Annotated in this window: 99 protein-coding genes, 2 pseudogenes and 1 riboswitch (2 of these 102 cut by a window edge); of the genes and pseudogenes, 19 read left to right on the top strand and 82 right to left on the bottom strand. The window is 45.2% G+C overall.

Features of this window, described 5'->3' with window-relative positions; genetic code table 11:
• A protein-coding gene (locus PPA03S_RS01395) for an ABC transporter permease (protein ID WP_062319059.1) crosses the window boundary here: on the top strand, positions 1-521 show its 3' portion. Its footprint begins 187 nt before the window's first position; 521 of the gene's 708 nt are visible here — the last part of the coding sequence; its start codon lies off the left edge, out of view; it ends in the stop codon at positions 519-521.
• Positions 522-732: 211 nt separating this feature from the next.
• Here PPA03S_RS01395 and PPA03S_RS01390 read toward each other — a convergent pair whose 3' ends face one another.
• The 3 genes from PPA03S_RS01390 to PPA03S_RS01380 all read right to left on the bottom strand — a co-directional run bounded on the left by PPA03S_RS01390 (position 733) and on the right by PPA03S_RS01380 (position 3390).
• Complete coding sequence (locus tag PPA03S_RS01390; protein WP_062319057.1) at positions 733-1338, bottom strand: esterase/lipase family protein; 606 nt, start codon at positions 1336-1338, stop codon at positions 733-735.
• Positions 1339-1477: 139 nt separating this feature from the next.
• The gene (locus tag PPA03S_RS01385; RefSeq protein ID WP_062319055.1) at positions 1478-2272 is read right to left on the bottom strand and encodes an SDR family NAD(P)-dependent oxidoreductase; all 795 of its coding nucleotides are present in this window, start codon (positions 2270-2272) and stop codon (positions 1478-1480) included.
• 113 nt (positions 2273-2385) lie between these two features.
• Positions 2386-3390, bottom strand: a complete 1005-nt coding sequence (locus PPA03S_RS01380) for an AraC family transcriptional regulator (RefSeq protein ID WP_062319053.1) — start codon at positions 3388-3390, stop codon at positions 2386-2388.
• Positions 3391-3667: 277 nt separating this feature from the next.
• On the opposite strand from PPA03S_RS01380, the gene PPA03S_RS01375 reads away from it, so the two are divergent.
• Positions 3668-4450 carry a MurR/RpiR family transcriptional regulator gene (locus tag PPA03S_RS01375; protein ID WP_167665961.1) on the top strand — a complete coding sequence of 261 codons (783 nt, stop codon included), beginning with the start codon at positions 3668-3670 and terminating at the stop codon, positions 4448-4450.
• 46 nt (positions 4451-4496) lie between these two features.
• On the opposite strand, the gene PPA03S_RS01370 is transcribed toward PPA03S_RS01375, so the two are convergent.
• The 15 genes from PPA03S_RS01370 to PPA03S_RS01300 all read right to left on the bottom strand — a co-directional run bounded on the left by PPA03S_RS01370 (position 4497) and on the right by PPA03S_RS01300 (position 22241).
• Entirely contained in the window at positions 4497-5213 is a 717-nt protein-coding gene (locus PPA03S_RS01370) for an N-acetylmannosamine-6-phosphate 2-epimerase (RefSeq protein ID WP_174532102.1), read from the bottom strand.
• Between the two features lie 5 nt (positions 5214-5218).
• Positions 5219-6793 carry a glucose-specific PTS transporter subunit IIBC gene (ptsG, locus tag PPA03S_RS01365; protein ID WP_082703950.1) on the bottom strand — a complete coding sequence of 525 codons (1575 nt, stop codon included), beginning with the start codon at positions 6791-6793 and terminating at the stop codon, positions 5219-5221.
• A gap of 347 nt (positions 6794-7140) precedes the next feature.
• Positions 7141-7491 (bottom strand): MmcQ/YjbR family DNA-binding protein, encoded by a 351-nt coding sequence (locus PPA03S_RS01360; RefSeq protein ID WP_062319048.1) that lies wholly within the window; start codon positions 7489-7491, stop codon positions 7141-7143.
• Positions 7492-7772: 281 nt separating this feature from the next.
• Positions 7773-9056, bottom strand: coding sequence for a glycoside hydrolase family 125 protein (locus PPA03S_RS01355; protein ID WP_062319046.1), 1284 nt, complete (start codon positions 9054-9056; stop codon positions 7773-7775).
• A 148-nt stretch (positions 9057-9204) separates the two neighbouring features.
• Complete coding sequence (locus tag PPA03S_RS01350; RefSeq protein ID WP_062319045.1) at positions 9205-10344, bottom strand: glycoside hydrolase family 76 protein; 1140 nt, start codon at positions 10342-10344, stop codon at positions 9205-9207.
• Between the two features lie 163 nt (positions 10345-10507).
• Positions 10508-11395 (bottom strand): carbohydrate ABC transporter permease, encoded by an 888-nt coding sequence (locus PPA03S_RS01345; protein ID WP_062319043.1) that lies wholly within the window; start codon positions 11393-11395, stop codon positions 10508-10510.
• Between the two features lie 10 nt (positions 11396-11405).
• Positions 11406-12275 carry an ABC transporter permease gene (locus PPA03S_RS01340; RefSeq protein WP_062319875.1) on the bottom strand — a complete coding sequence of 290 codons (870 nt, stop codon included), beginning with the start codon at positions 12273-12275 and terminating at the stop codon, positions 11406-11408.
• Positions 12276-12465: 190 nt separating this feature from the next.
• Positions 12466-14103 (bottom strand): extracellular solute-binding protein, encoded by a 1638-nt coding sequence (locus PPA03S_RS01335; RefSeq protein ID WP_062319042.1) that lies wholly within the window; start codon positions 14101-14103, stop codon positions 12466-12468.
• A gap of 219 nt (positions 14104-14322) precedes the next feature.
• Entirely contained in the window at positions 14323-15975 is a 1653-nt protein-coding gene (locus PPA03S_RS01330; protein WP_062319039.1) for a sensor histidine kinase, read from the bottom strand.
• On the bottom strand, positions 15944-16699 hold the full coding sequence (locus PPA03S_RS01325; protein WP_062319037.1) for a response regulator transcription factor: 756 nt from the start codon (positions 16697-16699) through the stop codon (positions 15944-15946). The genes PPA03S_RS01330 and PPA03S_RS01325 overlap by 32 nt, the downstream gene beginning before the upstream one ends.
• A 199-nt stretch (positions 16700-16898) precedes the next feature.
• Positions 16899-17780 (bottom strand): carbohydrate ABC transporter permease, encoded by an 882-nt coding sequence (locus PPA03S_RS01320; RefSeq protein ID WP_062319035.1) that lies wholly within the window; start codon positions 17778-17780, stop codon positions 16899-16901.
• A 15-nt stretch (positions 17781-17795) separates the two neighbouring features.
• Positions 17796-18686 carry a carbohydrate ABC transporter permease gene (locus PPA03S_RS01315; protein WP_062319034.1) on the bottom strand — a complete coding sequence of 297 codons (891 nt, stop codon included), beginning with the start codon at positions 18684-18686 and terminating at the stop codon, positions 17796-17798.
• 52 nt (positions 18687-18738) lie between these two features.
• Positions 18739-20013, bottom strand: a complete 1275-nt coding sequence (locus tag PPA03S_RS01310) for an ABC transporter substrate-binding protein (protein ID WP_062319032.1) — start codon at positions 20011-20013, stop codon at positions 18739-18741.
• 85 nt (positions 20014-20098) lie between these two features.
• On the bottom strand, positions 20099-20944 hold the full coding sequence (locus PPA03S_RS01305) for an AraC family transcriptional regulator (RefSeq protein ID WP_167665960.1): 846 nt from the start codon (positions 20942-20944) through the stop codon (positions 20099-20101).
• A 376-nt stretch (positions 20945-21320) separates the two neighbouring features.
• Positions 21321-22241: an MBL fold metallo-hydrolase gene (locus PPA03S_RS01300; RefSeq protein ID WP_245683483.1), complete on the bottom strand. Its 921-nt coding sequence runs from the start codon at positions 22239-22241 to the stop codon at positions 21321-21323.
• Between the two features lie 236 nt (positions 22242-22477).
• Here PPA03S_RS01300 and metE point away from each other — a divergent pair, with 236 nt between their 5' ends.
• A complete protein-coding gene (gene metE / locus PPA03S_RS01295) occupies positions 22478-24769 on the top strand; it encodes a 5-methyltetrahydropteroyltriglutamate--homocysteine S-methyltransferase (protein WP_062319026.1) in 2292 nt (763 codons plus the stop codon).
• A gap of 115 nt (positions 24770-24884) precedes the next feature.
• Here the strand turns inward: metE and PPA03S_RS01290 are convergent, their stop codons facing one another.
• Positions 24885-25247: a MerR family transcriptional regulator gene (locus PPA03S_RS01290; RefSeq protein ID WP_062319023.1), complete on the bottom strand. Its 363-nt coding sequence runs from the start codon at positions 25245-25247 to the stop codon at positions 24885-24887.
• Between the two features lie 111 nt (positions 25248-25358).
• Here PPA03S_RS01290 and PPA03S_RS01285 point away from each other — a divergent pair, with 111 nt between their 5' ends.
• Both PPA03S_RS01285 and PPA03S_RS01280 read left to right on the top strand, forming a co-directional pair.
• Entirely contained in the window at positions 25359-26120 is a 762-nt protein-coding gene (locus PPA03S_RS01285; RefSeq protein ID WP_062319021.1) for an SDR family NAD(P)-dependent oxidoreductase, read from the top strand.
• A gap of 259 nt (positions 26121-26379) precedes the next feature.
• Positions 26380-27654, top strand: a complete 1275-nt coding sequence (locus tag PPA03S_RS01280; RefSeq protein WP_062319019.1) for a stalk domain-containing protein — start codon at positions 26380-26382, stop codon at positions 27652-27654.
• Between the two features lie 154 nt (positions 27655-27808).
• Here PPA03S_RS01280 and PPA03S_RS01275 read toward each other — a convergent pair whose 3' ends face one another.
• Both PPA03S_RS01275 and PPA03S_RS01270 read right to left on the bottom strand, forming a co-directional pair.
• Positions 27809-28297 (bottom strand): GNAT family N-acetyltransferase, encoded by a 489-nt coding sequence (locus PPA03S_RS01275; protein ID WP_062319017.1) that lies wholly within the window; start codon positions 28295-28297, stop codon positions 27809-27811.
• A 301-nt stretch (positions 28298-28598) separates the two neighbouring features.
• Positions 28599-29534: a copper amine oxidase N-terminal domain-containing protein gene (locus PPA03S_RS01270; RefSeq protein ID WP_062319016.1), complete on the bottom strand. Its 936-nt coding sequence runs from the start codon at positions 29532-29534 to the stop codon at positions 28599-28601.
• 147 nt (positions 29535-29681) lie between these two features.
• Between PPA03S_RS01270 and PPA03S_RS01265 the strand changes: the two genes are divergently transcribed.
• Positions 29682-31043 (top strand): PD40 domain-containing protein, encoded by a 1362-nt coding sequence (locus PPA03S_RS01265; protein WP_062319014.1) that lies wholly within the window; start codon positions 29682-29684, stop codon positions 31041-31043.
• 334 nt (positions 31044-31377) lie between these two features.
• Here the strand turns inward: PPA03S_RS01265 and PPA03S_RS01260 are convergent, their stop codons facing one another.
• The 14 genes and pseudogenes from PPA03S_RS01260 to PPA03S_RS32130 all read right to left on the bottom strand — a co-directional run.
• The gene (locus PPA03S_RS01260; RefSeq protein ID WP_062319012.1) at positions 31378-31686 is read right to left on the bottom strand and encodes a hypothetical protein; all 309 of its coding nucleotides are present in this window, start codon (positions 31684-31686) and stop codon (positions 31378-31380) included.
• Positions 31687-31741: 55 nt separating this feature from the next.
• The gene (locus tag PPA03S_RS01255; protein ID WP_062319010.1) at positions 31742-32926 is read right to left on the bottom strand and encodes an aminotransferase-like domain-containing protein; all 1185 of its coding nucleotides are present in this window, start codon (positions 32924-32926) and stop codon (positions 31742-31744) included.
• 173 nt (positions 32927-33099) lie between these two features.
• Positions 33100-34251 (bottom strand): NAD(P)/FAD-dependent oxidoreductase, encoded by a 1152-nt coding sequence (locus PPA03S_RS01250; protein WP_062319008.1) that lies wholly within the window; start codon positions 34249-34251, stop codon positions 33100-33102.
• 33 nt (positions 34252-34284) lie between these two features.
• Positions 34285-35025 carry a methyltransferase domain-containing protein gene (locus tag PPA03S_RS01245; protein ID WP_062319006.1) on the bottom strand — a complete coding sequence of 247 codons (741 nt, stop codon included), beginning with the start codon at positions 35023-35025 and terminating at the stop codon, positions 34285-34287.
• Positions 35026-35435: 410 nt separating this feature from the next.
• The gene (locus tag PPA03S_RS01240; protein ID WP_062319004.1) at positions 35436-36446 is read right to left on the bottom strand and encodes an aldose 1-epimerase; all 1011 of its coding nucleotides are present in this window, start codon (positions 36444-36446) and stop codon (positions 35436-35438) included.
• A gap of 22 nt (positions 36447-36468) precedes the next feature.
• Positions 36469-38229 (bottom strand): glycoside hydrolase family 2 protein, encoded by a 1761-nt coding sequence (locus PPA03S_RS01235; RefSeq protein ID WP_062319002.1) that lies wholly within the window; start codon positions 38227-38229, stop codon positions 36469-36471.
• Between the two features lie 42 nt (positions 38230-38271).
• On the bottom strand, positions 38272-40044 hold the full coding sequence (locus PPA03S_RS01230) for a glycoside hydrolase family 2 protein (protein WP_062319001.1): 1773 nt from the start codon (positions 40042-40044) through the stop codon (positions 38272-38274).
• Positions 40045-40126: 82 nt separating this feature from the next.
• The gene (locus tag PPA03S_RS01225) at positions 40127-40933 is read right to left on the bottom strand and encodes a carbohydrate ABC transporter permease (RefSeq protein ID WP_062318999.1); all 807 of its coding nucleotides are present in this window, start codon (positions 40931-40933) and stop codon (positions 40127-40129) included.
• Complete coding sequence (locus tag PPA03S_RS01220) at positions 40933-41823, bottom strand: carbohydrate ABC transporter permease (RefSeq protein ID WP_062318998.1); 891 nt, start codon at positions 41821-41823, stop codon at positions 40933-40935. Before PPA03S_RS01220 ends, PPA03S_RS01225 begins: the two co-directional genes overlap by 1 nt.
• 87 nt (positions 41824-41910) lie before the next feature.
• Positions 41911-43203, bottom strand: coding sequence for an ABC transporter substrate-binding protein (locus PPA03S_RS01215; RefSeq protein WP_062318995.1), 1293 nt, complete (start codon positions 43201-43203; stop codon positions 41911-41913).
• A 198-nt stretch (positions 43204-43401) separates the two neighbouring features.
• Positions 43402-44331, bottom strand: a complete 930-nt coding sequence (locus PPA03S_RS01210; protein WP_062318993.1) for an ArsR/SmtB family transcription factor — start codon at positions 44329-44331, stop codon at positions 43402-43404.
• 105 nt (positions 44332-44436) lie between these two features.
• Positions 44437-44655 carry a hypothetical protein gene (locus PPA03S_RS33625; RefSeq protein ID WP_157283895.1) on the bottom strand — a complete coding sequence of 73 codons (219 nt, stop codon included), beginning with the start codon at positions 44653-44655 and terminating at the stop codon, positions 44437-44439.
• Positions 44656-44853: 198 nt separating this feature from the next.
• Entirely contained in the window at positions 44854-46119 is a 1266-nt protein-coding gene (locus tag PPA03S_RS01200; RefSeq protein ID WP_245683482.1) for a cytochrome P450 family protein, read from the bottom strand.
• A gap of 24 nt (positions 46120-46143) precedes the next feature.
• Positions 46144-46341 (bottom strand): annotated as a pseudogene (locus PPA03S_RS32130) (isochorismatase family protein); the annotation flags it as partial.
• A 129-nt stretch (positions 46342-46470) separates the two neighbouring features.
• On the opposite strand from PPA03S_RS32130, the gene PPA03S_RS01195 reads away from it, so the two are divergent.
• Entirely contained in the window at positions 46471-47067 is a 597-nt protein-coding gene (locus PPA03S_RS01195; RefSeq protein ID WP_062318988.1) for a TetR/AcrR family transcriptional regulator, read from the top strand.
• Positions 47068-47157: 90 nt separating this feature from the next.
• Here the strand turns inward: PPA03S_RS01195 and PPA03S_RS01190 are convergent, their stop codons facing one another.
• Positions 47158-47628 carry a GNAT family N-acetyltransferase gene (locus PPA03S_RS01190; protein ID WP_062318985.1) on the bottom strand — a complete coding sequence of 157 codons (471 nt, stop codon included), beginning with the start codon at positions 47626-47628 and terminating at the stop codon, positions 47158-47160.
• Between the two features lie 86 nt (positions 47629-47714).
• Positions 47715-48890 (bottom strand): MFS transporter, encoded by a 1176-nt coding sequence (locus tag PPA03S_RS01185; protein WP_062318984.1) that lies wholly within the window; start codon positions 48888-48890, stop codon positions 47715-47717.
• 206 nt (positions 48891-49096) lie between these two features.
• Here PPA03S_RS01185 and PPA03S_RS01180 point away from each other — a divergent pair, with 206 nt between their 5' ends.
• A complete protein-coding gene (locus tag PPA03S_RS01180) occupies positions 49097-49645 on the top strand; it encodes a TetR/AcrR family transcriptional regulator (RefSeq protein WP_062318982.1) in 549 nt (182 codons plus the stop codon).
• 70 nt (positions 49646-49715) lie between these two features.
• Here the strand turns inward: PPA03S_RS01180 and PPA03S_RS01175 are convergent, their stop codons facing one another.
• Both PPA03S_RS01175 and PPA03S_RS01170 read right to left on the bottom strand, forming a co-directional pair.
• On the bottom strand, positions 49716-50045 hold the full coding sequence (locus PPA03S_RS01175) for an antibiotic biosynthesis monooxygenase (protein WP_062318980.1): 330 nt from the start codon (positions 50043-50045) through the stop codon (positions 49716-49718).
• A 169-nt stretch (positions 50046-50214) separates the two neighbouring features.
• The gene (locus tag PPA03S_RS01170) at positions 50215-51579 is read right to left on the bottom strand and encodes a DEAD/DEAH box helicase (protein ID WP_062318978.1); all 1365 of its coding nucleotides are present in this window, start codon (positions 51577-51579) and stop codon (positions 50215-50217) included.
• A 223-nt stretch (positions 51580-51802) separates the two neighbouring features.
• On the opposite strand from PPA03S_RS01170, the gene PPA03S_RS33175 reads away from it, so the two are divergent.
• Positions 51803-52465: a YczE/YyaS/YitT family protein gene (locus tag PPA03S_RS33175; RefSeq protein WP_245683481.1), complete on the top strand. Its 663-nt coding sequence runs from the start codon at positions 51803-51805 to the stop codon at positions 52463-52465.
• Here the strand turns inward: PPA03S_RS33175 and PPA03S_RS01160 are convergent.
• The 5 genes and pseudogenes from PPA03S_RS01160 to PPA03S_RS01140 form a co-directional block, all read right to left on the bottom strand.
• Entirely contained in the window at positions 52448-52762 is a 315-nt protein-coding gene (locus PPA03S_RS01160; RefSeq protein WP_062318975.1) for a DMT family transporter, read from the bottom strand. The two genes, PPA03S_RS33175 and PPA03S_RS01160, sit on opposite strands and share 18 nt — an antisense overlap.
• Positions 52759-53100, bottom strand: coding sequence for a DMT family transporter (locus tag PPA03S_RS01155; RefSeq protein WP_062318972.1), 342 nt, complete (start codon positions 53098-53100; stop codon positions 52759-52761). The genes PPA03S_RS01160 and PPA03S_RS01155 overlap by 4 nt, the downstream gene beginning before the upstream one ends.
• A 97-nt stretch (positions 53101-53197) precedes the next feature.
• Positions 53198-53298, bottom strand: a riboswitch (guanidine-I (ykkC/yxkD leader).
• Positions 53299-53375: 77 nt separating this feature from the next.
• Positions 53376-54353 carry an aldo/keto reductase gene (locus PPA03S_RS01150; RefSeq protein ID WP_062318971.1) on the bottom strand — a complete coding sequence of 326 codons (978 nt, stop codon included), beginning with the start codon at positions 54351-54353 and terminating at the stop codon, positions 53376-53378.
• A 178-nt stretch (positions 54354-54531) separates the two neighbouring features.
• Positions 54532-55518 (bottom strand): annotated as a pseudogene (locus PPA03S_RS01145) (aldo/keto reductase).
• An 85-nt stretch (positions 55519-55603) separates the two neighbouring features.
• Positions 55604-56191, bottom strand: a complete 588-nt coding sequence (locus tag PPA03S_RS01140) for an NAD(P)H-binding protein (protein WP_062318969.1) — start codon at positions 56189-56191, stop codon at positions 55604-55606.
• A 244-nt stretch (positions 56192-56435) separates the two neighbouring features.
• Between PPA03S_RS01140 and PPA03S_RS01135 the strand changes: the two genes are divergently transcribed.
• Both PPA03S_RS01135 and PPA03S_RS01130 read left to right on the top strand, forming a co-directional pair.
• Positions 56436-57353, top strand: a complete 918-nt coding sequence (locus PPA03S_RS01135) for an AraC family transcriptional regulator (protein ID WP_062318967.1) — start codon at positions 56436-56438, stop codon at positions 57351-57353.
• A 182-nt stretch (positions 57354-57535) separates the two neighbouring features.
• Positions 57536-57985 carry an OsmC family protein gene (locus tag PPA03S_RS01130; protein WP_062318966.1) on the top strand — a complete coding sequence of 150 codons (450 nt, stop codon included), beginning with the start codon at positions 57536-57538 and terminating at the stop codon, positions 57983-57985.
• 525 nt (positions 57986-58510) lie between these two features.
• Here PPA03S_RS01130 and PPA03S_RS01125 read toward each other — a convergent pair.
• Positions 58511-60013, bottom strand: a complete 1503-nt coding sequence (locus PPA03S_RS01125; RefSeq protein ID WP_062318963.1) for a glycoside hydrolase family 30 protein — start codon at positions 60011-60013, stop codon at positions 58511-58513.
• 354 nt (positions 60014-60367) lie between these two features.
• Here PPA03S_RS01125 and shc point away from each other — a divergent pair, with 354 nt between their 5' ends.
• Positions 60368-62263 carry a squalene--hopene cyclase gene (gene shc, locus PPA03S_RS01120; protein ID WP_062318961.1) on the top strand — a complete coding sequence of 632 codons (1896 nt, stop codon included), beginning with the start codon at positions 60368-60370 and terminating at the stop codon, positions 62261-62263.
• 123 nt (positions 62264-62386) lie between these two features.
• Here the strand turns inward: shc and PPA03S_RS01115 are convergent, their stop codons facing one another.
• Positions 62387-65728 (bottom strand): discoidin domain-containing protein, encoded by a 3342-nt coding sequence (locus PPA03S_RS01115; RefSeq protein WP_439955826.1) that lies wholly within the window; start codon positions 65726-65728, stop codon positions 62387-62389.
• 714 nt (positions 65729-66442) lie between these two features.
• Complete coding sequence (locus PPA03S_RS01110; RefSeq protein ID WP_062318957.1) at positions 66443-67498, bottom strand: YeiH family protein; 1056 nt, start codon at positions 67496-67498, stop codon at positions 66443-66445.
• Between the two features lie 182 nt (positions 67499-67680).
• On the opposite strand from PPA03S_RS01110, the gene PPA03S_RS01105 reads away from it, so the two are divergent.
• Positions 67681-68574, top strand: coding sequence for a LysR family transcriptional regulator (locus tag PPA03S_RS01105; protein ID WP_062318955.1), 894 nt, complete (start codon positions 67681-67683; stop codon positions 68572-68574).
• Between the two features lie 45 nt (positions 68575-68619).
• Here the strand turns inward: PPA03S_RS01105 and PPA03S_RS01100 are convergent, their stop codons facing one another.
• From PPA03S_RS01100 to PPA03S_RS33620, 7 genes are all read right to left on the bottom strand, one after another.
• On the bottom strand, positions 68620-69513 hold the full coding sequence (locus PPA03S_RS01100; RefSeq protein ID WP_082703948.1) for a carbohydrate ABC transporter permease: 894 nt from the start codon (positions 69511-69513) through the stop codon (positions 68620-68622).
• 13 nt (positions 69514-69526) lie between these two features.
• Positions 69527-70441: an ABC transporter permease gene (locus PPA03S_RS01095; RefSeq protein ID WP_062319870.1), complete on the bottom strand. Its 915-nt coding sequence runs from the start codon at positions 70439-70441 to the stop codon at positions 69527-69529.
• A 63-nt stretch (positions 70442-70504) separates the two neighbouring features.
• Positions 70505-72241 (bottom strand): type 2 periplasmic-binding domain-containing protein, encoded by a 1737-nt coding sequence (locus PPA03S_RS01090; RefSeq protein ID WP_062318952.1) that lies wholly within the window; start codon positions 72239-72241, stop codon positions 70505-70507.
• A gap of 338 nt (positions 72242-72579) precedes the next feature.
• Positions 72580-74238 (bottom strand): extracellular solute-binding protein, encoded by a 1659-nt coding sequence (locus tag PPA03S_RS01085; protein ID WP_062318951.1) that lies wholly within the window; start codon positions 74236-74238, stop codon positions 72580-72582.
• Between the two features lie 49 nt (positions 74239-74287).
• Positions 74288-75694: a response regulator transcription factor gene (locus PPA03S_RS01080; RefSeq protein WP_062318949.1), complete on the bottom strand. Its 1407-nt coding sequence runs from the start codon at positions 75692-75694 to the stop codon at positions 74288-74290.
• Positions 75691-77400 (bottom strand): sensor histidine kinase, encoded by a 1710-nt coding sequence (locus PPA03S_RS01075; protein WP_062318947.1) that lies wholly within the window; start codon positions 77398-77400, stop codon positions 75691-75693. Before PPA03S_RS01075 ends, PPA03S_RS01080 begins: the two co-directional genes overlap by 4 nt.
• A gap of 159 nt (positions 77401-77559) precedes the next feature.
• On the bottom strand, positions 77560-77691 hold the full coding sequence (locus PPA03S_RS33620; protein ID WP_217998906.1) for a YjcZ family sporulation protein: 132 nt from the start codon (positions 77689-77691) through the stop codon (positions 77560-77562).
• Positions 77692-78017: 326 nt separating this feature from the next.
• Between PPA03S_RS33620 and PPA03S_RS01070 the strand changes: the two genes are divergently transcribed.
• Positions 78018-79199, top strand: a complete 1182-nt coding sequence (locus PPA03S_RS01070; RefSeq protein ID WP_062318945.1) for a multidrug effflux MFS transporter — start codon at positions 78018-78020, stop codon at positions 79197-79199.
• Positions 79200-79453: 254 nt separating this feature from the next.
• Here PPA03S_RS01070 and PPA03S_RS01065 read toward each other — a convergent pair whose 3' ends face one another.
• The gene (locus PPA03S_RS01065; protein ID WP_062318943.1) at positions 79454-80332 is read right to left on the bottom strand and encodes an AraC family transcriptional regulator; all 879 of its coding nucleotides are present in this window, start codon (positions 80330-80332) and stop codon (positions 79454-79456) included.
• A 135-nt stretch (positions 80333-80467) separates the two neighbouring features.
• Here PPA03S_RS01065 and PPA03S_RS01060 point away from each other — a divergent pair, with 135 nt between their 5' ends.
• Positions 80468-82444: an alpha-amylase family protein gene (locus PPA03S_RS01060; RefSeq protein WP_062318941.1), complete on the top strand. Its 1977-nt coding sequence runs from the start codon at positions 80468-80470 to the stop codon at positions 82442-82444.
• A gap of 114 nt (positions 82445-82558) precedes the next feature.
• Here PPA03S_RS01060 and PPA03S_RS01055 read toward each other — a convergent pair whose 3' ends face one another.
• The 18 genes from PPA03S_RS01055 to PPA03S_RS00970 form a co-directional block, all read right to left on the bottom strand.
• The gene (locus PPA03S_RS01055) at positions 82559-83617 is read right to left on the bottom strand and encodes a threonine aldolase family protein (RefSeq protein WP_062318939.1); all 1059 of its coding nucleotides are present in this window, start codon (positions 83615-83617) and stop codon (positions 82559-82561) included.
• A complete protein-coding gene (locus tag PPA03S_RS01050) occupies positions 83614-84048 on the bottom strand; it encodes a MarR family winged helix-turn-helix transcriptional regulator (RefSeq protein ID WP_231952523.1) in 435 nt (144 codons plus the stop codon). Before PPA03S_RS01050 ends, PPA03S_RS01055 begins: the two co-directional genes overlap by 4 nt.
• A gap of 188 nt (positions 84049-84236) precedes the next feature.
• Positions 84237-85955, bottom strand: a complete 1719-nt coding sequence (locus tag PPA03S_RS01045) for an ABC transporter ATP-binding protein (RefSeq protein WP_062318937.1) — start codon at positions 85953-85955, stop codon at positions 84237-84239.
• A gap of 2 nt (positions 85956-85957) precedes the next feature.
• Entirely contained in the window at positions 85958-86326 is a 369-nt protein-coding gene (locus PPA03S_RS01040; protein ID WP_068963935.1) for a hypothetical protein, read from the bottom strand.
• A gap of 363 nt (positions 86327-86689) precedes the next feature.
• Positions 86690-88813, bottom strand: a complete 2124-nt coding sequence (locus PPA03S_RS01035) for a serine hydrolase domain-containing protein (protein WP_062318932.1) — start codon at positions 88811-88813, stop codon at positions 86690-86692.
• A 25-nt stretch (positions 88814-88838) separates the two neighbouring features.
• Entirely contained in the window at positions 88839-90293 is a 1455-nt protein-coding gene (locus PPA03S_RS01030; protein WP_062318930.1) for an alpha/beta hydrolase family protein, read from the bottom strand.
• 130 nt (positions 90294-90423) lie between these two features.
• Positions 90424-91404: an alpha/beta hydrolase gene (locus PPA03S_RS01025; RefSeq protein WP_062318929.1), complete on the bottom strand. Its 981-nt coding sequence runs from the start codon at positions 91402-91404 to the stop codon at positions 90424-90426.
• A gap of 161 nt (positions 91405-91565) precedes the next feature.
• Positions 91566-92555: an alpha/beta hydrolase gene (locus PPA03S_RS01020; RefSeq protein ID WP_062318927.1), complete on the bottom strand. Its 990-nt coding sequence runs from the start codon at positions 92553-92555 to the stop codon at positions 91566-91568.
• Positions 92556-92775: 220 nt separating this feature from the next.
• Entirely contained in the window at positions 92776-94143 is a 1368-nt protein-coding gene (locus tag PPA03S_RS01015) for a sensor histidine kinase (protein ID WP_062318925.1), read from the bottom strand.
• The gene (locus PPA03S_RS01010; RefSeq protein ID WP_062318923.1) at positions 94140-94814 is read right to left on the bottom strand and encodes a response regulator transcription factor; all 675 of its coding nucleotides are present in this window, start codon (positions 94812-94814) and stop codon (positions 94140-94142) included. Before PPA03S_RS01010 ends, PPA03S_RS01015 begins: the two co-directional genes overlap by 4 nt.
• A gap of 116 nt (positions 94815-94930) precedes the next feature.
• On the bottom strand, positions 94931-95635 hold the full coding sequence (locus tag PPA03S_RS01005; RefSeq protein ID WP_068963904.1) for a hypothetical protein: 705 nt from the start codon (positions 95633-95635) through the stop codon (positions 94931-94933).
• A gap of 76 nt (positions 95636-95711) precedes the next feature.
• A complete protein-coding gene (locus PPA03S_RS01000) occupies positions 95712-96797 on the bottom strand; it encodes a sensor histidine kinase (protein ID WP_062318921.1) in 1086 nt (361 codons plus the stop codon).
• Entirely contained in the window at positions 96794-97468 is a 675-nt protein-coding gene (locus tag PPA03S_RS00995) for a response regulator transcription factor (protein WP_062318919.1), read from the bottom strand. The genes PPA03S_RS01000 and PPA03S_RS00995 overlap by 4 nt, the downstream gene beginning before the upstream one ends.
• Positions 97469-97537: 69 nt before the next feature.
• Positions 97538-98353, bottom strand: a complete 816-nt coding sequence (locus PPA03S_RS00990; RefSeq protein WP_062318917.1) for an ABC transporter permease — start codon at positions 98351-98353, stop codon at positions 97538-97540.
• Positions 98350-99387 carry an ATP-binding cassette domain-containing protein gene (locus tag PPA03S_RS00985; RefSeq protein WP_062318915.1) on the bottom strand — a complete coding sequence of 346 codons (1038 nt, stop codon included), beginning with the start codon at positions 99385-99387 and terminating at the stop codon, positions 98350-98352. The genes PPA03S_RS00990 and PPA03S_RS00985 overlap by 4 nt, the downstream gene beginning before the upstream one ends.
• 149 nt (positions 99388-99536) lie before the next feature.
• Positions 99537-100937: a family 43 glycosylhydrolase gene (locus tag PPA03S_RS00980; RefSeq protein WP_062318914.1), complete on the bottom strand. Its 1401-nt coding sequence runs from the start codon at positions 100935-100937 to the stop codon at positions 99537-99539.
• A 57-nt stretch (positions 100938-100994) separates the two neighbouring features.
• Positions 100995-102755: a glycoside hydrolase family 2 protein gene (locus PPA03S_RS00975; protein WP_245683479.1), complete on the bottom strand. Its 1761-nt coding sequence runs from the start codon at positions 102753-102755 to the stop codon at positions 100995-100997.
• Between the two features lie 622 nt (positions 102756-103377).
• Positions 103378-104337 (bottom strand): ArsR/SmtB family transcription factor, encoded by a 960-nt coding sequence (locus tag PPA03S_RS00970; RefSeq protein WP_062318912.1) that lies wholly within the window; start codon positions 104335-104337, stop codon positions 103378-103380.
• Between the two features lie 147 nt (positions 104338-104484).
• On the opposite strand from PPA03S_RS00970, the gene PPA03S_RS32125 reads away from it, so the two are divergent.
• Positions 104485-104808 carry a hypothetical protein gene (locus PPA03S_RS32125; protein WP_157283889.1) on the top strand — a complete coding sequence of 108 codons (324 nt, stop codon included), beginning with the start codon at positions 104485-104487 and terminating at the stop codon, positions 104806-104808.
• A 164-nt stretch (positions 104809-104972) separates the two neighbouring features.
• A complete protein-coding gene (locus tag PPA03S_RS00960; protein WP_062318910.1) occupies positions 104973-105632 on the top strand; it encodes a hypothetical protein in 660 nt (219 codons plus the stop codon).
• 68 nt (positions 105633-105700) lie between these two features.
• On the opposite strand, the gene PPA03S_RS00955 is transcribed toward PPA03S_RS00960, so the two are convergent.
• Positions 105701-106306, bottom strand: coding sequence for a TetR/AcrR family transcriptional regulator (locus PPA03S_RS00955; RefSeq protein ID WP_062318908.1), 606 nt, complete (start codon positions 106304-106306; stop codon positions 105701-105703).
• Positions 106307-106587: 281 nt separating this feature from the next.
• On the opposite strand from PPA03S_RS00955, the gene PPA03S_RS00950 reads away from it, so the two are divergent.
• Entirely contained in the window at positions 106588-108027 is a 1440-nt protein-coding gene (locus tag PPA03S_RS00950) for a DHA2 family efflux MFS transporter permease subunit (protein WP_062319862.1), read from the top strand.
• Positions 108028-108208: 181 nt separating this feature from the next.
• On the opposite strand, the gene PPA03S_RS00945 is transcribed toward PPA03S_RS00950, so the two are convergent.
• The 3 genes from PPA03S_RS00945 to PPA03S_RS00935 are packed head-to-tail and all read right to left on the bottom strand — an operon-like array spanning position 108209 to position 110228.
• Positions 108209-108745, bottom strand: coding sequence for a GNAT family N-acetyltransferase (locus tag PPA03S_RS00945; RefSeq protein ID WP_062318906.1), 537 nt, complete (start codon positions 108743-108745; stop codon positions 108209-108211).
• 59 nt (positions 108746-108804) lie between these two features.
• Positions 108805-109089, bottom strand: a complete 285-nt coding sequence (locus tag PPA03S_RS00940) for a hypothetical protein (RefSeq protein WP_062318904.1) — start codon at positions 109087-109089, stop codon at positions 108805-108807.
• Between the two features lie 17 nt (positions 109090-109106).
• Positions 109107-110228 (bottom strand): NAD(P)/FAD-dependent oxidoreductase, encoded by a 1122-nt coding sequence (locus tag PPA03S_RS00935; protein WP_062318903.1) that lies wholly within the window; start codon positions 110226-110228, stop codon positions 109107-109109.
• Positions 110229-110469: 241 nt separating this feature from the next.
• On the opposite strand from PPA03S_RS00935, the gene PPA03S_RS00930 reads away from it, so the two are divergent.
• Complete coding sequence (locus tag PPA03S_RS00930; RefSeq protein ID WP_062318900.1) at positions 110470-111285, top strand: helix-turn-helix transcriptional regulator; 816 nt, start codon at positions 110470-110472, stop codon at positions 111283-111285.
• Here PPA03S_RS00930 and PPA03S_RS00925 read toward each other — a convergent pair.
• From PPA03S_RS00925 to PPA03S_RS00905, 5 genes are all read right to left on the bottom strand, one after another.
• Positions 111282-111923, bottom strand: a complete 642-nt coding sequence (locus tag PPA03S_RS00925) for an HAD family hydrolase (protein ID WP_062318899.1) — start codon at positions 111921-111923, stop codon at positions 111282-111284. The genes PPA03S_RS00930 and PPA03S_RS00925 overlap by 4 nt on opposite strands.
• A 39-nt stretch (positions 111924-111962) precedes the next feature.
• A complete protein-coding gene (locus PPA03S_RS00920) occupies positions 111963-112556 on the bottom strand; it encodes a DUF1349 domain-containing protein (RefSeq protein WP_062318897.1) in 594 nt (197 codons plus the stop codon).
• 64 nt (positions 112557-112620) lie between these two features.
• Entirely contained in the window at positions 112621-113865 is a 1245-nt protein-coding gene (locus tag PPA03S_RS00915) for an MFS transporter (RefSeq protein WP_062318894.1), read from the bottom strand.
• A gap of 84 nt (positions 113866-113949) precedes the next feature.
• Positions 113950-114981, bottom strand: a complete 1032-nt coding sequence (locus PPA03S_RS00910; protein ID WP_062318893.1) for a zinc-dependent alcohol dehydrogenase — start codon at positions 114979-114981, stop codon at positions 113950-113952.
• Positions 114982-115040: 59 nt separating this feature from the next.
• A protein-coding gene (locus PPA03S_RS00905; RefSeq protein ID WP_062318891.1) for an aminotransferase class III-fold pyridoxal phosphate-dependent enzyme crosses the window boundary here: on the bottom strand, positions 115041-115343 show its 3' end. It continues 978 nt past the right edge of the window; 303 of the gene's 1281 nt are visible here — the last part of the coding sequence; its start codon lies off the right edge, out of view — the gene reads right to left on this strand; its stop codon occupies positions 115041-115043.

The following is a 115343-nucleotide window of genomic DNA, read 5'->3' as shown; positions in this document are numbered from 1 at the left end:
TGGTGACAAGCTGGACATTTGGCCGTGAGTATTCTGATCGGACGCTCAAGGATTTGCTCGTTTTGCCTATATCGCGTGGTAAAATAGCGATTGCCAAATATGTCGCAATTATATTCTGGTGTTTTGTAATGATGTTGATCAGCTTTGCTTATGCCTTAATACTCGGTTTTGCTATTGGACTTCCTGGCTTTTCGTTTGCGATTGTACAACATTATTTGTTCCTAATACTTATCATTGGTGCTCTCCACCTATTATTAAGTGCACCTCTTGCCCTACTGGCCTGTATATCACGTGGTTATCTGGTGCCGATCGGCTTTGCATTTACAACTTTAATGTTGGCATTGGTGTTCGGGCCTACCGCCATTGGAGCTTATCTGCCTTGGTCTGTGCCTGCTTTGCATTTGCAGGAAAGCGGAGTCGCTTTATTTCCCTTGTTGGGTACTAGTTATTTACTGGTTTTCTTAATAGGACTCATAGGTCTCATTGGGACGGTTAAATGGTTACAAAACAGGGAGCAGTGATGATTTTACAAGGAAGACTTCTGCATAGAAATCCATTGGGAAGAAGATGATAATGCACGTACAAAGTGACTTCTAACTCTTTGGCAATCAGATGGATTCTCTTCATATTTTCTACTCTTGTTGCTTCTTAAGAAGTTCAGTAACAAAAAGACGGCAACCAATCAATTGGTTACCGTCTTTCTGTTGTTTGGCATTTATCCAATCTCCATCCCTATTCGTTTAACGCCGTTTTGATCAGGGCATTTACCCGGGAGTTAAAGAGCAGGCCGATATGAGATACCAGGGAAATCGGGATATTGTTTGCCCCATCGAGTCTGGAAAGTACCGGGGATACAATAGTGTCACTAGTAGAATAGATGGAGGTAACTTCAATTCCTTTGGGTGCTGAGGTTGTTGTTAAGCGATTGGCCCCTCCAAGGGTAACAAGTTTGTCCACTTTGGAAGCTCCACCACGGTTCAATATGTAATACAAACTATTCGCCCCTCCCATACTATGAGCAACAATATGCACTTTGGAGTGGCCCGTTTCAAGAAGCACATTATCTACGAACCGAGCGATTGCTGCTGAATTCAATGTCTGGTTTCCTTGTTTACTAGGCAGATCAATGGCAAACAACTCATCATTCGACCAGCCCTGACTCCGCAAGTAACTCTTAATAGCTGCAAAATTGCTATCCGAGCCCGTTAATCCATGTACGAATACAACAGGTGTACGTGCCGTGGCTGCAGATGCTTTGGAACTTGTACCCATTCCTGAAATGGAAAAGACTAGAATCATGCTCATGACCAAGATTAAAATCGATTTACTTTTTTTCACTTATTTCACTCTCCCTGTTAAATATATTGATTATAACCATCATATAAGTAAAAATATGGAATTAAAATAGATCTTTAGTCTTATTTTAATAGAAAAAAACCGCGATAATCGCGGTTAAGGTGAAGTAATATACAGTAAGTTAGAAAATGGTCGGTACCATTCCCCCATCCATACGGATTGGAGAACCTTTAAATGCAGATGCATACGGACTGCATATAAAGGTAGTCAGTCTGCCTATTTCAGCAGGTCTTATAAAACGCTGTATCTGCGATTGAGGCAGGTTGGAGGACATAAAATCCTTTTCCTTTTCCAGAAAGGTCATGGCTGAATCTGCATAGATGCCTTCAATGATTTGCTGGACATTTTCAGATAGTGTGGGTCCTGGCATAATTGTATTGATCGTTACTTCGGTTCCTTTAGTTAACAGGGATAAACTTTTGGATAAAGATAGCAGCATGGATTTGGTCATGCAATACTGAGGCATCTGTCCGGATGGCATAACAGCCTCTTCACTCGCAATGAAGATAATGCGACCATAATCATTTTTCAACATTTCAGGTAAATAAAACTTGCATAATCCGTTCGCGGCAAGAACATTCGTACGAAAGTATTTTTCCCATACTTCGTCATCAATGTCCTCATATTGCATGATTTCGTATATCCCCATATTGTTTACCAGAATATCTATATTAGGGTATTGCTCAAATAACGCTTGTCTCTGTCCCGTATCTACAAGATCCGCAGTAGCATTCTGAGGCGACGTGTCCGGGAATTCCGATTTGATCTCCTGCACAGTTCGTTCAACCTCTTCATAACTACGCCCGTTAATAAGCACATGAACCCCTTCTTTGGCGAGTTCGACAGCAATGGCTTTGCCTATGCCTTTTGTTGATCCGGTAACCAACGCTGTTTTATGTTTCAGTCCCATATCCATTCTTCATTTCTCCTTCTAGGTTGCAATCAAATCCCTATCGTACAATTCCATGTTGTACCTCGGATAATGATTATAATAACGAATCAGGAGTGTTTCGTAACTAGCGTACCGCGTCAACATTCTTGCCGAACACGCCAATTCGAGGGAGTATCATCTTCCCAGATCCGGAATGCACGGTAAAATGAGTTCTGATCTTCATATCCAGTCAGGAAAGCCACTTCTTTAATATCAAGCTTGGGATCTGCCAAATACGCCAATGCCTGCTCATGTCTTGCTTGTGTCAGCAGATGTTTGAAGCTTGTACTCTCTTCCGTAAGTCGACGCTGTAAGGTACGATCGCTCATATTCAGCTCTTTTGCAACAGTCTGTACGTCCGGGCGTCCTCCAGTGAGGCTGCGTTTCAAGATCCATTTGACCCTTTCGCCTATCGATCGGGTACGCTGCTGTTCGTCTAACGATTGATCGAGAACAGGAGTCAGGATCTCCAACAGCTCTTCGTTATAGGAGAGAAAAGGACGGTCCAGATCTCCTCGATGTAATATCAACCGGTTCGTATTTGCAGCAACTCGGACAGGGCAGCCAAAATATTGTTCCAAGGCTTGGACATCACCCATGTCTTGCGAGAATTCAACTAATTGCGCCGTCAAAGGATGACCTGTCCCCCTTCGCCCGATCTCCATAAGACAAGCCAGCGTAATGCCTACCAGCAATGGCGGACCAGGCTGCACGCTTTGCAGCCATTCCAGTTCAATGGTGCAACGTTCGTCCTGCTCGGTCATACGTATGCTTTCTGGAGGGCACTGTTGTTTATAACGAGCCATTCGATGCAAAGCATCCCGGTAGTCTCGAGCATGATAAGTCGCCAGGACGGTTGGCGGATACTTCGATGTTTCAAAGATGGTCGCCAGCTTGATGATTCCTTCGGCAGTGTCACCAATGAGATCGGCATAAGCCTGCCAGATCGCGAAGTACTCCGCCGTATTAACGACCGAATCCACAATAACGGTGAGCGGCAGTTGTGCTTTGCGTGCTACCACGTGAGCAGCAATTCCCAATTGATCTAAGCCTGCCCAGAATCCTGCCGGAATTTTAATACGGTCGGTGACATGAGATTTCATACCTGTGACCCTCCTTTATCGAGCTATATTTGAGAAATGAAAAACACTCCATTTTACGTCAATTCATGCTTGTTGTTCAGCTTCCAGCTTCCTTTTCTTGCTTCCATGATCCATCCACTGTACAGGCACTCTCTCTCTTTTGCAATATCTTCAATATTTTCTGGCCATTTTTAAAGGTTTGATGATTTGGCTTTTAGGAAGTAGACTAATGAGGATAGACTATTAAAGTAACACGTTCAGGGAAAGGGGATTCACAATGTCATCCAGTGTCATTGACATGCTGCAGCTTGAATACCAGCGTTTTTCAGCAAAAGAAAAGGAAATAGCCGATTATGTGATGCGCAATAAATCATCTATCAATAACATCAATATTAGGGATTTGGCGGCGTACACCAACGCTTCCATGTCAACCATCACTAGATTTTGTAAAAAAGTAGGTTGTTCTACCTTTGTTGATTTTAAAATCAGGCTTAGCCGTGAGGTGGATCAACCCCGCAATCAAACGGATTTCTTCATAAGAACACAACAGATCCACAATGATATTATCAACGCAACCGCAGAAATGCTGGATACCGCCAAAATCGAACAGGTTGTCCAGTTCATAAAAAAAGCTCGCAGAATCTATGTCTACGGTTTGGGAAGTTCAGGTTTATCCGCTCTAGAGTTCAAATACAGGCTCATGCGGATGGATATCGTCATTGATGCGGTGACCGATTCACACATGATGATTATGAGCGCTTCTCTTTTGGGAGAAGATGATCTGGTCATTGGTTTATCCAATTCAGGACGGACATTAGAGGTCAGTGATGCATTAAATGCGGCGAAAAAAAGAGGAAGCAAAGTCGTTGGAATTACTAATTTTGATCATACACCCCTTTCTGAAATCTCGGATTTGTGCATTTTCACACCGGATATCGGGCGAACCGGAGATGTAAACTTCATCAATAGTCAGTTGGCCATTATTTACATTCTGGATGTGATTTCTCTTCTATTACTTGAGGATGAACATTTACTTCATGCGCGGCAGCAAACGTTAAAAGCTCTTTATTCTGCTGAATAACCAAACAGCCAACTTGATTCGTTGGCTGTTTGGTCTGCATTTCCCTTTATTTCACAGCAGGAGAAGACGGCTTCAATTTTGCAATTTCAGAGACAAACCGTTCCGTAATTTGTTGCGGGCGGGTAATGGCTCCACCAACAACAACACAATAGACTCCAGCTTCCAGACATTTTGCTGCCATCTCCGGGGTCATGATATTTCCTTCCGCAACGACAGGTGTTTGTACACTAGCGAGAATTTCTTTCAAGGCTGCAAATTGATTATCGTAAAGCTTGAGCCCTGCTGTCTCCTCTGTGTATCCAACCAATGTAGAGGAGATCAGATCAAAACCAAGCCGTTCAGCATGGATGGCTTCCTCTTTGGTTGAAATATCCCCCATTAATAGAAGCTGAGGATGTTTGGTGCGAATTTCATGTACAAATTCATCCAGTGATTTACCGTCTGGCCGTGCACGTAAAGTGGCATCAACCGCAACAATCTCTGCATGGACCTCGGCAAGCTCATCCACTTCCACGATCGTTGGTGTAATAAATACGGGATTGGTTCCGTAGTTTCTTTTTACAATACCTATGACTGGAAGATCAACCTGCTCCTTGATCTCTTTTACATCTGCCGCAGTATTCGCACGAATACCGATGGCTCCCCCCTCTTTTGCTGCGACTGCCATGCGTCCCATGATCAGCGAACTATGAAGCGGTTCGTGCTCCAAAGCCTGACATGATACAACGAGACCGCCTTGTAAACCTAATTGATCTAAATTCATTGCCATTACTCCGTTTCCATAATTTCTTCGATTTCATTTTTGATCACGGTAACCTGAGGTCCATAAATAACCTGTACTCCGTTACCAACAAGAACTACTCCTTTGGCTCCAGTAGCTGTAAGTGCATCCTTCTGTACCTTTTCTATATCCTTCACGGATACGCGAAGACGCGTTGCACAGCAATCCAATTCCTTGATATTGTCTGCACCGCCAAGACCATTCAGGATGGCGATGGAACGTTCTTCACCTTTCGTTGGTGCGGGTGTATTAGTGTGCTGACTTGGCGTTTTGGCGTCTGGCTCCGATGTTACCTCTTCCTCACGTCCTGCAGTTTTTAAATTCAGCTTAACGATCAAGATTCGGAAGGTGAAGTAGTACAGGAAGAACCAGACCACACCGATGATGGGAACGATAATCCAGTTGGTTTTGGCATTACCCTGAAGAATCCCGAATAAGATAAAGTCGATTAATCCACCGGAGAAGGTCTGACCGATTGTAATCTCAAAAATATGCGAAAGCATAAATGCCAAACCATCAAAGACGGCGTGAATGACATACAGGATTGGAGCAACAAACAGGAATGAGAATTCCAAAGGCTCCGTAATTCCTGTCAAGAACGAAGTGAGGGCCGCAGACAACATCAATCCGCCAACCACTTTCTTACGTTCAGGCTTGGCCGTATGATAAATAGCGAGGGCCGCACCGAGCAGACCAAACATCATGGTGATAAAACGTCCGGACATAAAGCGGGATGTACCCGAGAAGAATTTCTCGGTTGCAGGGTCTCCCAATTGAGCAAAGAAAATATTCTGTGTTCCTTCGTAAACCTTACCCGCAACCTCCATTGTTCCTCCAAGGCCCGTCTGCCAGAAAGGCAGATAAAAGATGTGGTGCAAGCCCAAAGGACCAAGCATCCTTAAAACAAATCCGTAAAACAGTGTTCCGATATACCCTGTTCTATCAACCAAACTGCCAAGCTGTGCTATACCGAGCTGGATGGTCGGCCAGATCAGGAACAAAGCAATACCGACAAAGATGGCCGCAAAAGATGAAACGATAGGAATAAAACGTGAACCTCCGAAGAATCCAAGGAATTGAGGAAGCTCTATTTTGTTGTACCGATTATGAAGCCATGCGGTAACCAGTCCTACAATGATCCCTCCGAGTACGCCGGTTTGCAGTGTTTGGATTCCGAGTACCATACCTTGCCCGGCACCAGCCAAATTCTCCACGGCAAGTGTCCCCGAATTGACCAGCATGGCATTAATGGATGCATTCATGACCAGATAAGCAAGACCTGCAGCCAAACCAGCTGTACCTTTATCCGCTCTGGCGAGTCCGACAGCCACACCAATGGCAAAGATCAATGCCAGATTATCAAACACAATACTTCCTGCACTGCTCATCACGGTAAACACTTGCTGCAGCCACGTGATCTGCAAAAAAGGATACGAGTTAACCGTATTGGCGTTGGATAAAGCTCCTCCAATCCCCAGTAATAGACCCGCCGCTGGTAAAACAGCAATAGGAAGCATAAACGATTTACCAAACTTCTGAGCCTTCTCAAAATATTGCTTCACAGTGATATCCACCTCTCTAAAACTATTTTCATTTACATAATAATTATGAAAATGGTTTTCGTCAACACAAATTTAAATCGCTTTCATAACGTGTGAGGTCTAATGATTTGATGAATAACCTGGTTCAAATCTAATTATATCCAGCGTAGCAAACCTCAGTCTTTCCTGTTCAAAATCAAAAAAGCCGCCTTAATGGCGACTTTCAACGTGCGATTGCATATTCGTTTTTGGCACATTCTATTTCGTAATAACCCCTTGTTTGAGCAATTCATTTACATTTAGAGATTTATCTCACACATCAAGGGAGAGCTCTATATTGGAGAGAACGGTCGGCAATATAAATAACCTCACTCCAATATGGACTTTTGAACGGTTTTGGGCAGTTTATTGATGACCCTTTCGTATGAATGATCAATCATGTCAAAAATGTCTGCCTCTGGCAACGAACCATCGATGACAATCGTATTCCAATGTTCCTTATTCATGTGGTAGCCTGGTCGAATGGCTTCGTGCTGCTCTCTCAAGTTTTCTGCAATCACCGGGTCACATTTCAGGTTAATGTAGGGATCGTTCTCTTTATCTTCAAAAATAAGGGCGAACATTTTGCCTGCAATCTTGAATACCACAGGATTCGATCCAAATGGATAATCTTTAATCGCGCCTTTCTTTTTCAAACAATATTCAATGATATTATTCATATCGGTGCCTCCTCCAATGATCACATCAATTTGATTACAACTTGTACATTATAGCTGATTGCTGCCAAGTCATCACTGTTTGTAAGTTGCACCGGAGAACAAAATCCATGTAAAACATACCTGTACAGAAAGCGTTAGTCAGCCCGTATGGAGCGAAAGCCAATTGGTACGGCAAGTCCCCGTTATTTGTTTCCATTGGATTACTGCAGACGCTTAAAAGCATCGTAACCCTTAAGATATCGGGTACGATGCTTTTTACGGATGAACCTCACCGCAGATTTTCACCTTTTAACAGTGACACCGGAACATAACAGCACCAGTTCACAAAACATCATATTAGCCCAGGAGAACCAGGGCCGGGTAAATTCCTCCGGACGATCCGCATGAAATCCTTCATGCATGAACCCGGTTCCTCCGTCCGTTGCAAGCAGTAATTCAAGAAGGCGTTGCTGTTCAGCAGTATCCTTTGCGGTCATGCCTTGCATCGCTAGCGCAATAGGCCAGATATATTGATCCGGCGTATGCGGACTGCCAATGCCAGATGCTGCTTCCCCCTGGTAGAAGTACGGATTGCGCTCACTCAAGATAAATTGCCTTGTATTTACATAGACCGGATCATCCGCATTTGAATATCCCAGGTAAGGGATGGATAGCAAGCTGGGTACGTTGGCGTCGTCCATCAGATGGGTCGAGCCAAGCCCATCCACTTCATATGCATAAATGGGACCGCATTGATCATCCTCTACAACACCATACTGGTGAATGCCTGCCTCAATCTGTGTAGCAAGTTTCCTTGCCGCTTCCGCAAGCTCCTCCTCCATCAGAACCTCCTGAGCAATCTCCGTCACGTACCTCAGCACAACTACTGCGAACATATTCGACGGTACCAGATAACCGTATGTACAGGCATCATCACTCGGTCTGAAACCGGACCAGGTCATGCCGGTATATCCAGTCTCTGACCCTCTGCCGTCTCGCACTAGGGTATCCGATGGCGGGCAGTTGCTCCGTTCAAAGGTGTACGCGGAGTCCGTCTCATGACGCTGTTCTCTCTTCCACAACTCTATAATCTGTAATACACCTGCACGGAAAGCTTCATCCAAATGGTTAATCCTGCCGGAGTTCTTCCACAGCAGATAACTGAGTTGGATCGGATAACATAGCGAGTCAATCTCGTATTTACGCTCCCAAATCCACGGGTTCATGTCGGTTATATCATCCTGATGTCCCTTACCGTCGGCAGATTCATTAAAAGCATTGGCGTAAGGATCTTGCAAAATATAATCAAATTGACGTCGTACCACACCTTGAATCATGTCACCGATCTGTGGATCATCCGATAGCACCAGGAAAGGTCTGACCTGTGCAGCAGAATCTCGCAGCCACATGGCAGGTATATCACCTGTAATAACAAAGGTTGAACCGTCCTCCTTGTTCTTTAAGGTGGTATTCCAGGTACTAGCCAAACATCGCTCAAACATGTCAGCTGTGCGTTCCGATTGCTTTTCCCGCACTTTATCCGTCAATCTTTTCATTGCTTCCGGGAGTTCTGTAATTGGATGCATTTTAAGTGCTCCTCTCATTCGCCATAATTATGAAACTACCCTTTCCTAGGATGCACAGCACCGCATGAGTCCTCTTCTCGGAAAGACTCATGCAGACGCTGACCTCTAATAATTATTATCCTGTTGACTTATGTTCCATTTCAAACGGCTACTTCTTCCCTGCTTCACCTGGCTTTTCTGCTTCGCTTGCTTCCAGTTTTGCAGCTCCCTCCAGCAGGAACACACCGCTAAGCTGTGCGGTCAGGTCGAGCGGGTTCTGGGCTGCTTTGCCCCAAGCTTGACCGAATAATCCTGTGTTCCGGCTGCCCTTCAGCAAGGCCTCGGCATTACGATAAACCGCCTTTTTCAAGCTTTTGTTATGCCCGATTTCATACAACTCAACCATATAGCGGATTAGTATGCCTTTGAACAACGCACCGTCCCCGTCGCCGTCCTCTTTGAATATGCCCGTCTTCTCATCTGTTAAGTTCTTCAACGAACCGGCTGCGGTTTTCTCGGCATCTCTTAAATACGTCTTATCCCCTGTAATCCGGTAGAGTTCGACACCCGCCCCGATAAACGTGCCTTGGTTGTAAGTAAAGATCCATGCTTCATTCACATCCAGTGTGCCATCCTCCTGCAGCACCAAACCATCCGCTACCAGGCCCGTTTTCGGATGAACCAGATATTGTTTCTCCCAATCATATATTTTTTTGGCCCATTCCAGATCCCGGGCATCGCCAAAACGTTCATACAGCCTTGCAGCCAAGATGGCGGCAGGCCCACTGGAGCACGCATTTCGGTTATACCGCTGATCCTTTTTCCACGCCATACCGCCAAGCTCATCTTCCCACCAGGCTGTCTTGATGTCATCCCACAACGCCAGTACGTATCCCTTCATCTCTTCACTGCCTGTTGCATCATACAGACGAAGCCCGGCAAGCGCGAGCCATTCCATATCATCGTAGAATTCATTGTGAAGTGAACCGTTGCGTGCAATAATACTGCGAACGAGTTCTTCCGCACGCTCCGTGTACGCCTTGTCTCCTGTTCGTTCATATCCGTCTACCAATGCATCGACTGCATGAGCCTTCCACCAGTAATTCAAAGCATGTTCACCATCTGGGGTGGATGGATAAGCATTATTCATCATTTTGGATGTATCGTTCCAGTAGTATTCATGCAGCTTCTCTTGCGACCACTGCGCCTGATCGGCGTAGCGATTCTTACCACCACTTGTTGCCCCCATAGTGGTTACCAGAATAATACTGAGTACCAGCGTGAGGCTCACCATTTTCCTTTTGCTCATTAGATCCCTTCCCTTCTCCAGTCGACATATACTAACGTTCACTCGTAAAGCAGGGTCAATCCTTCGCTCCAGCTCGGTTCGCGCCTGTCCCTGACGGGTGTTCCTTCACCCCCTTCCACGCTTCCCAGACCGAACGGCTAATGAGGCTAATATCCAGACTGAATTATTCCTTTACAGCACCCAGAACGATTCCGTGGATTAAATAACGTTGCAGAAAAGGATAAATCAGCAGAATCGGAATCATGGATACCAGAATTTTGGCAGAATTCAGTGTGGTATTGGAGATTTTATTAAACTGCTGCAGCTGTTCGACCGAAAGATTCTGCATCTGATCCCTTGTGAGGCTGAGCTGCTGCAGATAGGTCTGGAGCGGTATTTTTGAACTGTCGTTAATCAGAATGATGCCGTCAAAGAAATTGTTCCAGTGCCCGACAATGACAAACAGCATGATCGTTGCCAGGCTCGGCATGGAAATGGGGATGAAGATTTTAAGCAGAATTTTAAGCGGACTGGCACCGTCAATGAATGCGGCCTCTTCCAGTTCCTTTGGAATTCCCTTGAAGAAGTTCATGAGCAGAATCACATTAAAGACAGGAACGGCCCCCGGCAGAACCAAGGCCCATATGCTGTTGATCAACCCCAGCTTGCTGATTACCATATACCAGGGAACGATTCCGCCGCTAAACAGCATGGTAAACACGATAATCCACATATATGTGTTTCTCGATCTGAATTGTGTGACGCTTCGTGACAACGGATAGGCCATGAGAATCGTCAAAATCATGTTGATCGCTCCCCCAAGCACCACCCGCTCGACCGAGATCAGAAAAGCCTTCCAAAACTTCGTATCATTCAAAATCTGCCCATACGATGAGAAATTCAGCTCCACTGGAAAAAAGTAGACCCGACCTGCATTCACAGCCGTACTGCTGCTGACGGACACCATAATGGTATTGACGATCGGCGCCAGGGATATGAACGTAATCAGGATCAACGTAATCAGGATCAACAGGCGGGATAGCCTGGAACCAAGCGATTTGGATTGAATCATGCTAACCCTCCTAGAAAATTCTGTATCCCGCATACCTCGAAGCCAGCCTGTAGGAAATCACGATCAGCACAAAGCTGATGACCGATTTCATCAGTCCAATCGCAGTTGCAAATGAATATTGCATGTTGATCAGACCCATACGATACACAAATGTATCAATAATATCGCCTGTTTCATATACCAGCGGATTATACAGATTGAACACCTGGTCAAAGCCTGCATTCAGCACATTGCCAAGACTCAGTGTGCCTAACAGGATAATGGTTGGAAACATGCCTGGCAGCGTGATGTTCAGTGTCTGTTTCCAGCGACTTGCACCATCCATTGCGGCGGATTCATACAATGCGGGGTTAATCGCCGTTAATGCCGCCAGATAGACAATCGTCCCGTAACCAAATTCCTTCCATGTATCCGTTACAATGAGCAGCGGTCTGAACCAGTCATTGCTCGCCAGAAACATAATCCGCTCCAGGCCAAGAAACTCAAGGAAGTTGTTTACCATGCCATCGAAGGAAAAGATCATCGTCAGCATCGTGCCCAGAACTACCCAGGACATAAAGTGCGGCAAATAGACAATCGTTTGAATCGAGCTCTTGAATACCTTTAGACGAACCTCATTTAACAGCAGAGCGAATACGATAGGTACAATCAACCCTAAAGCAATCTTTCCGACTGCGATGACTAATGTATTAATGAAAATCTGCTTCGCGTCCGGCAGTTGAAACATATATGTGAAATTGGAAAGCCCTGCCCATTTGGAACCGAATATGCCTTTGGCGGGAATAAACTTTTGGAAGGCCATCACGACCCCGAACATCGGCACAATTGAGAAAATGAACAGCATGACCATGCCAGGCAGCAGCATAAAATGATAGGTCATTTCGTCAAAAGTTTTACGTTTCTTTTTCTTTATCCTCCGGTAACGCACTTCCCTTTCTTGATTAACGGTTGTTTCCATTGGCGCCATTGTCCTTTCCACCTCCATCATGTGCCTAATTGGACAGACTTTATCGGCGAAAGCCCGTGCGGAAGGCCACGATCAGGCTTCCGCACCCAAGCTCACGCAATCGTCATCTCTTGCTCATCTCGTTAACTTCTTCTGTAATCTCATCGCCGCCCGTACGCTTCCAAGTGTCGACAAAATTATCGAACTCATCTACAGGCGCTTCCCCCATAATGATCTTGAGCATGGTTTCCTCTTCGAGCTTCTGCAGATTTGCCCACTTCAGCTTCATGGTTTCGGTTGTTCCATAAAAGCCTGCGGGGATCACTTCCAGGTTCGGGTTGTTTGCCTCACGCTGTCCCTCGATCCGCGAGAGGTATTCTCCGTAGGTATTTGCATCAATCGCATTTCCTTTTTCTTTGAATTCCTGATAGGCCTTGAAAGAAACCACTCGATCTTCCTGAACAGCAGAAGCATCACCTGCCTCATCTGCCTTAATCAGATCATCGTAATAACGCTTAAGTACATCATCATAATCCACTTGCATCGGAATCTGGGTAGGATCATTGTTCCAGCGGCTAGCATCGGTCAGCAGCTCGTCGGGATGATCTTTCTTGTATTTAATGGCGTCTTCCGTTAAGGAGTACAGGAAATCTGTTGTTAAATTGACTGATTTCATAATCGCTTCAGGATGCGCAAAGTCCTTCTTCACAACGACTATACCTCCGCCCACAGGGTCCTGCCGGATTGTCTTAAACTTGCCATTCTTATCGACTGGTGCAGATACGGCAACCCAGACGGCTTCAGGATCTTGCTTGATGGAATCCTTGTAGTTGGTGTAGCCGATCCACCATGGATTAAATACCATTCCGGCCTGTCCGTTGATAACAAGGGCTTCCTTCTCTTCATTCGACCGCACAGCAAACTGTTTATCAATTAAGCCTTCTTTATACATGGCGCTCAGTTCTGTCAGCGCTTGCTTCACTTCAGGCTGAACAGATCCATATTCAACCTGACCATCCTTCTGTATCCAGTTCATTGGAAAGGCACCATGTGCAGCGAAGATGGGTGTAAAGTTCATTGCGTTGGAATCCATGACCATGCCTACCGTCTTGCCTGTTCCCGAAACGTCCTTCTCCACAAATGTTCTGGCGAGATTCCATACATCCTCGACGGATTCCGGCAGCTTCGCGCCGACTTTATCCACCCAGTCCTTCCGGACCCACAGCAGTTGGTGCTGGTTTCCGATATTGGTCATGGGAAGACCCATGATTTTGCCGTCAACCTTCACCTGGTTCAGCAGCAAATCTCCGTAGGAACCATAAATATTTTTAACGCCCTCGGATGCTGTCTTCTCGTAAACCTCCGTCATGTCGGCAATCAGATCGTTATCCACCAGCTGATTAAATATTTCGCGGCTGACAAGCATTACATCCGGCAGATCGCCAGTGGTCATTGAAAGTGACAGCTTCTGATCCATATCATCTGTTTCCCAAGCCACCTTGGCCTTGACGTTCACCCGGTCTTCTACATAGCGGGTAGCCAGATTGTCTTCAATGGTATCGCCGGCAGGAAGGTTGTTCACATGATTGGTATTCCGGCCAATCGTAAATTCTACGGGCGACTCGTATTTACCGTAAGGTTCATAGTCCTGTTGTGAAATTTGCGGTTGTGCGCTCTCGTTATTGCCGCTGGTACATCCACTGAATACAGCCATCATCATACTGCCAATCAGCAGTGTAGCCATCGTTCTGCGTTTGTTCATCCTGTCATCCCCTTTATGTGATTTTCTTTTGATAACCAAATTGTATGCGTTTTCAAAAATGGCGTATATGCCACATTTTTCGGATATGTACCACTTTTTTTATGACCTGCACATTTCACTTTATTTCTCTGTATTTAAAGATCCGAAACTGGAACCAAATAAGCGGTTGCAACAGCAACCGCTTATTTACCAAAACTATGATCTGAGTATATAAACAACTTATAAGGCAGGAAGGACGACAGAGACTTCGGTTCCGCTGCCTGGCTCACTGTGAATAACAAGCCCGTAATCTGGGCCGTAATACAGCTGAATTCGATCATTTACATTCCGGACACCACACCCGCCATTCTCCCCGGTCAGCAACCGTATCGTCTGCACAGACGTCATGCCAACACCGTTATCACGAACAGTTAATTTAATGTCCTCTCCCACCCGGCAAACTGCAATGTGAATATGATAATCTGTCCCATCTGCCTCCACAAAACCATGTTTGATGGCATTTTCCACAATCGGCTGCAAAATAAAATGAATAATCTCGGTATGTAATACCTCGTCATTGATATGGTAATCCACATCAAATCGGCCATCGTTCATGATGAGCTGCAAATCCAGATAGGCCTTAATATGCTGCACCTCAGCCTCAATAGTGGCCATATGCCTTCCCTGGTTTAGTGTTGTTCTATAGAAACGGGCGAGCGCAGATACCATATAACTCGTCTCAATATCAGCCTTCTTCTCAGCCCTCCACCGTATGAATGATAGGGTATTGTACAGGAAATGGGGGTTAATCTGACTGATCAACTTGTTATACTCACTTTCCTTCTTGGCAATTTCGGCGTGATACACTTGGGAGATCAGGCTGTTAATCCTGTTTAGCATCTTGCCAATGCCGTTCGTCAGCTCACCGAATTCATCCCTGGATGAACTTCGGATAATCACATCCAGATTGTTCCGCTCCACCTTGTCCACCTTATTCTTAATATGGATAATTCTCTGCGTAAAGTTATTGGATATGACATAAATGAGCAGGAAGGTAATCATCAGGCTGAGGATGATGACAAACAGCGTAATCTGAAAAATACTCATTGCATTGGCGTACGCATTGGTATTCAGCAGATTATAGTGAATCGTCCAGCCGTTGTTGGCGAGCGAGCGGTGAAGACTCAGATCGCCAGATTCTCCAACTTTCAAACCTGCAGCCATAGCAGCACGCTCTTGGTTTTCCTGGAATATCACATGCTGCTTCGCGTCCTCAATATGAACGGCCACATGTTCCGACAGATTGTCGAGGTCTGCAAAGATGCTATCATGCTGAATGGAGATCACCATAAAATTGCTGTCTTTCGGATTGCTGATCAGTTCCTGAACGAGATAAAGCTTCTCCCCGTCCACAATCCACCGCCTGCCTCGAAAGCCGTCATACCATGCCTTGCTTTTGAGATCCCCAATTGGCAAAATGTTGTTGCGTATTCCCAATAGTTCCCCGGACGTATAAAAGGTGATGCTCTCAATATCATCATCCATCAGCCGGATGTTCGAGATCAATGGCTCAAGAATGTCCCGGAAATCCAGATACATAAGATAATAATTTTCTTCGTAGTCTTTTGTGAATATTTGAGATAAATCCCGATTAAGCACCATGAACTCACTTAGCGTATTGTACCGATTAATTTTATAATCCATAATGTTGGACACCTGTTCCAGACTCGCTTCTGCTTCGCTCCGCAGCTCCTTCATTTGAATTCGGTAGGACTGAATGAAGGAGAGCAGCCCAAGCAGAAGAATCGGAATGAGTGCAATCACCAAATGCGACAGCAGCAGCTTGTTTCGGAACCTGATATCATTGAATTTGCTCTTGATCCATCCGATCATGAAGCACCCCGCACTCTCTGAACTGTATCGGACTGACGCCGAACCTGTTTCTGAAAAGCTTGGCAAAATAAGAATGATTGTCGATGCCAACGGCCTCTGCAATATCAATGATTTTCATATTCGAATGAGTCAATAGATGGCTTGCACGCCGCAAACGGTAATCGGTTAAATATTTCGAGAAGTTCTGCCCGGTCTCTTTTTTAAACAAAATGCTCAAATACCCTGGAGATAGATACACATCGTGGGCTGCCTCGGACAAGGAAATATCTCTCTGATGGTTATCCTTCACATAATCCTTCACCTGTCGAATGACCTTTGATTCCGCAGATTCCGGTTCGGGACCTCCACCATAAGGACGGAACAGCGTAATATCCTCCATCACCTGTAGAAACTCTTCCCTGACCAGTGGTTTGAGCAAATAATTAACCACGCCCAGCCGAATCGCACTGCGGGCATATTCAAATTCATCATAACCGCTGCAGATGACAATTTTTATATTCTGCTGCGTTTTCCGGGCTTGTTTGCTAAGCTCCAGTCCATCCATAAGAGGCATTTTGACATCCGTGATGAGAATATCAATCGCGTTCTGAACCAAGATTCGTTCAGCGTTCTTCCCGTTCTCAGCTTCCCATACTTGAAAGGGATAGCCGTAGTGAGAGATCAAATCCTTAATGCCTTCTCTTTGAACGTACTCATCGTCAACAACAAGAACATTAAACATCATGACATCCCCTTTTACAAGAAAAAGTGAGTGAACACACAGGCCATGCAATCAGGAGAAATATCTTTTTATCCATCGTTTGGCAGTTAATTCGTAGTATATCACAGATTTAGAAAGGGCTTTCAAAATGAATTTCCCCCGTGTTTTTCACCCGTCAAAACAAAAAGAGCCGCCATCTGGCGACTTTTTCCGAATAATATGCTTATCCTTTAACTGCTCCCAAGGCAACACTGCCTATAATTTGCTTGGAGAATATCGCAAAAACAATGATAATAGGCAAGATCGAGATGGCAACGCCCAGGTATAAGAGTCCATAATCCATGCCGTAGTACCCCTGCACCAGAGCCACGAGCACCGGAAGCGGGTATTTATCCAGGGAGAAAAACAGGACGAGCGGTGTGATAAAATTATTCCATGAGCCGATAAAGGTGAAGATGCCAAGCGCCGAAATGGCCGGTCCGAGAATAGGCAGTACAATCTGATTGAATGTGCGGAACTCCCCCGCACTATCCACACGGGCAGATTCGATAATCTCATCAGGAATGCTGCTCTCCATGAATTGTTTGATAAAGAATACATTAAATGCATTCGCCGCTGCGGGCAAAATAATTGCTGCATAGCTGTCCAGCATTCCCAATGTACTGAACAGACGATACATCCCGATCAAAGCCAGCTGTCCGGGCACCATCATCGTTGCTAACAGAAACAGGAATAAGCCGGTGCGACCCTTGAATTTAAACTTGGCGAAGCCGTATGCGGTAAGGGAACCGATGTATAAGGATAACAATGTCGACGTTCCTGCAATGAAAAAGCTGTTTGCAAACCCGCGCCAGATATTGATTTTGGAAGCCATGTTCATATAGTTATCTACCAAAAAGGGCCCGGGCAAAAACGTGAATGTCGATGCAATCGTAGCATTGTTGTGCGTGGAATAGATCAGCATGAGATAAAATGGAATGATACAAATTACGGCGAGGCTAATCAGAAACAGATAAATAACGACCTTTCCCAGTGTCAGACGCCTCATACTGGCATATTGCTGTAAAGCAGCGTTTTGTCGTTCGATTGGTTTTACGGTCTGCATTTCTTTTCCCCCTCCCTACGCACGGCTTTTGCGCTTCGTCATCATAAAGGATACAACCGAGAGCAGAATAATGATGATGAATAGACAGAATGCAATGGCCGCCCCGTAACCAAAGCGCGTACTCTGGAAGGCTACATTATACAAGTACATAATACTGGTCATGGCTGCACGGTCCGGGCCGCCCGTTCCATTCGTTAACGTAAACGGCTGATCAAAAATCTGAATGCCTCCAATGATGGATGTGATCATCTGAAACAAAATGATTGGACGTAACATGGGAACGATAATGTGAATGAAAATATGCTTTTTCTTGGCGCCATCCATTTGAGCTGCTTCCTGCAGAGCCGGATCAATTCCCTGAAGACCTGCAAGGTAGATGACCATGGAATAGCCGAAGTATTGAAAAAATAAAATGGAAGAGACAATCAGCCGCATGAACCAGGGATCATTTTTCCAGTTAATCGGGTTATCAATGAGTCCTGCCTGAACCAAAAAATGATTCAATCCGCCGGATTGCCAATCGAAGATCAGACTCACAAGCAGACCCAGCGAAGCAGCGGTAACGATGTTGGGAAAGAAATAAACCGCTCTGAAAATATCTCTTCCCTTAAGCAACTTATCATTGAGAATAAAGGCGAGCACCAGTGAAACCGTAAGTTGTGGAACTACAGAAACTCCCCAAATAAATAGCGTGTTAAAAAGGGTTTTGTAGAACAGGGGATCTTGCAGAACAGCAACATAATTGCCGATACCAACAAAGTCAGGCGTGGTGATCCCGTCAAAGTTGGTAAAGCTGATATACAGCGAATACAGGATTGGATATAATCCAAAAATGGCGAAAAGAATAAAAAACGGAGCTATGAAATAGTAGCCGTAATGGTCTTTGCGGATCGATTTGGCAAACATATTCTGTACCTCCAGTCATCGGATGATAAAAAGACATTCGCTTACTTCCAAGCTAATTCACTTCCAGCTCCGGAAATCTCAATTTGACATCCCGTTTGATTCGTTCTATCGCTTCTTCCTTGGTCTGGATGTCTTTGTTGAGATACAACTGAAGTACAATTTTGAAAATGTCATTGTTAATGACGGTGTCATACTTGGTTCGTTCATATACAGGAATCTGCTTGGCGGCTTCCGAGAAAAACTCAAAGTGCTTCTGCCCGCCCAAATAGGCTGAGGTTACGGATTTAGCCAGCTCATCATTCACCACCATATTACTTGTGAAATAGTCTTGCTCCTGCGCAAGCTTGGTCAGGAAATCATGATCAAAGTTATAAAACTCGATAAACTTCCAGGCCAGGTCCTTTTTGTCGCTTTTGCTGTACATGCCGATATAGGTTCCACCTGCACTGAACGCTGACGGACCTGGTGCAAGGCCCCATAACCCTTCCGTATCGGGAGCATTGGCCTTGAAGGTAAATTGCAACGCCCAGGTTGCGCCAGGATAGAACATCACTTCGCCTTTCTGCATGGAAGCAGCATATCCAGCACTTCCATCTTCATATTCGGCAAGTACATGCCGCTCGCGGGCTTCCCGAACCAGATCCAGGATCTGCATATAGGTTGGATCAATGACAAGCTTTCCGTCTTTGACCCATGGAATACCATCATATGAATTGGATATCGCATTCCAGTTGGCAAGGGCATGTACTTTATTGCCACTTTCCTGCTCTACCCTCTCTCCAATCTCGAATATTTTCTCCCAAGTATCGATCTGCGCCGCCACTTTTTCGGGATCATCCGTGCCCAGATATTTTTTGGCCAGATCTCTTCGGTAATAAATGCCCCCGGGCGTTCCCTGGTAGCCAATTGCCTTGACATTTCCTTGGCTATCCTTCTCATTCGCTTGCACAAAAGCATACTGCTCCGGGATCAGTTCATTGGCGTTATACGGTGCTGCCGACAAATTCTCCAGATAAGGTACATCAATCAGTTCTCTTATATTTCCATTCTCGATCATGAACACATCTGGAGCCTTCGACGCTGTCTGGAGTGCGGATTTCAACTTGGTGATATAGAAATTACCAGGGATATTGACAAAGTTCACCTTGATGTCGGGATACTTCTCTTCGAATTTCTCAATCGCATAATGTGCCTCGTCCGTAAAACTCCATACCGTAATCTCCTTTTGCTTGTTTGGATTCGCTCCACCTGACTGGCAACCGGTTACCATGATTATTGCGCTTATAAGTGCAATGATGGAGATATACTTCAGCTTCAAGTTCTTCATAGGCCCCCTCCTTCAAAAAGGAAACGCTTACAATTTATTAGAGTATATGGATTTTAGAGAGGGGTTTCTCACCAAATATTGCGAATCATCCTTCATAGGTTGTGATATTTTTGCGATGCTTTTTGCGAAATTCGGAGGGTGTACAGTGATTATATTTTTTGAAAAGACGATTGTACGAGTTCACATTATTAAACCCATGCCCCATGGCGATATCCAATATGGATTCCTCACGGAACAGCAACGCCCACTCCGATTTGATAATCCGAAAATGATTCAGATACTCCATGAGCGTGATTCCCTTGATCTCTTTAAACAGCTTGCATACATGAAACTTGCTAAATTTGATATGCTCCGCCACCTGATCCAGCTTGATCGGCTCTGCATAGTGCTCCTCCAGATACGTACAGACGGATTCCAGAAATTCGAACTTTTTGGAAGCGGTACAGGGCAAGCCTGAATTTAATTCATCTGTAATCGGAGCCTTCGTACGCAGCATATGAACAATAAGATCGTACAGTCTGGCCACCATTAACCAGCGGTACCCGACCTGTTGATCCTTCTCTTCATTCAATAAGGCATCTATATATTTTCCCATATTTTTCTCTGTACTGATGTTGGACGGGATGACCACCGTTTTATTGAAAAGCTCTCGAAGATGCTGTGCTTCCTTATCTGTTGTGAAACTTCCCGTCAGGAGCTCCAATCGAAACTGAATAATCGTTAAATGATTGGTGCCCGGCAAGAAACAGTGAACATCTCCTGGTTTGATAAGCAGCACATCTCCTTGTTTCAACTCATGCACATGATTGTTCACACCTATTCTTGCGTTCTTCCCATTCACGACAACCATTTCCACCTCTTCATGCCAGTGGGCTGCAAAATTAAACGGATTACCGGTATGAATCACCCGGATCGGAAGACCTTCTGTCATATGACCTGTTTCAAGAAAAGTAGGAACACCCATCCAATCACCCTTTCCACATTTTCCAGCGTAACAAGGATCTATATAAACTGAATTAAAGAATATTTACACTTGCCACTCCGATGACAGAACAACCTTCCGATCGCTGTTATCCCCAGATTTTTTGGATTCCCTTTTTCAAAGGGAAAATCCGGGGATAAAGGCGACCGCTACGCTTCTTCAGGTTATTTCTGTCCTCTCCGTTCTCGTGTAAATGTTAAATTCAATTTATCTAGTTATCATTATTATGCATCAAGTGTAGCTGTACCTTCTAATCGAGCTTAAAAAAACGGTTGAAGAAACAAAAAAACTCCCCAACATTTGTTAAGGAGCCACTGTACTGAGTCTATTTACCAATTTTCTTGATCCATTTATATAGGCTTTGCAAATTCGACTTGAAATACGTAGTAAAGAACCAGTTCTGATAGGCTGATGGTATAGTAATCTCGTCCAAACTCTGGTTTCTTTGAGCAGCATCGGTCACGATTTCCAATAGATTCTTTATGTAGCCTCTGACTTCATGCAGTTCGTTCAACGAGCATACTTCTCCATGTCCTGGTACTATTCTTTCTATATCCAGCTGTTCGACTTTGTCCAAAATATCCAGCCATTGCTGAGGGTTGGCATACATTAAAACCGGATGATGTTTAGATAACACCAGATCCCCCGTTATGGCAATTCTGTCCTTCGGAATATAGACCAGTGCATCACTCTGTGTATGACCCCCGCCAAAAGTAATAAGTTCAACGTTGCGCTTACTGCCATGAATAGTCATACGCTGATCAAAAGTTAAGTTCGGCAATGAATATACCAGATTGGGAAGCATCTTCATATATTCACGGTCACTGGCAGTATCCCATTGCATTTCCTGTCTTAACTTTTCGTTCGTCTCTCGTTGGATTTGTTCATCGATTTCGTCTATAGCTTCATATATCGCTTCAGGTTTTGCTAACTGCTGCATTATTCTGTCCCTTACAAAAGTATCCATAATTTCGCGTGTAATCGATGTGGAAATAATGTGAGCTGCAGGGACAAATACTTGATTGCCACATGTATGATCACTATGCCAATGTGTGTTGATTACATAAGAAACCTTTCTTCCCATGAGGTACTCGGCAGCTGCCTGCAAATCCTCTGCAGCCTGTATTGACGTGAATGTATCGACAACTAACGTTGCATCACCTAGATCAACGATTGCAGCATTGCCCAATGAACCTGTACCGGGAACTGCAATCGCAGCGAATACACCTTCAATAACCTCTTTCAATTGGAAATGCCTTGAACCTGTGAAAGCCCTTATTCCATGCAACATCGAATACCTCTCCCTTCCTGGATCAAACGTCATTATATACTAAAATATTCGAATAACCCAGCCTCTATCGACAGTGGTGTTCTCGACTTGCTATAGCCACAGGCTATAGCTGGATATAATTTAATGGAATTACATTATAACTCTGATTCTGTGATAAATTTTGTGTAACATATTGCAGAGGAGTTTTACGAATGGTGAAGAGCAGTGTATTGGGATATCCACGAATTGGTGCTGATCGGGAATGGAAGAAAGCGTTGGAAGCATTTTGGTCAGGAAAGCTCGAAGAAACAGAGTTTCAAGCCAGATTACAGGAAATTCGTTTAGATCATTTGCGTAAGCAGCAAGAAAAAGGGATCGATCTCATCCCAGTCAATGATTTCAGTTACTACGATCATATCCTGGATACAGCCGTTATGTTCGGGATCGTTCCGAAGCGGTTTACATATGACGGTGGTGCTGTACCTTTGTCCGTCTATTACGGCATTGCGCGGGGAACAAAAGATGCAGCAGCAAGTGAAATGACAAAATGGTTCAACACCAACTATCACTATATCGTGCCTGAACTGGACGGTGCATCTCCTGCTCTTACGGAGAACAAACCCCTTACAGCTTATCGTGAAGCCAAAGAAAAACTTGGTATTGAAGGAAAACCGGTTCTTGTCGGACCGTTGACCTTCCTGAAACTGTCCAAAGGTTATGATAAATCCGAAACAAACGCTTGGCTGGACCGCCTCCTTCCACTCTATGTTCAAGTACTTCAGGAGCTTGCTAATGAAGGTGTTCAGTGGGTACAGATCGATGAGCCGATCCTGGTTACCAAAACAACGGATGCGGATGTCCAGCTGCTGAACAAAATTTATGAAACATTTGCAGCTGCTGTACCGGGTCTGAACATTATGCTGCAAACCTACTTTGAATCCGTGGAGAACTACAGCGACATTGTTGCACTGCCGGTTCAGGGTATCGGGCTTGATTTTGTACACGGGCTCACGGGTAACATTCAGTCCATTCAAAAGTCCGGTTTCCCGGCAGATAAAGTTTTGGGTGCTGGCGTTATTGATGGCCGTGGGATCTGGAAAGCCTCTTTACCGGGTAAACTGAAGCTGTTGGCTGAGCTGGCTGAACTGGTAACGCCTGAACGTTTGATCGTTCAATCCTCATGCAGTTTGCTTCATGTTCCGGTAACGACAGAGCGTGAAACCAAGCTCACATCCGAACTGAAGAACGCCCTTGCATTTGCAGATGAAAAATTAGATGAAATTGTTCTGTTGACCAAAGCATTATCTTCAAGAGATGCTGACATACTCGCTGAGATTGACAAGTCTGACCGTACCATTCAGGCACTCCAGCAGTCCGAAGAACGCAACCGTGTTGCTGTTCAAGAGGCCGTGGCATCACTCAGTGTTGAACAGCCGAAACGTTCCCGTCCTTTTGCCGAGCGTCATATTGCCCAGCAGGCGAAATGGAACCTGCCCCTCTTCCCTACAACGACCATTGGAAGCTTCCCGCAATCTGCGGAAGTGCGTAAAGCACGTCAATTGTGGCGTAAGGGTGAGTTGAACAATGAGCAGTACGCTGCATTTATTCGGGATCAAATTGATATCTGGATCAACATTCAGGAAGAGATCGAGTTGGATGTACTCGTGCACGGTGAGTTTGAGCGTACGGACATGGTAGAGTTCTTTGGCGAAAAACTTGCGGGGTTTGCCTTCACACAATTTGGCTGGGTACAATCCTACGGCTCGCGTTGCGTGAAACCACCTATTATTTTTGGAGACGTCGCATTTACCGGGGAAATGACGGTTGAAGAAACCAAGTACGCACAGTCCCAGACACAACGTCCTGTAAAAGGTATGCTTACTGGACCAATTACCATCATGAACTGGTCGTTTGTACGTGAAGACATCCCGCGCGAGCACATCGCATATCAGTTGGCGTATGCACTGAGACAAGAAGTCGAAGCACTGGAGCAAGCAGGCATTGGCATGATCCAGGTCGACGAGCCTGCGGTTCGTGAAGGGTTGCCATTGAAGGAATCGGAGCAAGCTGAATATCTCGCTTGGTCGGTTAAAGCCTTCCGCATTTCCACTTGCACGGTTCAAGATACGACTCAAATTCATACACATATGTGCTATTGCGAATTCCATGACATGATTGATTCCATCGAAGCGATGGATGCGGACGTCATCTCCATCGAGACATCCCGCAGTCACGGTGAACTCATTCACAGCTTTGAATTGAACACCTACAAACTGGGGATTGGACTCGGCGTATACGATATCCATAGCCCGCGTGTTCCAAGTGTGGACGAAATGACCAGCATGATCGAACGCGCATTGCGTGTATTGGACCCTAAACTGTTCTGGATTAATCCGGATTGTGGTCTCAAAACACGTGGACTCGAAGAAACGGTCGCTTCCTTGCGCAACATGGTTGATGCAACCAAGATTGCCCGTGAAAATCACGTTGCAACAACCGTTTAAGTCATACGGTCAACCGGATTTACTCTATTAAAATATAATCTAAAAGCCGGATTCCCCTACGCTATGGGGTAATCCGGCTTTTATGATGAATACGTTTTACAATTCGTGTTCCGGTTTATTTTTGTTTAACGATAAATTCTTTATATAACTTAATTTTATGTTCAAGCATCACATCTACAGTCTTTAATGTTTCAATCTGATTTTGAATCGAGAGTCTGTGCTCTTCCAAAAGAGACAACCGATCCAATGTGGTATGGTCCCCTTCCAAAAATAATGCGGCATATCTCTTGATGGTTACGATGGGCATTTGAGTTTCTTTTAATTTGATCACGAATTGCAGCCATTGAATGTGAGAGTCATTGTATCGCCTGTCTCCACTCGCATCACGAGCGGGAGTTATAATCTGTTCCTTTTCGTAATATCGCAGTGTGTGCGCGCTAATGCCCAACATTTCAGCCGTTTCACCAATGGTATGCATCTAAAAACCTCCGCAGCGTCCTTCTTGACTTAGAGTTAACTCTAATCAGTATAATCAATTCAGCGTCCATCCACAATAAATGAAATGGATTGATTCGGAGGAGGAACATATATGAAATATACGGTTATTACGGGTGCCAGCTCAGGCATCGGATATGAAGCAGCCCTGGCTTTTGCAGCTCGCGGAAAAAACTTGATCCTGGCCGCACGCCGAACAGAAGAACTGGAAAAATTGAAATCCAAGGTAGCTGATATCAACCCGGAACTGGATGTCGTTATTCGAACCGTTGACCTGGCTGTCAACGAACAAGTCCATAAGTTCTACGGAAGTCTTCAAGAGTATTTCATTGAGACCTGGATCAACAATGCCGGATTTGGCAATTTTGCTTCTGTCGGAGAACAAAACTTAACTAAAATCGAGAATATGCTTCATCTGAACATCGAAGCACTGACGATCCTCTCCTCTCTTTATGTACGGGACTATGCAGAGGTGGTTGGCACACAAATCATCAATATTTCCTCTGGTGGTGGATACAACATTGTTGCAGATGCAGTCACCTACTGTGCAACCAAGTTCTATGTAAGTGCCTTTACCGAAGGACTGGCTCAGGAGCTGCAAGAAAAAGGGGCGCTTTTGCAGGCCAAAGTATTAGCACCTGCTGCAACAGAGACCGAGTTTGCAAAACGTTCATTTGATGTGGACCATTTTGAATATGACAGCACTGTTCCGAAGTTCCACACCGCTGCACAAATGGCTGGATTCCTGCTCGATTTATACGACAGTGAGAAAGTGGTAGGCATTGTAAATGGAGCAACATATGATTTTGACTTAAAAGATCCGATCTATCCGTACGTAAAGAGCAACCGAAAATAATCCCGGAATCGCGAATCAGACGTAAAAAGCCATTAGTCCAGATGATGTCCAGACCATATCTTTCTGTTTTATATATGATGAAATAGAAGTCTCTCGAAAAGCCGAGAGGCTTTTTTGATATTCTCTATTATTTGAATACAAGTAAACTCTTGAAATATTGGAACTCTATGAAAATTTTGCTATACTGATGTATGCTAGATTAACCCTATCTATGATATGTCATTCTACTACTATTTCAAAAGTTGGAGGAAAACAAAGCATGTTAAATAAACGAGTTGGAAAAATGGCTGCTGCTACCTTACTTGCTTTATCCGTGCTCGGAGCCACACCAAACATCGGTGATGTCTATGCAGCACCTGCCATTTCAGTTTTGCTGGATGATGTATCCCTGAAATTCGATGCAGAACCGCGGATTGACAAAGGAGTTACCTACGTCCCGTTCCGCACGGTGGGAGAAGCTCTTGGCATCAACATCACTTGGAACAGCAAGACACAAACGGTGAAAGCGACAGGTACGCTGAAAGGACAAAAGACAGAAGTTCTGCTGCAAGTAGGAAGTACGACAGCCACCGTCAATGGGGATAAGGTAAAACTGCCTGCCCCGCCTGTTCAGCGGGAAGGTCGAGTGCTCATTCCACTTAGTTCATTTAGTAGTCAGTTCGGTGTTGGTGTGAGCTGGAACCAGTCAACCCGTACGGTTTCGCTTGTATCACCTCAGCGCGAAATGCACTTGAGAGCCTTCTATGCGCTGCAATCCTTCCAGGAAAGGGATTTGGTGGCATCCATGAACTCCGTCGCTTTTGGCTGGAGCCGTATTGATCGCGAGGGTCAGTTTACACTTCAGGGTGATGAGTACCGCCTCCCTTCTGCTGCTGGTGACGTTACAGCTCAATCCATTGTTTCGGATACGGCGGACCAGAACATTAAACCGTATCTGATGGTTTATGCTTTGGATGGAAACGGAGAGTTGACCAAGGTTCTGAGTGATAACAGCATGCGCCAGAAGTCCATTGATGGCATTACAACAGCTATTTCAGAGAAGGGTTTTGGAGGCGTGGTTCTTGATTTTGAAGGATTGGGTTATAAACTGAATGCTGTGGATCAGCAAAAGCTCCTTAACCAGTACGTCAAGCAATTGAAGGCTGCCCTGCCGAAAGACATCGCTTTATCGTTGGCCGTGCCCCCATTAAATAGTGCATATAAAGGCTATGATTACAAAACGCTGGCTTCACTAGTGGATGATATGATTATTATGGCTTACCAGTATAATCCCGTAGGCACCAAATCGCAGGTACCCGAACCGAACAGTCTTGTCGATCAGGCCATCCAGCTTGCACTGGATGCTGGCGTGCCCAAACAAAAGCTCTTGCTCGGTATCAGCTTAAATAGTGAGACTTCGACTTCCGTAGATGATAAGTTGGGTCTTGCCAAGCGATATGATCTCAAAGGTGCTGCCTTCTGGCGTCTTGGATTATTCCGCGCCCATAACAACCAGATGCAAGACGCAGTACATGCTTCCGTCATAAAAGAGTAAATGAATTTCAACATTCCTGATTCTGTGTAGAATTCAAAAAACGAACCAAAATCTCTGAAATTCATGTGGGAGATTTCGGTTCGTTTCTTATTTGGAGATCTATAGACGCTATAAAAGGACCAATCGAATATCAACGTTGCTTACTCTGTCTATGTCATGATCCACCGCTTCGTTGTGTTGCACTAAGCACCAGATCTTTTTGATAAGCGAGCACCTGATCCCAATCGCCGTGAAAAATCGGGATTCGATAATACCCTACTCTTTCATAAAGAGCCGCCGCTTCAGGCTGCTTGGGACCAGTCTGCAGTTTCAGATTGGTGTAGCCAAACTCAAGGGCAAGACGTTCCGCTTCGGTCAAAATGGCCTGAGCTACCCCCTTGCGACGAAAATCCGAGCGTGTATACATGCGCTTAACCTCCACTGATGTGTTATCAAGAGGTCTGATCGCTCCGCAACCTACAGGGTACCCGTCCAAACGGGCCACAATAAATGCTGATCGAGGTCCCTCCACGTCTGATGGCTGAAATCCTGCCGTTCCATCACCGCCATATAACAATCCCAGTTCCTCGCTCAGCTCCTTGATTAACCGTTCCGCATCCTTGCTTCGTATATCTTCGGCGGCAGCACGCACGATCGATGACATGTACATAACCCCTTACTCTCATTGGATTTATTGGCATTAGTGATTGATATAAAATTATCATGAACGATCCTGACCGTCAATTCCCTCATCGATTGAATATTTCAATAAGCACACCTCTGATAGGTTGCACCATTGTTAGGATGCTCAATACTAATCCGCATATTGGATATGCGCGTATACGTTCATAACAAAAAGGCCAACCAGTAATTACTGGCTAACCTGATAATACGAAGAAGTCGCATTAGGCGACTTCTTAAGTGTATATGTTTCACTGGTCGAATTTTAATACAAGCATCCAATATTATTCTTCTTCATAAACAACGACGGTTTTACTTTCTTCTTCCCATTGCACGGTTGCATCCAATGCCTCACTTATGAAACGTACGGGTACATAAGTACTGCCTTTTGTAATAGTGGCTGGCGCATCCAAAGAGACGTTTTTGCCATTGACTGTTGCAGTCTTACTGTCAACCACAAGTTTAATGCTCACCCCATCCTTCGTAACAATGATGGAGCGTTCTTCGGGATTCCATGTCACTTCGGCTTTCAAAGACTCAGCTATAGCGCGAAAAGGAACAAACGTGTTGCCTTTTTTGACAAAAGGTTCGGAGTCAGAAGCTTCTCCGTTCACATACAGCTTCACCCCATTCTTTTTACCCGCTTTTTCATTGAGTTTTCCCATTGTTTTGTACAGATCCAGGTTTTTAAAGTTTGCTTTAATGGCTTCTTCCTGCAGATACACCGCGTCAGTCACACTACCGTTTTTTTCGAGCATTTCTGCTGCAGCTTCCAACGCCTTGTCCTTTTCATTGATAGCTTCAAGATCTTTGATTTGTTCGTCCGTCAGCTCAGTCGCATATTTTGCAAGCAAAATATCGGCTAGTACAGCACCTGCCGGTTTATCTTCCACATGTTGAATAGCATTTAGCAAACCTTTATATCCTTTGGAGCCTTTTTTCTGGGATTCGGTTGATTCGGTTGTATTGTTGGTTGTATTCTCTGTCTCCGATGTTGAGGGATCCTTAACGTTGTCTTCTTCAGTGCTGACCGTGTCAGCAGACTCGACTTCCTCGGTCTGTTTCTCCTCAATTTGAGTTTCTTTGTCTTTGGGTGCTTTTGACGATACCTCTTTACCTGATTGTCCGGCTGGGGTGTTTCCCGGTTTGGCTGAGGTTGTGCCTGCGGCGGTGCCAAGCATTAACGCCAGACTGGTTAGCAAGATGACTGTTTTTTTCATTGACGATTCCTCCTGAAGTAAAAAAATATATGCTCCTTCATTATCGGTAGAATAAATACATTCTGATAGAAATTTTACGAATAATTCGCCTATTTCCGTTTCTTGAATACATTGTAGTGAAATCAAACCTGAAGGGCGGCATCAAACATGAATTTTGCAGATCGTGAAGCGATCCTTTTTACTTCAAATATTGGGGGTGGTTCGTACGACATTTGGCTCTATCAACCTTTAACAGGTCAGACTATTAAGTTAACTCAAGATCTTGGTGAGGAATTTTCAATTCCCTATTGGTCGCCAGATGTCCGGAACATCGCCTTTATCGGCAAGAAAAATATCGTGTACGTATTCAATCTAAACAGCAGTGCATGGGCACAAATTGATCAAATTGACCCTTATACTTTACTGAGCTGGTCGCCGGATAGTCTATACTTGAGTTATGTAAAAAACGGACGAATTGTGATCTACAATATCAACTCCCATGCCAGCGGTTCAATCGTTCAACAAGGAGCCACCGATGTCCAGTGGTTTCCTTCAGGAGAGGCTCTCCTGTTTGCAGCTCCGGATGAAGCAGGCAATACCCAACTATATAAAATCAACCGAGATGGCATGAACAAACAGCAATTAACTCAAAATACTGAGGGGCCTCTCCACAATGTCAGAATATCACCTAACGGAGAGTTTGCCCTATATACATCCCCGGGAGCCAGCATTTCCTTGATTACAACGGTGAACCTGACAACAGGAGCAAGCTACCAACTTAAAGGTGGACCTCAGGCGAAAAACTATTTCCCCGAATGGTCCCCGGACTCTTCGATCATTGCATACAGTGCCACCGACATCGTGGATAATCAATATGTTTCTTTAATCCAGACCGACAGCCGAGTTGGAGGGCAACCAAAAACATGGGCGGTCTCCACCTGCTTCTCTACCCCTTTAAGTTGGTCGCCGGATGGGAACCGAATCGCTTACTTATCAGGGTGCAATAATCAAGAACAAGCAACTGAAATTTGGATTATTGATATAAGGAACCCTAATAATCCGATCAAAATTGTTGAAGCAAGGTGGATTACAGCTCTAAGTTGGTCCCCACGAGTGCATGATGCCCATCCGTATGGAATATATCTCAATCAGGTATATAAGGTATCTTTCCATTACCCTCGAAGCTGGCATAAAGTTACCGAAGAACGTTTCGAAGGAGCGGACGGATTTTTTCAGATATCCGCGATCTCCTCTGAGGAGGGAATTCACGAGATATGCAGAGCGGAAGCCTTTCATATTTTGAAGCCCTATGGGACCACCCCCCGAATTTTCCCTGCTTTAGTTCAAGCACAAGAAGCCTGTTTCATATTTCCTTCGGAAGACCAACCTGTGGAAATGAGAAATCAGGCGGCACTTATTGTAAAATATCCTGCTCCTGTTGTGATTCAAGGAAATGCGTATTCATATTTCATCTTATGGGCCGATCAAAATCACTTGATTTCACTGGGAAAAACTCTTACTTTTATTTAAGGTAAACATAGTTCCTATATGTAATTATTAACCTATACATGAAAAAGGGTGCACAACGAAATCATTGTATTGCACCCTTAATACCTTGAATGTCCAGCTTCTCGGATTTAGCCTGATCCCCCTGGAAAATGGTCAACTTGGATTCCGGGAGCAGTCGCGTAGTTTACGGATAAAAAGCCCCTCACCTTCCGGCGAAGATTCAGATTGTCGTATGAGGTCATCTGCTGTAATGTTGATATTGTTAAAACAAAAAAAGCCGCCAAATTGGCGACTTTCAGGGCATTTAGCTGTTAATCTTAATCAGAGAATCAGCATCTTCATCCCAATTCTCCACTTATCCTTCGACCACATCCGCTCGCAGATCTGTTGCAACCTCAATCATTTGCGGAACGACAGCTTCATTCACAATCGCAACATAAAGATCCCCCATATAAAGGCGGAATGGTATCTGCAAGTCCTCGTATTTCCACATAAAGAAATCCCCATCGATGGACATAACGCTCTCAGGTCCTTGGACGGTCAGGACAGGTGAATACGTAAAGTCCGGTTTGGAAGCAAAGTACTGCTTACACTCTTCCAAAGAGATGGACTGGTCCGCATTATTTTCTTGCATGGAACGAGTGATCCGAAAACGTTGATTCATAGATGTGCCTCCAAAATGTATAGTTTATATATGAAATACGATTGGTTCAATTCAATCAGAATGTGTTCAGAACCTGTCCCAGTTTTTCAATACCCTTCACAATCTGCTCATCGGATGGTGTTGAGAAATTAAGTCGGATGGCATTGCATGGCTCATTCTCATCGACGAGAAATGCAGTGCCCGGAACTACAGCTACACCTTCAGCAGCAGCTGTTTTGGCATAATCCAACATGGGGATGTGGGCAGGCAGATCACACCAGAGGAACAGGCCACCATCCGGATGGGTAAAGGTAATGGACTCGCCCATATGCTCCTGCAGCTTGCTAATCATTAAGGCAGATTTCCTGCGATAGATGGCTCGGATGCTGCTAATATGCTCTGCATAGTTATACTCCGTCATGAACTTGTATGCCAAAATCTGTGGCAGCATGGCTGTATGTACATCCTCTCCCTGCTTGGCGACGACCATCTTCTGTACCACCTCATGGGGTGCCAGAACATATCCGACGCGAAGTCCGGCAGACAGTATTTTGGAGAAAGACCCTACATAAATAACACGACCCTCGTCATCCATCGATTTAATCGTTGCAACATCTTCTCCGCTGAATCGAAGCTCTCCGTATGGGTTATCTTCCAGTATGATGACATTATACTTCTTGGCAAGATCATAAATAGCCTTACGCTTCTCCAGGCTTGTCGTAATGCCGGTCGGGTTTTGAAAACTCGGAATTACGTAGATCAGTTTTACATTCTTTTCTGTTTGTAGGGCATGTTCCAGCTTCTCGATATCCATGCCGTCCGTTTCCATGGGAACCCCGACAAGCTTGGCGCCCGAAGCCCGGAAAGAATTCAGCGAACCGATGAAGCTGGGACTCTCACAGATAATCGTATCCCCTTCATTACAGAATACTTTACAAGCGAGTTCAATTCCCTGTTGGGCTCCGGATACGATGAACAGTTCATCGGACGCTTTGCCCGTATCAAAACCTGTCTGCAAGTGCTGGGTTAAGGTATCCCGTAGCGGTGCATAGCCCTCGGTAATTCCGTATTGCAATGCTGTTACCGGGTCCTGTTCCAAAATGGACTGGGTAAACGTGCGTATGGCCTCTATAGGAAAGGTTTCCGGAGCGGGATTTCCCGCCGAAAATGGAATTACATTTTGACCTGAAGTGGCCTTCAGAATTTCACGAATAATGGATGGCTGCAGTGCAGCAATACGGTTGGAAAATGTATAGTTCATCTAAAATAATGCCTCCCGATTTCGAATTGGACTCTTGTTTCTATACCTACATTAGATTCTATTATACGAGTATTCGCCAGATTTCTAAACGGTCTCGTCAAAATTCACAGTGCACACAAAAAAAGAGGCTGACTTAAACCGCCTCTTTTCCTATGGAATGGATTTATCAATCGTCATCGATGGACGAGATTAATTTCCGATAATCGTGTTGCCTTGACCAAATAAGTCGCCAGACCAGGAATGACTCGAACCAGACCCGGATAGAATTTATTGGTTCTGGCAAAAGCCAGCTTCTGGATTCTCCTTGCCCGTCGGAGCAGCTGGGTGAATTCCTGATTCGCTTCCTTCGAATACTCGGACTGCCACTGGGTGTAGCTGATACGGCCTCGAAGATATTTATCCGTCCATTCAGCACACAATAGCGAGGAACGAAGCGCAATGGACATCCCATCCCCACATAACGGGGGAATCATCAGCATGGCATCACCAATATGCGGATATTGGGACCATGGTTCAGGCACTTTGGATAGATGAAGTGGTGCAACAGAAACCTGTGTTCCCTGGAGAGGTCTGCCCTCGGATAGCCTTGCTGCCAATCTCTCGTTGGTTAAAGACGCAGCCTCCAATATATCCGGAACAGACTTTCCACTGCCCTGTACCTCATCCAATGTCAACAACGCTGCTACATTGGCGATACCACCCTCAATCGGTGAAATACCGACGTATCCTCCCTTGCAAAAATACAGCTCTACCTGCGGGGGAATGGCTAATCCGCTGTAGTGCGATTTGATACCGACATATGACGTTTTATCATACAGCTCTGCCTTTGAATTCGCTCCACGCGGCTTCTTCGTACCATGAGCGCCAATGACGGTTCTCGCTCTATAACATATCTGATCATTACCTCGTTTCACTGTTACTTCATAGCTATGATCGTCAAGCTGCTGAATACCTGTTATCGTTGCTCCCGTAACGATCTCAACTCCTGAAGCTATGGCTGCTTCGTGTAGAATCGGATCCAGCTTATACCGGCTAATCCCATAAGCCGATCCTGGCAGTCGGGCTTCGATCTCCCCGCCCTGAGGCATAATGATTTTGGCATGATCTATATTGCTGGGCTTGATCACTTGATCGACCAGATGGATCCCCAGATATTCCAGCATCTCCTTTGTCTCAGGGGACATAAATTCACCGCACGTTTTGTGACGCGGAAACTCCTGCCGATCCAGCAGAAGTGTTCGATGTCCTTGTTGGGCAAGCTGCAGCGCACAGGTGCTGCCAGCAATTCCCGCTCCGATGATAATGGCATCTATCGGCTTATACATGTATTAACACCTGCCTTTCATTATGCATTATGGTTACAGCCCATTAAACTGCGAAAGTGTCCTGTTACTGGGAATGACAACCGAATATCGGAATAGTGGCTTCCATTCATACGTCATCGTGTCATGGTTCAGCTGTTGTTTTAAGTCCCGCCAGTCCCTTCCTGTAAATCCTTTCGCAACAGACAGCGGTCCATCATGACGAATATACCGATTCCTTGAGATTATTCGCGTGGTAATCCACACGGCTGCGTAGGATACGGGATGCCGATGAATATCGTTAATCACAACGCCATATCTGGAGGCACGCAACATGTGTGAGACCATATCCACCAGCTGCTTCCCCTCAAAATGATGGATAAACTGGGAACCAGTCACGATATCTGCTGAGTCTTCCGGCAATTCCATGACATCCGCACGCCTTACTTTAATTCTGGGCTCGTTCCGAAAAAGTCTTCTCGCTTCCTCACATGCCTCTTCCGTCAGATCAACAAGGGTAATCTCAAGCTCAATCCCTTTCTGATCCGCCCATTGCAGCAGCTTCTGGTTTACGTCACCTGAACCTGCTCCCACATCAAGAAGAGACAATTGATTTGGACTCCCAATCGCTCTCCATAACTTCTCCAGCCCCGCCCGGGTTGGACCCGGAGCAGCGAATATTTTGTTCAGTCTCCTTAATTGCTTAAGCGCTTCGCTCAACTCTTCTCCACCCATTGAGAAATCATCCATGAGTTCGTCTTCTCTTGCCCTTACCGATAGTGTTCTAAAGAAGGACATGATCCCGCTCCTTTGTCACAGAGGTATACGAAGGTACTGAACCTCCCTGCTGTATTTCGTTTGCTCATCCGTCAGCTTCATCACCTTTTGGACGGAACTTCTTCGTCGTAATCATTGTAATGATGAGAAACAACCACATTTCATCTTATTAAACCATCCGAAGTCTCAGAAGCTTTGGTTTCAAAAGCTTAAGATCCGCCAACAATGTGACCTCCAAGGAGTATGAATTCCCCTTTTTTAAGACGTAACAAATCGTAAGCTCGCTATTTCTTTAACAATGCGGACACAACAAACAGACGTTGGTCCAGAACCAACGTCTGTTTAACACAGCTTTATTATAGATTGTTAATGTAACTCGAACACGATTCCAATAACTCGAGAAGCATTGTCGGCAGGGCAACATCGTCCCACTATGTTGTTTGACGCAGATACAATCGGCTTGTTTCCTCCCAGATCTCTCCGGGCTGTATACTGAATAATCCTGTTTTCTCAAGCGGCAAAGGGAGATTAGGAGCATTCACAAGATTGATCTGTGGTTCGGGGCAGAAAAATCCTTCTTCCGCACTATTGTTCCATATCATCCATTGTTTATAGGAAGTTCCTACATCATAGACCAGTGTCATTCCACTCTTTGTATCCTGAAGCTCCATACGATTCCGTCCATTCTGCGGTACCGCCGTATAGTGGTTATCCATCTCTGCAAAGAACGGATATACCCCGGAGTCACGCATCTGCTCCTCTTCTGGAACCAGCGGCTGAGCATGTGTCGTTGGCAGCATGCGCTCATCCAGCTCCCATCTGTCTCCGATGGTCAGCTTGAGTCTGTAATCCCGTGCCGAGCCATTTGCGGTAAACGGGGCATTGATGGAAGTATGAAAAGCCAGCAGACATGGCATGCAGGTTGTTCCATGATTACGAATCCTGACATGCTGCATAAGTCCATCGCTGCTTAGTGAATAGCGTAATGTGATGCTGAAGCTGAATGGAAAATGTCGATAAACCGGATGATCTTCATCAATGGTAATCGATACGGATACATGGCTTTCCTCTCCGCTATGTCCGTATTCATCCACTACCCAGGGTATATTATATAAAAATCCGTGCAAATGATTGCCAGTTGCTTCTTCATTCACCGGAAGCTGAAGAGTCTCCCCATTCCAGGCAAACCGTCCATCCTCATAGCGATTCGGTGGGAACAGAACCGGAATGCCATGGATCATCGGTCTTGCCTTGAATGATTCCATCTCGTCGGGTGAGGGCTCATGCAGAAAATGAAATCCTCGCTCGTAATCGCGAAATGCGACCAGATTGCCGCCGATTTCTGGAAGCATAACAGCCTCACTGGAACCGAAACGTAAATATATGGCTTTTTCCCCTTGATACTCAGCTTCCCAGGAATCGCTTGTTTCCCTTGTGTTCAAGTCACGTCCCCCTCCTTATGCTTTAGGTGCCAGATGGCCCCCGTCCTTCGATGATGGCCCGGATCTGTTCCATCGGCAACTTCGGCTGTCTGTCATACGTTAGCAGACCATTAATTTCCTGCTCCACATCCGTCAGCTGGGTATAACAAAAACCTTCAACGACAGGAGAATTCAGTAATGGCTGAATTACGGCATGTAATCGCGCTGCAAAATCCTCATCATTCTCGGCTCCAGAGTAGCCCCAGCCCTCCCAATCGCTTTTCTTATAACCGATTCCACCAAATTCGGTAATCAGTATCGGTTGACCTTCATAGCGATAGTCGCCTACACTCAGCTTCCGGCTGCCAGGCAAGGCATTCACTGCATTTTCACGGGTACGATATCGTTCCTCCAGAACTTCTCGTCTCCATTCATAATCATGAATATTGTACAAATCCGTTTGTACCATCTCCCAACCATCATTCGAGATGACCGGACGAGTTGGATCAAGCGACTTGGTCATATAATACATCGACAAGGCATGATGTTGCTGCTCCTTGCTGGTCAGGATGTTGGGAACGCCCCAGCTTTCGTTAAGGGGTACCCAGACCACAATACATGGATGGTTGTAATCCCGCTCCAGCGCCTCTTGCCATTCTTTTGTGATCTGTGCAACATATTGTTCGGAGAAATCATAAGCATTCGCCATCTCTCCCCATACCAGCAGACCGAGCTTATCGCACCAGTACAGATATCTTGGATCTTCAATCTTCTGGTGTTTTCTGGCACCGTTAAATCCCATTTCCTTTGTCAGTTCCACATCATGCCGGATCGCCTCGTCACTCGGCGGAGTCAGGTTGCCCTCCGGGAAATAACCTTGATCCAAAACCAGCTTCATAAAATAAGGACGGTTGTTCAGAAACAGTTTGCCATGTTCAATCGAGATTTTTCGCATACCGAAATAACTGTTGACCTCATCGACGGATACACCATCTACCAGCAGCGTGAAATGAATATCATACAGATTGGGATGCTCCGGTGACCACAGCCTGCCCAGTCCATGTTCGTTAAAGGTATGAAGTCCGATGGTCCGGCTCTCCTCCCTGCCGCTCATCCGGTATTCATCCTCCGTCAACATCTCGCCCTGGTAGGCTATCTGTACACGCAGACTGACATCCTGTGTATCCAGCCTTCCTTGAATAAAAGCGGTAACTTTGATCTCGTTGCGATCGATATCCGGAGTAAGGCGCACCTTTTGCAAATAAACGGCATCAACCGCCTCCAACCAGACAGATTGCCATATTCCAGTGGTGCGCGTATAGAAAATTTGTGCGGATTGCTCCTGCCAGAATTGCTTTCCGCGCGGCAGCGTCACATCCCTGCTATAATCCAAGGCCTGAACAGTTAGCACATTGGTTCCTTCCTGCAGTGCATCCGTAATATCGGCATGAAAAGGGGTGTGTCCACCTTCATGCCGAACCACCAGTTTTCCGTTTACCCATACAGAGGCTTCATAGTCCACGGCTCCGAAGTGCAGCAGCAGACGTTTGCCTGAATATTTCTGCGGGATGTCAAAGGTCCTTTTATACCAGACGTTATCGTGGAAATCCGGATCTGCAATGCCGCTAAGTTGACTTTGAAAAGCAAACGGCACCTGGATTCGGCGGCTGAATGCTTGCTTGCCCTCACTCCAGTTTTCCGAACGTCCCTTGTTGTCATCATCGAATTCAAATTCCCATTCCCCATTCAAACTCATCCAATCTTTCCGCACAAATTGCGGCCTTGGATAATCCTGTCGCAGCATGATGTTCAGCTCTCCTGTTCTAAATGGATCTCTAGTATAAGTTCAGGCTTCACCCAGATTGATCTTGCGGATCACTTCGAGTGGCACTTTTGGTTTGCGGTCTTCCGTCAACAGACCATTTATCTCCTGCTGCACATCCGTGACCTGTGTATAACAATAGCCCGAGATATAGGGAATGGATTGGATCGCTTCGGTGATGGAACGGAAACGTTCAATAAAGGCTTCAACCGAGTCCACCTGATTCCCATAACCCCAGCCTTTATCCGATTGAAAAGCAATACCTCCGAATTCACTGATGATAATGGGTTGTCCTTTATAGTGGTAACCTTCCGCAAAGGCAAACTTCCATCGATTGGAAGCAATCTTGTTATTTACGATCATGTCCTTATCCTGATACCGTTCCAGAAAAGCTTCTCCCGACTCCACATAATCATGGATTGTCAAAATATCCGATACCGTATGCTCCCATCCGTCGTTGGTAATGACTGGACGATACGGATCAATGGCTTTGGTCAGATGGTAAATGGACTCTGTAAACTGCTGCTGCCTTACCTCATGACCAATCGTCTGTATTCCCCACGATTCATTAAATGGCACCCAGGTGATGATGCTGGGATGATTGTATTGCTGGGGTACAATTTCAAGCCATTCTTTGGTAAATCGGCTCACTGCCTCATCATTAAACTCGAAGGTTGCTGCCATCTCTGACCAGACCAACATGCCTTTTACATCACACCAATACAAAAAGCGTGGATCTTCCAGTTTCATATGTTTACGGATTCCGTTATATCCCATCTCGGCAATTATATCGATATCCTCAATCAGTGCTTCCACTGAAGGCGGGGTCAAATGGCTCTCCGTCCAATAGCCCTGATCCAGAATCATTCTTTGGTACAACGGAGCATTGTTCAGCAGAATCTGCCCGTTTTCAATCGATATTTTTCGCATACCAAAATAGGAATGAACCCGATCGATTTCTTTCTCATCTTCGTACATCACAAACTCGATATCGTACAGGTTCGGTGAGTCCGGTGACCATAACGACTGTTTCCACGGCCCGCCTGCTTCATGTTTGACACTGGCTTCCACCGTCATCCAAGGTCTGTCTGGAGACAGGCTGATGGTTTGCACATGCTGACCCTTCAGCTCAATCCGTGTCTCCAAACGCAAGTTGTTCTTGCCCTCGATCCCATTCAACTGAAAGTCCAATCGAATCATATGACGATCGATATCGGGTGTCATCTTAACGGCTTCAACCCTTGCTTCACTCACATGCTCCAGCCAAACACTTTTCCATATCCCGGTACTTTGCACATAAAAACATTCAAAATTGTCATCCACCCAGCGCTGTTTCCCCCGAGGCTGCATCGCACTCTGACTGTCTTCTACTTCAAGAACAATGTTATTCTCCGAGCCGTAAGTGATATAAGGGGTAATGTCGAATGAAAAGGCTGCGTACCCTCCTTCATGTTCACCCACAACCGTTCCGTTCACCCAGCATTTTGCGCGATAATCCACTCCCTGAAAATGCAGAATGGTCCTCTTGCCTTCTACCTCGTTAGGAATAGTGACCTGTTTGCGGTACCAAACGAACGGATGAAAGGTTTCGATCCCGATTCCGCTCGCCTGAGTTTCATAGGTAAAGGGAACTTTAATTTTGAGTCCTTCCGGGAATTGATTCGGGTCATACCAACGTTCGCTTTCACCGGCCTGATGGTCATCAAAGCTAAAGTCCCATTCTCCATTCAAATCCAACCATTCTTGTCGTGCAAATTGTGGTCTTGGATAATCCTTGTTATAAAATTTAGTTGTCATCTTGTTCTCCCCGATCTCCTCTGTATTTGGCTCATAGGCCTGAAAACGTCATGGTAAGGTTTAAAGTATAGAAAGCTGCAGGTTATCCTTTAATACCAGACATGCTAATGCCTTTAACAATCTGTTTCTCAAAAATGATAAACAATATAATGATGGGAACAGAAGCCACGGCATTGATAACCATCGGTTTCACATAATCTTCCGAGTACTGGCCCATCAGTGTCGGAATACCCATTGGCAGCGTAAACAGATTATCATCGGTTATAGAAAGGAAGGGCCACAGGAAATTGTTCCACGAACCGATAAAGGTCAGAATCGCCATCGATGCCATGGCCGGACGTGTCAAAGGCAGCATGATGCTGGTAAAGATTCGCCAAAAGCCTCCTCCGTCAATTTGCACACTCTCCAGCAGATCATTGGGAACGCCATCGAAGAAGCTTTTGAGCACGATGACAGCGACAGGTGACGCCAAAGCAGGAATAATCAGTCCACTGTATGAGTTCAGCAGATGCAAATCCTTGGCTACCTGATAGAGTGGAATAATGGTTGCTTCACCCGGAATAAGCAGCCCGCCAAGAATGAAGAAAAAAACAAATGTACGGAAACGAAACGGTACTTTGGACAGGGCAAATCCAGCCATGGCAGCGAAAATAACAGTCAATACAGTCACAACCACAGCGACGAACAAACTGTTAACCACCCACTGTGAAAGCTTTGTCGTTGTCAGAATTTCGTTATAGACGGCAAGTGAGTATGGCGGTTTAAACCAGTCCAGGACTGTAATAATCTTCATGCCTTCTTCTTTGATGGAGACCATCAGCATCCACACAAGTGGGGCCGCAAACATAACCGCCATCAACGCAGAACCTGTGCGATATAACCATTTCATCAGTATTCCGCCCCTTTCCGGTTAGTCATCCAGTATTGCAGCGCCGACAGCACAAGCAGGATCACGAATAAAATGTAGGACATCGTTGCGGCATAGCCCAGGTTATTGTTCTTGAATCCGGTCTGATAGATCAACTGAATAATCGGACGTGTCTGATCAAGCGGACCCCCGCCCGTAATAACATAAATTTGCATAAAGACCTTGTATGAAGCGATAATTTGCAGCATGGTAATGGTTTTGGTCAGTGGCTTCAGATAAGGAAGCGTAATTCTCCAAAATATTTGTGTATCACTCGCACCATCCAGCCTTGCTGCTTCATAAATTTCATCCGGTATTTCCTGCATGGCGGAAAGATACAAAATAAAGTTGAAGCCGACGGTCCACCAGAGGGTAATGACCGTAATGACAACCCAAGCCAGCCCCGTTTCTGTCAGCCAGAAGATCTCGGCATTTTCAGGCAACAACTGGATCAGGTGCAGCACGGAGTTTACGAGTCCCGTATAGGGCTGAAATACGAATAATCCCAGATAGGCTGCGACGGCGACGGAGAGTACGCTTGGTATAAAGAAGATGATGCGGTAGAACTTTTGGAAAGATGATTTTCGGTTGGCAATCAAAGCCAACAGTATCGCGAGTATAATCATGGTCGGTGTACTCAAGAAAACAAAGAAGGTTGAATGCCAGATCGCTTCCCAAACCTCTCTGTCCTGAAAAACTTTTCGGAAGTTATCCAGGCCAACAAAATCCATTTTCTTGATCAGCGTCCATTTGTAGAAGGTCATCTCCACACCTTTAATCATGGGCCAGATCGTAAATAAACCATAAATAATTAAGAATGGAAGCAGAAATACCAGCGCTTGCAAATCCGCTCTCATTTTTTTGATCTTCATATGCGTCTCCCCTTTGATTGGCACGCAAGCCTGCGATTTCTTATCTAGAGATGGTGATTACGCAGGCTTGCGTGACCCGTCTTCCTTCTATTCGCTCAATATTTTCTGAATGGCTGTCTCCATGTTGTTCATGGCATCTGCCGGGGTCATTTTGTTCACCCATACTTCATTCAAAAATTTAAAAGCGGCTTGATCACGGATTTGCGCATTTTTGGTGGAATGTTTACTGAATTTAACGACGCTTGCGACTTCGGAATAATCACTGCGGTATGGCAGATCCTTGAATTCCTGTTTTTCCAGCACGGATGGCTTGGATGGAATATGTCCAGCTTTGGCCCAAATCTGGCCATTGTCGGCAACATAATCGGCAAAGATCATAGCTGCTTTACGTTTAGCGGGATCTTCATCCTGCGTGAGTGGCAATACAATCGTATGAGAATCTCCCCAGGTTGCTTCCTGATCATAGAACTTGGGAATAGGCATGGCTCCGAATTCAAGTCCCTTGGTGGATTCCCATGTTCCGGTTGTCCAGACCCCTGTCATGATAATAGCGGCTGTTCCACTTTGAAAATTTTTATAGAAGTCCGGATCATTTTTCTTGATATAACCTTCGGTATACAGTTTCTGGACATAGTCAGCGGCCTTGATGCCTTTCTCTTTATCAATGGCTGCTGACTTCAGATCGTCCGACACCACGTCGTTACCACCCAACTGGGAGTACAGCGACCACCACAAGCGGTAAGGGTCATCATTACTATTGGATAATGCAAACGGGGTCGTTTTGGCAGGCAACTTCTCTTTTAAAGTTTGAAGGAAACTCACAAACCCGTCAGCAGATTGCTCCAGAATTGGTTTTCCGTCTTCACCAAGCAAGCCTGCATCTTTTAGCAATTTTTTGTTGTAGAACATGATAAAGGGATGCGTATCAATGGGGACTGCATAATGTTGACCTTCTACAGTAACCGCATCCAAGAGATTCTGGTTATAAGTGCTCCAATCCACACCTGCATCCGTAGCCGGAGTATCAAGCTCTGTGACGACCCCCTGATTGATCAGATCGGGCAGTCTGGAGGAATGGGAAATCCCAATGTCCGGTCCATTACCGTTACCAACAGCAGTAACGAGCTTCGTATAATACTCGCCCCAGGCCAATTTGGTATTCTTCACTTCAATGTCCGGATGGGTTTTGTTGAATTCATCGACTAATGTCTGCATGTTTGCGCCATCACCACCATCGAACAATGTCCAGAAGGACAATGTCACTTTTCCATCACCAGAGCCACTCTCACCCGCCTCATTACTGCCTCCGCTACATGCACTTAAAATGGTTGAGAATGAGAGCAATAATGTCAGTGCTAACCTGCCGATCTTTTTATTCATGCGAGTATCCCCTTTACTCTAATTTGTAGATACAAACGATATAATTGTTTTATTACATTATTACTGTATCTATAGGGGATTATATAAGGGAGTTCATCTCTTGTCAACGCTTTCAAACATATTTAATGTAACTATTAAATAAAAAAAGACCTTAGTTACATAATATCTGCAACCAAGGCCTTTCTTCCTCATCTATTTCTAATGAATGGCATAATGTACAGTCATCTTGATATTTTGGTCATAATCTCCAAATTGTCGCCCGAAGAGATTTACGCCTCCTTGATGAACCGCATCCGGCTTCATACCAATTCGCACCCTTAACTTATGGCTGTTTTGAAGGTTAAGCTGAGCCAGATCAACTGCTGAAATTTTCTCCATATCCAGCGTCGTCTTGTTTTTGTCCACTCGCCATGTCTTTAATAAACCATACTGTGTTGACCATTCAAACCACCACGCAGGGTTGAGCTTTCCGCGCCGATCTCCAAAGTCACCAGGACATGTCCACATGCCAATTTCCACACCGTTAATCCATACGGAGATATCGGAAGGCCAATTATGATCATAGTTTGGTGCTTCAGAACATATTTCCATGGACAGTTCAAGCGATTCGATTACCGCTTCTGCCGGAATCTCCAGTGGCATCAAATATTCGACATATCCCTTACGAAACCACATAATCTGCGCTCCGACATGCTTCGGATGATAAAAGCTGGCGGGTTCATCCTCACGAATGATCATGCCCTCTCCATTCGCCATGCCACAAGTGGGTGACACTTCACAATCACTATAATGACCGATAGGCATATCCACTTCGTACACCTGAATGTCGCCTTTGGGAATTGCTTTCTCCAGGTTAAGAGCAATATGAATGTCATCGTAATTGCGGCTGCATACCTTCATCGCCCCGCGAGAGGCAGGCAGCAGTTCCGTATTAATCAGCCTTGCAGCTTCCAAAACCTTGATATTGCTGGCTACCGTGGATACGGGAAGTTTGAGAGCTTCCGCGATTTCTACTATATTCAGGTTTTGGGAGATCAGTAGTCGGAGAATATCCACTCTGGATCGAGTCGATAACGCATGCGTGACCGTAACCAGCTCATCCGGATTATCAAAACTCAGCTCAAGCATCCGCTCACCACCTCTTATGTATTTATGAAACAGGAAATTTAAACGTAAAGTTTAATTCAGTTGATAATATTGTAACAAAACATTTATTTTGTATCAAATTACTTTTCACTTCATCATTCTTCTTAGTTTTTCATACAATTTCCGGTTAATGTGCGCAAACCATATCGGTAAACCGACTAAAATGCCAATAACCCCTGCAGAAATGGCTGTTATCCACACTAACGTTGTCATACTTAAGTTTCCTTGATAAATACGAATACTGATGAGCGCAGCATAGATCAGTATTACGATGCCAATGCTTATCTTGGAAAATGTTTTCATCATATACCTCCTTCGATGAAAAATCCGCTATATCAACAAGATAGAGACAATGTGAGGGATTATGTCTTGTTTGGAATTGTTGATTTTACCTATCGTAATGAAACTTATAGCATAACACAAGAAATCCGCCAAACATGGCGGATTTTTTTGGAGTATATACGTTCTTTTTTACAAATAGAAGCTTAACTCTAACTCTTGCTGCTAAAATGCGACAGGCAAGGCAGCCAAACTCTGCGAACTTAGCGCCAAATGCCACTCAATGTTTTCCCGAGGAATATTTAGTCGCAGATTAGGCATGCGTTTTAACAACGTTGTAAAGGCGATATCTCCCTCCACACGGGCAAGTGGAGCTCCCAAGCAGGAATGAATGCCATGGCCAAAAGCCAGATGACGATTAATATGACGGGCAACATCCAGATCCTCTGACTGTTCAAATTGAAGTTCATCCCGATTGGCTGATTTCAGTACAGGGATGACCATATCTCCCTTTTTGATCTGTTGTCCTGCCAGCTCTATATCCTCAATTGCAAAACGAGGTCCGGCAATGGTTGCAGGCCCGTTAAAACGCAGCAATTCCTCTACAGCAGAAGGTGCCAGACTAAGATCAGCCTTGAGCTTCTCCAATTGTTCAGGATGATCCAATAACATCATTGCGCCCGTAGCAATCAGATTGGATGTCGTCTCATGGCCAGCAAAGATCAATAACGTAATCATGGATAACAGTTCCGGTTCACTGAGTCGATCGCCCTCTTCTTCTATAGCAATCAATTGGCTGATCAAATCATCCGCAGGATGTTTGCGTTTCTCAGCTACCAGCTGTGCCGTATAGTCACCGAAAGCTCGAAGGTGTTCTTCCACTCCCGGTTCACGCACTCCGAGGCCCAGACCGTGTGCAATTGCGGAGGACCAGGTCTGGATCTGCGGCCGATCTGCTTTAGGCACTCCCAGCATATCGGATATCACATGAATCGGTAAGGGATAGGCGTAGTCCTTGACCAAATCCATCTCACCCTTGGCCTGAACCTGATCCAGTAATTCATCAGCGATCTGCTGCACACGCGGACGAAGACTTTCCATATATTTTGGGGTAAAGGCTTTGGAGACCAGTCGACGCAATCTCCGATGATCAGGCTCATCTACAGAGAGCATTGATTTTCCGGTAAAGAACGTTGGAGGAGCATCTGGATCTATGTTTTCCACATAGGCTTTCAGGATATTCTCATTACCGTCGATGGTGAGTGGGTCTACCGTAAAGTGGGCGTGATCTTTGAGTACTTGTGACGCCTCTTCCATTCGTGTGACCAACCACTGCCCGCGATCTGTACCAACCATTGGCAAAGATACTGGAATAACAGGGCCTGTATCACGCAACTGCTTGATCAGTGAAAACGGGTTTTTACCACGATCTCCACTAAACAGGCTCAGCGCTGCTTTTTGTGAAACATTAAGATCTAGCTCACTCATCATAACCATCCTTTCGCTTCGACTATTTTATTGGTTTAAATGAATAGCACGTATCCAATCATCTACAGCCAGCACATCAGCTTGATGGGAGAATACGATCTCTACGAGAACACGATGAACTTCCGGGTCCCTATCCAGACAAGCATCAGAAAGTACAGTCAACGCATAATCCTTATCCGCTGCCTCACATAAAGTAGACAGCACTACTCCGCTTGTTGCGATACCGGGTTGCACATCCCTCTCGTTTTGATTAAGATTAAGGGGAGAACTCTCCGTTTAACCTCTTCTTGATATTAAACGGAGAGTTCTCCCCTTGTCAAATTTTGGACATTGAAGGATAGGAAGTGACAGACAGTGGATAAAACCAATACAACCTTTCGTTCGGAGCGACGGGATGCCGCCGAGAATCGCCAACGTATCTTGGATGCGGCTAGCAAATTATTCGAGCTGCACGGCGTCGAGCGGGTCAGCATGAATCAGATCGCTTCCGCAGCGCAGATTGGAGCGGGTACCTTATACCGCCGATACCGCAATAAGAGTGAGTTATGCATGGACTTGATCAAAGATAACGCAGCGCTGTTCTTCGATGATGTGGAAATATACTTGCAGGAGAATGCCCAGCATCCACCATCTGAGCGATTGCAGGGTCTGCTGACGTTGTTTATCCAGTTTAGAGAGAAAAATGCGGAGATGCTCTCGGGTATCGAGAATGCAGTATATCAAGGATCAGAGTCCAGAACCTCAAGTCCTCTTTATGACCAATTGCATCAACTGCTATTTGGATTATTCGAAGAGAATGCAACAGAGAGTGACGAGTCGCAGGCCATCAGCTTGTTCAAAACGGACATGCTTCTGACCGCCATGAGTAATGATTCGTATCTGTTTCAAAAAAAAGTACGCGGCAACTCTCCCGACCGCATCGTGGAGCAGCTCTGTTTGACGTTTCTTTAATGTATATTGGTATATAAAAGTACAAAAAAGCCTAATTCATCGTCGGCAATCTGCCGCTTGAACTAGGCTTTTGGAGCATGAGGTCTGAATTTATAATGTTTTGATATACCATGCATCACAAGCGAAGTGCTCTGTTGCATTTAGCGGTTCCTTTAATGGAATAAAACCGTTCTTGATATAGAACTTGTTGGCTGCAACCATATTGTTAAGCGTCTCAAGATAACATTGTTCATAGTGTTCTTTGGCAAAATCAAGGGAAATCTGAAGCAATTCATATGAGATTCCAGTGCCTCGTGCTTCTTTTAAGGCATACATCTTCTGCAATTCACAAATATGTGAAAATCCCTCCACAGGTCCGATACCGCAGCCAGCCACAACGGTTGAGTTATGCTCAACCACCCAATACCTGGAGCCCTCGCGTTGATAAAGATGATAAAAATCGCCCAGATTCGGGTCAGCCCACGCTGTTCCTGACTTATTGGCCCCGAATTCGATCAAACAACTTCGAATCAGAGACTCTACTTCTTGATTATCTTTTTCCTCTATCTCTCTAACGAACATGCAGTAAGCCTCCGCATCATGAAATAATTGCTGCTCTTAACTGCACAAATTATACTACAAATCTGATTTGACACACTACCATTCAACTACAGTGAAACGGAATCACTCGTTTTGGCAGGCAACGTCTGCTTGATTTTCAACAACCGTCTTACGTAGATCATGAAAAGCAGAAAAGAAACCATGACCGACAAAGCACTAACCATAAACAATATGTGATAGCTCATGTATTCCGATACCAGACCCAGGGCCATGGCACCCAGTCCGATACCGAGATCAGTCGCCGTTGAAAAGAAGGCATTGGCTGCCCCTTTCCGATCCTCGGGAGCAAGGCGAAGCGTTATGGCCTGAAGAGCTGGCTGAGCGGAACCAAAGCCGATCCCGTACAGAACCGCTGAAGCGAGCACGCCAAGCAAACTGGTTGCAAAGCTAAGCACAATCAAAGCAATGATCGTAATGATAAGCGCCGGGACAATGACTGCTGTCTCTCCTTTCTTATCGGACAGCTTTCCGGCAATGGGCCGGGATAGCGCAAGTGTGGCAGCATAGACCAGAAAAAATGTACCGGAATTGACTTTGATCTGCTCCGCAAACAAGGGGACAAAGGTCGTAATTCCCCCATAGGCAATGAAGAGAAAAAAGATTGGCGTCATCACAGGCAAAACTGATTTTTCGAAGATTTGAATTTTCTTCCTGTTCGTATGTGGTTGGAATGGCATTTTGGCTCCCAGCGTCAAAAGCAGGGCCACGACGGACAAACCAACAGCAAAGAGAAACATCGTCTGATATGTTGTGCCTTGCATAATCCCCAGACCGATCATGGGGCCAACCGCCATTGCCAGCGTCATGGAGGTGCTAAACCACCCCATACCTTCCCCGCGCCGTGCGGTGGGAATCATATCAGTCACGGCTGTCATCATGGAAGTCGTGGATACTGCCCAGCTAATCCCATGTACGATACGAAGTCCAAGCAGCATAATGATTCCGCCAATCCAGTTATACGTATACATTGCTAAAATAAACAGGAGTAAACCACCGATCATAAACGGACGTCTTCCGAATCGATCAAGCAGCCCGCCAACAAACGGCCGAAAAATTACGGATGATAACATCAACGCCCCCATTGCCATACCTATCTGTTTTTCATTACCGCCCATCTCTTTAATGAATAGCGGCAGGGTTGGATATAACATATAAAATGCAGTGAACAGAAAAAGCAGACCCAACGTCATTAGAATAAATGACTTCGTCCATAAACGTTGCATCACCTATTCCCCCTCCTCACTCATTTAATTTCAATATTTTTTGAATCATCTCGTGTACAAAAACAAATATTGATCTATTAATGAGCATCTGTTAATAATTATAGACAGAAAAAGAGGGTTTACCATTGCTAAATGTGAGGTGTTCGTTCATTAATGAACAATTATTATAAAATTGTTTATTATCAGTGAAAGGGTGGTCAGGGGATATGCCTAAAGTGGATAGAAGAATTCGGAAATCGCAAGAAGCCATCAAATCAGCAGTGACTGAATTGATGGCAGAGAAAAATTTCGATGAGATTACTCTTCAGGATATTTCTGATAAAGCAGACGTTAGCAGAGGAACGATATATCTTCATTACGAGGATAAATATGACCTGTTAGACAAACTGATTGATGGACATATGAATGAATTAAGTGAAATATGTCAATCCGTTTCGGATTTGGATTGGAAAGAATCCATCATTCCCTGGTTTACGTATTTGGAACATAATTATTTGTTTTTCTCAACGATGCTGGCCAGTAAGGGAGCAACACAATTCCGCAATCGGCTGGTTGAATATCTATCTGAAGACTTTAAAGAGGAAGTACACTTATCTCAGGCCAGGAAATCCGGACTAAGTGAAGATGTCATCCTGCAATATGTGGTCATGTCTTATGTGGGAGTCGTTGAGTGGTGGCTAAAGAATGAGATGCCACATTCCCCAGAAGTCATGTCCGAGCAGTTAGGAGCTCTAATAAAAATGAATCTGGGGTAAATTCTTTTACATCTGTCCGATATTGAGAAGCGTCTTCCACATGTACATTCAGGTCGGGGTTTCCTTCGAATTATGAATTGGACACCCTTGCTGTCTTCACTTTCTGTACCTCGTAGATATTTACCGTAGTGCTAATGAGGTACTCTGGTTTCTCCTGTCCTCTTTTTTCGCGATGACCTTTCATATGCACATCGCTTTTCTCCCAATTTTTCCATGCTTCTTCCGATTCCCAACGAATCAGAACCATGACTTCTTCATGCTCTTTACTCTTCTTGTTGACCATTACACTGAAATCAATCAACCCCGGCATTTCCTCTACAGGGCTAGGGGCACTGAAACGTTCCACCAGTTTATGACTGTGGCCTTTTTCGACTACCATAACGCGAGTTTGAATGAACATGATTTACGCCTCCTGATTGTTCAAGTTCAATGCACGGATACCATGCCTTGTGATTGTTTAATAACATGTTTATTATTTTATCCTTATTGAAAATGATTATCAATATCACATTATTTTTGTTCACAAAAAACCTCCTCCACGAATTGGAGAAGGCGCTTTGTTCGTTTGTTTAAAGTGCTTTATTCACTGTGCCGCTCTTTGGTTTGCTGTGATTTGCACTATTATGATTAGGTTTACTATGATTTGGCTTACTGTGGTCGGCTTTGCCACTCTTCTTAAACCACTCGGACTTGGGCTTACGGGCCGGATTCGCTTTTGACCTCGCTGGCTTATTGGCTGCAGATTTATGGGCTGCAGACTTCGATGTTTGATCGGCTTTTACAAACGCAGGAGCTCCGGTCATCGGATAAGGATGATTTTTCACTTCAGGAATGGTCTTCTTGATCACTTTCTCGATATCCTTCAGGAACGGAAGCTCATCCTTTTCGCAGAAAGAGATCGCCATTCCGCTGTTCCCTGCTCTACCTGTACGGCCAATTCGGTGAACATACGTTTCTGGAATATTAGGAAGATTAAAGTTGATGACATGCGAAAGTTCTTCAACATCAATGCCCCTCGCCGCTATATCCGTCGCCACAAGCACTCTTGTAACTCCGCTCTTGAAATTGTTTAGTGCTCGTTGTCGTTCATTCTGAGACTTGTTGCCATGAATGGCCTGAGCCGTAATATTCACTTTGGACAAATCACGTGTCACACGGTCGGCTCCACGCTTCGTACGAGTGAACACCAGTGCCGAGACAATGGATTTGTCCTGCAAGATATGGTTCAACAGACTCTGTTTCTTCCCGTTCTCCAATAGATATATGGACTGCTCAATTCGATCTACGGTAGAGGACACGGGAGTAATTTCTACTTTTACCGGATCTACCAGCAACGTTTTCACCATTTTTGTTATTTCAGGAGGCATTGTTGCTGAGAAAAACAGGGTCTGTTTCTTACTTGGCATCTTGGAGATGATTCTTTTTACATCATGAATGAAGCCCATATCCAACATGCGGTCTGCTTCATCAAGTACCAATATTTGCACATGCTTTAGCTCAATACGCTTTTGATTGACCAAATCAATCAGTCTGCCAGGCGTTGCGATAATAATATCTGCCCCTTGATTCAAGGCTCGTTCTTGCACTTTTTGCGATACTCCACCTACGATCGCGGCACAACGAATATCGGTAAAACGACTATAAGCCTTAATATTGTCCGAAATCTGAATCGCAAGTTCTCTTGTTGGTGTTAAAATCAATGAGCGAATGTGACGTCCGGATTTCGGAGCATTCGACTTTTCGCTTAATAGTTGAATGATTGGCACAGAAAATGCAGCCGTCTTCCCTGTTCCTGTTTGTGCACAGCCCAGTAGATCTCTGCCTGCTAACACTGCTGGAATCGCCTGTTCCTGTATAGGTGTTGGGGAAGTATAGTTCGCTTTGCTCAAACCTTCCAAAATCGGGGGTATAATATTCAAGTCTTTAAATGTCATTAGGTCTCCTTCATTTACGCAACAAATATTCATTTGACGTATCTTTCATTTCATAACGTAACACATAAGGATAACATTAAAAGAGCCTTCTGTATATCTTCTTTTAAAAGAACCTCACTAATACAACTCCACGACCTCATGCTCTGATCATTTTATACATTAAACACACGCTTAAAAATGTTGTATTTACAACATTAATGATATCATTTACAATAATCAGATCATGGATATGTCAGGAGGAATCTTAACTTTGCAATTACTGATAACAAGGCTATTCAACAAAAAAACATTGAACCGTACGGTCGCTCCATTTTTATTCGGGATACTGCTGTTAAGCATGGGAATCACTTGCATGATCAGGGCGGACTTGGGGGTATCCCCCTTTGATGCGTTGTTGGTTGGATTACATGATAACGTGGGATTAACGGTGGGAAGCTGGGAAATCATCATTGCCTTTTTAATGATATTGCTGAACTCCCTGTTAATCAAAGAAAAACCAGCATTTGCTGGGCTGATAACCTCTTTCGTGGTTGGAATAGGCATCGACTTATGGCTTTTTCTGTTTTCAATTGTTCCCACCCCATCCTCCTGGATGTATCAACTCCTTTTCTTTACCGTAGGGTTAACCCTGTCGGGACTGGGAACTGCCATCTATTTGAAGGCTCAAGTGTACAGGATCCCCGTTGACCATACGATGATCATACTCCAGGGCCTGCTTAAGAAAGGCGTGTTTTTCACAAGAACATTGATTTATTTATGTTTCCTGATGTTGGCTATAGCCACAGACGGTCCCATTGGAATAGGGACCATCATAACTGTTCTTTTGGGCGGACCTATTCTGCAAATGTTCATGAAGGTCCCCAAGCGATCAACTCACCAGTTTTAATCCAACTGCTGATCCAAGCACCATGGCGATAAATACGATCCTGAGGGCATTTCGAGGTTCTCCATAAAATATCATGCCGAGGATTGCCCCACCGGACGCACCAATTCCTGTCCATACGGCGTAAGCCGTTCCCATTGGAAGAGTCCTCATCGCCAGCGAGAGGAACAGAAAACTTAATCCGAAACCTGCAAACAGGAGCATGATTGAAGTCAGGTTACGATCTTTGTGCAGTTTATTAATCATCATAACCCCAATCATTTCAAAGACACCTGCCAAAATAAGATATACCCAGTTCATGATTCATGTCCCTCCTTTGTTTTTCCTTTGCTGAGCATTTTAAGACCGATGACGCCCAGTAAAAGAACTCCAATGAGCAGCATTTTACTGGATTGTACTCGTGCATCAAATAAAATAATTTCTGCCAGTACGGTACCGGCTGTACCGAGACCAACGAAAACCGCATATACGGTTCCTACATCAAGTGAGCGGGAAGCCGCAATCATTAAGGTAAAGCTGACAATAATGGCGATCATTGTAGCCCCCCACTCCAGAAAACTACTGGCATGTTTCAATCCAATGACCCAACCGACTTCAAATAAAGCTGCAATAACGACGGACAACCAGGTTTTGTTCATTTCTGTCACACTCCTTATCAAATATAGCTACGTGTATTATTGGTTACATGCAGCCAAAATAAAAAAAGCCCGGAAAACGAACTGCATGAAGCAGTTCATCTCCCAGGCTTTTATCCCTCCGTGACACAACCCGTAGGCTGTGAGTTTTCTCTCGGACCAGACCGACACAGATGCCGCGGAACCCTAGAAAACATTTGAGTATTTTGATGTGACTCCAATTATACACAATTCTTTTTGATTGGCAACCCTTTTTCGCTACTAGTGCTAAAGGGAACTTACATACCGTATATTTTGTGCGGTACATAGTATTCCTCTAAGCTTGCAATCTCCTGCGCATCCAGCTTCACGGACAAGGCAGCTACGGCATCCTCCAGATGATGTTCTTTCGTTGCACCTACAATTGGTGCGGTGACCCCTTCTTTTTGCAATACCCATGCCAGTGCAACGGTCGCTCTGGAAACACCTCGTTTGTTCGCAATATCAGCGACAGTCTCCACGATTTTACGATCGGCATCAACCATTCCCGCAGCAAGTCGGTCTCCTGCTTCATCGTTCGATGAACGGGCTGTCTTCTCATCCCAATCACGGGTAAGACGCCCTTTAGCTAGAGGACTCCACGGAATTATACCAACCCCCTCTTCACGACAGAGAGGCAGCATTTCCCGCTCTTCTTCCCGATACATCAGATTCAACAGATTCTGCATGGAGACAAATGGGGTCCAGCCGTTGCGTTCCGCCGTATGCTGAGCCTTCATAAACTGCCAGGCGTACATTGAAGAAGCTCCTATATATCGGACTTTCCCCGCTTTAACAACATCATGAAGGGCCTCCATCGTTTCTTCTATTGGAGTACTGCTGTCCCATCGATGGATCTGATACAGATCCACATAATCGGTGCCTAGGCGCTTCAAGCTGTTATCAATCTCATTCATAATGGCTTTTCTCGACAAACCTGCACCATTCGGCCCCGGCTTCATGCGGAAGTAAACCTTTGTTGCAATAACAACCTCATAACGACGAGCAAAATCCTTCAACGCACGACCCACGATTTCTTCGCTTGTACCATCCGAATAGACGTTGGCTGTATCAAAGAAGTTAATACCCAAGTCCAGCGCTTTTTGGATAAAAGGACGACTCTCTTCCTCGTTCAACGACCACGGAGCGATTCCGCGTTCAGGGACTCCATAGCTCATGCAACCAAGACATAATCTCGAAACGTCCAGTCCGGTACGACCCAGTTTTACATATTCCATAATCAAACACTCCTTTATGAAGTTAATTTTATCCAGTAACTGAGATACAATTCTTTGAAAATCGGATTTTCTTCCCTTTTGATGTGAGACTCCAATCTCTCGATTACAATTTGCTTCACTTGGTTCGATAAGCGTTTGCTCAACCTTTCCACCCATCTTTCTGGCATACTAAAATGGATCAAAGACCCGTTCTTCTCTCCAATTCTTCCGTATATCTAGAACCCATCAGGGTGATTTTTGAAGCTGCATCATTAATGCTCTGTACATCTTCGTTTGTAAGTTCAACGTTCGCCGTTCCCATATTTTCTTTGAGACGACTTGACTTGCGCGTTCCTGGGATCGGTACGATCCACGGTTTCTGGGCTAGCAGCCAAGCAAGTGCGATCTGTGCAGGGGTGGCTTGGATCTTATCCGCCTTCTCTTTCAACAGATCAACCAGCACTTGATTGGCCTCGAGGGCCTCTGGAGTGAAGCGTGGCAGAATATTACGCAAATCCCCCTGATCAAACATTGTTTTCGCATTAAAACTTCCCGTGAGATATCCTTTACCCAAAGGACTAAAAGGGATAAAACCAATACCGAGCTCCTCTAGCGCTGGAATCAGTTCTTCTTCCGGACGTCTCCACCATAAGGAATATTCGCTCTGAACAGCAGCGATCGGCTGAACGGCATGTGCACGTCGAATCGTGTTCACGCCGACTTCCGACAGCCCCCAATGCTTCACTTTACCTTCTCGAATCAGATCCGCACGGCTCCGGCAACCTCCTCAATCGGTACATCCGGATCAACACGGTGCTGGTAAAACAAATCAATTGCCTTGATCTTAAGTCGTTTAAGAGACTCTTCGGCAACTTTCCTGATCTGCTCAGGACGGCTATTCATTCCGCTCTGTTTGCCACCTTGAATGTCACATCCAAACTTCGTCGCTATGACAACCTGATCTTGTACAGGAGAAAGTGCTTCGCCGACGAGTTCTTCATTGATATATGGACCATAGACTTCTTGCGGTATCAAAGAAAGTTACACCGCGTTCAACAGCTTCCCGTATGACCGCGATCATCTCCGTTTTGTCCGAAGCTGGACCATATCCGTAGCTCATTCCCATACAACCAAGCCCAATTGCCGAAACTTCCAAGCCGCTATTTCCCAGTGTCCGTTTTTGCATCATATAACTTCCTTTCTTCATTCAAAAGATGTGAATGTGAACTAACGTACATGAATTTATTATCTCCATTTAGGAGTACACTGAATTAATGGGGTTTACTTACACCAAGACTGCGATGTATTTCCAGTTCTGGTGACTCTGCCAGCTTAACCACCAGAGAGGCCACGCTTTTGCAGGATACTTCGTTGCCTTTGAATGGCTCGCCTTTCTGGGTTACTTCATAATCGATCTCGTTTGCTCTGGTAAACCAAGCTGGCCGTAAGATTGTATAGTCTAGATCTGAAGCTTCAACAATGGAAGCAGCTTTACGATAAGGGTCCAATATGCTGCTGTACTTCTGTCCAGGTACTTCATCGTAGATCCCCATGGAACTGATAAAAATCAGACGTTTCACTCCTGCAGATTTCATCGTTTTCACGATGATTCTGGCATACTGTTCCAGGTCACCTGCAAGATTGACATAGACAACGTCCACACCGTTCATGGCGTCTTTCAATTTGACTTGATCCATTACGTCACCGTCGATCACACGCGCACGATTCGAATCGATATTTCCAAGCCTGCTGGATTTTCGCAAATAGAGTGTTAGCCTGACATCGGTTTCTTTGAGAAACAAGTCTATCGCTTCACGGGCGATTTGACCGTTGGCACCCAAAACTAATACATGACTCATTTCCTTACCTCCTTTTGTTCAGGATAAAGTTGCTATTTTCGTAGAGTTACTTCAGCTATGCTGTCTGATTGCAGTTTCGCGTCCTCTTGCTTGATTCTGCGAGCCTAATATTATTATGCCGAACTGAAGGAGCGAAGCGGTATATCATTTGTCTTAATTGATTGCCTGATTCTCTCAGGCCCACTTTTGTCTAAAGTCGTTAAGCCTTATAATGAAGGAAGAACAACTCGCAAGGAGGATATGTATGTCCGATAACGCAGTGCAGCAGAAACAGGAACTCACCGAACTAATCAAACGTCACTCCATTCATAACAATTCTAAGGAAACGGCAATCTCTTCCCTGTATGTCTATCAGCATTCGAGCATAAGTGAGCCTGCTTACCGGGTTTACAAGCCTTCCTTTTGTGTGATCGTTCAAGGCTTGAAAGAAATCTTGCTGGCACAGGAAAGATTCGAATACGGACCTTCCAATTATCTGATTGCTTCCATGAACCTTCCAGTGATTGGTCAGATTATAAAAGCATCCACTGATACGCCTTACTTAAGTCTGAAGCTTGAGTTTACACAGAACCAGATTCTTGAAGTACTGAATGATTGTAATATTAAGGTCACCTCTAAAGAAAACGCCAGACGCGCCCTATTTGTTGGACAGATGGAGCCCTCCATTCAAGATGCTGTACTTCGATTGGTTCGGCTGCTGGATACGCCGGGAGAAATCCCGTTCCTTTCCCAACTCTATACGCGGGAAATACTGTATCGGCTTTTGCAGGGACCTTATGGAACTGAACTCGCCCAGATTGCAATGGAAGGCAGCAGCAGCTACCGGATTAGGGAAGCCATTGAGCATATTGTTCGACATTGGGAGCAACCTTTTCGAATCGAAGATCTTGCAGAGACAGCCAACATGAGTGTGTCCTCGTTCCATCGACATTTCAAAGAAATTACCGCCATGAGCCCACTTCAGTTTCAGAAGCAGCTAAGGCTTCAGGAAGCACGTCGACTCCTCATGGCCGAGTCAGCTGATGCTGCGGATGTAGCCTTCCGGGTTGGTTACGAGAGTGCGTCCCAATTCAGCCGGGAGTACTCCCGCATGTTCGGTGCACCGCCGAGAGCAGATATCAAACGTTTGAAGGAAAAATATGATCATGTTATGAGTGAATAAGTACATCGGCTGAGAAATTGAAATGTTAGAGAAATGGATAGCCATTAAGCTATCCATTTCTTAATTTAAAGAGTGAATACCTAATTCTATTCCCATCCTTATATTGACAGCTTGTGATTCATGGAACTATAATTCATACTAAACCAAGTTATTTACAATGTTTTATAAAGGAGAGGTATCGGATGGCTAATGTTCAGACTTTCAAAGCTACTGCCCATCTACAAGATGGGGTTAAAGTGATCACCAAAGCAAGACAATTCGAACTGATCATCGATGAGCCAACAAACCTCGGGGGTACAGACACGGGAATGAATCCTGTAGAAGCTTTACTTGCCTCCCTTGGCGCATGTCAATCCATTGTGGCCCGGGTTTATGCCTCCAAATTCGATGTTGTCCTTGATGATTTCAGAGTTGAAGTTGAAGGGGATCTGGATCTTGACGGATTTTTTAACCAATCTGATGTACGTCCCGGTTATTCCGATATTCGATACACCTTCTATATTAAAACCAGCTCATCTGAAGAAAAAGTTGAATCATTTGTACAATTTCTAGAAAGTAAATGTCCTGTGGGTGATACGATTTCCAACCCGGTGAATACCAAGCTCAATCGTGTCATTATTGTCCCTAGCTGAGCTGCCTTCCAATTATTCTTTTGGGGATCCGCAAATTGTATAGACCAATCGTTCAGCGAAACAGGTTCTGCTGTCGGATTATATAGTTCTACAAAGTCGTTGCCGTACACGTCGAGTACGTCGTCTTTCTTGCCTCCATAAAAATGGCTGATCACCACGTTTTTCGCTAAATTGCTGGTATTAAGGTTTTGTGATGCTGCAGCATGTCCGATTCCTGCAAATGTCCAGAATGATTGGATAACCATTACTGCCACAAGGATCGCCGCTACCCAGCGTTGATTGATGTCTTTCAAGTTGTCTAACCCCTCTCCCATATAAAAGCTCAGGCTAGAATATCAACCCAATGTAAGAGGACAGTTAAATTAAAAAATCATAATATTAAAATTGTAAAATCCTTGAATATGTAAAAATCACAACAAATGTATACCGTGGATGATCTTTAAATAAAAACAAATTAAAAGAGCCGCGACTGCTCGCGGCCCCTAGGTTGCCTGATGCGGAATGAATCTGAATTCCTGCTATCCCTTAAGAAACATTTCCATACCATTTATACGTCATGGTGGACTTGCCTGGGATGGTAACAACGAAGCTTTGGCTGCCCCATTGGATCTTCACATTTTTCGACGAACTGGAAGAGTTGTAGGCAACTACCACTTTGGAACCGTCCGGATTGCGGAAAGCCACATTTTTGACTTCAGATCCGGTGTTGCTGTCAATGCGGTATGCATTGGGTACTACAAATTTACTAAAGTGACCCATCAAATAATATTGTTTGTGATACGTGACATTATTTTCAGGAGCATCATTACGGTTGTCCGAGTTGCGAATTGTGATCATGCCTTTGTTAGTGTTGTTCGGTGAAAGCAAGGCTGGACCGTCTTTTTGATCCAGGGCAGCATTCCAGAGAATGATCGATTTGGACCAGTTTCTCGTAATATTAATGAACTCGTTCATCATATTATCGAAACCCGATGAGGTACCATTCTGCGGATCATTCCAGTTGCCGAAGCCACCCTCGGTGAACCAAACTTCCTTGTCCGGGTGACTGTTATGCATGGAGGTCATTGTCGAACCGTCCCCACTGTCATAATGGTGAAATGCACTGCCGGAGACGTAACTGCCCTTGCCTGCGTTCTTCAGATTCGTAATGACCTGGTTGGGGAAGTTCCAGTCCAGAAAGTTATGGTCGAATGCAATAATTTTGGTGTTGATTCCGGCATTCCGGAGTGTTGGTCCAAGATAATCGCCGATAAAACCCGTCTGATCCTGTACATTCATGCCCATGGAAGGATAGTGGGATGGCTCGTACATAGGCTCGTTTTGCAATGTGACAGCATAGATGGGTACGCCTTCAGCCTGGTAGGCTTCGATGTATTTTTTGAAATAATTCGCATATGTCCCGTAATGTTCTGCTTTCAGTTTACCGCCGTTCAGATGGTTGGAATATTTCATCCAGGCAGGTGCACTCCATGGGGAACCCATTACTTTGATATTGGGATTCTTTGCGATTGCGGCTTTGACCATGGGCAGGATGTAGGCCTTGTCCCGGTCAATCGTGAATTGACTTAGTGAAGTGTCATTTGGCGTATCGGCATAGGTGTAGGCTGCCCAGGCAAAATCGGAACTGCCGATCGGCTGTCTCAACAAACTAAGCCCTATCCCTGTGTTGCCAAAAAGCTTTTCCATAACTTCCGCGCGCTTGTTGTTATCCAGTTTGTAGTTCATGAGCCATGCGGAAGCATCCGTTAACGACACGCCAAAACCATCCATTTGCTGATACGTTTTGTTTTCGTTGACCGTAATGGTAACATCCGCATTGCCTGAATTGCTGCTGAAGTTTTTGGATGCGATCTTGGTAAGTCTCGCATCTGTTTTAAGCCCCACTGCCGGTTCGGAATTGGGGTCTGACGTTGAAATCCACACCTCCACCTGTTCGCCCGCAGCATGCGCAGTCTTGGGCATATATGAACCCGCCGTTACCAGAAAAGTGGACAGCAGCACTAACGCACTCTTTTTCCATATTTTCATGAACACATCTCCTTAGAATTATCATGATTTGAACAGCAAATGATCATAGTGCGAAAAATGAAATCGATTTCATTTTAAAAAACATAAAGTACGTTTTTCAGTTATTGCATGTCGTGGTACTTACACCTCCTTTTTGAAGGGTATAGGAGAAAAATATAAACCAGAATATTGTAAGCGCTAACAAAGATATTTATACACTTTATTGGAAAAAATTTCAACTGTAAATTTCATTTTTTATTTGAAAATGTAGAAAAAAACCTGATATGTACTGATTCTACGCTCTTTCTTCTCCTCATTTCGCCCTGATTGTCATCATATAATACGAAAATGACGTACTCTGGAGGTAACCGCGCAATGACCCATGTACTAAGAGCAATTGAAGAGGAAATAAGTCGGATGACGACTTCCTTGCTTCAACAGCAGCAACAAGATGGTTCCTGGCATTTTTGTTTTGAGAACGGTACGGTCATTGATGCTTATGTCATCATTCTCTTTCGGATATTGGAAGTTCCGAATGAAGCGCTGATCCGGGAGTTGCATGATCGTATCCTTAACCAACGGCAACAGGATGGATCCTGGAGATTGTACCCTGATGAAGAGGATGGAAATTTATCCGCATCGGTTGAAGCGTATTACGCCCTGCTTTATTCCGGGTACAGCCAGAGCACGGACGAGCCAATCCAGCGGGCCAAACAGTACATTCAGTCCAAAGGAGGTATCGGAAAAGTTACGAGCATTTTGACCAAAGCCATACTCGCCGCTACTGGGCAAATGAAATGGCCTTTATCCATCTCTATGATCCCTCTGGAGATACTGATGTTCCCTACCTATTTTCCCATCAACTATTTTGAATTTTCCGGTTATTCCAGAGTTCACCTCACTCCCATGCTCATTATGGCAGACTTGCGCTTCGCCCTCAAAGTCCCCCATGCCCCTGATTTGTCTGATCTGACCGACTCACGAAATGTTAGAGATGAGCTAACAACCCGGGGTTATCAGGAAATGCAGGACGATATTCTAAGCGGGAGAAGCCGACTGCTCGGTAACCCTCACCATATCCACGACACTGCAAGAACGAAGGCGGAACAGTTCATGATAGAGCGGATTGAATCGGATGGCACATTATACAGCTACGCCAGCAGTACAATTCTCATGATCTTTGCCCTATTGGCCCTAAAATACGATAAGCAGCACCCCCTGATTACAAAAGCCATAACCGGACTCACGGCAATGCAGTGCCGTTCTTCTGGAGGTAAAACAACGATTCAAAACTCCCCATCTACCGTGTGGGATACGGCCTTAATCACCTACGCATTGCAGGAGGCTTCTCTTACCGCTGACCATAAGGCTATTCAACTCGCAGCCTCCTATTTGCTCTCCCATCAGCAAGATAAGACCGCCGACTGGAGCATCCATAATCCGAATACAGTTCCTGGAGGATGGGGATTTTCGGAGTCCAATACGATCAATCCAGATGTGGATGATACAACAGCGGCTTTACGGGCTATTCGAAGCTTGTCCACTACTCTTCCAACGGTTCAGGAATCCTCGACTCGCGGGCTGAATTGGGTTCTGTCCATGCAAAATAAAGACGGCGGCTGGCCGGCTTTTGAAAAAAATACAAACAAGGAGATTCTCACCTGGCTCGCCATTGATGGTGCCAAATCTGCGGCTACTGACCCCTCGGAAGCTGATCTAACCGGACGTACCCTGGAGTATCTCGGAAATTTTGCCGGGCTTGATACCAGGCACGAATTCATCAAACGTGGAACGAAATGGCTCATTCGAAATCAGGAGAAGGATGGTTCATGGTACGGAAGATGGGGCGTTTGTTATATTTACGGTACCTGGGCTGCATTAACAGGTCTGACAGCTGTCGGGCTGCCCGCAAGTCATGATACGTTGCAAAAAGGAGCTCAATGGCTCTTAAGCATCCAGAACTCTGACGGTGGCTGGGGAGAATCCTGTCAGAGTGACCGACTCCTGCACTATGTGCCATTAGGGAAAAGCATCCCCTCCCAAACCGCTTGGGCACTTGACGCGCTTATCGCAGTCCAACCCAAGCCCACTCCTGAGATAAATCAAGGTATTCTAAGGCTTATTGCATCAATGCACGAAAACGATTGGAGAACCACTTATCCAACAGGAGCCGGTCTGCCCGGGAACTTCTATTCCCATTATCACAGCTATACATATATTTGGCCCCTACTCACGTTAAGTCACTACAGAAGAAAATATGGGGCATCTTAAAAACTTACTTTGCGCAGTTACTTTTTTCATTATTTTAAATTCGGATCAATGTTCACCCCTCTTCCTCTACTTAACCTAAAAAACAGGGAACTCATAGAGCTCCCTGCTTTTGTCTGAAATAATTTATTGAATGATCAAATTAAAGCCATTTTGAATCTGATTCACATTAGGGTTGGCAATGTTGCTGGTTGTCAGATTATTGAATGTGGCAGAGCCATTTCCGGTATAGGTGTAAATTGCTGCACCTTTATGCGGAGTTGTGAATCTAGATGTCTCAATTCCGTCCAGACCGGTGCCATTAATATTAATGTTGTTAAACACAATGTTCTGGAAACCACCGCCGTATCCGAATTGAACGGCACTACGCTGCGTATTGAGGATATCAATGTTGGTAAACGTTACGTTCTTGATGGAATCGTTGGAAGCTTCAAGATCAATAGCTCCGCGTTCACCATTGTACAGATCTTTACTCGTGCCGCTGTTAATGATCGTTGTATCGGAGAACAGAATACCTGTGTTATTTTGGAAATGGTATCCAGGGAAAACGGTGTTCATCCGGATCGCCGAACCGCCAACCGTATCAACAATCAGATTGTTGGTTGCCTTATGTCCGCTGCCACCAAAGAATGCAATGCCTGCTGCGCGCCAGTTATTCTCAATCGTGTTGAACGAGAATGTGTTGTTCACACCGGCAGGAGCACCATTTACGTTGCTGGTCCATACGGCCAGACCATCATCACCATTGTTGCGTACGCTGCTGTTGCGTACAGTCGAATTGCTCGTGCCTTGGGCAAAGTTGACGCCATCGGCAAGGTTATTTCGAATTCGACTGTTCTCTATTACCAAGCCATCGGCAATGATTGCAGGTGTGTGGGCGTAATCCCCTACCCAGAAACCACATTCAAAGTGCTCGACCCATACGTTGCTGACCTTTGAATTTTTGCCGAAATTGTCCATAAAGCCTTTGTACACTGCATTCTCATGATAGCGTGAACGCAGCATGGAGTTCATATAAATATTGCTGAAATCCAGCTTGCCCTGCACACGGAAAGAAATCCCGCCAGAGGCTGCATTAGGGTTGGTAAACTGAATGTTCGTATGCCAGATGCCTGCACCTACAATAGTGAGGTTGTTAATCATATTCGTCGGCGTACCAATTTTCCACATATTGCCCAGATGGAACGTGCCCTCAGGGATATATAGCGTCTTGCCTGTGGATACCGCGGATTGGACTGCCGCTTCGAATGCGGCAAGGTCATCTTTTCCATCATTTGCAATCGCACCGAAATCGGTTACAGAGACGGCGTTAGCCGGGCGCGGGATCACCGCCTGAACGGGTTCGATTTCAAGGAAATCCACACCGTATTCCAGGTTATCTCCATTGTTTTTCTGAATACGAATGGTGTCTCCGGCTTTTAGAGGTGTATCCAGTTTCCAGTGCACTTCATCAAAACGGAACAACGGACGTCCCGCACTTGGTGCATCTCCCGGCTGATCACTGGAGAAGTACTGCCAGTTGTAGTAGGAGGTCAAGGAAACCGTTTTGGCCTTGGACCCGTTAACATAGACGTCAAGTGCACCGTTTAGACCCATGCCATCTGTGGAATCCGGCATCGTGAATCGCATGGTTACACCTGCGCCTCCCTCCCCTTGTCTAACGGTCCATTGTGCATAGGAACCGTTGGAAGGCAGAGCAATATACTTCTGCCCAGAGGCTTCAGAGGCTGTCAAGGCTTGATCGAAGGTCGGTGCGGACTTCAGTGTGGCACCGCCACCACGCGCAGCATCATCCGTATCATACCGGGTATAAGGCATGCTGGCACCACGGGCTGAATATACGTTCAAAGCTGTTGTAACGACGTTGTTCGTTTGTTTTACCGGTGCTTCATTATTGTCCACTGCAACGGTAGTTGTCACATTGTAGTTACCGGTTGCAGCAGTCCAGGTACCCACATTGACATTGACCGAAGCTCCCGGTGCCAATGTACCGGTATAGGAACCACTATACGTCTGAAGTGTTGCTCCGGCAGCGTTCTTGAGAACCACAGTAACTCCGTGTGCACCGCCTGCGGAGGCCATGTTCCCTTGATTTTTCAGATTAACCGTAAATGTTACTGTGCTGTTCGCTGTAGGGTTTCCAGGACTCCAAGAGACCGTACCTACCAGATCAGAACTTGTAATCGGTGCAACCACCACAGAAGAGTCGTGTGTGTAATTATTGTTTCCTTCATTCTCTTCGATGATCTGGTTATTCTCATCTACCTTGGCACTCAGCGTGTATGATGCAGCTGCTTTATTGCCAGCATTAAGCGAGACCGTTGTCGAGGCCCCTGCTTGCAGAGCAGCTACTGGTGAGGAACCCGCCAGTTCGTTGTTCAGATAGAAGTTGACGCTAGAAGCTGGAGAAGCGGCAGAGCCAATGTTTTTGACGATGGCATTAAGGGTGACGGCATTGTTCTCCACTGGAGACGATGGAGACCAGGACATGCCTGTAATCGTCAGATCAGGATTGGGTGCAGGTGTGCCGAATACCTGAAATTCAGCAATTTGCCCAGCCGGAGCGCCGGAATTAGCCGTAATGTTCAATTGCAGACGTTTAACCGTTGCTGTAATGGGAATGGTCACTGTGTTACCGGAAGCCGGGTTGAATGTATATGATTGGGCAGAAACCAGATTGCTGAAGGTTGTTGTCTCCTGGTTATGTCCAAGCACCTGAATGGTCTGTGTACGGGTGCTCCAAATGGAGTCCGGGTTCAGCTTCAGTACAATGGATGTAATCTTATGATTCGAGCCGAGATCCAACGTCAGTGAGCTTGGATTGCTGCCTCCTTCCCAGTACGTATTGATATTATCATCGTTTGCATTCGCAGCTGCGAAGGATAAGGTGCTGGACGATGCAGTAATCGACTTACCGATGGCGATGTTGCTTCCCTCTGTTGGAATTGGGGGATCTACAGGATCGGGGCCAGGTACCGTTGGTCCCTCACTGCCTGGGCCGTAAATTTCAAATGTTGACAGTTGAGCTGCCGGCCACTCGGAATTGCCCGTTACGCTTAAGCGAACGTACCTTGTCTCTACAGCAGGAAAATCGATGGTCACCGAGTTCTCCCCAACGGAAGGATTAAATACATAATCCGCAGAACCTACGATATCTGTGAACGATGAACCGTTCGTGCTGCCTTGCACGGTTATCGTTTGGGTTCTCTTTTCCCACACTGTCGGAATCTTCAATACAATTTGGTCAATATTGGTGTTGGTGCCAAGATCCACTTGAATCCATTGAGGGAACGCGCTATTGGTACTTTCCCAATAGGTTGCCTGATTGCTGTCAATCACATTGGTCGGGCTGTATGTTTGGTTGTACCCGCTCGCGGTAACCTGTTTGCCCTGTGCCAGGTCCGGCCTTTCGGCTGCTGATACAGGAGATGGAAATCCGACAGTCAGGAATACGTTCGAGATCAGCATCGTTAATACGAGTGACCACACCATGTACTTGTTGCGCAAATTCAATTCCTCCTCAGGTTATTAGCAAAATGGTTATTCAATGAAAATGGACGGTTGACCTGCCTCATTCTTTTGCTGCGCCGATCATCACCCCCTTATTAAAATACTTCTGAATAAACCAATAGACACACACCTGTCCATTCGCCACAGCGGAAGAATCACTGAACGACGTTATGACTGAGATAGATCGGGTAATTGACTGCAATTTAGGAAAAAAAAGCATAGGCATACAACACGGCTTACGCAGCCGTAATACGTGATCACCACTTAACTTGGGGAGTTTATTGGAGAACAATTTGCTGCCCTGCTTTGATTTGTAATTTCTGGTATAGATTTAGTATAAACCGCTCTCAATTCTCCTTATCGGACCCCAAGAGACGGTATTCGGACTTTTGATGTTCCTTTTTGGATGTTTGCGAGCAACTTGAATGCTTACGATCTGAAAGTACATCGTTATCCAGACTTTCCTGTGTGTATTCCGGACTTTTAAACCAAAAGAGGAAAATTTTTATATTTATTTCAAGCAGTGGTTTTATACTATTCTTGTCATGTTCGTTCTTGATCTGATGACGATCACCTCTCGAACAACAAAAAGCACACATTGATCCACTAAGGGTCAATGTGTGCTTTTTATTAACCGTCATGTAAGGGGAATACCTAGAACTGAACACACTTCTAGTTCAGACCAAAGCCACGAACGAGCATGAAGCCGATCACGGACAAAACGACTGAGCCCAGCAGCCCTGCCAAGAAAGGCTTCTTGCCCAGACGACGGAAGGTTGCAATATCCACACCCAACCCCAATCCAGCCATGGCCATCGCGAGCAGCATATACGACAGAACCAGAAGTCCCGAGATCAGCTCTTGTGGAATAATACCCAGCGTGTTTAATCCACTCATAGCCAGAAAACCGAAAATGAACCAAGGTACTGGTAATTCACGCCACCGAATTCCTTTCAATGATTTTTGCTCTCCTCCCCGCGCTTGTCGTCCACTCCACAAGCCGATGATCAGCGCAATCGGCACCAGCATAGCGACCCGGGTTAGCTTCACGATGACTGCCATATCCAGTGCCGCTTGCCCTCCAGGTGCAGCCCCAGCGATGACATGTGCCACTTCGTGCAGCGTAGCGCCTGTGAATACGCCATATCCATTCGCACTCAAACCCAATACCGGGTATAACAATGTATAGGCAAAGGTGAAGATTGTGCCTAATATAGCCACCGTAGCCGCACCTACTGCTGTTTCTTCATCTTTGGCCTTGATCTGTGGCGCAATCGCAACCACAGCCGCGGCACCGCAGATGGCTGTTCCACAAGCCGTCAGCAGCCCTATTCGTTTGTCGATCTTTAGCCACTTGCTCAGTCCGTAAACAACAAAAATCGTAACAATAACATTGATTGCCGCTAGCGCAACCACTTTGTAGCCTGCATGGACAATATCCAGAAGATTTAGTTTCAAACCGAGCAGGATGATGCCGAACCGCAACAATTGTTTTGCCGAAAAGGAGATCCCTGATTGAGCGTTCAGCGGAACGCCACGCACCGCCCGATACAGGATACCAAGCAGTATTGCAATAACAAGTTGACCCATGATATTTAAGAGCGGCAGATAACCCAGCAGCTTGGCAATGAACGAGAGCAGTAATGTCAGTCCAATCCCCTGTAGAAATCCCCGGTTCCTAACTACGTTTATGTTTTTAACGAATCTCAATTGTGTCTGTAAGATCATAGCTCTACACTTCCTTGTTGGATAAAGTATATCCTCACTATAGAGGCAGACAGGAAGGAAGTGAAATATGAATCTGCGATTCTAATCATTACAAAAACTTATGATTAATTTGCTATCCTATGCTAAAATGAGCTCAGTAGGCTGATATCCATGAAAATACACTGTTCAAATGAGGAATCCTAATGATAACTGATGCGTTAAAAGTCTTCATTACCGTTGCGGAACAACGCCATTTCTCCAAGGCAGCAGAACTGCTGAACCTGTCCCAACCGGGGGTGAGCCTGCATATCAAAAATCTGGAGAATGAGTTGGGGGCCAAGCTGCTGCATCGTTCGCCAAAACAGGTGTCCCTGACTGAAGCGGGGGCGATCCTGTACAAACATGCCAAAGTCATTCAGGCCCGCTACGATGAAGCGCGCCAGGAGATTCAGATGCTGCGGGATGAGGTGACCGGAAGCATTCAGATCGGAGCCAGCTTCACCATTGGTGAATATATTTTGCCTAAGAAACTGGCAGAGTTCGCAGCTCAGTATCCGCAGGTCAACATCCAGGTTACGATTGGCAATACACAGGAGATTCTGTCTGCAGTTAGGGGGAATCAACTGGATATCGGATTTGTGGAGGGTGAAGCGCAAGCCTCGGTAGACCTTGACGTTATCCCTTACATGAAAGATGAGATGATCGTTGTAGCTCCTTTTGGTCATCCCCTCTCCGGTTCCGTCGTGGTAGAGCAGAATATGCTTCAGGATCAGGTCTGGGTGCTCCGTGAGTTGGGTTCGGGAACACGCGCGTTTAGCGATCAATATATGGAACAGACTGCGATCCGTCCCAAGCGGTCCTATGTTTTCACCAGCAGTCAGGGTGTGAAGGAAGCTGTTGCTGCCGGACTCGGGATTGCTATGGTATCCAGATGGATTGTTCTTAAGGAGCTGGCAACCGGGGAAGTCGAAGAACTGCGAATTAGACAGCTGCATCTGGAACGCAGCTTCTCTATCATTCGCCACAAGGAGCATTCCCGTTCCATGGCACTGGAAGTCTTTTTGCAGAAGCTTCTTTTCGTCAAAAAAGAGGGTTGAAGGCTTTCCGCCTTCAACCCTCTTTCTTCTCTACAGAGTAGCTCATTATTCTTTTACCGACCCCACAACAATTCCGGTTACAAAGTATTTTTGGAGCAGCGGATATATTAGCAGCAGCGGAATGACAGCTACTACGATTTTGGCTGCATTTAGATTTTTGTTCGAAATTTCAGTCAGATTACTGAGCTGAGCGGAGTTCGTTCCGGCTTGAAGAAGCTCTGCGATATTCACATTAAGCGACTGAATGTAGGTCATTAACGGATAATTGCTAACTTTGGTCATATAGATCAATCCACTAAAGAAATCATTCCACGTGCCCACGATACTGAACAGGGATACGGTCGCCAGCGCCGGAATAGACACGGGCACATACACTTTGAACAGGACCTGCAATGCGTTTGCTCCGTCGATGAAAGCCGCTTCTTCGAGCGCTTTTGGTACTGCGGCGAAGAAGTTCATCACAAGGATGACACTGAATATCGGGACAGCACCTGGCAGTACAAGCGACCAAATCGTATTAAGCATATCCAGGTTTTTGATCAACAGATAACTGGGAATCATCCCTCCACTGAACAGCATGGCAAAAATCATGACATTCATATAAATATTTCTGCCCTTAAACTCCCTTTTCGATTTGGATAGCGGGTAAGCCATCAAAACAATAAGAATCATATTAAGCACAAGTGATAGAACGACACGTAGAACGGAAATGCCAAAGGAGCGCCAGAACTGCGCATCATCAATAATTTTCGAATAAGCGGCTGTTGTAAAATTGACGGGTAACAGACCTACGGCATTAGCCGAGACGGCCTCACTACTGCTAAATGAAATCGCAACGATATTCCATAATGGAAGGAGGCAGATCAATGCCAGCAATATAACGATGGCGTAGATGACAAACCGGCCCATTCGGTCTTTCAGGCTTGCGGAATAAGACACAAGTTTCGCCTCCTTAGAATATTTTTCTGTCGGTGTATTTTTTGGCTAATTCGTTGGCAGACAATAATAGAACAATACCAATTACTGACTTGAACAACCCAACAGCTGTACCAAAACTATATTGTCTTCCAACGAGACCAATCCGGTATACATAGGTATCCAGAATATCACCCGACTCATAGACAACCGGGTTATACAAATTGTAGATTTGATCAAAGCCTGCGCTTAAAATATTTGTCAGACTCATGACGCCCATTAGCAAAATAATAGGCAGCATGCCAGGCAGTGTAATATGCCATACTTTTCTCCACCAGCTCGCTCCATCCATTCCTGCCGCTTCATACAGACCGGGATCAATCGAGGTAATTGCAGCCAAATATACGATGGAGCTATAACCGAATTCCTTCCATACGTCCGTCCCGATAATTAACGGCTGAAACCAGGTGTTGCTTCCGAGAAAATTAATATTTTCCAAGCCGAAAAAGGCCAAAATCTGATTCACACTTCCATCCAGACTGAACATGTTAACCACCACGGAGGCCAGCACGACCCATGACAAAAAGTGAGGCAGATAAACTATGGTCTGCACGGATTTTTTAACGAATTTAAAGCGAATTTCGTTTAATAAAATGGAAAAAATGATGGCCATCAGGGTGCCGAGTAAAATCTTGGCGATGGCAATCACCAACGTATTACTGATCACTTGACCGATGTCCGGCAGCTTGAACATATAAATAAAATGCTTGAGCCCAACAAACTCGGAGCCAAACATACCTTTGGCTGGTACGTAATCCTGAAACGCCGTAATGACACCAACCATCGGAATGTAGCTGAATACCAGCAAAAATAAAATGCCAGGCAGCATCATCATATGATACATGGCACCCGTGCCCAAGCGGTTTCTTGCTTTATATTTTTCCTGTTTCATGGATGAACCCCTTTCCCTGAAGAAAGGCTGCTTATCGCAGCCTGTCAGCAGTGTTAGCTTCATTTATTTTTGGGATGCGGTTTCGGCCTCGATCTCCTGGATCACTTGGTCGCCACCTTGTTTCTTCCAATTGCTTACGAACGTTTCGAAGTAATCCAGCGGTTCTGCACCCGTTATGATTTTGATGAAAGATTCCTGTTCCATCTTGGTCAGGTTAGCCCACGTCTGTTTCATGCTTGGTGTAGTTCCAGAGAACGCTGGCGTCATCCAGTTGAATTTGCCTTCCTGCGTCAGCTTGTCGATCAGCCCCACACCGTTCATACGCGAGTGGTATTTCGACCAGGCTGTTACATCATCCGTATCCTGGTCTTTCAAGTACGTCTGGATACTGCCAATATTGTTCTTCGATTCCGTTGTACGGACCTGATCCAAACCAATCTCGCCTTTAATTCCACGAACGACGTCGGAGTAATCATCCAGCAGGGATGTTGCCGAGTTCACTTCAATATTAAAAGGTCTGGTAGAACCGTCTACGCCGCTTTCCAGATACTTCGCTGCCTCTGGCATGGAAGTTGCGACATCTTTGTCATTTGCCAATTTATCGTAGAACAGATTAATAATTTTAATCGCGAGTTCCGGATGTTCATAACCTTTTCTCACAACGATAAACTGACCGGATGGATTCGCGTGTGCCACGTTTACCTTACCGTCTGCATCCTCCAGCGTGTAAGCTGTGAATTTCGCATGCTTATCCATCTGTTTCACACTGCTCAGTCCCCAGTCTGGAATGTGCCATGGTCCAAAGGCAATGCCGCTCTGACCATTGGTGTAAAGTGCAGTAATATCGTCAAATGTACGGGTTCCAAATTGCGGATCAATGATACCTCTCTTGAACCAGTCGGCCATGATGCCCAACATCTGCTTCGTTTCCTCTGTAGTTGAACCATAAACGATGCTGCCGTCTTCACCCTTCATCCAATATTGAGGATACGCCCCTTCGGTTGAAGCAACACCCAGCATGGTATAGGCAGAACCATTATAGTCCGTCGTATTCAAGGTGTTCACAAAAGGAATCCCCACCGGTTTCCCGGTCTGCCCAGGATCTTTTTTCAGGAACTCTTCTGCTGTTTTCTCTACATCTTCCAGCTTGATCGCACCGTCTCCATCCGCATCGAGTTTGATTCCCAGCACATCCAGCCAATCCTGACGAACCCAGACCATGGTTGGTGCGGAATCCAGGGAAGTCGCCGGAAGGCCCATCAGTCGGCCATCAATCGTGGCATTGTCCAGTGCGCGGCCATCGTAGGAGTCGTAAGTCTGCTTGATATTATCGGTGGCATACTGTTTGTACACTTCCGTCAGATCTTCAATCAGATCATTATCAACCAGTTCTTTAAGTTCATCCTTGGAATCGACACGCATCATATCGGGCAGTTCCCCGGAAGCGATTGCAAGAGAGACCTGACGACTGTAATCTTCACCGTTAGCCTCAAATTGGTCCTTAATTTGTGCGTTAAATGCTTCTTTGACCAGACGGGTATACGCATTGTTCTCATATGTATCTCCAGCCGGCAATTTTGGGTTCGCCGTCGTAACACGCCCCATCGTTACCGTCACTTCGTCTTTATAAGCACTGAACGGATCTCCAGGCGTTACCTCATATTGGCCTGCATCCTCAGCAGTCGGTGGATTGGCGGCCCCCCCACAGGCTGCAAGGACAGAAACCATCAAGGCGGACATGGACAGCACAGCCAGCCGTTTCGACAACATTTTGCCTTTTATTGACCAATTATTTCTCATCAAATTCAACTCCCCTTCGTTCGGATTATTTCTCTATCATGTTGTTTGCGCTTTCATTATAAATCTTGGAGGAGGTGGACCGAGATAGGGATTAAACGCTTGTTTGGATAGAAAAATGTATACAGTTTTCACTTGGACTAACGAGCAGCATGTAGGTTGTAAACATTTATCTTACCTTCCGACTTACATTTGTCTATCCTCGTTACTAAGAGAGGGCAGCACAGCTAGTGTGGCACAAAGAAAAACCGGCAAACTCCCTAAACAGGAGTCTACCGGCTATGGAAATCATCGAATTCAGTAAACAATTTTGTGGAATTCAGCGTCTATAGGCTAGCACTTCAGCGTTGGTTCTGGGAAGCAGTCACCTCTGCAGTCACTTGGTTCCCCCCCAATTCCTTCCACTCCTGTACAAATGGATCGAATGAATCGATCGGCGCAGTGCCTAAAATAATTTTCAAAAACGTATCATGTTCCAGCTTGGACAGTTTGCTCCACAATGTCTCCACCGCTGGCGTACGTTTGTAGGTAAGGCTTCGAACTTTATGAATATTCGGATCGAAGAAGTTTCTTCCACCGACGAGCAGTGAATAACCACGCATAAAGTTCTCGCTGTGCTGATCCCAATACGAAATACCAAGTTGACCATAAGGCTTTAGCTTGGTTTGTTTTATCGTCGAAACTGTATTTTCCAGCAGCTTATATTCGGACTTGTCCTTGAAATCGGCTGGTGATTTGGTTCCTGCCAGAATCTCCTGCACAGCTTTGGATTCATAACGAGCTTCATCTGCCGGGGCAAAGAAATTGCGGCTCAGCATAAAACTGGTTCCATACTTGAACTCATCCCGGAGGTACAGATTGTTTATCTTAATGATCGCTTCCGGATGAGCATACCCTTTACGAACCACTAGGAAAGAACTTGAGGGATTATCCACCTTGACACGATAGGCTCCATTTGCATCCAGGGGGAGCGCGTAAGCCTGCCAGTTCGCCTTGGGATCATTCAGCCAAGCGCTTGGGAGCGGCCAGTATCCTGCAAAGAAACCTTGAAAGAACATCCCCGCCTGTCCGCTAATGACCGTTTCCTCTGGCTCTTTGCGGATGCCCAGATCTGGATCAAGGAGACCTTTGGCATACATATCACGAAGCCTGACCAAAGCGTTCCTTGTCTCGGGTAGAATCGAACCGTATACAGGTTTTCCATCTTTTTCAAGCCAATATCCGGGGAAAGCTCCATAAGCCGAGAATATCGGTGTTAGATCAAAAGCAAAAGCGCTGTTGTTGAAATCGTTAAACAGACTCGTGCTTGAGGCAAGCCCGATCGTATCGCGTTTCCCATTCCCATCAGGGTCCTGCTCCACAAAGGCCTTCGCGATCGCTTCCAATTCGTCCACCGTTTTCGGTGGTTTTAATCCAAGACGATCCAGCCAGTCCTGTCTGATCCAGAGCATACTAAAGTCTTCTGACGTCACAGACGGAACAGCCATTATTTTCCCTTCAAAGGTCACTTGTTCCAGAGCCAATCCATTGGTGCTGTCGATAATTTTCTTCATTTCAGGTGAAGCGCTGCTTGTATATGCCTTGGTCAGATCTTCAATTTCTCCCGCTTTGACCATCTCATTCAACTGAACCTGATTTACGATCATCGCATCTGGCAGATCATTGCTCGCAATAGCCAGATCAATTTTCTGACCAAAATTCTCCTTGGATACCTGCCACATGACCTCGACATCAATGTTAAGGTTTTGCTTAATCGCCGTTTTCCACAGGTTTTTTTCTAATGTCTCTCCTTCGGAAAGATCCGTCCCTGTGGGATCTACCACATATCCCAACCGGATGGAAACGGGATGTTCATATTTGCCAAATGGTTCTGTGGTGGCTGTGTCAGGTGCGATTGTCGCTGGTCCAATTGGTGATTCCCGAAAGTACGAGATACTGGAAAATACGATAACCGCAATCAAGCTGACGACAACAACAAAAGCAGCCATCTTCTTGATCATTGCTTTCCCTTCTTTCACCGGACTGTCAGTCGGTTATGCGGAGCTAACGTTATTTATCCCCTTTGCCTAACTGTCGATATTCACTAGGCAGCAAGCCTGTCAATTCGCGAAAGATTCGGCTGAAATATTTTTCATCCGTATAACCCACCCGCTCTGCAATCCAGAAAATCGTGTTGTTTGTATTCAATAAATACTCTTTCGACTTCTCTATACGTATATATCGGGAATAATCGTTAAAGGTTTTCCCCATAATGTCCTTGAAGCATTGGCTGAAATAGCTGCGACTAATGTTGAGCTGCTGTGACAGCCCTGAAGCTGTAAAAGCCTGACCCAAATCATTCTGCATGATCATCACGGCTTTTTTCACCCCATCTATCATTTCCTGAGAATAAGAAACCTGTTCATCTGCCTTTCGTATGCTTTCAGAGGTCTGCTTGATCCACTGTTCCACTTCGTACCAGGATTGAAAAGAATGGATCATTGAGATTCTGCCCATCGTAGTCTGGGCAAAAAGTTGGTTCCACTCCATAACCAGGGAGTACAGTAATCCCATCAACTGCCCTTTATGCAGCCTTAAGGATTTAAACTCTTCAATAAGCTGGTTGTAATCATTGTCGTTATGCGTCCACGGAGATAGAAACCAACTTCGCTTAATACGATCCATGTCCTCATCCCGAGGTTCTATTGGAGCTGTATCTTCTTCATTCATGGAAACGGCAATAAACGGATCTTGGGGTTCATACGCATAAAATAAGGACGTTTCTGTATAGTTAATAATCCAGTTTTGAATTTGCGACCATGTCCGTTCCTGTACATCAGACAACACCAGTAGCGCACCTTGAGGAACTTGATCCAAATACCCCTTCAATCTATCAAATAGCTGATCCTCTCCACCCTGAGGTACCGCCCACATCCAGCTGTTCCGTTCCACCTCAAATTGGACCTCGTCTGAACCGGATTCGAGTCCAATGGGCCAGATCTGGCCGGATTTTCGGTCCAGTGAAACAAGTGTATACACTTTACGATAATGGACGTTGGTTTCACCTAGCTGCGGCAGCTTTCGTCTTGTATTCGTGAGCTCACCAATCCGGGTATGTATTCGATTAAGTACATGTTCGAATTGTTCCTTCTCAAGCTGAACTTTGGCTATATAGTCGATCGCTCCCAGCCGAAGCGCTTCCTGGATATAATCAAAATCCTGATGAAGCGTAAGCACGACAATATGAAGTTCCGGGTATAGCTGCCTTGCGGCGCGCATCAGTTCAATGCCTGACATCACGGGCATCGCAAGATCCGTTAGCATCAGATCCACCGAGTTGGATTCCAGAAAATCCAGCGCCTTAGCGCCGTTACTTGCTTCTCCAACAACCTCCATGCCGAAATCGTTCCATGGCATTGCGGAGCTTATTCCTTTTCGCACCAATTTATCGTCATCCACAATCAATACCTTAATCATGCCGAGATATCTTCTCCTTTGATCGGTAGTATAAGCAATATACTTGTCCCAGTTCCCAATTCACTCTCAATCACCAGTTGAGCTTGATCCCCGTATTGTGCTTTTAACATACGGTGAACATAATTGAGCCCGATGCCCATCCCTACTTTTTGATGTTCAGCTACTCGATTGTTCAGAAGTCTTTCAATCGCTTCCTCTGTCATGCCTGCTCCATTATCCTGAATCATAATGTTCAGCGTTTCTTTGCGTGTCACTTCAATTTGAATAAAACCTTCGTCGCTCAGTCCATGGTAAAGTGAATTTTCAACCAGCGGTTGTAGAATAAAACGAGGTACAGGTATTTGAAGCACTTGCTCATCAGCCGAAATACGCACATCAAATTCAAAATCATATCGGATTTGCTGCAGGATCAAGTACTGTCTAAGCGCGTCAATTTCCTCTTCCATCGTGGATACCTGTCCTAATTTACCCAAATTGTAATACAACAGCTTATTCAGGGACTGCACCAGCTTGTCGATCTCCCCTTGTCCATTCATTACCGCCAGCCAGTGGACCGTATCCAACGTATTCATCAAAAAATGAGGATTGATCTGGTACAGCAGCTTCTCCACTTCAAGATCTGCACGAATCTTCTCTTTCTGCTGCACTTCTTTAAAGAGATCACCGATTTGATGCTGCATATTCGAAAATTCACCTAACAGAAAATCAAATTCGGGAATTTGCGTGCGGGTCTGGCTACCGGTTGTTTGTGGATTTTGAGACATTCCGTTGATTTGCGAATGGAACAGACCGAGGGGTTTATAGACCATCTTCCACAGCAGCCACGCAAGAAATACGGTAAAGCCCAGGAAAAATAAAGCGACCAGTAAAATTTGAAGCAACCACTGATTTTTCTCCTGTTGATACTTGGCTTGTGAGATCACCGACACAACGCTCCAGTTCTGAGTGGAATCCTGTCTGAACCAATGATGACCGCGAGCTATTCCGTCGGATGCTGCACCATTTGATAAGCTGGAGAAATTCTCCCCGACTTCCATCGCCGGGATCTCACTATACACAATGTTTCCCTCTCCATCGAGAATCAAGTGGGATAAATCTCCTTTGTACTGATTGTAACCCAATATATCCTGTGCAAGGTGAAAACCGGATTCAACATAAATATACACATCGTCCCTCTGGGGTAATTTTACCTTCCGCATGGCGGATAAGACGAGCTGATCATCAAACTTGTTCATACTGACATGAGGACCATAGTAGGTGATCCCATATGCTTTGGAGAGCACAGGCAAAGATTCGGGTGAAAAACGATCCTTTATAGGAAAGTTTCCGAACTGTGTGGAGCTATCTTCCTGAAAGTAATACAATGTCAAACCTATATTCGGGTTGGTAAAGGTTACGACATTTAATTCGCTCTTTAATTCATCCCGAGTTTCAATCAATTCAAATATATTGGAGGATGGCTTCAACACCTCATCCAACTTTTTGCCTAATGTACCACTGTAGGATAATTGCTGAGTAACATGATTCAGGTTGGTGATCGAATTCTCCAGTGAGGAAGTCACCTGCTGCAGATTACTTCGAATACCATCATCGATTTTATTTGCAAATATGGAATCAATGGTATAGTAAGAAATCGCAAATATACTAATGAAGGGAATAAACGCACTGAGAAAAAACAGTAAAAATATTCTTTTTTTAAGTGTCATTCCTATCTATTCTCCTTAACTTCATCCAAATCTCTATTGTGTGCGCAACTCCATAATTATAGATTGATACTCAAATATGTCAAACGCTTTCACATGATGATCATGTCAAAAAGACCCTGCCAGCGTAATGCCAGCAGAGTTGTTATTAAGGTACAGGAATTAAACCAGGAAAGCTTTGGAGATGATGACCAACAAGATGAACAGAACAAGGATTGCACCGATGGATGTGAAGCCACCGTATCCACCAAGACCTCCAACATTTCCACCATTTCCATATCCTACTTCACTCATGTAATCTCCTCCTCATTTGTGTTATGTCATAAGGTATTCAATCACGCATGTATTGACAAGGCTATTTACCAAAATCACCAAAAAGGGCAGTTGAATTGTTCGACCCTACGTGGCTAGAGCTGGTTGACTTGCCATATCTAGCGTGTTAACCTAGGCCGAGTATTAACAATGATTGTCCAAACCCTCCTACTCTTATAATGATGAAAGGTAATTCAACAAATGATGATTTATAGTCGTCTCGCCATCATGATGCCCCCCTTTCCCTAGCTAGGCTCATATTCTTGTTGTCGTAATAGAGTATAAGCTTGTAGGAGGGCTAATATATAATGAAGAAATATGCTGTACCATCTTTGTTTTTAATGATTGTTCTTATCGCTTTTCCGCAAATCAGCGAAACCATCTACACTCCATCGCTCCCAGATATCGCAGCAGCACTTGGTGTATCTAATAGTTCCGTACAATTCACGTTAAGCATCTATTTTATAGGATTTGCCTTGGGCGTTTTCTGCTGGGGCTGGCTGTCCGACTTGATTGGTCGTAGACCTGCAATGCTGGGCGGCCTCATCGTATATGGGATCGGAAGCTTGATGTGCTTTTACTCGGAATCAATTCAATGGCTTCTTGTCGGCCGTTTCGTACAGGCTTTTGGTGCCGCAACTGGCTCGATTATCACCCAAACCATGCTTCGAGAAAGCGTATCGGGAGATCGGAGACATGTGATGTTTGCCCAAATCTCTGCTGTCATTGCATTTACGCCGGCAGTTGGACCACTTATTGGTGGTTGGATTGATCAGGCCTTTGGCTTCAGATGGGTATTCTTGGCGTTAGTAGTGATGAGCCTGTTGTTGTTCATATATGCTCTTCTTAGACTGCCGGAGACAACAAACGTTTCTTTACGTTCCAAAGTGGCTATACTTCCGGTTGTTAAAAAGATGCTCTCTATGCCGCGCGTAATGGTGTTTTGCTTATTGATCGGAGGTATTAACGGAGTTTTATTTAGTTATTATGCCGAAGCTCCCTTCATCTTCATTGAACACTTTGATCTGTCGCCTGGCGTTTATGGTTTTCTGGGCATTATTGTGGCCTTGGCATCGGTGGTCGGTGCAATGATCTCCAAAAGATTATTGACCGTTTACGCACCGGAAAAGATCATTCGTTTGGGTTGTCTGGTAATGACCTGTGGAGCTCTTCTCCTAACCCTTGGAAGCGGCTTGTCTATGCTGCCAAATCTTTTGCAGATCATTTGCATGTTAACTGCCATGTTTGTTCTGTTGATTGGCGCAGGAATTGCTTTGCCTAATTGTCTAAGTCTTGCCCTTGTTCATTTTCATGATGTAATTGGCACAGCTGGTGCCATATTCAGCTTGGGCTACTACTTGCTGGTAAGCCTTATGACATGGGGAATGGGTGCTCTGCATAACGGTTCATTGTTGGTAATGCCTTTATATTTTCTGGTCATTAGCGGCGGAATGTGGTTGCTTGGCAAAAGATTTATCTCAGAAGAATAATCTATTAGGATAATTCATTAGGATTATAAATAATACGAAGAAATGTCCCGGGGCACATTTCAAAAAAATAGAAGCAGTCCAGTACTTTTTATCGTACCTGGGCTGCTTTTATTCATATTGTTGAACACAATGTATTGAAAGCCAACCGACATTACGGAAGCAGTTGAAGCACATCTACCAAGCCCAAAAGCTGCTCTCCCGGTAGTGGTGATGATCCTGCCGTCCTTCCAGGCGTTTTTTTTGTTTGATTATTTCTATTCCAAGAAATACAACTGATGCTTCTTGCGATACTCTCCAGGCGTAAGGAAAGTTTGACGTTTGAACAACCGTGTAAAATAGTTATGGTCCTGCAGTCCACACAATTCGCCGATACGCTTCAGTGGAAGCTCAGAATGTGCCAATAACCGCTTGGCCTTCTCCATTTGCAGGTGATGCCTGTATTGAAGCGGGCTCATCCCCGTATACTGCTTCAGGCAGCGGGCCAGGTAATCAAAATGATACAGCAGATCACGCTCCATCTGTCCGGAATCAAATGGCTGCTCCAGGTGCAGACCAAGATAAGTTGCCACCTTCTCGCTTAGAAAATAGGAACGAGCCTGCGGGCTGTTCTGTCTCATTCCCTTTTGTAATTGCAGAAGGAATTGGCCTAACAGAACATGCAGCTCGAAGGAACGCTGACGGGTGAGTACATGGTGCAGCTCAAGCATTTCTTCCATTATTGGCTCCAGGTTATGTAGATCCACCGCGGCAAATTTGGGAATTTCGATGGCTCCAGGGGGAGCCTCAATATCCTGGTCTGTTTGTTGAAGCAAGGGCTGCTCCCAAGTTGTCTTTTCTTTCAAAATCATCTTTTGCACAGAGGGAAGCTGAAAATGAATCCAGTATACCTCCGTCTGCACATCCGTTGGTTTATACCCACGGTGTTCTTTGCCAGGTTCAAGAAACAGCATCATGCCTTCCGCAACCTCGTAACGGAGGCCATCTTCCTCCATGTATAGCGCTCCTTTGGCGCAAATAATAAGATCGAATACATCAAAGCAGCGCTGGGCATGCTGCATTCCCGGCTGCCATTCGGTGTGCCCAATTGCTGCTAACAGCGGGAACGGCGGAACTTGAAGTTCAAGCACAAGCATGCGATCCCTCCTTTGTTCAAAATGTAGAGAATGTGCTATATATAGTCGTGATTGTCAGCTGTATCAAAGCGGATGATCGATTAGAGTGGTAGATATAATATGATTCTATCATTTAATGACCAGGGGGACGCAAGCATGAGATTTCGTCAGGTTCATCTCGATTTTCATACGTCAGAAGCCATTGAAGGTATTGGCCGTGATTTTTCCAAGCATCAATTTCAGGAGATGCTCAAGACTGGACACGTCGATTCCATAACCATATTCTCCAAGTGCCACCATGGCTGGGCCTACCACCCGACAACCGCCAATCAAATGCATCCACATCTGAATTTCGATCTTCTGGGTGCCCAGATTGAGGCTGCTCATGAGATAGGCGTGAAGACACCGGTCTATCTCTCCGCTGGCCTGGATGAGCGACTCGCCCGCAAACATCCACAATGGCTCATCCGCAATCAGCAGGAGCATATCAGTTGGACAGCCGACTTCATGACGCCAGGATATCATCAATTTTGCATGAACACCCCTTATCTTGACGTTCTCACCCTACAGGTCGAGGAAGTTGTAAAGAATTATGATGTGGACGGCATCTTCCTCGATATCGTTGGTGTTCGGGAATGTTATTGTCAATATTGTGTTGCCGAGATTCGCACGCAGGGCTCCGATCCACGAAACATTCAAGATATGAGAAAACTGTGGGAACAGACTTACGCTCGTTATGCTAATCGAATGAATGAGACGGTGCATGCTGTGAAACCAGGATTACCAGTGTTCCACAACAGCAGTCATGTCGACCGTGGGCGGCGGGATCTCGCCCATGTGAATACCCATTTGGAGTTGGAATCACTACCAACGGGTGGCTGGGGATACGACCACTTCCCGCTGTCTGCACGTTATGCGCAGACACTAGGCATGGATTTCCTCGGCATGACCGGAAAATTCCATACCTCCTGGGGTGAATTTGGCGGATACAAACATCCCAACGCACTGCGTTATGAAACTGCACTGAGTCTTGCGAACGGAGCACGCTGCTCCATTGGAGATCAGCTTCATCCTTTTGGTCAGATGGATCATGCCACGTATTCGTTGATCGGGGAAGCTTACCGTGAGGTAGAAGCAAAGGAGGAATGGTGCCGAGATACTATCGCTATAACCGATATAGCGCTGCTGTCAGTGGAGGCAACTTTATGGGAATCCGGAGGCGATCCTCATAACCATCACAAGCACCACGATACCGGCGCTGTAAGAGTTTTGCTGGAAGGCCACTATCTCTTCGATGTGGTAGATTTGCAGGCTGATCTGTCCAAATATAAAGTTGTTATTTTACCGGATGCCATCAGCATCACAGAGTCAATCAAAACCAAACTGACAGCCTTCCTTGCCGGGGGCGGCAAAATTCTCGCTACTGGCCGTTCCGGACTCTCACCGGATGGAACGGGCTTTGAATTCGATTTGGGTGTAAAATTTGAGGAGGTATCCCCATTCCGTCCCTCCTATTTCCGTCCGAATTTCGAGCTTCCTTCGCTGCGCACAGCCTCTTTCGTCATGTACACCGAAGGACAGAATACAGTGCCAACGACAGACGGCATCGTACTTGGTAGTAAGGAAAATTCATATTTTAACCGTGACTTGTTCACGTTCTCCTCTCACCAGCATACCCCTTCTGATCTGCAGGAATCGGGAACGGGCATGGCCGAAGGTAGAGATGGAATCTATATCGCATGGAATGTTTTTGAAGATTATGCTACAAAGGGGAGCTTGGCTGTAAAGGAAATCATCTGTTACGCGCTGGACCGTTTACTCAGTAATAATAAATCGTTAATGACCAACCTGCCTGCCCAAGGGGTTACTACGCTGCAGATGCAGACGAACTCGAACCGTTGGGTGAATCATCTGCTGTATGCCTCTCCAGTACGTAGAGGACAAGGTGTGGAAGTTATCGAGGATATCCCTCCACTCATCAATACAGAGGTGACGGTTGCGGCTGCCGAACAGATACAGGATGTGTATCTGGCGCCACAGAACCTTAGTCTTCCATTCAGTCAGGTGAACGGCCTCGTGACCTACACGATACCGCAATGGTCCTGTCATCAAATGGTCGTAATTCAATTTTAGTAAGTAGAGTCATGAATTATATAGCAGCAGACAAAAAAAGAAGCCGTCATTAACATGGCGACTTCTTCTTTGGCGTTCTACTCCGCCAATGTACTATCCTTTAGATATTAATGATTACACACAAGCTTTAAATTTGTTTAGACACTGGGAAATATCACGAAGCAGTGAATCCACATTTTCCCGCTGAGTTGCCCAACTGGTACAAAAACGAACGACGCTGTGTGTATCGGACACCTTTTCCCAGAATGTGAACGAGTAACGGTTGCGTAAATCCTGAAGCAGGTCATCTGGCAGAATCGGAAATTGCTGATTGGTTGGTGAATCATATAGGAAAGTAATACCTTGCTCCGCAAGCGAATCATGAATTAGCATCGCCATGTCCACCGCATGCTGGGAAATTTCAAGATATAGGCCATCTTCAAACAGGGTTTCAAACTGAATACCCAGCAATCTGCCTTTGGCAAGCAGGCCGCCTTTTTGTTTGATCATATAACGAAAATCTGGCTTGAGCTTGTCATTCAGGATGACTACCGCTTCTCCCATCAATGCTCCGATCTTGGTACCGCCAATATAGAATACATCACACAGGCGGGCGAGATCAGCGAGAGTCATATCACAATTTCGGGAAGCAAGAGCATACCCAAGACGAGCCCCATCAATAAAGAAGGGGAGACCACACTGTTGGCTTACGTCAAATAATGCTTGCAGCTCTGCCTTGCTGTACATCGTGCCATTCTCGGTAGGCTGGGATATGTAAACCATTCCGGGCTGAACACAATGTTCAGGTGCTGCGTCATTTCTATGGGCTTCATAGACCGCTCTGACCTGAACAGCCGTGATCTTTCCGTCTTCGCTTGGTACAGTGATCACTTTGTGACCTGTGGCTTCGATCGCTCCGGTCTCATGAACCGCGATATGGCCCGAACTCGCTGCAATCACGCCTTGATATGGACGTAAAATGGAGGCAATAACCGTAGTATTGGTCTGTGTACCGCCGACCAGAAAATGCACATCCGCCTGTTCATTTTCACACGCTTGACGAATAAGGCTTCTCGCCCGGTCACAATGGGCATCTGTACCGTAACCGCTCGTTTGTTCCATGTTGGTTGAAATCAGTCTTTGCAAAATCCGCTCATGCGCGCCTTCGTTGTAATCACATTCGAATCGTATCATCGTCTTGTCTCTCCTGCTCTTTTGTTCAACTTATCCTGAATATTCATCATTGAAGCGTAAACTTCTCTGATCTCTTCCTCATCCAAACCTTGCATTAACTTCACAATCTGCTGATCTGAACGTTCATTCAACTCACCGTAAAGCTCCTGACCCTTCTCAGTCAGGCGAATCAAACTAACCCGGCTGTCAGCAGCTGAATCCACTTTCATCAGCAGTCCTTCTCTGGTCAGTTTACTTACAATTCGGCTCATGTAGCTGCGATCAATGGTCAGTGTATCCACCAGATTGTTCGCAATGCTCTCCCCTTGAATGCCAATTTCAATAATGACACGTGCTTCGGCGAACGAGTATCCCGTTCCCAGGATATGCTTATCGAGTACACCGAGTATATTGGTATAAAAACGGTTAAAACGCCGCATTTCAGTCAACATATCTGCATTTATTTGCTGTGAGTCGATGTCAAACCCTCCCTTTTAGTGGACATTGTCAACATTATAATAATCAGTTTAGTGGACGTTGTCAACAATATAATACGGATGCACCTTTAGTCTAAATGAAGGCCACTTTATTGAAAAACAAAAAAATAAACCGCGCGAATGCACGGTTTGTTTTTTGGCTATTAGGAATGACTGTATTGCACCTGGTGAAGCCTGCTGTATATGCCTCCGGCAGCGACCAGTTCTTCATGGTTACCCTGCTCAGCAATGCCATCAGCATTGACTACCAGGATGCGATCTGCATTCTTGATGGTTGTCAGTCGGTGGGCGATAACAAGGGTTGTTCTGCCCACTGACAGTTCCGCCAAGGACTTCTGGATCAACGCTTCGGTTTCCGTATCCAAAGCGGACGTCGCTTCATCCAGGATGAGAATCGGTGGATTTTTCAGGAACATGCGAGCAATGGACAAGCGCTGTTTCTGACCTCCGGAAAGTTTGACACCACGTTCACCAATAATGGTATCGATCCCTTCTGGCAAACTAAGTAGCAATTCTTCCAAAGACGCACGACGGGCTGCATCCCATATTTGCTCGTCTGTTGCCGTTAAATCGCCATAAGCGATATTTTCCTTAATTGTGCCCGAGAAGAGAAATACATCCTGTTGAACAATACCGATATGTCTGCGCAATGATTCCAACTGAACCTCACGAATATCAACTCCATCAACGGTGATCCGACCTTCCTCTACTTCATAGAATCGTGGAAGCAGACTGCAAATGGTCGTTTTACCTGCACCGGAAGGGCCAACAAAAGCAACGGTTTCGCCTGGATTGATGGACAGACTGATATTATTCAGAATACGTCGATTCTCCTCATAACCGAACGAGACATTTTCGAAGCGAATATCTCCACGCACGCTTTTTAGCTCAACGGCATTTTTCGCATCGGCGATTTCCGGTTCGGTATCAATGATTTCCAGATAACGCTTGAATCCTGCAATGCCCTTCGGATAACTTTCGATTACAGCATTTATTTTCTCAATTGGACGGAAGAAGATATTGGATAACAACAGGAATGCCATGAAATCCCCCATATCAATTCTGCCATCGATAAAGAACCAGGCACCGCTGATCATTACGAACACGGTAACCAGTCGCATCATCATATAGCTGACCGATATGCTCTTCGCCATCGTTTTGTACGCAAGCAGCTTTGTTTTACGGAAGTTTTCGTTATCTACGGAGAACAGTTTTTTCTCATGCTCTTCGTTAGCGAACGATTGAACGACACGAATTCCGCCTACATTGTCTTCAATACGGGAATTGAAGTTGCCCACATCGCCGAAGAGACGCCGATAGGTCTTCGTCATGCGCCCACCAAACACGATAATAACCCAAGCCATGATCGGTATAATGACAAAGGTGATCAGTGCAAGCTCCAAGTTAATGTTCGCCATGAGCCAGAATGATCCAATCAATGTCATAATTGCGATAAAAACATCCTCGGGCCCATGGTGAGCCACCTCCCCAATATCGTTCAGATCATTGGTTAGATGACCGATCAGATGACCCGTTTTACGATTATCGAAAAACCGGAAGGAGAGCTTCTGCAAATGAGCAAACATCTTCGAACGCATGTTGGTCTCAATGTTAATGCCAAGCATATGTCCCCAATAGGTCACAACATAATTCAGGACGGTGTTCAGTGCATAGATCGATAACAGCACTACACAAGCGAGAATAATAAGCGGCCAATCTTGACCTGGCAGCAAATCATTGATGAATTTGCTTACAGCAAGCGGAAATGCCAACTCTAGTAAACCAGCTATTACTGCACAGCCAAAATCAATTAAAAACAGTTTTTTGTACGGACGATAATACGAGAAAAAACGACGAACCATTCTTATTCACTCTCCACATCCTGATTAGGGGTTTCTTCTTCATTGTGCAGTTCAAAAAGTTGGATATATTCATCAATGACCTGATCAATAGCTTTCAGCTCTCCACTAATCATCTGGTGAATATTTCGGAATTCCTCCTGACCAAGCTGTCTGGCCAGCGTCGTTCTTCGGTTCTGCATTTGTTCCAAAAAGACAAGAATTCTGCCACGACGAAACGTTTGTGCCCCGTTACCCCGTTTCCCATGATGCTCGCCATGTCCTCTTCCACGTCGTGAACGTTCACCTTGCTGCTCATCTTCCCCACGACCGCGTCTGGACCGCTCTCCATGGCGATCAGGTTGTTCGTTCACATTGATATGTCTGTCTCTCATTGGTGAAGCACCTCCATTTTCGTATACATATGTATACAAATCACTCATGTATACGATTGTATACGCAAGGTATTTTTCTGTCAACCCGTATTTTTCCATTTTATTGGGCCAATTCATATTCAGTTCACCGCCCTGGAGTACACTAACTTACGTACCACCACAGAGAAGATCCCCAATCCACAGATAAGACAGGAGAAGATCATTACCTGAAAATGGTACGATTGTATTTGCTGGTGAAGCTGGTTCAAAGTTCGAAATTTTATTAACAAATAAATAATAATGAGTATGGAAAATACGCCCGTCCCCCGGTGTACAACTGGGGAACGAGCGTTTCGTTCTTTCTAAAATCAATTCTGAAAGGTATTACTTCAATGAAATTTCAAATCGGGAACCGACCTCACCTGCAAATACAATACGGCCGTTTGCTGGTAAGACAACTTCATTCTTACCGCTGACCACGGTGTGATTAATACAAATCCCCGTCTGGTCATAGACGGCAAAGGCGCCATGTGAAGGCATTTTAACGGTCATGACTTTTCCTTTCACAGTCGTTGGTACCGAAAACCATTTGGCATATCCATCTGCTTGAATGGTTGTCATGGATTGTTTACCCGAATAGAGTGGTTGTACCATTTCCTCACTGGCATATACGCCACCTACGGCTGAAATGTACTCTACTCCGTTCTTTTTAGCGAAATTAATCTCCTTTGTATCACGTCCAGCCATGCCAGGGATTTGCAGCTCAGTGACTGCTTCGTTGGCTCCAATAATCTTACTATTGGACGTATAACCTGGATTCTCTTGATTCATCTGAATAGAGAGGATTGATGACGAATGGAGATAAACTGTTGATGTATATTTCTGATTTACCACGTAATATCTTTTACCTTCACGCTGCTCCCAAGAGGCGGTAATATCCTGGGGTAATTCATTGGCTTCCAGCTTCTCCGCTTGATATTCTGAGAAAGCCAACTGTCCAAGTCCTGGCAAAGATATATAAGATCGCGACCACAGATACGTACGTCCATTCTTCTCCGTAACGAATTTCAACTTTTCTGTGCCTTTATCGTTCACAAAAGTACCATCCGGTGTATATGTGTATGTTTGAGCCGAACCACTCGGAGCTGCGAGTGTGGATACCGTCATTTGTCCAGCATGATTCATTTCGATCTTCTTAACCGAATTATTGGCGCCATACATACCTGCATACGTGGCTATTTCTTTAGGCATATCTGCTTTCACTGGCACGCCAAATGATTTTTCCGGCATCCGTTCTGTAATAATGCCCTTTTCCTCAAGTGCGCTGAGTAATAATTCACTCGCAATAAACTGATCTTTGGCACTTGTCCCACCTGATGAGGTAACGGCTGCAGCCAGATTGTATTCCGGCAGTACGACTAATGATGAATGATACGATATGGTATCTCCACCTTTCGTTACTGCCTTGATACCGTATTCACTGAATGGGTACAGATTTACACTATCCCACCCTAGCCCGTAGGATATAGACGTATCACTATCCTCCGGCCACATGCCTCTTTTGTATTCTTCCTGTTCCATGGCTTCGACCGACGTACTGGAAAGAATGCCTTGGACCTCTCCCGTGAAGATTTGTGAAAATTTCACAAGATCTTCAGCCGTGGAATAAATGCCTCCAGTAGCGATGATATTATAATTCTCTTGTGGAAGCTGACCTTTATACAAAGGAGAATAGATTCCCGCCATTGCTGCCGGGTCAACCACATCCTGTGGTGTTTTCGTATGTTTCATGTCCAGAGGCTCTGTAATATATTTGTGTATGAATGCGGTAAAGCCCATGCCGCTAACACGTTCGACCAGAATCTCGGCTAACGTAAAACCGTCGTTGCAATAAACCGAATATGCGCCGGGATCTGCCTTCAGGTTTTGATTCGCCAATTGGTCCAGAAACGTATCATGTGAATACGTGTCATTATCCCCGTACAATGTGGCATTGCTGCCAGAGCTGCCCAGCAGACCGGAGGAATGATTCAATAGCATGCGTGGTGTGATCTGTGTGTAGCGATGATCTTTCATCTTAAAATCAGGCAAATAGTTCACAAGCGGCAGATCCAAAGCAATCTTCCCCTCGTCAACCAGCTTCATCACAGCGGCTGTAAGCACCATTTTACTGGTTGAACCAATGCCATAGATCGTGTTCGAAGTAAGAGGCGCCTTGTTATTTATATCATTCTTGCCCGTTTGACCGGACACCACAATCTCTCCACCATCGATTAATGCATATTGAACACTGGTCGTACCGTACGTCTCGGTAAGGATCTTGGCTTTCTCCGCTACTGATTTCTTGGTTGTCTCGTACGTAAGATTGCTGCTATTGCTGGCAGTCGGTGCAGCCATTGCAGACATCGGAGCTAACATCATTAACACCAGGGTTACAGCGACGATTGAAGTCCTTTTTTTGGCTATTCTCTTGAGCGCTTTCATGCTCCCTTGCTTTTGTTGTACCATTTGCATCCCCTCCTGTCCCTATCTGTTATAGGTCTCCCGGTTCTATAAATTTCACCTCTGGATACATGTCACTCGGCCCCTGGATCAGATTTCCGCCCGTTCCTTTCAGTTGCTTATTAAAGAAATCGAGTACATATTGATTTACGATGTTTGATCCTCTTTTACCATTGATGTCTCCTGTGATCCCGGACAGTTTAACCAGCTCCGAATAGAATTGAAGGTCCGTGAAATTGAAGTGCTGGGTTCCTTCTACATAAATCACATTTCCCCCATGATTGATAACATTTTTCATAATGTGCAGCTCATCTGAAAGAAATTTAGTTACTTCATCATCCGAATTTCTATCCACTTCAAAATTGGCTAACCAGTCTTCAAAATTTCCCGATCGGATGAACATAAACGGCTTGTTTATATCATCTCTATTTTCCACTTCATATAGTGACCCATCCATATTAACCCCGGCCTTGATTCTCTGATCTAAATACGTTGCATTAAACGCGGTTGCACCCCCAAAAGAATGCCCCATCGCGCCTATGTTATTTAAATCGATCTTCCCTTTAAATTGACTTTCAATTGCACCTGAATTCAGCTTTTCGATTTGATCGATTACAAACTCCACGTCTTTCGTCCATATATTCCCTGTTTTTGTACGTTCATCTAGTGTAGTCGTACTTTTTTTATAATCCGTTACACGGCCATCTGGAAAAAGGGTAGCAAAGGTGCTATACGTATGATCGATGGTGACCACGATAAACCCATGACTGGCCAGATTCTCCGCCTGTGATGCTTGTAGAACTCTACTGGTTCCCATGCCATGAGATAGCAGTACCAAGGGATAAGGACTTGCAGAAGGCAATATTTCACCATTTTCATAAGAGTTGGTTTGACTATACTTCAAGTAGTCGAGCACAAACTCAGGCAGTTTTAAAGAACTAGAGAAGCTCTGAATATACTTTTTGAACATTTCTTTATCTTTTGGAAACAGCGTGTCACGCTTGATATTATTCCTATTTTCAGTAGGGTACCAAACTTGAACCATTAGTTCCCTCTTATCGCTTTGATCTTCAGTGAAGATTTCATCTCTGTTCTGATCCGTAAAATGAAAGGTTTGAGTACCCACTTTCTCTGGACCATCCGGCTTCGGCAAATGAAAGACAGGTAAGTATACAGACATGCCAGTTGATACCACAAGTAGAATGACGATTAAGGAAGATAAACTATATTTCAACAACTTCCCTATTTTTAGATTCACCATCTTTTCGGAATGCCTGAATATAACGATAAGTATGAATAGAGCCGTCATGATATATACCAAAAGCAACTGCCATCTGTATCCCTCAACAAACAATTGAACTAATAATATAACGCTACTTCCTATCCCCAAACCCAAGCCTATTTTCTTTGCACTTCTTTTAATAAACAATAGATCAACGAGTAAAGCGAAGCAGGATAGAACTAAAAGTATCTCAAAAAATCTCATTTTGAATTCCTCTCTTTCATCACGGACATCGGCCGAATTGGACACACTATGGAAAAACCGTCCCACAGGACGGCTTTTCATATTCATTGATACATATCTGTGAAATCACGAGTACATTTTTACAGGATAGTTACTTCGCTTCGTTCATAAAGGCTCTCACGTCTTCAGCAATTTCTTTATATAACGTATGGTGCAAATAATGTTCGCCATCCATAGTTATTACTTTTCCATGTATCGAATCTTTGATCTGTCCTTCGTGCAGTGGTATCCATTCTTTTACACCTTCATTATTCGCTTGAATAAGGAGAAGAAGTGGAAGATTTTTAGGGAAAGTTAAACCTTGAGCTGCCTTGAAATTGGAAGAGATATGCTCCATCTCATTCAATGTCGTGGAACTGTTCGAGTTTTTATTCGACAGCATTTTCATCTGCTCTACGGTGTGATCATCAAATGCGAGACCAGCATAGGGGTCACCACTAAATTTAACCACCAATCTTTGGAGACCTGATTTTTTAAGGAAATTGAACATTTTTACAGGTAAATTGGCATCCATACCCGGTTGTGTTGGAACACTGCTATCAATTCCGACGAATGCAGTTACCTCATCCGGATATTTGTTCACATAATCAATGCCGTAAATGCCTGCAATGGAGTGACCCATGAGCATGTATTTGTCAATATTAAGCTGCTGTAGAGCTTCATGAACTTCACTTACGATATTCTCTGTGGTTCGTTCTTTTTCCGTTGCATCACTTAAGCCATAACCGAAAGGCTCAACTGCTACCACTTTGTAATATGGAGATAGCTCGTCGATGAGCAGTTTAAAATCAAGCGCTGGTGCTGCTGTTCCGAAACCTGGAATCAGCACGATCGTTTCCTTGCCTTCGCCTTGAATGAGCACATTCATATTTTTCCCGTCTACAGATACGTGCTGACCATAGGGCTCTATCTTTTTGGCCTCTGAATTGGTACTGATCATATTCGTGATATAGACAATACCTAGAAACAGAACAATGGCGATTACGATTGCTCCCAGTATTTTAAGTATCATGTTTCGTACTTTCTTGGCCCTCGATCCATTTTTCGCTTTCTTTTCCTCTGGTTGTGTCATTCTCATCTTCTCCTGTCTTGAACTGTTGTTCGGCGTTCTTCTTTGCTGCTAATGAAATCTTAACCCATGAAAATGTACTCCCCGTGACGTCAATATGAACTGAATATGAACAAGCACGAAAATGTTGCGGCGTTATGTACGGGAGCTTGTACATGAAGGAATTATTGGATTCCTCCCATAAAACTCATGAATTTTTCAGCGATTTCTTTGGAATGGGAACGATATAAATAATGATTAGCTTCAAGCAGCACCATTTCTCCATGTACAGAGTCCTTTACTAGCTTCTCATGCTCGGGAATCCATTGATCCGTTCCCGGATGATTCGCCTGAACAAAGAACAGGACTGGCAGATTTGGAGGAAAAGTTAGCCTTTCAGCTGCTTTAAAGTTGGAATACATGCTCTCTGCCTCATTTAATTGAGTGGTATTATACATGTTTTTGCGTATCATAATGTTCAATTGTTCTTTCGTTTCTTCATCATAAGGTAGTCCATCATAAGGGTCAGCACTCAGTTTCAGTTGTACTCGGGCGAAACCTAAGTTGCGGAACCATTTAATCGGTTGTGTATCTGATGAATCGACCTTCTGCTCACTTAGTGCTGGAACACTACTATCCAGCCCAACAAATGCACGTACTTCATTTTCATATTTGTTCACATAATCCAGGCTATAGATCCCCGAAATGGAATGACCCATCAGGATATAGCGATCAATATGTAGGCTCTGTAACGCTTCATGAATTTCACTGACGATATTTGCTGTACTGCGTTCCTTTTCGGTCTGATCGCTCAATCCGTAACCAAAAGGCTCTACGACAACGACCTTATAATATGGGGATAGCTCTGAAATTAGTGGCTTAAAATCTAGTACTGGTGCAGCTGTTCCAAAACCGGGTAGAATTACGACGGTTTCACCGCCTTTTCCTTGAATGGTGACATTCATCTGTTTCCCATCTACAGACACACGCTGACCATACGGCTCCATTCTTTTTTGCTCCGAATAACTACTGATTTTGTTAACGGTATATACGATGGCTACAAAAAGTAAGATTGCTATAATGATTGCGCATAGTACTTTAAACAAAATGCTTAACACTTTCTTTGTTTTCGTTTTACTCTGTACTTCTTTCTCTGCTTCTTGAGTCACTTTCATCTGCTCCTGTCCTCATTTGTTTATTGGCCTAACAGCCCGCTCCTGCAAGCCTAACTAACAAAGATGTACTCTCCATGACCATAATATGAATGGAATATGAACAAGCAAAAAAATGCCGTATGCAACATACAAGGAAGCTTGCATGTTACACACGGCATTAGAATTCAGTTTAGATACTCCCATGTGCATTCTATACTTCCACCTGATTCTGTAAGCCCGATTATTCCGTTGGTGGAGTGATTGGCAGCGTGACAATAAAGGTTGTACCTTGATCAGGTTCACTTTCCACTCGGATGTCCCCTTGATGAAGCGATATAATCTGCTTAACAATGGCGAGTCCCATTCCACTACCGTCATATTTGCGACTGTGGGAACGATCCGCCTTGAAAAATCTTTCGAATATGCGTTTCTGATCTTCCAGAGGAATACCAATGCCACTATCGGATATTCGGACGGTCACATTCTTGACATCCTGCTCCATGCTGACACGAATTACGCCATCATCCTTGGAAAATTTGATGCCATTGCTGAGAATATTCGTCCACACCTGATTCAACTGGTCGTGATCCGCCACGACTTTAACGGCCTGTAGATCAAGCTCAAAGTGAATTCTGCGTGCAGACCATTGTGGCTGGAGAGTTACAATGACGCGCCTGATCTGTTCATCCAGGCTGAGTTTGCTAAGTCGCGGTTGCTGTGACTGTGATTCAAGCATGCTCAACTTGAGCAAATTATCACTCATTTTGGACATCCGCTTCGCCTCGGCGATAATAATCTCAAGATATCTGCTTCGTTCGTGCTCTGAGAGATTTACCTGCTTCAGTGCTTGAGCATAACCGGATATCGAAGTAAGCGGAGATTGAACCTCGTGCGATACATTCGTTACAAATTCCCTGCGCATCTGCTCCAACTGCTGCAGATCCTGCATCATTTCCTCGAAACTGCGTGCCAGCGTCCCCAGTTCTCCGGTTTGTTTGATATTCAGCTTAACATTGAAATCTCCAGCAGCGATCCGCTTCGTCGCTCTTGTCAGTTTTTTGATCGGTCTAACCAAATATATGGATGCTACCAGAATGATAAGACTTCCTGCAATCAATGAACAGGTTGCAAAGATCGAAGCAAATTTGACGACAAAGGAGGAAGAAGGTGGAGCGAGCGTCTCCAGAAACATTGCTTTCGTTCCCATTTCCGTTTTCACTGGCAAACCTAGAAGAACTGATGCAATACCGTTCGGATTGTCCTGGACAACACCTCCGTCTAACACTTTCTTAAGCCGCTCCTCCGTCACCGGGGCCAATTTATGTCCGTTAAGCCTTCCATACGACTGGAACTGACCCGTTGCATCGTACATTCGAATATAGTAGGAATCCAGCTGCTTCATCTTACTAACGAATGACTCTGCTTCGCGTAAGGGAAGGGTTTTGTAAATCTGCACAACATCTTGTCCAAAGTTACGTAAGTTGATTTGAGCGTTCTCATTCAACTTGTCCTCAAACATCCAGGTAGACATAAAAAAAGAAATGATCGTACCTGCGATGACGGAGACCAAAAATGTCAGAACTACACGTATGTAAAGCGACCTGATCATTCATATACCTCAAGGCGGTATCCAAGCCCACGCACTGTCTCAATTCGAAATTCAGATGTCGTCGCGAATCGCTCACGAAGGCGTTTAATATGTACGTCTACTGTTCGATCATCACCGACGTAATCAATACCCCAGATCTGATCGATCAATTGCTCACGTGTATAGACTTGTCCGGGTGTTCCCGCAAGCTTATACAGCAATTCGAATTCTTTCAGGGGCAACGTAAGCGACTCCGTTCCTCTCATCACCTTATACGTTTGTCGATCCAGGGTGACGTTACCGAAATGGATCGTCTGCGTGGAGCCGATTTTGTATCGTTTCAGTAATGCTCGAACACGAGCTGTGAGCTCCAACGGATCAAACGGTTTCGTCAGATAATCATCGGTTCCCAGTTCGAATCCCTTCACCTTCTCCCAAGTCTCACCTCTCGCCGTCAGCATGAGTAACGGAAGATCAGGATTGGCTCTTCGCAGCTCCTTGCATAACGTCCAGCCAGCCATGACAGGCATCATGATATCGAGCACGACAAGATCAATAGGTGTTGAGCCGTAAACGGTCAGAGCCTCCTTGCCATCCGCGGCTTCAGCCGTTTCAAAGCCGTCATTTCTCAAAAATAAACAGACGAGTTCACGAATATTCGGATCGTCGTCAGCAACCAGTATTGTAGGCATTGGTGTCCTCTTTTCCTGTTTCCCATCTTAAGTAGTCGTTAACCATTATACTCTTATTGGATTCGTAAAAAGCAAACTTATTCTCGTTTATACTACATTCTTTTTACAGAAGCGAGTTAAAATTTGAACATGCTGCGTAAAATGTCCTGCATCCCGGCCTTGGTATGCTCAAACTGTTTTACACGGTGGCCATTGGCACCTGACGGATGAGGGAAGCCCCACAATATTCTTTCTTCCTGTATTCGATCTTCATCAAGCAATTGACGAAGCACAGCCTCAACAGACTTACCTAATGGAATTATGAGGGGATGATTTAACTGATTCACTTCAGGCAGAAACGACTCAAGCACGGCGTGATACAGAAATGTATTTTCTCGAATGGATGGCAAGTGTCCATTATAATTCTGTTGATCCACAAAGATTGGATATCGGATCAGGGAAGTCGTGTGCAAGATTGGACATTCAGGTTCAAATAACCTTTGTACATGAGGAACGCTTAGATAATGATGCAGCCCTATTTCCTGCAGCATATGAACCAAATTGGCTCGCATTGTTCCGGCCATTCTTGCTGCAAATTTCGCTTCTTTACAGGCATGTTCATAGGATTGCTGATCCTTCAACGCTTTGATCGCCGTTCGAAAAGCAATCTCCATCTGCTGCCAGCCCGGTGTGATGCCGACGAGCATGACTTTTGCGGAAGGATTGATATATTCATTGTGCGGAGAGTAGAACATCTCAACTTTTCCAGAAGAACTTAGTTTCAATTCGTGAATTAGCAGCTCCGCTTTGGAATACTTTTGTTTTTCCGGGATCGAATTCATTACTGTAATGAAATGCTTTTGGTGAGTTGAAGGTATCAGCAGTTTGTTTCCCTCCTTCCAGCATCTTAAGCTCTATTTACGGCTTTTGTACAGAGCGTAGCGGTAGCTGTACGGTAAACGCTGCACCTTCTCCCGGTTCACTGGATACCGAGACAGAACCATCGTGCATCTCAACAATTTTGTGCACAATGGACAACCCCAGTCCACTTCCGCCTGCAGTACGTGTACGGGATTGATCCGCTTTGTAGAACCTTTCAAATATCCGAGGTTGATCCTGAGGCGCGATACCAGGTCCTGAATCTGTGATGCGCACATTGACCTTGCCTTCACTTTCGGTAAGGAAAATATCAATTTTCCCGCCTTCCGGTGTAAACTTGATTGCATTATGGATCAGGTTAATCCACACCTGAATCATCAAGTCCTCATCTGCAACGATTTCGACTTCTTCCAGTTCCACGTTCATCTCTATTTTTTTGTCATCCCATTGGGGCTCACAGGCGAGTACGAGAGTAACCAGTTGTCGATCCAATCGATAGGATGTTTGCTGAGATGCATGCTCGGATGAGTCCAGAACAGCGAGCTTCATCAAATTATCACTGAGTCTGGACAAACGAACACACTCCGTCTCAATAATCGTCAAATATTGGTCGCGTTTCTCCTGATCCATAGTTGTATCCTTCAGCGCTCTGGCGAATCCGCTGATCGACGTCAGTGGTGATCCGATCTCATGTGACACGTTAGAAATGAACTCCTGGCGGAGTTCTTCCATCACTTTGAGATTCGCGGCCATGTCATTGATACCCTCTACCAGTTGGGCAAACGGGTGATCATGTCCCTGTCTGCCGTTTCGTTTGGCAAGGGTCGAATCCAAATTTACGCGAAAGTCGCCCCGGGAAATTCGTTTCAAAGCCTCAATCAACTCGTTAAAGAATTCGTATTCTCTGCCTTTAACCAATGGACCAATGATTGTGATGCATACGCCAAATAGAATGAATCCGAGCATGGCATTGATGAGAAAAGCAATCAATTCATGCGGTTGCCACGCGATATAGGAATACGCGCTCCTCGTAATATAGAACGCCCCAGTCCAGCATATAAATAGGGCCAGTGATACCAGAATTACATTTTTGGCAATATGAAGAATTCCAGGCTCCCGCTTCATTGCCTAACCTCCAGCCGGTAGCCCAAACCTCGCATGGTGCGGATGATAAAGGTGTGATCCTCTTCGGGGAAACGTTCGCGAAGACGTTTGATATGCACGTCAATCGTTCTTTCATCACCTTCATAATCATAACCCCAGATCTTTTCAATTAACTGATCACGCGTAAATGTCTTTCCAGGATAACTGGCAAGGGTGAACAGAAGTTCAAATTCTTTGCGTGGCAGCACAATATCCTGATCGCCCTTCCTGCACTCAAATGTATCACGCCGCAAAACGAGATCGCCCAGAAATACAGCTTGTGAGGTCATAATACGATATCGTTTCAACAACGCCTTTACTCGAGCGACCAGCACCAACGGGTCAAAAGGCTTCACCAGATAATCATCCGTCCCGAGCGTAAAACCTTTTACGATCTGCGAAGTATCCCCTTTTGCCGTTAACATCAGAAGGGGCAGGTCGGTCTGTTCACGCAGTTCACGACACAGCTCCCATCCATCCATGCCTGGCATCATGATGTCGAGAACGACCAGATCAACCTTATGGTCAGCCAGTAAACGAAGTGCATCGAGGCCGTCAACGGCCTCGATCACGTGCAAACCCTCCTGCTGTAAAAAATGCCGTACCAGTTCTCGAATATGCGGGTCGTCATCAACCACCAATATGCTTGTCAATGTGACCACCTCCTTCAGGCAACCTTGCCTGATGTCTTTACTTCCTTAAATATCTAATTCTATTGTCAACTAGGTTCTCCGCATATATGCCCGTACCGTGAGCGGGGCAAATATAGCTACGATAACTGCCGCGCCTATAAGTGAAGTGACCAGATCAGATCCCATCGTTCCCTGATTAGCCAGATCACGAACCGCCGTAACCAAATGAGAAATCGGATTGATGTTCACAATCCACTGCAACCAATTTGGCATGGTCTCTACAGGTACAAAAGCGTTCGACGCAAAGGTCAATGGAAACAGCACGAGCATGGAAATTCCTTGTACACTGGAAGCTGTACGAGCAATTACACCAAGAAAAGCAAATATCCAACTGATAGCCCATGAACAAGCAATGACCAGCAGCCCGGCCAGCGCGACATGTCCCAATCCACCTGCGGGGCTATATCCCAATAAATAGCCTATCGCAAAGGTTAGTACCGTTGCAATGGTATATCGGAGCGTATCTGCCAGCAATGCTCCAGCCAACGGGGCAATGCGTGCGATCGGCAGTGACTTGAATCGATCGAACACACCTTTATCCATATCCTCACGCAATTGCACTCCGGTCACGACAGAGCTTGTAATGACCGTCTGCACAAGTATACCCGGAATAATGACCAACAGATAATCTTGAATATTTCCCGAGACAGCGCCACCGAAGATGTAAGTAAACATCAATGTGAAAATGATGGGCTGGAGAGTAACATCAAATAATTGTTCAGGTGTACGTCTCACCTTTAATAACCCTCTATAAGCCATCGTTAAGGAATTTCGGATGGTTTGCCCAAAGCTCGTATATTTTTTCAGTTTCCGACTTGAATTTTGTTTTAATACTGTACTGTTCATGCTTGCAACTCCTCCACTGCATTGGATTGTTGACCTTGAGACTTCTTAGACTCATGACCACTTGCATCCTGGCCAGTGATCGTTAGAAAGACCTCATCAAGTGTAGGTTTTTGGACACTCATCTCTGCCAGATCTATTCCTGCGGAACGAAAGGCAATCAGTAGATCAGCTGCCATATTGGCATTCGCCATAGGTGCTGTAATCTTCCCTGATTCTGCTGATACACTGGACTCTGTCCGGAGTATTTGCTCCACAATCTGACGGGCATCTTCTATCTTCGTCGGTTCCTGTATCCGCAGCTGAAGCGAGGCTGTACCCACCGATGCTTTCAAATGATCCACTGTTCCTTCCGCAACGACGCGGCCATGGTCGATTACGGCGACACGGTCTGCCAGTTGATCGGCCTCATCCAGATACTGAGTGGTTAATAAAACGGTTGAACCGGATTTAACCAGTTGGCGGATCGTATTCCACATCTGCGCACGTGTTCGCGGATCCAGTCCTGTCGTTGGTTCGTCCAGGAAGATCAGCGGCGGCTGAGCAATAAGACTCGCTGCCAGGTCCAGTCTGCGCCGCATGCCTCCCGAGAAACCTTTAATTGGACGTTTTGCAGCTTCCGTCAAGCCGAACTCTTCCAGCAACTCCGCTGTTTTGCGCTTGGATTCTGCACGTCCAAGACCCAGGAGCCTGGAAAAGATCATCAGATTTTCGTTGGCACTCAGCGACTCATCAACAGATGCATATTGTCCTGTCAGTCCAATCAGCTGACGTACAACCTGTGACTCTTTCACCACATCATGACCAAATATCCGGGCTGAGCCTCCATCCGGCCGTAACAAGGTAGCCAGCATGCTAATGGTTGTTGTTTTTCCAGCTCCGTTGGGACCAAGCACCCCGTAGATTGTACCGGCTTTCACGTTCAGATTCACCCCGTCTACCGCTCGATGATCACCAAAGGTTTTCACAAGGCCCTCTGCTTGAATAGCCCAATCACCAAGTTCATTCCCCACTGCTCTTTGTTGTGTATTGTTCAATTGTGGTTCCTCCCATATCGTTTATAGGGGAAGAATAACGTACATTTATGAACTGAATATGAATGAATTCGCAATAATTAGCTCCACAACGAGAAAACCCCGCCACAGTCCACGATGGGGAGGCAGGGTTCTATCGTATCTAAAAGTTCCTAGTTCACAGGTTTGATATCAAAAAAGTCAAGCTCTCCATAACCTTCGCCCTTGGAGAAGCGAATTTTGTTCACACCGGCATTCAGCTGAACCCGGGCTGTAGACAGCCCCCAGTTCTCCCAACCTTTATTGGTGATATGGAATGGGCTCGCTGTGCCTCCATTCACACTCAGCAGCAGATTGGACCAGCTGCCGCCAGCCGTACCATTCGCTGTTCTTGCCAGCAAAATATAGTATCCAGCGGATGCTGCATTCACATTAAATTCTACATAGCTGTCGACTGTATCGATATGTCCCGCTTTCCTTCCTCCCGAACCGGATGGACTTTGAGAAGCGTACGCCATCCCGCCGAATGTCCCTTCTTCACCCTCATATCGAACAACTGATTTCTCCCCCGAGGGAAAGGCAATAGGAGCATTGGGATTCACCGGTGCCCCCAGATTCGGTGTATTGTCAGCGTTCCAGATGAATTTTTGCAACCGGATCTCCCGATTCCAGCCGGAATTGTTGTACTTCGCCGTATGGTACATGATCCAGTCTTCGGTTCCGTCAGGAGACTTTGTAAAGGAATGATGGCCCGGACCGTACAGCCCGTTTCCGGATTGAAAGATAGGCTGACTGCGCTTGCTCCAGGATGACGGATTCAACAAATCACTGGAGGTACTGGCAGTAATAAGCCCAAGACAGTAGTCATTCGTCCAGCTTCCACTTGCCGAGTACACAAGGCTGATGATCCCATTTCTAACGATCACTTGCGGTCCTTCATTCACGTTCGGTGAATGATTCGTCTCCCAAGCGTAGGTTGGTCTTGCAATTTCCACACGGTTTGAATCGATGGTCCAGGGATTAATCATATGGGCAATGTACAGATTCTGTCGTACATTCGTGTCTCCTTCCCATCCCGACCAGATGAAGTAAAGCTGTCCGTTGGACTGCAACACCGTACCATCAATGGCCCATTTGTTCGACGGGTCTGTGATTTGTCCTTTGTATTGCCAGGTTCCCTGGGTGGGATCAGCAGACGTGTTTTCCATAACGTACATGCGATGATTGACGTTGTCTCCGTCATCCTTGGCATAATAGATGTACCATGCGCCGTTGATATAGTGAAGTTCCGGAGCCCATATGCCACAGCACCCTGTATTCACCACTGTAGTTGGTGCTGCATCAATGGTTGTTAATTGCGCGGACTTCCAGATCGTAACGTTGCCACCTGTCGTTTTCGTAAAATAATAGTATCCGTCTGTATGTTTATAAACCCATGGATCAGCCCCGTCCTGCATGACAACGTTATAAAAGTTGTTCTGCGGGGTCGCAGCATGTGATGTCTGTCCTATAGGGAAAATGAGAAATGCACATAAGGCCAACAGTAATTTGTTCCTGTAATTCATGATCTTCATCCACAATCACACTCCCTGTCGGATTATGAATCATGTAACGTACCGATGCGATACGGCTCAATCCTCTATGGCAGCTTTGCGGGAATTGATACGGCGAATCGTTCCCGGATCAAACTTTGGACGTCTGTCATAGGTATACAGGCCATTCACTTCCTGTTCCACATCATACAGTTGGGTGTAACAAAAACCGAACATCATTGGATGGTCCAACAGAACGTTCGTTAATCCCTCATACCGGGCAAGGAACGCCTCTTCGGATTGGGGTCTGTCGCCATAGCCCCAGGACTTCTCATCCTGTTGGTCTGGATTCCACCAGATCCCGCCATACTCGCTGATAAAATAAGGCTGCCCTCCATAGGTCTGCCGCTCCGGAAACGTATTGAACACTTCTCCGCCATTTTTCATCGGTTCATATCTCGCCCGGAACGTTTCCGGATTCTGATCATAATCATGTAAGTCGAAAATATCGGTCACGACATGAAAGTTACCGCTGGTATCGATGACAGGACGTGTCGGGTCCAAATGTTTGGTCATTTCATAGACGATACGCAGCACATCGTTATCCTGACGAGTCCCGCCGCGATCCCACGTTTCATTGAACGGACACCAGCCGATAAGTGAGGGATGATTAAAATCACGTTCCATGCCTTCCACCCATTCCGGCAGAAACCGGGCAAGGCTTTCGGTTGTTGTAATATCCAGTCCCCAGTTGGCATGCTCTCCCCAGACGAGGTAACCTAGCTGGTCAGCCCAATACAGGAAACGAGGCTCAAACATTTTCTCATGCAACCTGGCCCCATTGAAGCCAAGATCCATAGAAATTTCGATGTCCTTGCGCAGATCCTCGTCACTCGGTGCCGTATAGATCCCTTCCGGGTAAAAGCCCTGATCCAGCACAAGCCGTTGGAAAACGGACTTCTCATTGATGCGAAAAGCCATGCCATCCAGTCTTACCGTCCGCAAGCCAAAATACGATGTTACCGTATCGCTGGCCTGTATTTTTCCCGTAAGCCTCAGCTCCAGATCATATAATTTGGCATGCCCTGGCTCCCATAAATGGATCTCCGACAATGCAACCGTAAGTTTCACGAAAGGCCCATGAATCACCGCTGTTTGCGATCCGACATCCCTCCCTTCGAAGCGGGCAGCTGCAGACAATTCGCCTCCAGCAGCGTTACCACAAATCTTCACTTCCAGGTGGGCACAGGCATTATCCGGGTCAGCTACCACTTTCAGATCGGAAAGATATACATCGGGTACGCTCTCCAACCACACCGTTTGCCAGATGCCCGTAGTACGGGTGTAATCACAGCCATGCGAGTGCAATCTTTCGCTCTGTTTGCCTCTCGGCTGGCGTCCCGAACGAACGTCATCTTCCGCATAGACCGTTACAATATTGGTGCCTGATGAAACATGGGAGGTGATATCAAAATGAAATGGTGCGTATCCTCCTTGATGTTTACCAACGGATGTCCCGTTCACCCAGACCTCGGCCTCATAATCAACCGCACCAAAATGAAGCAAAATGCGGCCATTCATCCAGGTATCCGGTATGGTAAATTCCCGTTTATACCATACGGCTGCCATAAAATCCGTATATTCCACTCCAGACAGCTTGCTCTCTGGACAGAACGGAACGGTAATGGTTCCGGAGAGCTGATGTCCGGTCTGCTCATACCCTCGCTCTTTCCCGCTTTTCCCATGATCGATTTCGAATTGCCAGGAACCGTTCAGATTGGTCCAAGCCTCTCGAACAAACTGAGGCCGGGGATATTCCGGACGAGGAGTGGTTGACATGCTGCTGCTCTGTTCTTTCATTGATGAATCGCTCCTTTTCAACCTTTTATTGAACCAACATAGACACCATAATTTCGCCAGATCCATGCCGCCGCTACGAATTTGGGAAGCGTCCCCAAATGACGGCGATCTAAATTGTAGTTTTCTGTATTTGAATCAAATTATAATTACATAATAATTGTATGTCAACGCTTTCAATCTATTTTCATGTAATAAATTCTTTCAATTTTCATAACTATATTCCTTCATACACTCCATTCATCATGAATTCCGCACCATTGTAATCCGATAAACTGCTGTTCACAAACGCTTCTCGCCTTATACAAGCTAATTTCCAACAGTTTGATTTAACCAAATCGATTCTATTCAGGGATCAATTAGACTTCATTAATTACAATATTATTGTAACTAATAGCATACCCGAACTTGATTACCCTGTCCTGGGCTCCACTTTCTGTCTGATGAGCGCGCGTTGCCCTTAAGCCGTATCAAGCGAACAATTTCGCTGGAACAGTAGCAGTGCAATCTCCATCGCTATGCCTAATCAATAATTGGAGGAATGCACTGCTTGTTAGGTGGTCATTGATAATGATGTACGGAAATAACCTGGTATGGCTCGATACTCACAATTAATGAGGTTCCGTTATTTGGCAAATCTCGCATGTTTATCACCCGCATTCAACGTATACCTTACCTGCATAATAATGTTCTGTTCATGATCACCAAACCCCTTGCCAAACAGATTCAAGCCTCCCTGATGTCTGGCTTCCGGATGAATTCCAATGCGCAGTCTTAATTTGGGTTTCTCCTCTAGATGAAGATCAGACAGGGACACATCCGAAATTTTCTCTTCGTCCAGCATGGTTTTGTTGTCATCCACACGCCACTTTTTGAGAATGCCATACTGTGTAGAACCATCAGACCACCATGCCGGATTCAGTTTACCGCGTCGGTCACCCAAATCTCCGGGACTTGTCCACATCCCGATCTCAGTGCCATTAACCCAAACAGAAATATCCGAGGGCCAGTCATTGTTATAGGTGGCTACTTCAGAACAGATTTCCATGGATAATTCCAAAGCTTCAATCATTGCGCCTTGCGGAATGTCCATCGGAAGCAAATATTCCAGATACCCCTTTGCCAGCCAGATAATCTGAGCATCAATATGCTTGGGATGATAGAAACTTGCCGGGTCATCTTCCTTCAGAATCATGTCCTCCGCGCTCGCCATACCGCATGTTGGTGCAACCTCACAGTCGCTGTAGTGCCCTATCGGCATCTGGACCTCATAGACATTCATATCCCGTTTGGGAAAAGATGCAACGCGATCCAGGGCAATGTGAATATCATCATAGTTACGGCTACAAACCTTCATGGCTCCGCGAGAAGCCGGGAGCATTTCCGTATGTATTAAATGGGCTGCCTCCAGCACTTTAATATGATTGGCTACCGTTGACACTGGCAGGTCCAGTGCTTCGGCAATTTCGATAATGTTTAACTTGTTGGAATTTAAAAGTTGGAGAATGTCAATCCGGGAACGAGTCGACAGGGCATGGGTTACAGTTACCAGTTTTTCCGGGTCGTTAAAGCTGAGTTCCAGCACGTATTTGCTCTCCTTTTGAAAATATGAATTAAAAATAATTCTACTGAATAACAGGAATAAACACAATGTTGCACCTGGTTCAGTCCTGCTGTTCGGTAAGATTAATCTGAGAACATTTTCCATGTAATCTTTTCTGTGGTGAAGGCAATGAATAAAGTAAAGTCATCTGCATTTCTTGCGAAAGGAAGGTTAAACGTGATAGGTGAAATCAATAGCTGGATCAGACATATTGCTTCTAACTATATATTGATCATTACTGGAGCTGTTCTTTTTTTTGCAGTTAAATCCGTGATTGGCTTCTATACCTATAAACATTACAATAAACAGCTGGAGCATCTGCACCATAAAATGGATGTTCTAATCAAGGAGCAGCAGCTTATCGCCCAGCAGTTTTCCATGCCTGATGAAAATAGGCAACTAATGCAAACCGAAGCCCCTTCCGAGTCTTCAACGCAAACTCATCTTATATGATCTTCTTGTACGTGTCTTTCGCCTTTCTCCATGAAGTTGTCCCAATCCCCTGTGAATTTCCAGATAAGTCTAAAGATAATATGTAGACCATATGGTTTAGTATGGTATGCTTGAACACTGGACTCATTCTTAACACATCGGGTTTCGTTCGGGGAGGAAAGACAGTGAATTGGATACGTCAATTTAATACGGGTGAATCCGTATTAAAAGTGAAAAATAATCGCATTATCTACTTTGCCAAATTATCCGTTCCACTCAATGCCCTGATCGCAGCGGGTAAAATACTCTTGGGCATCTTCTCGCTCTCCTTCTTTTTATGTATTAACGCCTTCTATAATATCGGCATCGCCGTTGCCAAGTACTATGCAGCAAAAGCACATGAGGACTCGAATCGTGTTGACTCCAGCCCGGAGGAGATTCGTATAAAACAATACGCAGCTTATCATTTTATAGGCAATATTGTGCTCGCATCAAGTGTGGTATACATCATTTATTGCAGTAAACTATTATTCGTAGCTGGCAGCAGAACGCATTATCCTCAATATGTCGCCTTCATAATAGCTGCCGTGACTTTTACAGAAATTGCGGTTTCTCTCGGGGGAGCCATTATGGCAAGACGGAATAATGAACCGGTCATTGAAGCGATCAAACTGACGAATTTTTCTTCATCTTTAATCTCACTTTCATTAACGCAAACTGCCATCATGTCATTCTCATATAAAGGAGATCCAACCTTTTATAATGGACTGTCAGGCATCATCTTTGGCTTTCTGGCAGCACTCATTGGGCTATATATGACACTTAGGACTCGGGCAAGAGAATGATCATTTTATAAACTGTTAAAAAAACATCTGTATCTACTGGATTTGGATTGTAGACAGATGTTTTTTTGTCATATCAAGTCATTATAGGAATACGCTCGAATTAAAGAGAACTGCTTGGCCAGAAAATGTGGTGCATAAGGCATGTCATTGCGAAGCCAGGCTACGATCGTACCAATCAGGGCTGAGGAACTGTACCATATGGCAATCTCCTTATGAATTCCAGCTTCGGCTAGAGCACTCCCTACCTCCATCCTCTCGATTTTGGCTGTAACGAGTCTTGTGAGCAATTTCATAAGGCGTTCTGTAAAGATGGGAGTTCTTTTTGAAGCGAGAACGACTCTATAAAATTTGGAATGTTCCGCAAAGTGCTCCAGCACTTTTACTAGTACTGGCCATCCCTCATCACTTGCTCCGCTCTCAAAATAAGGAGCATGTTCATCTACGATCCGTTCAATATGTCCGATCATCTCGTCTGCCATTTTTTCCATCATATCCGTAATGTCACGATAATGAAGATAAAACGTCACCCGATTAATGGTCGCTCGTTCCGCAATCCGGTTAACGGACAATTTCTCGATATCCATTTCTTGTAACAGGTCTACAAACGCATCCCGAATCAGCTGTCTAGTACGAAGTATTCGAGGATCTGTAGCGGATTTTTTATCGTTTGTCATGCCAACCCACTCCTTCATTTTTTAAAATTACAATTTTAAATGATTAGTCTTTTATTCTTATATAAAGCGACAAAATTTAAGATTGTGTAGAATAAGCAACGATAATGCCCTGAATCGTAAATTGTAATCTGAGGGAATATGTATATAATTCAATAAATACAATGTAAACTATACAACACGTTGTAAATTTAGTCACGTGTAGATTGAAAGGATGGAATGGATTGAGTCAGGCTAGATTAAAAGAAAGAGAAGATGTAAAAAAAGGCCCCATACTGTTTATTATGATTTTGGGAGCATTTCTTGCCACATTGAACCAAACCGTAATGAGTGTGGCGACTCCGGAGCTGATGGGTGATTTCAATATCTCAGCAGCAACAGCCCAATGGTTTACAACTGGCTATATGTTGGTGAACGGAGTGCTTATTCCCATCACGGCCTATTTCATGCAACGCTTTTCGACAAGGCAATTATTTCAAGCGTCCATGTTTATTTTCCTCATTGGTACGATCATATCTGCCCTTGCGAGTAATTTTGGTACATTGCTGACAGGTCGTATGGTTCAAGCAGCCGGTGCCGGTATTATCATGCCATTGTTGATGCATGTCATTCTAACCCTGTTCACGCCTGAGAAAAGGGGCGCAGCCATGGGTATGGTCGGTTTTGCGATCATTTTCGCTCCTGCGATCGGGCCAACCCTTGCCGGGTATATTCTGGAAAACTATACATGGCAAACCATGTTTTACGGAATGATCCCATTGACCGTTATTGTGATTGGCTTAGCGTTTGTATATCTCAAAAATGTATCCGAACGAGTCAGTACCAAGTTTGACTCACTCAGTGTATTGCTGTCCACGATTGGATTCGGCGCATTACTATACGGCTTCAGCCGGGCAGGAAGTCTGGGGTGGTCAAGTGCAGAGGTAATCATTTGCCTTGCAGCAGGAATCATTGCTCTTGGACTGTTCACATGGCGACAGCTGGCTTCTGCAGCTCCCCTGCTCGATCTGCGGGCTTTCAAGTATAATATGTTCTCTCTGACCACGATCATTAATATTGCGATCACAATGATTATGTATGCAGACATGATGCTGCTTCCTTTATATCTGCAAAATGCGCGCGGCTACACTGCATTGGAGTCTGGACTGCTGTTGCTCCCAGGGGCACTTGTAATGGGCTTTCTGATGCCGGTAACAGGTAGATTGTTTGACCGGTTTGGTGCAAAATGGTTGGCGATTATCGGTATGGTTATCACAATCGTAACGACCATCGGGTTTATCGATCTCACGGATTCGACCAGTTATACGTACCTTGTACTCATGTCAACGGGTCGCCGAATTGGTATGGCCTTGCTCATGATGCCAATCCAAACCGCAGGTTTGAATCAATTGCCGCCAAGACTTGGGCCACATGGTACAGCGATATCCAACACCGTCAGACAGGTCGCTGGAGCTGTAGGTACTTCATTGCTCGTCAGTGTAATGACCAGTCGTACAACGGCACATGTGCAGGATATGGTAACAACCGGCGCAGCCAAAGATTTAACGCAACAACAGTTGGGAATGGAAGCTATGATCCAGGGAATTAATGATGCATATGTCGTCATTATCGGTATTGCCGTTCTCGGATTGCTGCTTTCTTTCTTCATTAAACGAACCAAGCAAGCAGTGGAGGAAGACTCCAAACGGCCTGTACCGCAAAAAGTCTCCATGAACACAAATTAAGAAACGCAAATACAGGATTTGCATCCTGTGAAGCTGTAATCTTTACAGCAAAAGCGGCGGATGAGGACATTCAGATTTACGTCCCATCCGCCGCTTTTTTTGTATTTTTATAAACAGGAATGGCAAGTACACTCAAACCGAATGATACACAACACAACGGGTCTGATATGGGTTCTCGGTTCTATATCGTAGTATCCACTGCAAACATTACATGTTCTTTCCATATCCCCTTAATGTTAATGTTCTGGCGGCCTATCTCCTGAAAACCTGCTTTGCGAAGCACTCGAATCGATCCAATATTGTCGGGCAAAGCCCCTGCTTCCACTCGCTTTATTCCCGCTTCATCAACAGCAAATTTCAGTACCATCTGAAGGGCTTCACTCATGTATCCTTTACCATTGTGCCTTTGATCCAATACATAACCGACAATCCATTTGTCGGTGTGATCCAGTACAAGTTCAAACAAAGAGATTTCCCCAATAAGCTCCTGTGTAGTGTTCAGGAAAATCCCAAAAGAATACCGTTTCTCCTCTTCTCTAGCCTTCGCCCAACCCTCAAGAAGTGCCACTTGGCCCTCCAGCGTATAAAAGCTTTCCGATCGATCGCTTGCCGATATTTCTTCGAATACATCCCGGTTGCGAAGCTGCAAATCCAGCAGTGTTTCCGCGTCTTCGACGTTCAACCACCTTAAATGGATTCGTTCTCTGGCATCATTCATGATTGTTCACCCTTTGCTCTAGTTAGCATCCAGTTCCTGCTCCACAAAACACTTCCAGATTAATCGCCCAGCTTCCCTAAATCCTCTTGTAAGTTCACAAGACGGGTGCGAATTCGTTCGATAGTCTTCTGCGCCTCTGTTAGCTGCTCCATCATTTTTGTTTCTTTCAAAGAACCTGCAGCCGAATCATAAGTTACTTTTGTTCTTACCTGCTGCAATTCCGCCTCTTCATTCTTCAGGTTCTCCTCGGCTTTTGCCAATTCTTCCTCTGCGATCGCAATCTGATGCTCCAGATATACGATATCGGAGGAATTGCCGTGAGCTAATCGCTGGGAATACGTCATGGTTCACCTTTTTCCTTTTATTCGAGAGCTTTTCCAATATCATATGGCTGGATATCGATATCCAGGTTCATACCCAGTGCCAACTTCGCCAGCTGGCATCCGATAAATGGCCCCATCGTCAATCCTGAAGCACCGAGTCCGTTCGCCGTGATCAGACCATGCCACCCAGGAACAATACCCATCACCGGCAGAAAGCCAGGTGTAAACGGACGAAAGCCCACTCGTACCTCCTGAAAAGTACTATCTGCCAGGCCTGGTGCCAGTTCCAGCCCTTTATTCAAAACTTCCTGCATGCCACCTGCCGTTATCCTTGTATCATAACTTTCCATATCATTTTCATGGGTAGCCCCGATGACGATCTTCTGTTGATCAAAAGCCAAAAGATATTGATCTGAAGGCGGCATAATCACAGGCCAATCTCCTGTATCCTGTCGATCATGGACATGCAAATGCATGATTTGGGCCTTTTGAAAATGAACCTTAAAGTTCATTCCCAATGGCCGTAACAACTCATTGGCCCATGCGCCTGCACATACAACAACCTCGTCAGCGGTTATGCTCCTGCCATCTACAATGACTCCGGTTACCCGATCTGATTCATATTGAAGTGTCGCATCCCCGTGGATCAAGGCTGCCCCATTGCGCTGTGCTGATCGGATCAAGGCATCGCGCAGCGCACGTCCATCTATGCGTGCTGCACCACTAACGTATACCGATTGATAATGTTCCTCCAGAAGAGGAAAACGCTCACGGGTTTCTTTTTGATCCAGACGTGTAATATCACCAATCTCTGGGGCATCTTCTTTACGCAAATGTGCTCGATCCTGCATCTTGTCGAGTTTCTCCACATCCGTATGAATGCTAAGAGCGCCCACCCGGGCATAACCCGTTTCCGTTTCCCCTTCACGCTCAAGCTGTTCTATTAATCCGGGATAAAAACGGGCACCTGCCTTGGCGAGCTGATACCAGTCCTGATTACGCCGTTGAGATAACCAGGGACAGATAATCCCCGCAGCAGCATCCGTAGCCTGTCCCTGATCTTTTCGATCAACAAGAACAACCTCTGCTCCGAGTTTTGCTAATTGATAGGCTGTTGATGCCCCAAGAATTCCTGATCCTACCACGATGACTTTCTTCATGATTGCATTCCTTTCCTAAATCACTGTATCCATTATAACGTATACTGCATTGCATGATAATGGCAAGGCAGTGTCATGGAGACGCATATTCCTAAAAGGTTTTCGAAGAAGAGGCGGAGAGAGGGAATTGACATTTAAATTAATGTTATTTATGTAATATAATTCAATTTAGGTTTCTTTTAAAGCTGTAACCACGCTACTTACGTACATGATCCTTTGACGAAATGAGGAAAACACGACGATGCCGAAACCTAGCACGGGGAATCCGCTGGATACCGATATGCCGCTTATGATTACAGGGCAGAACCAGCTGACCGTAGATGAATTGATGAATTGGAATGACCATTCACGGGATTACAGCATTGTGCAGTGCATCGGAGGAACTGGGAGAATTGCAGCCAAAGATCATGAATATTCAATTCGTGAAGGAACCGCTCTCATCATGTTCCCGGAAGTTACTTACCGTTACCACAATCTGAGTGACTCATTGTTGTTCGATTGTCTGTCCTTTAATGGCTATTTATTGCCTCGCTTCTTGCATACCTTGCAGATCGGGGAGCTGCGCGCCTTCAAGCCGGATGGAATGCTTCATATCCTGTTGCATGAAATAACGTTGGCGCTGCAGTCCCGGCACAAGGATCAAATCTGGCACGTATCCGCCTTACTGTACATGCTTCTGGTCAGGTTAACGCTTGAGGGAGAACGTTATAGTGCTTATGAACGCTCTGATGCCCGTTTAAAGCTGGGCGGACTCGTCACTTTTATCAAACAAAATTATCATCAGGATATCTCGCTCTCTATGTTAGCTCAGCAGATCAACGTTACGGAACAGCATTTGAATCGAATTTTCAAAAAGGAATTCCAGATGACTCCGCTCGATTATCTGACGCGTTATCGATTGTTGAAAGCCAAAGAAATGCTCATCCACGATGACGTCATAACGGCCCATGAAATTGCCCAGGCGGTTGGCTTCAACAGCGCCAGCTACTTTGGATCGGTGTTCAAGAAATATGAAGGGATCTCCCCCATCGAGTTACGCAAACAGTACCAGGGTTAAAGGATTTCCATCGTAAGCTCTGCCAGCGAGGATAACCGCAAATCATGCTTCGTAAATTCCAGATTACGCGTTACCTCGTTTGGTACAATGACACAACGAATCCCTGCCGCTTTGGCTGCCTTTAATCCATTAGGCGAGTCTTCAAATACGACGGCTTCGGACGCATCAACCCCAAGACTCTTCAGAGCCAGAAGGTACAATTCCGGATCGGGTTTGACCCGCTTGACATCCTCAGAGGTATGGACCACAGTGAACTGTTCGAAAATGCCAAGATGGTGCAAATAACCATGTACCCAATCCCGAGTGGAGCTGGATGCAACAGCAAGTTGAATCCCCTTATTCCTGGCAGACTGAAGCAGCTCATGTACTCCTGGAAGAATGGCTGCCTGCCCCAGATATGCTTCGTATTTCTGTTCAGATAGCAACTTGATATGATCGTGATCTATTGGTCTTTGCAGCGCTTGCTCCAGATAGAGAAAAGGGTGAAATTCCTCAAACGATGTTCCCACATTTTTCGACCAAAGCTCCAGCCCCAACTGAAGTCCATGCTCCTCATAGATATCGCGGAAAGCATAATACCAGGGAGTCTCCGTGTCCACAATCAGTCCATCAAAATCCAAAATAAAGGCTTTTATCATTCCGCTTTTCTCCCTCCAATGATCGGCAGGGGGACTGGCTTAGAAACGTGCAGTCAAGTCCGGACGGGTCACATTCATAGATAAAAAGTGACAGGTACATCCCGTTCCTGCCGGTGACTGTCCAACCAATCCAGCCCGAATCTCCCCCTGAATCGGCATGCCGAAATACCGAATTAGTTTCCACTCATCCCCGTCGGATGAATAAAAAAATGAAATGCAGTCTTCCACCTTGCGTATGCGCAGATAGGGATTGGCTACAGGAACTTCGATAGAATTGCAATCGTCGGATGAACCTTCTTTGGTTACCACCGACACAATGGTTGCTGCTTTTCCATCATACTCAAAACACAGTTTGCACCAGTTGCGTTCATCCGCCATGACCATCAAACATCCGGAATCATATTGGTTTTTCATGTCTACGGTTAATTGGGTCGTGATTTCGAAATCGTTAGGCACGGGCATCGACAGAAATGGTGCTGTTGCACGGATATGTTTACCCGCCGGATCCTGGAAAAAGTCTGTATCTGCCTGAGCCTCCACAATCAGCCCTCCCTGATCGGTGTAAGACCAGGTGTCCGGCTCATTGATCCAGTTCAGTTGGTTTCTGGTTTCTGTTGCCAATACGTTTGTCATCTCTTTGCCTCCCAAGATATTTTCTGTATCATATATTCGCGATATATACAGAAAACCCCTTCTTCTACATATTTTTGTAAGACTCGATGACTTGGGAGTGTTTCTGAGGATCAGGGAGGAATAACATAATGATCATGAGCAGGACGTAAAGTACAAGAATGACACTAAATAACAGCATTGGATTATAGTGATACAGCAGACCCGTCAGATAACCAGACGGGATAGCTGTTAGTGTCATGACGGTCTGTACTGCTGAGAACATATCCGCTTTTTCGTGCGTGCCCAGTCGGTTCATAAGCAGCGAATCCCGGTACGTTTGCAAGATAAAATTTCCTGCTGCGAGCACAATCAGAGTTAGAAAGAGCATCGCTATGTTTCCCACTGGAATCAGAAGAAAGAGTACGGCCCCCGCTGTGCTGAGTATGATGGAAAAACCGACATACTTCTCTTCCGAGCGTCGTTTCAGACGTGGGATGATGACAAGGTACAGCAGCATGACAGTTACCGCGGTCACTACAGGAATAAACGAGATGACACGATCATCAAACTTTAACTGTTCCTTGAAAAAAATCACCTGAAAGAAATTCAATTGCAGGATCAGATTGGACAACACCGTAATTAAAATAATCGGAAATAGTCTCCGTTTGTAGAACGATTTGCCGAACAAACGCAAACTGGAAGCGAGGCTATGCATCACACGAGTTTGACTATGCATTCCCATAAGCTCTTTCCCGACCTCCGTCTCATCCGTGTACCGATTCCGAATGAAGAACATGGCGGTCATGAGAATTCCCCCCACAAAATAGATACTGGCAAGCGTAGGCACAATCCCAAAGTCTGCAATCACTACCCCCGCAATTGGTGTCAGCACCCCAGCACCTGTAATGATCATGTTGAGAATGGCGAAGACCTTGGACCGTTTGTGTTCCTCCACATCCTCGATGATTAGACAGTTGAAGGAAACCGTCACAAATTTGGAAGTGGCGTTCAGTAAGTAGGCGATCAGAAAAAGCCAGAAATTCTGGGAAAAAGCCCAGATGAACATGGGAACACTCCACGCAACCAAATCAAAAATCAATGTTGTTCGCTTACGCCCCAGCTTATTTGTAATAGAGCCTGCAAACAATTGAAATATAAAGGCAAAATACAGATTTACTGAATTGATCAAACCAATCTCAATATCCGAAAGTCCGGCTTCCTTCATATATAAGGGAGCATAGAAGAGAACGATTGTGCCTGGAATAGCCCATACCGGCTCAAGTAAAATGGAGTACCGCGGATTTTTCGGCAAATCTTGAAGCAGCTTCAATCCATATCCCCCTCTTTCTGCGGTGGTTTACACCGCTGCGAATTCCTTCTTTTCGCAGCGGCAAACCTGACATTGTCTACATGATTATAAGATCAAAGCGGTTTTAACCGAATTCATGGGCAGTTTCTCTCCGGTCCGCAGATGATATCCAATCGTTCCGTTGAATGCCTGTTCATAATCACTCAGCAGTTCCGTGGATGTCACCATTTGCTCCAGTTCCGGGATGCTTTGTGCAAATTTCAGTGCCGTACTGATCATCGAGTGATTAGCCACCGCCCCTATGATACTAATTCCGTCATTAATTACGTGAGTCGATTTGAACGTCACTTCATAGCTGTCGTCATAGCCCATAGGAATGATTCTGCCGCCTTTGGCAATCAGCTCAAATCCCACATGAAGCTGGTTTCCGACAGCATCCACCACGAGATCAAATTTTTTATTGTTATTGATCTCGTACACTTTGTCCAGCGTCAGTTCCTGAGGATAGAAAACATGGTTGGCTATACCTTCAGCAAACTCTTTGCGGTATGGATCGACTTCTGTTCCTACCGTAAGCCGCGCTAGTCGTTTACTCACAAGCTGACATAACGAACCAATGGCTCCGGAACCCAGCACAAGAACGGAATCACTCGGCTTAACCCCTGCTTTCATGAATGTCTGCAGCACACAACCAAGCGGCTCAATCATCATGGCTGTTTCCCAGCTCATGGAATCCGGAATGGGATAGACATACTTCTCATCGCCAACATAATATTCTGCAAAAGTACCATGAGTGGTCATGCCTACCTGATGGTCATCAAAGTTTTCGCAGTAGATGAACAGACCTTCACGGCAATAGGAGCAAATTCCGCAGGATTGGGTAGGGTCAATTAATACCCGATCTCCTACCTGAAGTCCCCGAACCTCTGATCCAACCTCAACGACAGTGCCCACTCCTTCATGGCCGATAACCGTTCCTTTGTTGGCCGGAACTTTTCCTTTCACAATGTTCAGATCCGTACCGCAAATACCTGAGCCGTAAATCTTAACTTTGACCTGGTTTGCCTTTTGGATACTTGGCTCCTCAATATCTTGCAGCGCCACCTGTTTTAGATCCTGATATACGATTGCTTTCATTGAATATTCCTCCTTGTGGGTTCCCTTGTAGGGCATTACTTTAAACGTTTTCGAAAAGCTCAATTCGAAAGGTGCTGCTGCTTCAATACCTCTTTCCAGTCCGATAACGTCTGCAAAAGAGCTTCCTCTACCCATAACAATTCTTCCCGTGTATGAGCATCTGAGAAAATAAAATAGCCTTTGGTGAAAATGCCGAAGTGGGCCATTCTTTTTACGATAAACTCACGGAATGGATCGGTCTGAAAGTTATCCTCAGACATCGATTGAATCGAGAAGCTCGCATAGGTTCCCTTCAACGCCAACTGATCCGTTAATCCAAGAAGTACAAGTTCGGCTTCAATAAGATCCATAATCCGAATTGT

The organism is Paenibacillus pabuli NBRC 13638, assembly GCF_001514495.1.
Taxonomy (GTDB): domain Bacteria; phylum Bacillota; class Bacilli; order Paenibacillales; family Paenibacillaceae; genus Paenibacillus; species Paenibacillus pabuli.
The sequence above is the reverse complement of the archived record's forward strand: the minus strand, read 5'-3'. Positions and strand labels throughout refer to the sequence as shown.

Coding starts and splice junctions, on each gene's coding strand:
- PPA03S_RS01385 (WP_062319055.1), bottom strand. CDS start 2,272: ATGGATATGGGACTGAAACATAAAACAGCGTTGGTTACCGGATCAACA.
- PPA03S_RS01380 (WP_062319053.1), bottom strand. CDS start 3,390: ATGAAATCTCATGTCACCGACCGTATTAAAATTCCGGCAGGATTCTGG.
- PPA03S_RS01375 (WP_167665961.1), top strand. CDS start 3,668: ATGCTGCAGCTTGAATACCAGCGTTTTTCAGCAAAAGAAAAGGAAATA.
- PPA03S_RS01370 (WP_174532102.1), bottom strand. CDS start 5,213: ATGAATTTAGATCAATTAGGTTTACAAGGCGGTCTCGTTGTATCATGT.
- PPA03S_RS01360 (WP_062319048.1), bottom strand. CDS start 7,491: ATGAATAATATCATTGAATATTGTTTGAAAAAGAAAGGCGCGATTAAA.
- PPA03S_RS01355 (WP_062319046.1), bottom strand. CDS start 9,056: ATGCATCCAATTACAGAACTCCCGGAAGCAATGAAAAGATTGACGGAT.
- PPA03S_RS01350 (WP_062319045.1), bottom strand. CDS start 10,344: ATGAGCAAAAGGAAAATGGTGAGCCTCACGCTGGTACTCAGTATTATT.
- PPA03S_RS01345 (WP_062319043.1), bottom strand. CDS start 11,395: ATGATTCAATCCAAATCGCTTGGTTCCAGGCTATCCCGCCTGTTGATC.
- PPA03S_RS01340 (WP_062319875.1), bottom strand. CDS start 12,275: ATGACCTATCATTTTATGCTGCTGCCTGGCATGGTCATGCTGTTCATT.
- PPA03S_RS01335 (WP_062319042.1), bottom strand. CDS start 14,103: ATGAACAAACGCAGAACGATGGCTACACTGCTGATTGGCAGTATGATG.
- PPA03S_RS01330 (WP_062319039.1), bottom strand. CDS start 15,975: ATGATCGGATGGATCAAGAGCAAATTCAATGATATCAGGTTCCGAAAC.
- PPA03S_RS01325 (WP_062319037.1), bottom strand. CDS start 16,699: ATGATGTTTAATGTTCTTGTTGTTGACGATGAGTACGTTCAAAGAGAA.
- PPA03S_RS01320 (WP_062319035.1), bottom strand. CDS start 17,780: ATGCAGACCGTAAAACCAATCGAACGACAAAACGCTGCTTTACAGCAA.
- PPA03S_RS01315 (WP_062319034.1), bottom strand. CDS start 18,686: ATGTTTGCCAAATCGATCCGCAAAGACCATTACGGCTACTATTTCATA.
- PPA03S_RS01310 (WP_062319032.1), bottom strand. CDS start 20,013: ATGAAGAACTTGAAGCTGAAGTATATCTCCATCATTGCACTTATAAGC.
- PPA03S_RS01305 (WP_167665960.1), bottom strand. CDS start 20,944: ATGACAGAAGGTCTTCCGATCCGGGTGATTCATACCGGTAATCCGTTT.
- metE (WP_062319026.1), top strand. CDS start 22,478: ATGGTGAAGAGCAGTGTATTGGGATATCCACGAATTGGTGCTGATCGG.
- PPA03S_RS01290 (WP_062319023.1), bottom strand. CDS start 25,247: ATGCATACCATTGGTGAAACGGCTGAAATGTTGGGCATTAGCGCGCAC.
- PPA03S_RS01285 (WP_062319021.1), top strand. CDS start 25,359: ATGAAATATACGGTTATTACGGGTGCCAGCTCAGGCATCGGATATGAA.
- PPA03S_RS01280 (WP_062319019.1), top strand. CDS start 26,380: ATGTTAAATAAACGAGTTGGAAAAATGGCTGCTGCTACCTTACTTGCT.
- PPA03S_RS01275 (WP_062319017.1), bottom strand. CDS start 28,297: ATGTCATCGATCGTGCGTGCTGCCGCCGAAGATATACGAAGCAAGGAT.
- PPA03S_RS01270 (WP_062319016.1), bottom strand. CDS start 29,534: ATGAAAAAAACAGTCATCTTGCTAACCAGTCTGGCGTTAATGCTTGGC.
- PPA03S_RS01265 (WP_062319014.1), top strand. CDS start 29,682: ATGAATTTTGCAGATCGTGAAGCGATCCTTTTTACTTCAAATATTGGG.
- PPA03S_RS01260 (WP_062319012.1), bottom strand. CDS start 31,686: ATGAATCAACGTTTTCGGATCACTCGTTCCATGCAAGAAAATAATGCG.
- PPA03S_RS01255 (WP_062319010.1), bottom strand. CDS start 32,926: ATGAACTATACATTTTCCAACCGTATTGCTGCACTGCAGCCATCCATT.
- PPA03S_RS01250 (WP_062319008.1), bottom strand. CDS start 34,251: ATGTATAAGCCGATAGATGCCATTATCATCGGAGCGGGAATTGCTGGC.
- PPA03S_RS01245 (WP_062319006.1), bottom strand. CDS start 35,025: ATGTCCTTCTTTAGAACACTATCGGTAAGGGCAAGAGAAGACGAACTC.
- PPA03S_RS01235 (WP_062319002.1), bottom strand. CDS start 38,229: ATGCTGCGACAGGATTATCCAAGGCCGCAATTTGTGCGGAAAGATTGG.
- PPA03S_RS01230 (WP_062319001.1), bottom strand. CDS start 40,044: ATGACAACTAAATTTTATAACAAGGATTATCCAAGACCACAATTTGCA.
- PPA03S_RS01225 (WP_062318999.1), bottom strand. CDS start 40,933: ATGAAATGGTTATATCGCACAGGTTCTGCGTTGATGGCGGTTATGTTT.
- PPA03S_RS01220 (WP_062318998.1), bottom strand. CDS start 41,823: ATGAAGATCAAAAAAATGAGAGCGGATTTGCAAGCGCTGGTATTTCTG.
- PPA03S_RS01215 (WP_062318995.1), bottom strand. CDS start 43,203: ATGAATAAAAAGATCGGCAGGTTAGCACTGACATTATTGCTCTCATTC.
- PPA03S_RS01210 (WP_062318993.1), bottom strand. CDS start 44,331: ATGCTTGAGCTGAGTTTTGATAATCCGGATGAGCTGGTTACGGTCACG.
- PPA03S_RS33625 (WP_157283895.1), bottom strand. CDS start 44,655: ATGATGAAAACATTTTCCAAGATAAGCATTGGCATCGTAATACTGATC.
- PPA03S_RS01200 (WP_245683482.1), bottom strand. CDS start 46,119: ATGATGAGTGAGCTAGATCTTAATGTTTCACAAAAAGCAGCGCTGAGC.
- PPA03S_RS01190 (WP_062318985.1), bottom strand. CDS start 47,628: ATGTTCGTTAGAGAGATAGAGGAAAAAGATAATCAAGAAGTAGAGTCT.
- PPA03S_RS01185 (WP_062318984.1), bottom strand. CDS start 48,890: ATGCAACGTTTATGGACGAAGTCATTTATTCTAATGACGTTGGGTCTG.
- PPA03S_RS01180 (WP_062318982.1), top strand. CDS start 49,097: ATGCCTAAAGTGGATAGAAGAATTCGGAAATCGCAAGAAGCCATCAAA.
- PPA03S_RS01175 (WP_062318980.1), bottom strand. CDS start 50,045: ATGTTCATTCAAACTCGCGTTATGGTAGTCGAAAAAGGCCACAGTCAT.
- PPA03S_RS01170 (WP_062318978.1), bottom strand. CDS start 51,579: ATGACATTTAAAGACTTGAATATTATACCCCCGATTTTGGAAGGTTTG.
- PPA03S_RS33175 (WP_245683481.1), top strand. CDS start 51,803: ATGGATATGTCAGGAGGAATCTTAACTTTGCAATTACTGATAACAAGG.
- PPA03S_RS01160 (WP_062318975.1), bottom strand. CDS start 52,762: ATGAACTGGGTATATCTTATTTTGGCAGGTGTCTTTGAAATGATTGGG.
- PPA03S_RS01155 (WP_062318972.1), bottom strand. CDS start 53,100: ATGAACAAAACCTGGTTGTCCGTCGTTATTGCAGCTTTATTTGAAGTC.
- PPA03S_RS01150 (WP_062318971.1), bottom strand. CDS start 54,353: ATGGAATATGTAAAACTGGGTCGTACCGGACTGGACGTTTCGAGATTA.
- PPA03S_RS01140 (WP_062318969.1), bottom strand. CDS start 56,191: ATGAGTCATGTATTAGTTTTGGGTGCCAACGGTCAAATCGCCCGTGAA.
- PPA03S_RS01135 (WP_062318967.1), top strand. CDS start 56,436: ATGTCCGATAACGCAGTGCAGCAGAAACAGGAACTCACCGAACTAATC.
- PPA03S_RS01130 (WP_062318966.1), top strand. CDS start 57,536: ATGGCTAATGTTCAGACTTTCAAAGCTACTGCCCATCTACAAGATGGG.
- PPA03S_RS01125 (WP_062318963.1), bottom strand. CDS start 60,013: ATGAAAATATGGAAAAAGAGTGCGTTAGTGCTGCTGTCCACTTTTCTG.
- shc (WP_062318961.1), top strand. CDS start 60,368: ATGACCCATGTACTAAGAGCAATTGAAGAGGAAATAAGTCGGATGACG.
- PPA03S_RS01115 (WP_439955826.1), bottom strand. CDS start 65,728: ATGCTGATCTCGAACGTATTCCTGACTGTCGGATTTCCATCTCCTGTA.
- PPA03S_RS01110 (WP_062318957.1), bottom strand. CDS start 67,498: ATGATCTTACAGACACAATTGAGATTCGTTAAAAACATAAACGTAGTT.
- PPA03S_RS01105 (WP_062318955.1), top strand. CDS start 67,681: ATGATAACTGATGCGTTAAAAGTCTTCATTACCGTTGCGGAACAACGC.
- PPA03S_RS01095 (WP_062319870.1), bottom strand. CDS start 70,441: ATGAAACAGGAAAAATATAAAGCAAGAAACCGCTTGGGCACGGGTGCC.
- PPA03S_RS01090 (WP_062318952.1), bottom strand. CDS start 72,241: ATGAGAAATAATTGGTCAATAAAAGGCAAAATGTTGTCGAAACGGCTG.
- PPA03S_RS01085 (WP_062318951.1), bottom strand. CDS start 74,238: ATGATCAAGAAGATGGCTGCTTTTGTTGTTGTCGTCAGCTTGATTGCG.
- PPA03S_RS01080 (WP_062318949.1), bottom strand. CDS start 75,694: ATGATTAAGGTATTGATTGTGGATGACGATAAATTGGTGCGAAAAGGA.
- PPA03S_RS01075 (WP_062318947.1), bottom strand. CDS start 77,400: ATGACACTTAAAAAAAGAATATTTTTACTGTTTTTTCTCAGTGCGTTT.
- PPA03S_RS33620 (WP_217998906.1), bottom strand. CDS start 77,691: ATGAGTGAAGTAGGATATGGAAATGGTGGAAATGTTGGAGGTCTTGGT.
- PPA03S_RS01070 (WP_062318945.1), top strand. CDS start 78,018: ATGAAGAAATATGCTGTACCATCTTTGTTTTTAATGATTGTTCTTATC.
- PPA03S_RS01065 (WP_062318943.1), bottom strand. CDS start 80,332: ATGCTTGTGCTTGAACTTCAAGTTCCGCCGTTCCCGCTGTTAGCAGCA.
- PPA03S_RS01060 (WP_062318941.1), top strand. CDS start 80,468: ATGAGATTTCGTCAGGTTCATCTCGATTTTCATACGTCAGAAGCCATT.
- PPA03S_RS01055 (WP_062318939.1), bottom strand. CDS start 83,617: ATGATACGATTCGAATGTGATTACAACGAAGGCGCGCATGAGCGGATT.
- PPA03S_RS01050 (WP_231952523.1), bottom strand. CDS start 84,048: ATGTTGACTGAAATGCGGCGTTTTAACCGTTTTTATACCAATATACTC.
- PPA03S_RS01045 (WP_062318937.1), bottom strand. CDS start 85,955: ATGGTTCGTCGTTTTTTCTCGTATTATCGTCCGTACAAAAAACTGTTT.
- PPA03S_RS01040 (WP_068963935.1), bottom strand. CDS start 86,326: ATGAGAGACAGACATATCAATGTGAACGAACAACCTGATCGCCATGGA.
- PPA03S_RS01035 (WP_062318932.1), bottom strand. CDS start 88,813: ATGGTACAACAAAAGCAAGGGAGCATGAAAGCGCTCAAGAGAATAGCC.
- PPA03S_RS01030 (WP_062318930.1), bottom strand. CDS start 90,293: ATGAGATTTTTTGAGATACTTTTAGTTCTATCCTGCTTCGCTTTACTC.
- PPA03S_RS01025 (WP_062318929.1), bottom strand. CDS start 91,404: ATGACACAACCAGAGGAAAAGAAAGCGAAAAATGGATCGAGGGCCAAG.
- PPA03S_RS01020 (WP_062318927.1), bottom strand. CDS start 92,555: ATGAAAGTGACTCAAGAAGCAGAGAAAGAAGTACAGAGTAAAACGAAA.
- PPA03S_RS01015 (WP_062318925.1), bottom strand. CDS start 94,143: ATGATCAGGTCGCTTTACATACGTGTAGTTCTGACATTTTTGGTCTCC.
- PPA03S_RS01010 (WP_062318923.1), bottom strand. CDS start 94,814: ATGCCTACAATACTGGTTGCTGACGACGATCCGAATATTCGTGAACTC.
- PPA03S_RS01005 (WP_068963904.1), bottom strand. CDS start 95,635: ATGAATTCGATCCCGGAAAAACAAAAGTATTCCAAAGCGGAGCTGCTA.
- PPA03S_RS01000 (WP_062318921.1), bottom strand. CDS start 96,797: ATGAAGCGGGAGCCTGGAATTCTTCATATTGCCAAAAATGTAATTCTG.
- PPA03S_RS00990 (WP_062318917.1), bottom strand. CDS start 98,353: ATGAACAGTACAGTATTAAAACAAAATTCAAGTCGGAAACTGAAAAAA.
- PPA03S_RS00980 (WP_062318914.1), bottom strand. CDS start 100,937: ATGAAGATCATGAATTACAGGAACAAATTACTGTTGGCCTTATGTGCA.
- PPA03S_RS00975 (WP_245683479.1), bottom strand. CDS start 102,755: ATGAAAGAACAGAGCAGCAGCATGTCAACCACTCCTCGTCCGGAATAT.
- PPA03S_RS32125 (WP_157283889.1), top strand. CDS start 104,485: ATGAATAAAGTAAAGTCATCTGCATTTCTTGCGAAAGGAAGGTTAAAC.
- PPA03S_RS00955 (WP_062318908.1), bottom strand. CDS start 106,306: ATGACAAACGATAAAAAATCCGCTACAGATCCTCGAATACTTCGTACT.
- PPA03S_RS00950 (WP_062319862.1), top strand. CDS start 106,588: ATGATTTTGGGAGCATTTCTTGCCACATTGAACCAAACCGTAATGAGT.
- PPA03S_RS00945 (WP_062318906.1), bottom strand. CDS start 108,745: ATGAATGATGCCAGAGAACGAATCCATTTAAGGTGGTTGAACGTCGAA.
- PPA03S_RS00940 (WP_062318904.1), bottom strand. CDS start 109,089: ATGACGTATTCCCAGCGATTAGCTCACGGCAATTCCTCCGATATCGTA.
- PPA03S_RS00935 (WP_062318903.1), bottom strand. CDS start 110,228: ATGAAGAAAGTCATCGTGGTAGGATCAGGAATTCTTGGGGCATCAACA.
- PPA03S_RS00930 (WP_062318900.1), top strand. CDS start 110,470: ATGCCGAAACCTAGCACGGGGAATCCGCTGGATACCGATATGCCGCTT.
- PPA03S_RS00925 (WP_062318899.1), bottom strand. CDS start 111,923: ATGATAAAAGCCTTTATTTTGGATTTTGATGGACTGATTGTGGACACG.
- PPA03S_RS00920 (WP_062318897.1), bottom strand. CDS start 112,556: ATGACAAACGTATTGGCAACAGAAACCAGAAACCAACTGAACTGGATC.
- PPA03S_RS00910 (WP_062318893.1), bottom strand. CDS start 114,981: ATGAAAGCAATCGTATATCAGGATCTAAAACAGGTGGCGCTGCAAGAT.